Annotated in this window: 112 protein-coding genes (1 of these 112 only partly in view); 65 read left to right on the top strand and 47 right to left on the bottom strand. The window is 68.0% G+C overall.

Annotated elements, in window-relative coordinates:
* Positions 1–61 precede the first annotated feature (61 nt).
* The gene (locus A3OM_RS26670; protein WP_018045130.1) at positions 62–331 is read left to right on the top strand and encodes a DUF1236 domain-containing protein; all 270 of its coding nucleotides are present in this window, start codon (positions 62–64) and stop codon (positions 329–331) included.
* 347 nt (positions 332–678) lie between these two features.
* Here the strand turns inward: A3OM_RS26670 and hrcA are convergent, their stop codons facing one another.
* On the bottom strand, positions 679–1776 hold the full coding sequence (hrcA, locus tag A3OM_RS0117795) for a heat-inducible transcriptional repressor HrcA (RefSeq protein ID WP_018045129.1): 1098 nt from the start codon (positions 1774–1776) through the stop codon (positions 679–681).
* 213 nt (positions 1777–1989) lie between these two features.
* Here hrcA and A3OM_RS0117790 point away from each other — a divergent pair, with 213 nt between their 5' ends.
* Entirely contained in the window at positions 1990–2919 is a 930-nt protein-coding gene (locus tag A3OM_RS0117790) for a glutaminase (protein ID WP_018045128.1), read from the top strand.
* A gap of 29 nt (positions 2920–2948) precedes the next feature.
* Here the strand turns inward: A3OM_RS0117790 and A3OM_RS0117785 are convergent, their stop codons facing one another.
* The gene (locus tag A3OM_RS0117785) at positions 2949–3653 is read right to left on the bottom strand and encodes a WYL domain-containing protein (protein ID WP_018045127.1); all 705 of its coding nucleotides are present in this window, start codon (positions 3651–3653) and stop codon (positions 2949–2951) included.
* 75 nt (positions 3654–3728) lie between these two features.
* On the opposite strand from A3OM_RS0117785, the gene A3OM_RS0117780 reads away from it, so the two are divergent.
* Positions 3729–4331, top strand: coding sequence for a glutathione S-transferase family protein (locus tag A3OM_RS0117780; RefSeq protein WP_018045126.1), 603 nt, complete (start codon positions 3729–3731; stop codon positions 4329–4331).
* 188 nt (positions 4332–4519) lie between these two features.
* Here A3OM_RS0117780 and A3OM_RS0117775 read toward each other — a convergent pair whose 3' ends face one another.
* A complete protein-coding gene (locus A3OM_RS0117775; RefSeq protein ID WP_018045125.1) occupies positions 4520–5560 on the bottom strand; it encodes a glutamine synthetase beta-grasp domain-containing protein in 1041 nt (346 codons plus the stop codon).
* A gap of 490 nt (positions 5561–6050) precedes the next feature.
* On the opposite strand from A3OM_RS0117775, the gene A3OM_RS25395 reads away from it, so the two are divergent.
* The 4 genes from A3OM_RS25395 (at position 6051) to hemW (ending at position 9134) form a co-directional block, all read left to right on the top strand.
* Entirely contained in the window at positions 6051–6371 is a 321-nt protein-coding gene (locus A3OM_RS25395; protein ID WP_056140371.1) for a hypothetical protein, read from the top strand.
* A 124-nt stretch (positions 6372–6495) separates the two neighbouring features.
* Positions 6496–7209 carry a ribonuclease PH gene (gene rph / locus A3OM_RS0117760; protein ID WP_018045122.1) on the top strand — a complete coding sequence of 238 codons (714 nt, stop codon included), beginning with the start codon at positions 6496–6498 and terminating at the stop codon, positions 7207–7209.
* Positions 7206–7841 (top strand): RdgB/HAM1 family non-canonical purine NTP pyrophosphatase, encoded by a 636-nt coding sequence (gene rdgB / locus A3OM_RS0117755; RefSeq protein WP_018045121.1) that lies wholly within the window; start codon positions 7206–7208, stop codon positions 7839–7841. The genes rph and rdgB overlap by 4 nt, the downstream gene beginning before the upstream one ends.
* A gap of 114 nt (positions 7842–7955) precedes the next feature.
* Positions 7956–9134, top strand: a complete 1179-nt coding sequence (hemW, locus tag A3OM_RS0117750; protein WP_018045120.1) for a radical SAM family heme chaperone HemW — start codon at positions 7956–7958, stop codon at positions 9132–9134.
* 111 nt (positions 9135–9245) lie between these two features.
* Here hemW and A3OM_RS0117740 read toward each other — a convergent pair whose 3' ends face one another.
* Positions 9246–10418 carry a penicillin-binding protein activator gene (locus tag A3OM_RS0117740; RefSeq protein ID WP_198290832.1) on the bottom strand — a complete coding sequence of 391 codons (1173 nt, stop codon included), beginning with the start codon at positions 10416–10418 and terminating at the stop codon, positions 9246–9248.
* Between the two features lie 208 nt (positions 10419–10626).
* On the opposite strand from A3OM_RS0117740, the gene rsmI reads away from it, so the two are divergent.
* Both rsmI and A3OM_RS0117730 read left to right on the top strand, forming a co-directional pair.
* On the top strand, positions 10627–11589 hold the full coding sequence (gene rsmI / locus A3OM_RS0117735) for a 16S rRNA (cytidine(1402)-2'-O)-methyltransferase (protein ID WP_026176161.1): 963 nt from the start codon (positions 10627–10629) through the stop codon (positions 11587–11589).
* Positions 11576–11968 (top strand): YraN family protein, encoded by a 393-nt coding sequence (locus A3OM_RS0117730; protein ID WP_026176160.1) that lies wholly within the window; start codon positions 11576–11578, stop codon positions 11966–11968. The genes rsmI and A3OM_RS0117730 overlap by 14 nt, the downstream gene beginning before the upstream one ends.
* A 40-nt stretch (positions 11969–12008) precedes the next feature.
* On the opposite strand, the gene A3OM_RS0117725 is transcribed toward A3OM_RS0117730, so the two are convergent.
* A complete protein-coding gene (locus A3OM_RS0117725; RefSeq protein WP_018045115.1) occupies positions 12009–12398 on the bottom strand; it encodes a response regulator in 390 nt (129 codons plus the stop codon).
* 268 nt (positions 12399–12666) lie between these two features.
* On the opposite strand from A3OM_RS0117725, the gene A3OM_RS0117720 reads away from it, so the two are divergent.
* The 4 genes from A3OM_RS0117720 to A3OM_RS24265 all read left to right on the top strand — a co-directional run bounded on the left by A3OM_RS0117720 (position 12667) and on the right by A3OM_RS24265 (position 16028).
* Positions 12667–13554: a glycine betaine ABC transporter substrate-binding protein gene (locus tag A3OM_RS0117720; protein ID WP_245257849.1), complete on the top strand. Its 888-nt coding sequence runs from the start codon at positions 12667–12669 to the stop codon at positions 13552–13554.
* A gap of 116 nt (positions 13555–13670) precedes the next feature.
* Complete coding sequence (locus A3OM_RS0117715; RefSeq protein WP_348625452.1) at positions 13671–14735, top strand: ABC transporter permease subunit; 1065 nt, start codon at positions 13671–13673, stop codon at positions 14733–14735.
* Positions 14732–15472 (top strand): ABC transporter permease subunit, encoded by a 741-nt coding sequence (locus tag A3OM_RS0117710; RefSeq protein ID WP_043764859.1) that lies wholly within the window; start codon positions 14732–14734, stop codon positions 15470–15472. The genes A3OM_RS0117715 and A3OM_RS0117710 overlap by 4 nt, the downstream gene beginning before the upstream one ends.
* Positions 15473–15731: 259 nt before the next feature.
* Complete coding sequence (locus A3OM_RS24265) at positions 15732–16028, top strand: hypothetical protein (RefSeq protein WP_018045111.1); 297 nt, start codon at positions 15732–15734, stop codon at positions 16026–16028.
* 143 nt (positions 16029–16171) lie between these two features.
* Here the strand turns inward: A3OM_RS24265 and A3OM_RS0117700 are convergent, their stop codons facing one another.
* Positions 16172–17293: an aldo/keto reductase gene (locus A3OM_RS0117700; RefSeq protein WP_018045110.1), complete on the bottom strand. Its 1122-nt coding sequence runs from the start codon at positions 17291–17293 to the stop codon at positions 16172–16174.
* Positions 17294–17389: 96 nt separating this feature from the next.
* On the opposite strand from A3OM_RS0117700, the gene A3OM_RS0117695 reads away from it, so the two are divergent.
* Positions 17390–18289, top strand: coding sequence for a LysR family transcriptional regulator (locus A3OM_RS0117695; RefSeq protein ID WP_018045109.1), 900 nt, complete (start codon positions 17390–17392; stop codon positions 18287–18289).
* A 51-nt stretch (positions 18290–18340) separates the two neighbouring features.
* Here the strand turns inward: A3OM_RS0117695 and A3OM_RS0117690 are convergent, their stop codons facing one another.
* From A3OM_RS0117690 to A3OM_RS0117665, 6 genes are all read right to left on the bottom strand, one after another.
* Positions 18341–19612, bottom strand: a complete 1272-nt coding sequence (locus A3OM_RS0117690) for a L,D-transpeptidase (RefSeq protein WP_018045108.1) — start codon at positions 19610–19612, stop codon at positions 18341–18343.
* A 77-nt stretch (positions 19613–19689) separates the two neighbouring features.
* Positions 19690–20469: an extensin family protein gene (locus A3OM_RS0117685; protein ID WP_018045107.1), complete on the bottom strand. Its 780-nt coding sequence runs from the start codon at positions 20467–20469 to the stop codon at positions 19690–19692.
* Positions 20470–20861: 392 nt separating this feature from the next.
* Positions 20862–21053: a hypothetical protein gene (locus A3OM_RS0117680; protein WP_018045106.1), complete on the bottom strand. Its 192-nt coding sequence runs from the start codon at positions 21051–21053 to the stop codon at positions 20862–20864.
* Positions 21054–21177: 124 nt separating this feature from the next.
* Positions 21178–22584, bottom strand: coding sequence for an ATP-binding protein (locus A3OM_RS0117675; RefSeq protein ID WP_018045105.1), 1407 nt, complete (start codon positions 22582–22584; stop codon positions 21178–21180).
* Positions 22585–22596: 12 nt separating this feature from the next.
* Positions 22597–23322 carry a response regulator gene (locus tag A3OM_RS0117670; RefSeq protein WP_018045104.1) on the bottom strand — a complete coding sequence of 242 codons (726 nt, stop codon included), beginning with the start codon at positions 23320–23322 and terminating at the stop codon, positions 22597–22599.
* Position 23323: 1 nt separating this feature from the next.
* Complete coding sequence (locus tag A3OM_RS0117665; protein WP_043764854.1) at positions 23324–23863, bottom strand: helix-turn-helix domain-containing protein; 540 nt, start codon at positions 23861–23863, stop codon at positions 23324–23326.
* 261 nt (positions 23864–24124) lie between these two features.
* Between A3OM_RS0117665 and A3OM_RS0117660 the strand changes: the two genes are divergently transcribed.
* On the top strand, positions 24125–25012 hold the full coding sequence (locus A3OM_RS0117660) for a branched-chain amino acid aminotransferase (protein WP_026176156.1): 888 nt from the start codon (positions 24125–24127) through the stop codon (positions 25010–25012).
* A gap of 285 nt (positions 25013–25297) precedes the next feature.
* Here the strand turns inward: A3OM_RS0117660 and A3OM_RS0117655 are convergent, their stop codons facing one another.
* On the bottom strand, positions 25298–25990 hold the full coding sequence (locus A3OM_RS0117655; RefSeq protein ID WP_018045101.1) for a glutathione S-transferase: 693 nt from the start codon (positions 25988–25990) through the stop codon (positions 25298–25300).
* 118 nt (positions 25991–26108) lie between these two features.
* Between A3OM_RS0117655 and A3OM_RS0117650 the strand changes: the two genes are divergently transcribed.
* Complete coding sequence (locus A3OM_RS0117650) at positions 26109–26672, top strand: TetR/AcrR family transcriptional regulator (protein WP_018045100.1); 564 nt, start codon at positions 26109–26111, stop codon at positions 26670–26672.
* Between the two features lie 110 nt (positions 26673–26782).
* On the opposite strand, the gene A3OM_RS0117645 is transcribed toward A3OM_RS0117650, so the two are convergent.
* The gene (locus tag A3OM_RS0117645) at positions 26783–27826 is read right to left on the bottom strand and encodes a YihY/virulence factor BrkB family protein (protein ID WP_018045099.1); all 1044 of its coding nucleotides are present in this window, start codon (positions 27824–27826) and stop codon (positions 26783–26785) included.
* A 189-nt stretch (positions 27827–28015) separates the two neighbouring features.
* Between A3OM_RS0117645 and A3OM_RS0117640 the strand changes: the two genes are divergently transcribed.
* Together A3OM_RS0117640 and A3OM_RS0117635 are read left to right on the top strand one after the other, a co-directional pair.
* Positions 28016–28267: a DUF3072 domain-containing protein gene (locus tag A3OM_RS0117640; RefSeq protein ID WP_018045098.1), complete on the top strand. Its 252-nt coding sequence runs from the start codon at positions 28016–28018 to the stop codon at positions 28265–28267.
* Positions 28268–28401: 134 nt separating this feature from the next.
* Positions 28402–28629, top strand: a complete 228-nt coding sequence (locus A3OM_RS0117635; protein ID WP_018045097.1) for a Flp family type IVb pilin — start codon at positions 28402–28404, stop codon at positions 28627–28629.
* A gap of 15 nt (positions 28630–28644) precedes the next feature.
* Here A3OM_RS0117635 and A3OM_RS0117630 read toward each other — a convergent pair whose 3' ends face one another.
* The 5 genes from A3OM_RS0117630 to A3OM_RS0117610 form a co-directional block, all read right to left on the bottom strand.
* Entirely contained in the window at positions 28645–29487 is an 843-nt protein-coding gene (locus tag A3OM_RS0117630) for a DUF937 domain-containing protein (RefSeq protein WP_018045096.1), read from the bottom strand.
* Positions 29488–29606: 119 nt separating this feature from the next.
* Positions 29607–31061 (bottom strand): MATE family efflux transporter, encoded by a 1455-nt coding sequence (locus A3OM_RS0117625; protein ID WP_018045095.1) that lies wholly within the window; start codon positions 31059–31061, stop codon positions 29607–29609.
* The gene (locus A3OM_RS0117620; protein WP_018045094.1) at positions 31054–32946 is read right to left on the bottom strand and encodes a monovalent cation:proton antiporter-2 (CPA2) family protein; all 1893 of its coding nucleotides are present in this window, start codon (positions 32944–32946) and stop codon (positions 31054–31056) included. Before A3OM_RS0117620 ends, A3OM_RS0117625 begins: the two co-directional genes overlap by 8 nt.
* A 155-nt stretch (positions 32947–33101) precedes the next feature.
* Complete coding sequence (locus tag A3OM_RS0117615; RefSeq protein WP_018045093.1) at positions 33102–33392, bottom strand: DUF1127 domain-containing protein; 291 nt, start codon at positions 33390–33392, stop codon at positions 33102–33104.
* Positions 33393–33654: 262 nt separating this feature from the next.
* Positions 33655–33945 (bottom strand): DUF1127 domain-containing protein, encoded by a 291-nt coding sequence (locus tag A3OM_RS0117610; protein WP_018045092.1) that lies wholly within the window; start codon positions 33943–33945, stop codon positions 33655–33657.
* 119 nt (positions 33946–34064) lie between these two features.
* Here A3OM_RS0117610 and A3OM_RS0117605 point away from each other — a divergent pair, with 119 nt between their 5' ends.
* On the top strand, positions 34065–35462 hold the full coding sequence (locus tag A3OM_RS0117605; protein ID WP_018045091.1) for a PLP-dependent aminotransferase family protein: 1398 nt from the start codon (positions 34065–34067) through the stop codon (positions 35460–35462).
* Positions 35463–35553: 91 nt separating this feature from the next.
* Positions 35554–36795: an acyl-CoA dehydrogenase family protein gene (locus A3OM_RS0117600; protein WP_018045090.1), complete on the top strand. Its 1242-nt coding sequence runs from the start codon at positions 35554–35556 to the stop codon at positions 36793–36795.
* Positions 36796–36850: 55 nt separating this feature from the next.
* On the opposite strand, the gene A3OM_RS24260 is transcribed toward A3OM_RS0117600, so the two are convergent.
* On the bottom strand, positions 36851–38479 hold the full coding sequence (locus tag A3OM_RS24260; protein WP_018045089.1) for a hypothetical protein: 1629 nt from the start codon (positions 38477–38479) through the stop codon (positions 36851–36853).
* Between the two features lie 467 nt (positions 38480–38946).
* Here A3OM_RS24260 and ispH point away from each other — a divergent pair, with 467 nt between their 5' ends.
* Both ispH and A3OM_RS0117585 read left to right on the top strand, forming a co-directional pair.
* The gene (gene ispH / locus A3OM_RS0117590; protein ID WP_018045088.1) at positions 38947–39942 is read left to right on the top strand and encodes a 4-hydroxy-3-methylbut-2-enyl diphosphate reductase; all 996 of its coding nucleotides are present in this window, start codon (positions 38947–38949) and stop codon (positions 39940–39942) included.
* Positions 39943–40021: 79 nt separating this feature from the next.
* Positions 40022–40987, top strand: coding sequence for a homoserine kinase (locus tag A3OM_RS0117585; protein ID WP_018045087.1), 966 nt, complete (start codon positions 40022–40024; stop codon positions 40985–40987).
* A gap of 76 nt (positions 40988–41063) precedes the next feature.
* On the opposite strand, the gene adh is transcribed toward A3OM_RS0117585, so the two are convergent.
* Both adh and A3OM_RS0117575 read right to left on the bottom strand, forming a co-directional pair.
* Positions 41064–42584 carry an aldehyde dehydrogenase gene (gene adh / locus A3OM_RS0117580; RefSeq protein WP_018045086.1) on the bottom strand — a complete coding sequence of 507 codons (1521 nt, stop codon included), beginning with the start codon at positions 42582–42584 and terminating at the stop codon, positions 41064–41066.
* A gap of 353 nt (positions 42585–42937) precedes the next feature.
* Entirely contained in the window at positions 42938–44377 is a 1440-nt protein-coding gene (locus tag A3OM_RS0117575) for a serine hydrolase (protein ID WP_026176155.1), read from the bottom strand.
* Between the two features lie 259 nt (positions 44378–44636).
* On the opposite strand from A3OM_RS0117575, the gene A3OM_RS0117570 reads away from it, so the two are divergent.
* The 4 genes from A3OM_RS0117570 (at position 44637) to A3OM_RS0117550 (ending at position 47443) form a co-directional block, all read left to right on the top strand.
* Positions 44637–45224 (top strand): hypothetical protein, encoded by a 588-nt coding sequence (locus A3OM_RS0117570; RefSeq protein WP_018045084.1) that lies wholly within the window; start codon positions 44637–44639, stop codon positions 45222–45224.
* A gap of 228 nt (positions 45225–45452) precedes the next feature.
* Positions 45453–46619 (top strand): multidrug effflux MFS transporter, encoded by a 1167-nt coding sequence (locus A3OM_RS0117560; protein WP_043764850.1) that lies wholly within the window; start codon positions 45453–45455, stop codon positions 46617–46619.
* Positions 46620–46714: 95 nt separating this feature from the next.
* Positions 46715–46840: a hypothetical protein gene (locus A3OM_RS26605; RefSeq protein ID WP_018045081.1), complete on the top strand. Its 126-nt coding sequence runs from the start codon at positions 46715–46717 to the stop codon at positions 46838–46840.
* Positions 46841–46924: 84 nt separating this feature from the next.
* Positions 46925–47443, top strand: a complete 519-nt coding sequence (locus A3OM_RS0117550; RefSeq protein WP_018045080.1) for a DoxX family protein — start codon at positions 46925–46927, stop codon at positions 47441–47443.
* Here the strand turns inward: A3OM_RS0117550 and A3OM_RS0117545 are convergent.
* Positions 47440–48840 (bottom strand): DHA2 family efflux MFS transporter permease subunit, encoded by a 1401-nt coding sequence (locus A3OM_RS0117545; protein WP_026176154.1) that lies wholly within the window; start codon positions 48838–48840, stop codon positions 47440–47442. The two genes, A3OM_RS0117550 and A3OM_RS0117545, sit on opposite strands and share 4 nt — an antisense overlap.
* Before the next feature lie 298 nt (positions 48841–49138).
* Here A3OM_RS0117545 and A3OM_RS0117540 point away from each other — a divergent pair, with 298 nt between their 5' ends.
* The 5 genes from A3OM_RS0117540 to panE all read left to right on the top strand — a co-directional run bounded on the left by A3OM_RS0117540 (position 49139) and on the right by panE (position 53541).
* Positions 49139–50023: a DUF3313 domain-containing protein gene (locus tag A3OM_RS0117540; RefSeq protein WP_018045078.1), complete on the top strand. Its 885-nt coding sequence runs from the start codon at positions 49139–49141 to the stop codon at positions 50021–50023.
* A gap of 129 nt (positions 50024–50152) precedes the next feature.
* Complete coding sequence (gene guaB, locus A3OM_RS0117535; protein WP_018045077.1) at positions 50153–51646, top strand: IMP dehydrogenase; 1494 nt, start codon at positions 50153–50155, stop codon at positions 51644–51646.
* Positions 51647–51656: 10 nt separating this feature from the next.
* Positions 51657–52079, top strand: a complete 423-nt coding sequence (locus A3OM_RS0117530; RefSeq protein WP_018045076.1) for an MAPEG family protein — start codon at positions 51657–51659, stop codon at positions 52077–52079.
* A gap of 22 nt (positions 52080–52101) precedes the next feature.
* The gene (locus tag A3OM_RS0117525; RefSeq protein WP_018045075.1) at positions 52102–52533 is read left to right on the top strand and encodes an MAPEG family protein; all 432 of its coding nucleotides are present in this window, start codon (positions 52102–52104) and stop codon (positions 52531–52533) included.
* A 69-nt stretch (positions 52534–52602) separates the two neighbouring features.
* Positions 52603–53541 (top strand): 2-dehydropantoate 2-reductase, encoded by a 939-nt coding sequence (gene panE, locus A3OM_RS0117520; protein WP_018045074.1) that lies wholly within the window; start codon positions 52603–52605, stop codon positions 53539–53541.
* 25 nt (positions 53542–53566) lie between these two features.
* Here the strand turns inward: panE and A3OM_RS26185 are convergent, their stop codons facing one another.
* Positions 53567–53737, bottom strand: coding sequence for a hypothetical protein (locus tag A3OM_RS26185; RefSeq protein ID WP_018045073.1), 171 nt, complete (start codon positions 53735–53737; stop codon positions 53567–53569).
* Positions 53738–53935: 198 nt separating this feature from the next.
* Here A3OM_RS26185 and A3OM_RS0117505 point away from each other — a divergent pair, with 198 nt between their 5' ends.
* A complete protein-coding gene (locus tag A3OM_RS0117505; RefSeq protein WP_081612687.1) occupies positions 53936–55237 on the top strand; it encodes an RsmB/NOP family class I SAM-dependent RNA methyltransferase in 1302 nt (433 codons plus the stop codon).
* On the top strand, positions 55237–56196 hold the full coding sequence (locus A3OM_RS0117500; RefSeq protein ID WP_018045070.1) for an alpha/beta hydrolase: 960 nt from the start codon (positions 55237–55239) through the stop codon (positions 56194–56196). The genes A3OM_RS0117505 and A3OM_RS0117500 overlap by 1 nt, the downstream gene beginning before the upstream one ends.
* 81 nt (positions 56197–56277) lie before the next feature.
* On the opposite strand, the gene A3OM_RS0117495 is transcribed toward A3OM_RS0117500, so the two are convergent.
* Complete coding sequence (locus A3OM_RS0117495) at positions 56278–56505, bottom strand: hypothetical protein (RefSeq protein ID WP_018045069.1); 228 nt, start codon at positions 56503–56505, stop codon at positions 56278–56280.
* Between the two features lie 180 nt (positions 56506–56685).
* Here A3OM_RS0117495 and guaA point away from each other — a divergent pair, with 180 nt between their 5' ends.
* A complete protein-coding gene (gene guaA / locus A3OM_RS0117490) occupies positions 56686–58242 on the top strand; it encodes a glutamine-hydrolyzing GMP synthase (RefSeq protein WP_018045068.1) in 1557 nt (518 codons plus the stop codon).
* 87 nt (positions 58243–58329) lie between these two features.
* Here guaA and A3OM_RS0117485 read toward each other — a convergent pair whose 3' ends face one another.
* Entirely contained in the window at positions 58330–58629 is a 300-nt protein-coding gene (locus A3OM_RS0117485) for a hypothetical protein (protein WP_026176153.1), read from the bottom strand.
* Between the two features lie 174 nt (positions 58630–58803).
* Between A3OM_RS0117485 and A3OM_RS0117480 the strand changes: the two genes are divergently transcribed.
* Positions 58804–59814 (top strand): OmpA family protein, encoded by a 1011-nt coding sequence (locus tag A3OM_RS0117480; protein WP_018045066.1) that lies wholly within the window; start codon positions 58804–58806, stop codon positions 59812–59814.
* A gap of 115 nt (positions 59815–59929) precedes the next feature.
* Here A3OM_RS0117480 and A3OM_RS0117475 read toward each other — a convergent pair whose 3' ends face one another.
* Positions 59930–61099 carry a hypothetical protein gene (locus tag A3OM_RS0117475; protein WP_018045065.1) on the bottom strand — a complete coding sequence of 390 codons (1170 nt, stop codon included), beginning with the start codon at positions 61097–61099 and terminating at the stop codon, positions 59930–59932.
* Positions 61100–61207: 108 nt separating this feature from the next.
* On the opposite strand from A3OM_RS0117475, the gene A3OM_RS0117470 reads away from it, so the two are divergent.
* From A3OM_RS0117470 to der, 3 genes are all read left to right on the top strand, one after another.
* Complete coding sequence (locus A3OM_RS0117470; RefSeq protein ID WP_018045064.1) at positions 61208–61813, top strand: NnrU family protein; 606 nt, start codon at positions 61208–61210, stop codon at positions 61811–61813.
* A gap of 102 nt (positions 61814–61915) precedes the next feature.
* Positions 61916–62629, top strand: a complete 714-nt coding sequence (locus A3OM_RS0117465) for a tetratricopeptide repeat protein (protein WP_018045063.1) — start codon at positions 61916–61918, stop codon at positions 62627–62629.
* 64 nt (positions 62630–62693) lie between these two features.
* Positions 62694–64052 (top strand): ribosome biogenesis GTPase Der, encoded by a 1359-nt coding sequence (gene der, locus A3OM_RS0117460; RefSeq protein WP_018045062.1) that lies wholly within the window; start codon positions 62694–62696, stop codon positions 64050–64052.
* A gap of 3 nt (positions 64053–64055) precedes the next feature.
* On the opposite strand, the gene A3OM_RS0117455 is transcribed toward der, so the two are convergent.
* From A3OM_RS0117455 to A3OM_RS0117430, 5 genes are all read right to left on the bottom strand, one after another.
* Positions 64056–65180: a carboxylate-amine ligase gene (locus A3OM_RS0117455; RefSeq protein ID WP_018045061.1), complete on the bottom strand. Its 1125-nt coding sequence runs from the start codon at positions 65178–65180 to the stop codon at positions 64056–64058.
* A 54-nt stretch (positions 65181–65234) separates the two neighbouring features.
* Positions 65235–65642, bottom strand: coding sequence for a dihydrofolate reductase (locus A3OM_RS0117450; RefSeq protein ID WP_018045060.1), 408 nt, complete (start codon positions 65640–65642; stop codon positions 65235–65237).
* A gap of 181 nt (positions 65643–65823) precedes the next feature.
* On the bottom strand, positions 65824–66567 hold the full coding sequence (locus A3OM_RS0117440; RefSeq protein ID WP_018045058.1) for an SDR family NAD(P)-dependent oxidoreductase: 744 nt from the start codon (positions 66565–66567) through the stop codon (positions 65824–65826).
* An 8-nt stretch (positions 66568–66575) separates the two neighbouring features.
* The gene (gene purF, locus A3OM_RS0117435; RefSeq protein WP_018045057.1) at positions 66576–68066 is read right to left on the bottom strand and encodes an amidophosphoribosyltransferase; all 1491 of its coding nucleotides are present in this window, start codon (positions 68064–68066) and stop codon (positions 66576–66578) included.
* A 180-nt stretch (positions 68067–68246) separates the two neighbouring features.
* Entirely contained in the window at positions 68247–68843 is a 597-nt protein-coding gene (locus A3OM_RS0117430) for a CvpA family protein (RefSeq protein ID WP_018045056.1), read from the bottom strand.
* Positions 68844–69035: 192 nt separating this feature from the next.
* Here A3OM_RS0117430 and A3OM_RS0117425 point away from each other — a divergent pair, with 192 nt between their 5' ends.
* Complete coding sequence (locus A3OM_RS0117425) at positions 69036–69713, top strand: queuosine precursor transporter (RefSeq protein ID WP_018045055.1); 678 nt, start codon at positions 69036–69038, stop codon at positions 69711–69713.
* An 8-nt stretch (positions 69714–69721) separates the two neighbouring features.
* On the opposite strand, the gene radA is transcribed toward A3OM_RS0117425, so the two are convergent.
* The 7 genes from radA to rpsF all read right to left on the bottom strand — a co-directional run bounded on the left by radA (position 69722) and on the right by rpsF (position 77284).
* On the bottom strand, positions 69722–71158 hold the full coding sequence (gene radA, locus A3OM_RS0117420; RefSeq protein ID WP_026176151.1) for a DNA repair protein RadA: 1437 nt from the start codon (positions 71156–71158) through the stop codon (positions 69722–69724).
* A 193-nt stretch (positions 71159–71351) separates the two neighbouring features.
* Complete coding sequence (gene alr / locus A3OM_RS0117415) at positions 71352–72461, bottom strand: alanine racemase (protein WP_018045053.1); 1110 nt, start codon at positions 72459–72461, stop codon at positions 71352–71354.
* Positions 72462–72713: 252 nt separating this feature from the next.
* Complete coding sequence (locus tag A3OM_RS0117410; RefSeq protein WP_026176149.1) at positions 72714–74201, bottom strand: replicative DNA helicase; 1488 nt, start codon at positions 74199–74201, stop codon at positions 72714–72716.
* Positions 74202–74609: 408 nt separating this feature from the next.
* Positions 74610–75173: a 50S ribosomal protein L9 gene (rplI, locus tag A3OM_RS0117405; protein ID WP_018045051.1), complete on the bottom strand. Its 564-nt coding sequence runs from the start codon at positions 75171–75173 to the stop codon at positions 74610–74612.
* Between the two features lie 67 nt (positions 75174–75240).
* Positions 75241–76305 (bottom strand): hypothetical protein, encoded by a 1065-nt coding sequence (locus A3OM_RS0117400; protein WP_018045050.1) that lies wholly within the window; start codon positions 76303–76305, stop codon positions 75241–75243.
* 226 nt (positions 76306–76531) lie between these two features.
* On the bottom strand, positions 76532–76813 hold the full coding sequence (gene rpsR / locus A3OM_RS0117395) for a 30S ribosomal protein S18 (RefSeq protein WP_018045049.1): 282 nt from the start codon (positions 76811–76813) through the stop codon (positions 76532–76534).
* A gap of 3 nt (positions 76814–76816) precedes the next feature.
* On the bottom strand, positions 76817–77284 hold the full coding sequence (gene rpsF, locus A3OM_RS0117390; RefSeq protein WP_018045048.1) for a 30S ribosomal protein S6: 468 nt from the start codon (positions 77282–77284) through the stop codon (positions 76817–76819).
* Positions 77285–77657: 373 nt separating this feature from the next.
* Between rpsF and A3OM_RS0117380 the strand changes: the two genes are divergently transcribed.
* The gene (locus tag A3OM_RS0117380; protein ID WP_018045046.1) at positions 77658–79427 is read left to right on the top strand and encodes a PQQ-dependent dehydrogenase, methanol/ethanol family; all 1770 of its coding nucleotides are present in this window, start codon (positions 77658–77660) and stop codon (positions 79425–79427) included.
* 4 nt (positions 79428–79431) lie between these two features.
* On the opposite strand, the gene A3OM_RS0117375 is transcribed toward A3OM_RS0117380, so the two are convergent.
* From A3OM_RS0117375 to A3OM_RS0117365, 3 genes are all read right to left on the bottom strand, one after another.
* Positions 79432–80097 carry an MgtC/SapB family protein gene (locus A3OM_RS0117375; RefSeq protein WP_018045045.1) on the bottom strand — a complete coding sequence of 222 codons (666 nt, stop codon included), beginning with the start codon at positions 80095–80097 and terminating at the stop codon, positions 79432–79434.
* 95 nt (positions 80098–80192) lie between these two features.
* Positions 80193–80456: a PepSY domain-containing protein gene (locus A3OM_RS0117370; protein ID WP_026176148.1), complete on the bottom strand. Its 264-nt coding sequence runs from the start codon at positions 80454–80456 to the stop codon at positions 80193–80195.
* Positions 80457–80528: 72 nt separating this feature from the next.
* Positions 80529–80903 carry a PH domain-containing protein gene (locus A3OM_RS0117365; protein ID WP_018045043.1) on the bottom strand — a complete coding sequence of 125 codons (375 nt, stop codon included), beginning with the start codon at positions 80901–80903 and terminating at the stop codon, positions 80529–80531.
* A gap of 115 nt (positions 80904–81018) precedes the next feature.
* Between A3OM_RS0117365 and A3OM_RS0117360 the strand changes: the two genes are divergently transcribed.
* From A3OM_RS0117360 to dxr, 15 genes are all read left to right on the top strand, one after another.
* Positions 81019–81786: a pyridoxine 5'-phosphate synthase gene (locus A3OM_RS0117360; protein ID WP_026176147.1), complete on the top strand. Its 768-nt coding sequence runs from the start codon at positions 81019–81021 to the stop codon at positions 81784–81786.
* A complete protein-coding gene (gene acpS / locus A3OM_RS0117355; protein ID WP_018045041.1) occupies positions 81783–82238 on the top strand; it encodes a holo-ACP synthase in 456 nt (151 codons plus the stop codon). The genes A3OM_RS0117360 and acpS overlap by 4 nt, the downstream gene beginning before the upstream one ends.
* 60 nt (positions 82239–82298) lie before the next feature.
* The gene (lepB, locus tag A3OM_RS0117350) at positions 82299–83099 is read left to right on the top strand and encodes a signal peptidase I (protein ID WP_018045040.1); all 801 of its coding nucleotides are present in this window, start codon (positions 82299–82301) and stop codon (positions 83097–83099) included.
* A gap of 11 nt (positions 83100–83110) precedes the next feature.
* Entirely contained in the window at positions 83111–83923 is an 813-nt protein-coding gene (gene rnc / locus A3OM_RS0117345) for a ribonuclease III (protein ID WP_018045039.1), read from the top strand.
* A gap of 49 nt (positions 83924–83972) precedes the next feature.
* The gene (era, locus tag A3OM_RS0117340) at positions 83973–84902 is read left to right on the top strand and encodes a GTPase Era (RefSeq protein WP_085984279.1); all 930 of its coding nucleotides are present in this window, start codon (positions 83973–83975) and stop codon (positions 84900–84902) included.
* A gap of 359 nt (positions 84903–85261) precedes the next feature.
* The gene (locus A3OM_RS0117335) at positions 85262–86185 is read left to right on the top strand and encodes a methyltransferase (protein WP_018045037.1); all 924 of its coding nucleotides are present in this window, start codon (positions 85262–85264) and stop codon (positions 86183–86185) included.
* A 10-nt stretch (positions 86186–86195) separates the two neighbouring features.
* Positions 86196–86945, top strand: coding sequence for a pseudouridine synthase (locus A3OM_RS0117330; RefSeq protein ID WP_018045036.1), 750 nt, complete (start codon positions 86196–86198; stop codon positions 86943–86945).
* A 177-nt stretch (positions 86946–87122) separates the two neighbouring features.
* On the top strand, positions 87123–88187 hold the full coding sequence (locus A3OM_RS0117325; protein ID WP_018045035.1) for a 30S ribosomal protein S2: 1065 nt from the start codon (positions 87123–87125) through the stop codon (positions 88185–88187).
* 122 nt (positions 88188–88309) lie between these two features.
* Positions 88310–89233, top strand: a complete 924-nt coding sequence (gene tsf, locus A3OM_RS0117320; protein WP_018045034.1) for a translation elongation factor Ts — start codon at positions 88310–88312, stop codon at positions 89231–89233.
* A gap of 241 nt (positions 89234–89474) precedes the next feature.
* A complete protein-coding gene (pyrH, locus tag A3OM_RS0117315) occupies positions 89475–90197 on the top strand; it encodes a UMP kinase (RefSeq protein ID WP_018045033.1) in 723 nt (240 codons plus the stop codon).
* Between the two features lie 166 nt (positions 90198–90363).
* Positions 90364–90843, top strand: coding sequence for a BLUF domain-containing protein (locus tag A3OM_RS24255; RefSeq protein ID WP_157196503.1), 480 nt, complete (start codon positions 90364–90366; stop codon positions 90841–90843).
* A gap of 151 nt (positions 90844–90994) precedes the next feature.
* Positions 90995–91558 (top strand): ribosome recycling factor, encoded by a 564-nt coding sequence (frr, locus tag A3OM_RS0117305; RefSeq protein WP_018045031.1) that lies wholly within the window; start codon positions 90995–90997, stop codon positions 91556–91558.
* A 49-nt stretch (positions 91559–91607) separates the two neighbouring features.
* Positions 91608–92453, top strand: a complete 846-nt coding sequence (locus A3OM_RS0117300; protein ID WP_018045030.1) for an isoprenyl transferase — start codon at positions 91608–91610, stop codon at positions 92451–92453.
* Complete coding sequence (locus A3OM_RS0117295) at positions 92453–93319, top strand: phosphatidate cytidylyltransferase (protein WP_018045029.1); 867 nt, start codon at positions 92453–92455, stop codon at positions 93317–93319. Before A3OM_RS0117300 ends, A3OM_RS0117295 begins: the two co-directional genes overlap by 1 nt.
* Before the next feature lie 13 nt (positions 93320–93332).
* Complete coding sequence (gene dxr, locus A3OM_RS0117290) at positions 93333–94502, top strand: 1-deoxy-D-xylulose-5-phosphate reductoisomerase (RefSeq protein ID WP_018045028.1); 1170 nt, start codon at positions 93333–93335, stop codon at positions 94500–94502.
* Between the two features lie 7 nt (positions 94503–94509).
* Here dxr and A3OM_RS0117285 read toward each other — a convergent pair whose 3' ends face one another.
* From A3OM_RS0117285 to A3OM_RS0117275, 3 genes are all read right to left on the bottom strand, one after another.
* Positions 94510–94989 carry a DUF2269 domain-containing protein gene (locus A3OM_RS0117285; protein WP_018045027.1) on the bottom strand — a complete coding sequence of 160 codons (480 nt, stop codon included), beginning with the start codon at positions 94987–94989 and terminating at the stop codon, positions 94510–94512.
* A 5-nt stretch (positions 94990–94994) separates the two neighbouring features.
* Positions 94995–96293 carry an SDR family oxidoreductase gene (locus A3OM_RS0117280; protein WP_018045026.1) on the bottom strand — a complete coding sequence of 433 codons (1299 nt, stop codon included), beginning with the start codon at positions 96291–96293 and terminating at the stop codon, positions 94995–94997.
* Positions 96294–96384: 91 nt separating this feature from the next.
* Positions 96385–97074 carry a TetR/AcrR family transcriptional regulator gene (locus tag A3OM_RS0117275; RefSeq protein WP_026176145.1) on the bottom strand — a complete coding sequence of 230 codons (690 nt, stop codon included), beginning with the start codon at positions 97072–97074 and terminating at the stop codon, positions 96385–96387.
* A gap of 89 nt (positions 97075–97163) precedes the next feature.
* On the opposite strand from A3OM_RS0117275, the gene A3OM_RS0117270 reads away from it, so the two are divergent.
* The 9 genes from A3OM_RS0117270 (at position 97164) to lpxB (ending at position 108849) form a co-directional block, all read left to right on the top strand.
* Positions 97164–98381, top strand: coding sequence for an HlyD family secretion protein (locus tag A3OM_RS0117270; protein ID WP_018045024.1), 1218 nt, complete (start codon positions 97164–97166; stop codon positions 98379–98381).
* A gap of 9 nt (positions 98382–98390) precedes the next feature.
* Positions 98391–99956 carry a DHA2 family efflux MFS transporter permease subunit gene (locus A3OM_RS0117265; RefSeq protein ID WP_018045023.1) on the top strand — a complete coding sequence of 522 codons (1566 nt, stop codon included), beginning with the start codon at positions 98391–98393 and terminating at the stop codon, positions 99954–99956.
* Between the two features lie 164 nt (positions 99957–100120).
* Positions 100121–101281, top strand: coding sequence for an RIP metalloprotease RseP (gene rseP / locus A3OM_RS0117260; RefSeq protein WP_026176144.1), 1161 nt, complete (start codon positions 100121–100123; stop codon positions 101279–101281).
* A gap of 353 nt (positions 101282–101634) precedes the next feature.
* Positions 101635–104244, top strand: coding sequence for an outer membrane protein assembly factor BamA (bamA, locus tag A3OM_RS0117255; protein ID WP_018045021.1), 2610 nt, complete (start codon positions 101635–101637; stop codon positions 104242–104244).
* 47 nt (positions 104245–104291) lie between these two features.
* Positions 104292–105356: a UDP-3-O-(3-hydroxymyristoyl)glucosamine N-acyltransferase gene (lpxD, locus tag A3OM_RS0117250; protein WP_018045020.1), complete on the top strand. Its 1065-nt coding sequence runs from the start codon at positions 104292–104294 to the stop codon at positions 105354–105356.
* 151 nt (positions 105357–105507) lie between these two features.
* Complete coding sequence (fabZ, locus tag A3OM_RS0117245) at positions 105508–105972, top strand: 3-hydroxyacyl-ACP dehydratase FabZ (protein WP_026176143.1); 465 nt, start codon at positions 105508–105510, stop codon at positions 105970–105972.
* Positions 105969–106781, top strand: a complete 813-nt coding sequence (lpxA, locus tag A3OM_RS0117240; protein WP_147829125.1) for an acyl-ACP--UDP-N-acetylglucosamine O-acyltransferase — start codon at positions 105969–105971, stop codon at positions 106779–106781. The genes fabZ and lpxA overlap by 4 nt, the downstream gene beginning before the upstream one ends.
* Complete coding sequence (gene lpxI, locus A3OM_RS0117235; protein WP_018045017.1) at positions 106778–107662, top strand: UDP-2,3-diacylglucosamine diphosphatase LpxI; 885 nt, start codon at positions 106778–106780, stop codon at positions 107660–107662. Before lpxA ends, lpxI begins: the two co-directional genes overlap by 4 nt.
* On the top strand, positions 107659–108849 hold the full coding sequence (lpxB, locus tag A3OM_RS0117230; protein WP_018045016.1) for a lipid-A-disaccharide synthase: 1191 nt from the start codon (positions 107659–107661) through the stop codon (positions 108847–108849). Before lpxI ends, lpxB begins: the two co-directional genes overlap by 4 nt.
* Here lpxB and A3OM_RS0117225 read toward each other — a convergent pair.
* Both A3OM_RS0117225 and A3OM_RS0117220 read right to left on the bottom strand, forming a co-directional pair.
* Positions 108827–109093 carry a hypothetical protein gene (locus A3OM_RS0117225; protein ID WP_018045015.1) on the bottom strand — a complete coding sequence of 89 codons (267 nt, stop codon included), beginning with the start codon at positions 109091–109093 and terminating at the stop codon, positions 108827–108829. The two genes, lpxB and A3OM_RS0117225, sit on opposite strands and share 23 nt — an antisense overlap.
* 174 nt (positions 109094–109267) lie before the next feature.
* Positions 109268–110026: a cold-shock protein gene (locus A3OM_RS0117220; protein ID WP_018045014.1), complete on the bottom strand. Its 759-nt coding sequence runs from the start codon at positions 110024–110026 to the stop codon at positions 109268–109270.
* Between the two features lie 391 nt (positions 110027–110417).
* On the opposite strand from A3OM_RS0117220, the gene A3OM_RS0117215 reads away from it, so the two are divergent.
* Positions 110418–110702 carry the 5' portion of a response regulator gene (locus A3OM_RS0117215; protein ID WP_018045013.1) on the top strand. The gene runs 186 nt beyond the window's last position, so the window shows 285 of its 471 coding nt (coding positions 1–285); its start codon is at positions 110418–110420; the stop codon falls past the right edge of the window.

The following is a 110702-nucleotide window of genomic DNA, read 5'->3' as shown; positions in this document are numbered from 1 at the left end:
GGGTGATCGCGGTGACAGGGGCGGGCGTGGAGATCGAGGCGGACGAGGCGACAGTGGCGCCGTGCGCGGAGCCTATGGCCGGCTTGGTGCTCCGCAGCGGACGGAGTTTCGCCAGAACGTGCTGCGTCGCGGCATTCCACGCCTCGCCGCCGGTGCCTTCGCCCTGACGGTGGGGACCGCCATCGCTCGCAATTACACCCTTTACGACCTCCCGCCGGATATCGTTCGGATCGTGCCGGAATACGAAGACTACCGCTACGTCCTCGTCGATGATGACATCGTCATCGTCGATCCCGATACCTACGAAATCGTGGACGTCATTCGCGGCTGATCTCGGATCGGCGGTTTCCCCGAGAGGGGAGCCGCCGCGGGGCGAAGCATCTTCCTTTGTCGTCCGTAGCCGCGATGCCGGCCATAGCGATACTGGTGCTCAACAGCCGCGACGTGATGATGCGAAGGTAAGTCCAGAGGCTCCGGATCGGTTGTCATCACTGATCCGGAGCCTCTACGTTTCCGCTTCTCCACCGATCTGTTGCTCGGGGCGAAAGGCATGTCGCTCCGGCGCCGGCACCGCTTGGCCGTTCAGGCCCTCGACGTGTCGCAGGTTCCCAAGCGCAGAAACGCGCGGTGCCTTTCCGGACCACGTAGCTCGGGCAAAGCCGGCCCGCACGGTGCCCCTCAGCGGCCGCCTCGATCCAGCATCCGCGAGACCACCCTGGCGGTGTAATCCACCATCGGAACGATCCGTGCGTAGTTGAGCCTGGTCGGACCGATCACGCCGACGACACCGACGATCTTCTGCGAACCGTCCCGGAACGGCGCCGCGATCATCGATGAGCCCGAGAGCGAGAACAGCTTGTTCTCCGAGCCGATGAAGATGCGGACGCCCTCGCCGCCCTCGGCGCGGGAGAGGAGTTCGATGACGTCCTTCTGCGTCTCGAGATCGTTGAACAGCAGGCGGATCCGTTCGAGATCCTCCACCGCGCGCAGGTCGTCGAGCAGGTTCGCCTGGCCGCGTACGATCAGTTGGCGTGCCTCTGACGTCCCGACCGTGGTGGCGAGACCGGCATCGACCAGCCGCTCGGTGATGACGTCGAGTTCGCGCTTCATCGCCTCGCGGCCAGCCTCGATTTCCGCTCTCAAGCCTCCGAGGGTCCGCCCCTGCAAGCGGGCATTGAGGTAGTTCGAGGCCTCCTGCAGGGCGCCCGCCGGAAGGCCGGGCGGCAGGTCGAGGAGGCGGTTCTCCACCGAGCCGTCATCGGAGACGAGGACGACGAGGGCGCGGGCGGGATCGAGCCGTACGAACTCGATGTGCTTGAGATGGACGTTGCTCTTGGTCGTGACGACCACGCCCGCCCCCCGCGAAATGCCCGACAGCATCGACGAGGCCTCGGCGAGGGCGCTCTCGAAGGTGTGGCCCGAGGCGGCGGCGCGCATCTGCGCCTCGATCCGCTCCTGCTCCTCGCGGCCGACATCGCCGATCTCCAACATGGCGTCGACGAAGAAGCGCAGGCCGAGTTCCGTCGGCAGGCGCCCGGCGGAGGTGTGGGGCGCGAAGATGAGCCCGGAATGCTCCAGATCCGCCATGACGTTTCGGATCGAGGCCGGGGACAAGGCCATCGGCAGGATCCGCGCGAGGTTGCGCGACCCCACCGGTTCGCCGGTCGTGAGATAGCTCTCGACGATCTGCCGGAAGATCTCGCGTGTCCGCTCGTTCAGGGCCGAGAGGGCCTGAAGTTGCTGCGACGAGGAATAGGGATGCGCGCGTTCGGTCAATGGGTGTTTCCTGACCGCCGATTGTGTCCGGCCCGGAGCCCGGGCACAACCTTTACCGGTGAGGCATAGCCGCCCTGTGGTCTGCTAATCCGTTTGCCGCCCGAACGGAACGGCCTTTGCGTTGAGTCGCCGCCCTCGCGAGCCTGCTCGCTGTGGCCGGTGGGTCTGGTTGACGGACCCGCCGCTCCCGTCCGTTCGGAGGAACACGCCGCCGTGCCCGACCTCGACACCGTCGTCAAAGAGATCGCCGAGGAGATGGCGGACAGGCCGGACCGGGGGGAGGTCGCCACATACATACCGGAACTCGCCAGGGTCGACCCGAAGGCGTTCGGTCTCGTCGTCATCGACGCGGACGGTCACGTGGCGGCGGGAGGCGACAGCGACACGCCGTTCTCGATCCAGAGCATCTCGAAGGTTTTCACCCTCACCCTGGCACTCGGTATGGCCGGCGACCGTCTCTGGCGCCGGGTGGGACGCGAGCCCTCGGGCAGCCCCTTCAACTCCATCGTCCAGCTGGAGCGCGAGCGCGGCATTCCGCGCAATCCCTTCATCAATGCCGGTGCCATCGCGGTCACCGACGTGATCCTGTCGGGCCATCAGCCGAGGGAGGCCCTGGGCGAGATCCTGCGTTTCATGCAGTTCCTGGCGCAGGATCCCACGATCATCATCGACGAGGCGGTGGCGGCCTCGGAGCTGCGCACGGGCTTTCGCAACATCGCGCTCGCCAACTACATGAAATCCTTCGGCGTTCTCGACAATCCGGTGGATTTTACCCTCGGCGTCTATTTTCACCACTGCGCCATCGCCATGTCATGCCGGCAACTCGCCAACGCCACCCGTTTCCTGGCGCATTCCGGGCGCAACCCGCTGACCGGTTATTCCGTGGTCTCGGCTGAGCGAGCCCGGCGTATCAATGCGGTGATGCTCACCTGCGGTCACTACGACGGCTCGGGTGAGTTCGCGTATCGGGTCGGCCTGCCGGGCAAGAGCGGAGTCGGCGGCGGGATCATCGCCGTGGCACCGGAAAAGGCTTCGATCGCTGTCTGGTCGCCGGGCCTCGACGCATCCGGCAATTCCCATCTTGGCCGGATCGCCATGGAACAGCTGACCAAGCGCCTCGGCTGGTCGATCTTCGGCGCTTGATCGCGCTCGCCCGGGCGCCTTTCCGGTCCTCAGCTCTCCGGCGCGTCCGCGGCCTTTCTCTTCAACACAGCGAGGTAGTCCCGCAGGAGCCCCACGCGTTTCGGCCGGAAGCTCGCGCCCGCGAGTTCGGCAGCGGCGATCCGGTCCACTCTGAACATCCGGTGCGCCTCGCGCAGACAGCACCAAGTGAGGACCACCAACTTTCGGTCGAGATAGACGATCGCAAGCGGCCAGATCGTCCGTTTCGTGATCCGCGCCTCACCGTCCGCGTAGCGGATCGTCACCGCCTCTTCGCGCCAGCACCCTTCGCGGATCACCGCCGTGGCGGGGGAGGGGGCGAAGCGCTCCTCGGAGCGCCGGACCTGCGAGACCGCGTGGAGCAGGTGCTGTTGGCCGGTATCGGGGAGGGTCGCCGCCACCTTGGCGAGCACTGCGGCGGCGGCCCTCGCCAGCGCCGGATCCCCCATGTGCCGGACCTCGGACAAGCCGAGCACCAGTGCTTCGATCTCGATTCGATCGAAGATCTGCGGCGGCAGAGCCCCGTCCTCGATCAGTCGGTAGCCGTAGCCGCGCTCGCCCTCGATATGGGCGCCGGCTGCGCGAAGGCTATCGATGTCGCGGTAGAGCGAGCGGAGGGAGACGCCCGTCTCCTCCGCCAGCCGGGCCGCCGTCACCGGCGCAGGCAGCATGCGCAGAGCCTGAAGCAGTCGGAAGAGGCGGTCCGTGCGAGCCAAAGTTCAACTGACGCAGAGTGGCAGTAGCGCTCGTCTATAAGCATCGGTGTCGACCCCGCCAACACGAGTACTTCGATGCTGACCCTCGTTCATTCGCCCAAAAGCCGCTCGACCCGCATCATCGCGCTGCTGCACGAACTCGGCGCCCTCGACGACGTGTCGGTGGAAATCGTCGCCATCGTGCGCCAGGACGGCTCCGGCCAGTGCGATCCCAGCAATCCCCATCCCGAGGGAAAGGTGCCGCTCCTCGTTCATGACGGCGTGACGATCTGGGAGAGCAGCGCGATCATGCTCTACCTCGCCGACCTCTTCCCGAAGGCTGGCCTGACTATCCCGCCGGGTCATCCGCAGCGGGGGGCCTATCTCAGCTGGTTCGCGTGGTATTCGGGTGTGGTCGAGCCGGTCATGCTGCTGGAAGCGGTCGGGCTCACGCATCCCGCCATCGCTTCGACTTTTCGCGGGAGTGTGGAGGTGCGACAGCGGCTCGCTGCAGCACTCGCCAAGGGGCCCTATCTCTTCGGCGAGCGCTTCACGGCGGCGGACCTACTGCTTCACTCGCCTTATGCCTGGTTCGGCAAACCGGGCGATCCGGTCCTCGATGCGTGGGTCGAGCGCTGCATGGCCCGTCCTGGGGCGGCTTTCGCCACGGAGTTCGACCTCCTGCACCCACTGAAATGAGCGGTCTCAGCAGGCCATCTCATTCTCCGCATCGGTGAAGCGCGGCGGTTCTGATCTGATGCTTCGACTATCATCAGCGCAGCGTCGATATCGGGCATCGTGCCTAAAAAGACGTCATTTGGCTCATGAAGCAGTCATGGAGAACGAAAATTGCCACGGCGCCGAGGAGCGCCGTGGCGGATGTCGTGTCAGGCTGCTGCCTTCGCTTCCTCGGAAGTCGGAACCGAGGCGACGGTCTTCAGGATCTGCGAAGCGATCTGGTAGGGGTCCCCCTGGCTGTTGGGACGGCGGTCTTCCAGATAGCCCTTGTACTCATTGTTGACGAAGCTATGCGGCACGCGGATCGAGGCGCCGCGATCGGCGATGCCGTAGCTGAACTGGTCGATCGCCGCAGTCTCGTGCTTGCCGGTCAGACGCATGTGGTTGTCCGGGCCGTAGACGGCGATGTGGTCGTCCAGGTTCTCCTTGAACGCTGCCATGAGCGCCTCGAAATAGGCTTTGCCGCCTACCGTGCGGAGATGCTCCGTCGAGAAGTTGGCGTGCATGCCCGAGCCGTTCCAATCGGTCGCACCGAGTGGCTTGCAATGGTATTCGATGTCGATCTCGTACTTCTCGCACAGGCGCTGCAGGATGTAGCGGGCGACCCACATCTCGTCGGCGGCCTTCTTGGAGCCCTTGCCGAAGATCTGGAACTCCCACTGGCCCTTTGCCACCTCGGCGTTGATGCCCTCGTGGTTGATGCCGGCGTCCAGGCACAGGTCCAGGTGCTCTTCGACGATCTTGCGTGCGATCGAGCCGACTTCCTTGTAGCCGACGCCGCAGTAATACGGGCCCTGGGGGGCCGGGTAGCCGCTGGCGGGGAAGCCGAGCGGACGACCGTCCTTGTAGAAGAAATACTCCTGCTCGAAGCCGAACCAGGCGCCGTCGTCGTCGAGGATCGTGGCGCGCTTGTTGGAGGCATGCGGCGTCACGCCGTCCGGCATCATCACTTCGCACATCACCAGCACGCCGTTCTTGCGTGTGCTGTCGGGGAAGTGGCGCACGGGCTTGAGCATGCAGTCGGAGCTGCCGCCCTCGGCCTGCATCGTTGAGCTGCCGTCGAAGCCCCAAAGCGGAAGCTGCTCGAGGGTCGGGAAGCCGTCGAATTCCTTGATCTGGGTCTTGCCACGCAGGTTCGGCACCGGCGTGTATCCGTCGAGCCATAGATACTCGAGCTTATATTTCGTCATTTCGAGCCTCTCGTCCCTCAAGCGATCCGACGGCCGGGTCTCCCCCTCACATCGTTCGCGGCCGTTCGTAGCCGGAATCGCCGCTAGCATAACGTGTGCCAGCCATGGTCGTGGGGCCAGGCGCCATCGACGGCGGGATCCAGCCGCAACGAGGCGGACGCTTCACTCGCAGGGATAGAGAATCCTTCGCGCGGGAATGTTTCTGCCTACCGAATAGGCGCCCCTGAATGGGCATCCGGGAAGTGCTCGAGCAAATGCTCATATTCTGTTCGCCGTCAGTGCCTTGCCCATTTGCTTAGCAGGCAACGAAGCAGCGTGGTCGTGTGGCTAGGAACATCGTCCGATGGAAGCGCGCCTTCTGCTTAATCCCGAAACAAAAAATATAAATTCGGAGCAGCGCATGCTGCCTTTCCAGGCGAGCACGCGTTCCATCGCATCCGCACCAATACGGTCGGCGATACGAGTAACTCACGGAACGGAGTCCGTCCTGATGAAGAACCCAACCCTGTCCGCCATGGCGAAGACCCTCGCCATCGTGGTCGCCCTGGTGGGCGCGATGATCCTCGGTACTCCGCGCGGCGCCCAAGCCGCACCGATGGCGGTGTCCAGCGAAGTCGCCGGCTCGGTCAACGTGGCCGCCACGCAGGTCCAGTACGGTGGTGGTCACTGGCGCCACCACGGCCGGCATCATCGCCGTCACTTCGGTCACCATCGCGGTCGCCACTTCGGCCATCACTACGGCCGTCGATTCGGCCACCACCACCATCACCGCCGTTTCGGTCATCATCATCGTCGCCACTACCGCTACTGAGGCGTGAGTTGGGGGCGCGTCCCCGTGGGCGCGCTCCTCTTCATTCTGGCCGCGCTTGCCGGTGGACAAACCGGGGCCTAAGAGCCCGGACGATCAATCCGGAACTCGACCAAGGAGAGTGCCCATGCGGCCCTCGAAGCGCGCGAACGACGAACTGCGCACCGTCACCCTGGAGCGCGCCGTCGCCCGCTATGCCGAGGGTTCCTGCCTCGTCACCTTCGGCCAGACGAAGGTACTCTGCACGGCCTCCCTCGAAGAACGCGGCCCGCCATGGCTGCGCGGCTCGGGCAAGGGCTGGGTCACCGCCGAGTATTCCATGCTCCCCCGCGCGACCCACGAGCGCACTCGCCGGGAGGTGAATTCCGGCAAGCCCTCCGGGCGGACGCAGGAGATTCAGCGGCTGATCGGCCGCTCGCTCCGTGCCGTCACCAATCTTCCCGCCATCGGCGAGCGACAGATCACCGTGGATTGCGATGTGATTCAGGCGGATGGCGGTACCCGCACCGCTGCGATTACCGGAGCCTGGATCGCCCTGCACGATTGTTTCACCTGGATGCGCGGGCGCTCCATCATCTCGGTCGACCCCCTGCGCGAGCATGTCGCCGCGATTTCCTGCGGCATCTACAAGGGCACCCCGGTGCTCGATCTCGAATACGCGGAGGATTCGGCCGCCGAGACCGATGCGAATTTCGTCATGACCGGCTCCGGCGGCCTCGTGGAGGTGCAGGGCACCGCCGAGGGCAAGCCCTTTTCGGAGGCCGAACTCATCGAATTGCTGCGGCTGGCCCGTGGCGGAGTCGAGCAGCTCGTTTCCCTTCAGAAGCAGGCAATCGCATGAGCGAGCCGCGCATTCTCACAGGGCGGGTCGTCATCGCCACCCACAATCCCGGCAAGCTCGTGGAGATGCGCGAGCTGCTGGCGCCGTTCGGCGTGGAGGCCGTCTCGGCGGGCGAACTCGGTCTGCCCGAGCCCGATGAGACCGGTACGATGTTCTCCGAGAATGCGGCGATCAAGGCCATCGCCGCAGCCCACGCCTCGGGCTTGCCCGCCTTCGCCGACGATTCCGGCCTCTGCGTCAATGCCCTCGACGGTGCACCCGGCCTGTTCTCCGCCCGCTGGGCTGGTCCGAACAAGGACTTCTCCGGCGCCATGGCCCGCATTGCGGCCGAACTCGACAAGCGTGGCGCCGCGACCCGCCGAGCTCACTTCGTCTCTGCCCTCGTCATCGCCTGGCCGGATGGCCATACCGAAACGTTCGAGGGTCGGGTGTTCGGCGATCTCGTGGAGCCGCGCGGCTCACAGGGCTTCGGCTACGACCCGATGTTCTTGCCGGACGGCTACGATCGCACCTTCGGCGAGATCTCCTCGGAGGAGAAGCATGGCGTCGACTGGCAGAGCGGGAACGTCCTGTCGCACCGCGCCCGCGCGTTCGTGCTTCTGGCCGCGAGCTGCCTGCGTCGGCCCGGCTGAACGGGCGGGCGAGCTTCTTTACGCCTCACCTCGGCCGCATGCGGAGGTGAGGCGTTCACCTTTGATCGTCCCGGCACCATTGCCAAAATCCCCAGCCGCGCGCACATCCGCCCGATGACCGATCGTTCAGGCCCGGACCACCCGACCCGCGATGCCGGGTTCGGTGTCTATGTCCATTGGCCCTTCTGCGCCTCGAAGTGCCCCTATTGCGACTTCAACAGCCATGTCCGTCACGCGCCGGTGGATGAAGTCCGCTTTCTCGCGGCGTTCCGGGCCGAGATCGCCAATGTGGCGGCGCGAATTCCGGGCCGCACCGTGTCGAGCATCTTCCTCGGCGGCGGCACCCCGTCATTGATGCAGCCGAGCACCGTCGCGGGGTTGCTCGAGGCCATCGACGATGCCTGGGGCGCGGCGCCCGATATCGAGGTGACGCTGGAAGCGAACCCGACCAGCGTCGAGGCCGGCCGTTTTCGCGGTTATCGGGCCGCCGGAGTGAACCGCGTTTCTCTCGGAGTCCAGGCCATGGACGACGCCTCCCTGAAGGCCCTCGGGCGGCTCCACACGGCTGCAGAGGCGATGGCGGCGGTCGAGACGGCAGCCGCGCATTTCGAGCGCTACTCCTTCGATCTCATCTATGCGCGGCCGAACCAGAGCGCGTCCGCCTGGCGCGCCGAGCTCAGGGAGGCCATCGCCAGGGCGGCCGAGCACCTGTCGCTCTATCAACTGACCATCGAGCCGGGTACGCCGTTCTTCGGCCTTCACGCCGCCGGCAAGCTCGTCCCACCGGACAACGATATGGCGAGGGCGCTCTACGACGTGACGCAGGAGGTCTGTGACGCGGCCGGGCTCTCCTCCTACGAGATTTCCAACCATTCCCGCCCCGGCGCGCAATCGCGGCACAACCTCCTGTACTGGCGTTATGGCGAATATGCCGGCATCGGTCCCGGCGCGCATGGCCGGCTGGTGACCGGCGAAGGGCGGATCGGTACGGTGACCGAACGCGCGCCGGAAGCCTGGCTCGCCCGGGTCGAGCGCGACGGCCACGGCATCGTCGAGACCGAAACTCTCTCGGCCGCCGACCAGGGCGACGAGTTCCTCATGATGGGCCTGCGTCTCAGGGAAGGGGTCGATCCGGCCCGCTATGCGATGCTGAAGGGTCGCCAACTCGATCCGGTCCGTATCCAGGCCCTGATCGGTGACGGGCTCGTCGCCCGTCTGGACGGAGGCCGTATCGCCGCGACCCCCCGCGGTGCGCCGGTTCTGAACGCGGTGGTGGCGGAACTCGCCGCCTGATGCTGCGCCGCGCCCTGCCGCTCATGACCTATTGCAGCGGCGATCCCGGTGAGACCTACCCGATCACCCTCCATGCGGCCTTCCTCGGCGACACCTGATGCGCAAACCGGATCACGTGCCGGAAGGGCCGAGCGTGCGCGGAGCCGGGCTGACGATGGCCGGTGCGCCGCTACGGATCTCGTAGATCGCCAGCGCCCTGTCGCTCACCCCCTCCGGCCGGAAGCGGAAGGTGCCGTCGATCCCGGAGAAGCCTGCCTGCGTCGTCAGGGTGACGTCGGCGAAGCGCTGCGATCCGTACTGCCGCGTCAGCGCCGCCATGAGCGAGACGGCGTCGTAGGCCAACGTCGCCACGCGTGGCGGCACGGAGCCGAAACGCGCCTGATAACGCTGCGAGAAACCGTTGAACCCATTGGCATCCGCCGCTGCGAACCAGCCGCCCTGCAGGGCGGGGAGGGCAAAGACGCGTGCGTCGTTCCACACTGCCGTGCCGATGGGTTTGACCCTGCCGGGAGAAAATCCCGCCTTGGTGAGCGCGGGTGCGACGACGGCCAAGCCCTCCGGGCTTTCCGGCAGGAACAGGGCATCGGCCTGGGCGCCGGGACCGTTGATGAGGCCGGCGAGGCGCGAGATCGCGGGGGCGGGCGCACCCGGCGCGTAGCGCTCGATTCCCACCAGGCGGGCGCCCTTCCTCGCCACCGCCTCGCGGAACTGCGCCTCCACGGCATTGCCGTAGCTGCTCTCGGGGATCAGCGCGGCGAAGGAGCGGCGGCCGGCTGCGACCGCCTCGTCGACCACGCGGTCCACCTCGGCCTGCGGCAGGAAGCTGAGGAGGTAGACGCTGCGCGCCGCGACGCTCGCATCGGTGGAAAAGGCGATGATCGGCTTGCCGGCCCCACGCGTGACCCCCGCCGCCGCCTGGACATTGGCCGCGAAAAGCGGTCCGAGCACCAGCTCGGCGCCCTCAGCGAGGGCGGCCTGGGCCGCTTCGCGCGCGCCATCCGGCGAGCCGCGGTCATCCTTCACCAGGATCTGCAGGTCGGGCTTCTGGAAATCCTCCACGGCGAGTTCTGCGGCATTGCGCAGAGCCGCGCCGACTGCCGAACCCGGACCGGAGAGGGGCAGGATGAGAGCGATCTTCACCGACCCGGTGCCGATCTTCGTTGCACCCAATGACGTCGCCTGCGGATCGCCCGCGGCGGCCATATCCGGGTTAGGCGCGGCTTTCGTGGCGCGCGGGCCGCCATCGGGGCCGCCGATGCAGCCGCCAAGCCCCCCGACGAGCATGAGGATCGCCGCGGCCCTTGCCCAACCGACCGTGGCGGGACCGTGGCCCCTTGCAAGGCTTTTCCCCATTGCACGGTACTCCCCGTCGCTCATCTGCATCGCCCGCCCGATCCGCGCACGGTTAAAGCCTGGACGACAAAAGTAAATGTGCCGACACCCCCGGCGCGGGCATTCCTCCGGCCCGTGTCCCCGTGGCAAAGTCCGCCTCATGACTCAGAGAATCGACAATCGGACGCGCCGCTCCAAGGCAGTGCACGATCCGGCCAAGCCCGTCTCCACCTTCACCGCTTTCGGCCTTGCGGCGGAGGCCGAACCGCTCGACCCCGGACTGCACGTGGTGGCGACCCCGATCGGCAACCTCAAGGACGTCTCGTTCCGTGCGCTGGCGACTTTGGCGGCGGCCGATACCGTGCTCGCCGAAGACACCCGCGTCACCCGCACCCTCCTGATGCATTACGGCATCACGACGCCGCTGGTCGCCTATCACGAGCATTCGAACGCGGCGGTGCGTGAGCGTATGATCGCACGGATGCAGAACGGCGAGGCCTTGGCCCTGGTCTCGGATGCCGGAACGCCGTTGGTCTCCGACCCCGGTTTCAAGCTCGTCCAGGCTGCGATCGAGGCGGGCATTGCAGTGACGCCTATCCCCGGTCCATCCGCGGTGATGACCGCCATCGTCGCGGCGGGCCTGCCCACCGACCGCTTCTTTTTCGAAGGCTTCCTGCCGCAGAAATCCGGTGCCCGGCGCAATCGCCTTGCGGCGCTCGGGCAGATCCCCGGAACGCTGGTCCTGTTCGAATCACCCCACCGCCTGCCCGAGATGCTGGTGGATGCCGCCGCGATCCTCGGAGGGAGCCGGCCCGCGGCGGTCGCCCGCGAACTCACCAAGCTCTACGAGACGATCCGGCGCGGCACCCTCGCGACCCTGGCCGAGACCTTCACCGAGGAGGGGGCTCCCAAGGGCGAGGTGGTGGTGGTGATCGGGACCAACCCGGAAGAACCGCCGGAGGAGGAGGTCGAGGCCGGTCTCGATGCGGCGATCGAAGCGGCGCTGTCCCGCCACTCGATCAAGGACGCCGCCGCCCTCGTGGCCGATGCCACCGGCCAGCCCCGTCGCGTGGTCTATGCCCGCGCCCTCGTCCTCGCCCGGCGCACCGATGCCGACGTCTAAGCTCGTCGACGCCAAAGAGCGGCGGCGCGCCACCTACCTGCGCGGCCATTCGGGCGAGACCCTCGCGCTCCTCGCCATGATGCTGAAGGGGTATCGCCCGCTCGCCCGGCGCTTCAGCGCGAGCGGCGGGGAGATCGATCTGATCCTGCGCCGGGGCGACACGATCGCTTTCGTGGAGGTGAAGGCGAGAGCCACCCTCGACGCGGCCCGGACCGCCATCGATGCGAAGAAGCGCGCCCGTTTTTCGCGCGCGGTGCGCGCCTGGATGGCGCGCAATCCGCGCTATGCCACCATGACGTTGCGTGCGGATGCTGTCTTCGTGGCACCGCGCACTTGGCCGCGCCACCTGCCCGACGCCTTCGCGATCGAGGGCATGTGAGGCGGCGCGACGGCCGTTCCGCACATCGTAAGGTGGCCGCTTACTTTCTCGCCGCGGCGAGGGCGGCGATCAGCGTGCGCTTGAGATCGGCCTGGCTGAACGGCTTCTGGACCACGGGACGGTCGCGGAACGGCTCGCGGATTCCGGCGCCGCCATACCCCGTCGAGAACACGATGGGCAGATTACGCTCCGTGATCGCCTCGGCCACCGGGTAGATGGGTTCGCCGGCGACGTTCACGTCGAGGATAGCGACCTCGAAGGTCTCGCTCCGTGCCATTTCCAGGGCCGTCGCGAGACGCGCCGCGGGCCCGACGACGGTGCACCCGAAATCGAGCAGCATGTCTTCGAGCAGCATGGAAATGGCGGCTTCGTCCTCCACCACCAGAACCCTGGCGCCGTCGAGGAGAGTGTCGTTCTGTTCAGCACTCACGCTGGGGATTCTTCCCTTCGATTCGTTCCGGCCTGGAACGGTGCCGTCATCCGGAGCCTTACAGGCTTGCCATCCGTGAGGTTGGCGAGAATGACGTTTAGCGCCTGCGGCAACGGTCGAGCCGTCGCCCGTTCCGCTTGGCGTGTCAAGGCGCAGAAAGTGGCCGCGGAGGTTCAGGATCGGGTTAATGTTATCGGACGATACATTTTCACGCAGATCGGCGGGACCTGTGGCGCCCGGAGCGACGAACCGGCGCGGCGCGCTGGCACTGCTGCTCACCTGGGCCGTCGCGGCGGGCACCTCCGCCCGGGCGGAGCGACCCCTCGTCGTGGCCTCGAAGAGCGACACCGAAGGCGCGCTCACGGGGGCGATGATCGCCCTCGTGCTGGAGCATCTCGGCGTGCCGGCGGTCCGCAAGCTCAGCCTCGGCCCCACCCTCATCGTCCGCGAGGCCCTCCTGTCCGGCGAGGTCGACATCTACCCGGAATACACCGGCAACGGCGCGTTCTTCACTGGAACGGAGACCGATCCCGCCTGGAAGATCCCGCAGGAGGCCTACGAGACCATCCGGCGCAAGGACGCCGAACGGGGGCTGGTCTGGCTCGCCAGGGCGCCCGCCAACAACACCTGGCTCATCGCCCTCAACGGGGATTTCGCACGGGCGCGGCATCTGGCCACGATGGCGGATTTCGCCAGGGCCGCCAATGACGGCCTCATCCTGCTGGCGGCCTCCACCGAGTTCGTGGAGAGCCCGGCGGCTTTGCCGTCCTTCGAGGCGGCCTACGGCTTCGGCCTGCCCCTCGACCGCATCGTCAGCCTGCCCGGCGGCGACACGGCGGTGACGGCCAGGGCCGCGGCGCAGCGCATCAGCGGGGTCAATGCGGGCATGGTCTATGGCACCGACGGGGCGCTCGCCGCCCTCGATCTCGTGGTCATGGGCGATCCCAAGGCGGCCCAGATCGTCTATGAGGTCGCCCCGGTGATCCGGGCCTCCGCGCTGGAGCGCTACCCGGCCATCGGTCCGGCCCTGGCGCGGGTCTTCGCCGGCCTCGACGCACCGACCCTGCGCGGCCTCAACGGACGAATCACCGTGGACGGCGAGGTCGCGGATCGGGTCGCCCGGCGCTACCTCAACGAGCGCGGACTGATCGGGTGAGAGCGCCATCGCCGCCCGCTTCGATGCGCCATGCGACGGGCCATCGAGCGCCATGGGCCGGGCTTTTCGCGGCCGGACTTCTCGTCGCGTCCCTCCATGGGATGGCGCTCCTCGACGTGGCTGCAAACCGCCTCCTGCCCGGCGATCCCGTCCGTGCGTCCGCGTTCCACGAATGGTCGATCGGCCTCGTCTCGCTCCTGTCGCTGGCCGGCCTCGTCGTCGGTGTGATGCCGGCCCGGCGGACGGGCGGCCTTCTCGCCCTGGGATTTTTCCTGTCGGCCTGGGCCGTCCTCCTGCTCGGCCTCGGCGCGGAGGCGGCCCGGATCGTGTCGACCATGCCGCCGGCCGCGAGGGCCAGCCTCGGCTCCGGCTTCTGGCTGGCCTCGTCCTGCCTCCTGGCGCTGGCCGGAGGCAGCATCGCACGGGTCCGACGCCGAGGGCTCGGCGTGCTCGCCATCCTCGCAGCCTCGGGATTCCTGGTCGCGGCCTGGCGCGGCGGCGGGTTGGACGGGCTGTCCCTGGCGGTGGAATATGCCGGGCGGCGGGAGGCGGTGCACGAGGCCATCGCCGAGCACCTGCTCCTGGCGGGGGGAGCGATCGCCCTCGCCATCCCGGCGGCCGTGCTCCTCTCTCTCTGGCGCTCCGCGCAGGGGCTCGTCGGGCTCCTCGTCAGCGGCGTGCAGGTGATCCCCGCCGTCGCCCTGCTGGGCGCCCTCGTCGCCCTCGTCGGCGGAGTGCTGCGCGCCGTGCCGGTGCTGCGCGATCTCGGCCTCTCGGCCCTCGGGCCGTGGCCCGCGCTCCTCGGCATCGCCGCCTACCTGCTGCTGCCCCTCTGGCGCGGGATCGGAACGGCCCTGCGCGCCGCCGATCCCGCCGCCATCGATGCCGCCGAGGCCATGGGTCTGACGAAGGCCCAGATCCTGGCCCGAGTGACGCTGCCCCTCGGCGCGCCGATGCTCGTGGGCGCCCTGCGGGTCGCGGCGGTGCAGAGCCTCGGCCTCGCGACGTTGGGCGCCCTCATCGGAGCGGGCGGCCTCGGGCGGATCGTCTTCGACGGTATGGCTCAATTCGCCCCGGACCTGATCCTGCTGGGCGCGATCCCCATCATCCTCCTGTCCCTTGCGGCGGAAGGGTCGCTGAGCGCCGTCGAGGCCTCCTGCCGGGCACGGTGGCGCGCATGAGGCCCGGCCTGCGCACCGCCCTCGCCACCGGTCTCGTCGGGGCGGCCCTCGCCGCCATGAGCCATCCGACCGTGGCGGCCTGGATCGTCTCGGGCCTCGGGGAGGCGCCGCGACGCGGCTTGAGCGCGGAGCGCCTGCTGGCCCTGGCAACGCATCACCTCGCCCTCGCCGGGACCGGGCTCGCCCTGGTGGCGTTGCTCGGCCTCGGCCTCGGCATCCTCGCCACGCGCGCCGGCGCGGCGTCCCTGCGCGGCGGCATCGACGGCATCGCGGCCGCCGCGCAGGCGGTGCCGCCGGTGGTGATGGTGGCCCTGGCCCTGCCCATCCTCGGCTTCGGCGGTCCGCCGACCCTGCTGGCGCTCGTCGCCTACGGCATCATGCCGGTCCTGCGCGGCACGGTGGGGGCGCTGGAAGCGGTCTCGCCCGAGGCGCGCGAGGCGGCGCAAGCCATGGGGTTCACGCGCCTCCAGATCCTCTTGCTCGTGGAACTGCCCCTGGCGATGCCGGGCCTCGTCGATGCCCTGCGCACGGCCCTCGTCCTCGCCATCGCCACCACGGCCGTGGGCGCGCTGGCGGGAGCCTCGACCCTCGGCACGCCCATCGTCGCCGGTCTGCAGAACCAGAACGTCCTGCCGATGCTGCAGGGGGCGCTCGCCACCGCCGCCCTGGCCTTCCTCTGCGACGCGGCCATGCTGGCGCTGGCGAGCATCGCCTCGGCGGACCGGGCGCGGCGGTGAACGGGTTTCGCAAAGGCGGTGACCGCGTATGCGGTCTGACATCAGCGACAGGTGAGGGCCTGTTTGAGTTGTTTGTCCAACGCATTAACCTCATCCTGAGGTGCCGCGCAGCGGCCTCGAAGGAGGGCTCCAGAACCCGCTACGCGAACTGGAGGGCTCCTTCGAGGCCTCCGCTCCGCTTCGGCACCTCAGGATGAGGTGGTCGGCTGGGGCGATCGGCGCGGTCGTTTCCGGGCCTGTTCGAACGTCACGAGGCGGCATGACAAACCCGACGGCGCAGGACATCGCGGCATTGCGGAGCGAGTGGATCACCGGAGGCCGGCTGGTCGTCGGCGACGATCCCTCTCCATCGGACCATGAAGCGGTCTACCGATGGGTCTTGGACTTCATGGACGGCGGCGCCGACGACCCCGATTACGGCACCGTCCTCGGCCTGATCTATCATAGCCTGAACTTCGACATCCCGTTCAGCGCGACGAAGTCCGTGCGGGACGATCTGATGCACATGGCGCGGAGAAAACTCGAAGATCCGCAGTGGCGCAGACAAACGATCTAGCCGACAGGATGTGAGACTTTCTCGGTATCCGCGGCGACGCGAGTCTGCTCGGCGTTGGCACGTGATTGGCCGGACGGAGTGAACGGCTGCCGAGGGTGCGTCGGGCCGGTGCCGCAAACCGCGCTAGGCGGATGTCAGCGGCATCAAGAGACTTCTGCCGAAGCTTGAACCTGCGCACCTCCGAAGACGACCTGTTGCCGCAACGGCGGTTGCGCCAGGGCGTAGATCAGTCGCGGCTCGGCGGGCATGCTGGCCGCATCGAGGGCGGCACGGTGCTGGGGTTCCAGTACGAGGCCGAGGGACGCCACATTGTCGGCGACCTGTGCCGCGCGGCTGACGCCCATCAGGGTCGAGGCCACGCCCGGTTTGCCCACGACCCAAGCGAGCGCGACACGGGCCGGCGATTGTCCGATCGCGTCGGCCACGCGGCGGACGGCCTCCACGATATCCCAGTTGTGCGGCGTGAACAGGCGGTCGCCGAACGGATTCGCGCCGTCGAGGCGCTTGTCGTCGGCCGGGCGCGCCTCACCGGCCTGCGCCGCGTCTTTCGGCAGGCCACCCGCGAGTGGGCCGGCCGCCTCCACGGTGGCGCGGTCGTACTTGCCCGTGAGCAACCCGTAGGCGAGAGGTGACCAAGGCACCATGCCCATGCCAAATTCAGCCGCGAGCGGGATGTGCTCGTCCTCCACCTCCCGATTGACGAGCGAGTAGAAATACTGGAGCGCGACCGGACCCGGCAGACCGCGCGAGGCGGCGAGGGTCGCGAGCTTGGCGGCATACCAGGCCGGTGTGTTCGACAGACCCCAGTAGCGAACCTTGCCCGCACGAACGAGGCCGACCATCGTTTCGAGGAGTTCTTCCGCCGGCGTGATCCCGTCCCAGACGTGAAGCCAGTACAGGTCGATGTAGTCCGTTCCCAGGCGGCGCAGCGAACCGTCGATCGCCGCGTGGACGTGCTTGGCGCCGCAACCACCCGCGTGCGGTCCACTCCCGGTGGCGAAACCCGATTTGGTGGCGAGGACGAGCCGGTCGCGCAGGCCGCGTTCGGCGACGAAACGGCCGACCATCGTCTCGCTGCCGCCACTCGCGTAGACGTCGGCCGTGTCGACGAAGTTGCCGCCACGCTCGACGTAGGCATCGAACACCGCGCGACTGCCGGCCTCGTCGAGCCCCCAGCGCGCCGTGCCGAACGTCATGGTGCCCAGCGCCAGGGGGCTCACCGCGAGTCCCGAGCGGCCCAGCGACCGATAATGCGTCAAATCCATTGTTGAGCCTCGCTAATGATCCGGTGGATGGTAGCGATACCGCCCCCAGGCGATTAGCCGTTGCCGGCGGCAAGGGTCTGTGAATGGAATGCAGCAATGCGGCGTGGCGCACTCGACGATCTCGCGGCCTTCGCGGCGGTGGCACGGACCCGCAGCTTCACACGGGCCGCGGCCGAACTCGGCCTGTCCCCGTCGGCCCTCAGCCATGCGATGCGAGGCTTGGAGACGCGTCTGGGTGTGCGCCTGCTCGCGCGCACGACGCGTAGCGTCGCCCCGACGCCAGCCGGCGAGCGACTGTTGCGCTCGCTCGGCCCGGCGTTGGAAGAGGTCGAGCGTGGCCTCGCGGCGTTGGCCGATTGGCGCGACGCGCCGTCCGGCACCCTCCGGTTGACGACGTTCGCCTACGCCGCCCGCACCATCCTCGAGCCGACCCTGCCACGGTTCCTGCTCGAACACCCGGCGGTCTCGGTCGAGGTGGTGATCGACGATCGCCTCGCCGACGTCGTCACGGCCGGCTTCGATGCCGGCATACGCTTCGGCGACACGGTGGAGCAGGACATGGTGTCGGTCCGCGTCGGACCGGACCTGCGCACGGTCGTCGTCGGCACGCCGGGCTATTTCGCCCACCATCCTCGGCCGGCGACTCCAAGCGACCTGGAGGACCATAACTGCGTGACCTACCGCCTGCTCGGTGGCGGCGGTCTCCTGCCCTGGGAGTTCACCGACACGGACAAGGGCCGCGAGATACGGGTACGCGCGAGCGGACAGTTCATCGTCAATGACGGCCCCCTCGCAGCTGCGGCCGTGCGCGCGGGGGCGGGGCTCGGCTACATGTTGGAGGACGAGGTCGCAGCCGATCTCGCGGCCGGAACGTTGGTTCAGGTGCTCGACGCGTGGTGCCCGCCCTTCTCGGGCTGTCACCTCTATTATCCCAACAGGCAGGTCACGCCAGCGCTCCGCGCTCTGATCGACGCCTTGCGATGGGTGAGCCCGTGACCCTTATGGGTCGACGGCGGCCCAACCATCGATCCCACGCCGCAACAGGTCTCACTCGTCCTTGAACACCACCTTGGCGCCGCGCTCGATGCGGGTGGCGAGGTCGCGGGCGTCCCAGTTGGTCAGGCGGATGCAGCCGTGGGATTCGGTCTTGCCCACCTTCTCCGGCTCGGGCGTGCCGTGGATGCCGTAGGACGGGATCGACAGGTCGATCCAGACGATGCCGACCGGGTTGTTCGGGCCGGGGCGGATCGAGAAGGTCTTCTTCGTCTTCACGCCCTTGAACGCGTATTTGGGGTTGTAGGTGTAGACCGGCGCGAAGGCGACGCCCTTCACCTTGGCCTCGCCGGAGGGAGCGGGCTTCTCCGCGCTGCCGATGGAGGCGGGGTAATAGGCCCGCAGGGTGCCGTCCTCGCCGAAGCCACGGACATGGCGGGTGACCTTGTCGACCTCGACCCGCACGATGTCCTTCTTGGGGGTGTCATCCTTGTTGGAAGTATCAGCTTTCTTCGGCGCATCTTCGCCCTTGGTCGCATCGTCCTTCTTCGACGTCTCCGTGCCCTTCTCAGCGTCCGGCTTGTCCTCGGATTTGCTGGCGGACTTGCCCTCGGACTTGCCCTCGGATTTGTTCTTCGGCTTCGCCTCGTCCTTCGCCGGCTTGCCGGTCTCCAGGGGCGGGACCGCCGCCACGGTGATGGTGGTGCCGGCCTTGTCGAGGGCGGCGTCCGGGTTCAGGGCGGTGAGGAGGTCGCGCGACATGTGAAAGCGCTCGGCCAGCATTTCGCGCGGATTGGTGTAGCTCATCGCCTCGAGATCGGCCTGCTCCTCCATCTTGGCGGGGATTTTCTCCGCGAAGGGGCCGGCCGCGTCGGACTCGGTGATCGTGTAGGGGACCACCACCGGGTCGGCGCTGGAGGCGGCGAGCTTGTCGAAGAGCTCCTGGTTCAGGGTCTGGCTCGCAGGCAGCCCCTGCGCCACCGCGTAGGCCGACAGGGCGTTGCGCATGTTCTCGCCGTCGCGGCCGTCGATGGCGCCGGGGGAGAAATGCGCCCGGTCGAGGAGCACCTGGACCTTCACCAGAAGCGGCTGGGGCCGTTTGTCCTTCGCGCTCGTGCGGGCCTTCTTGTCGCCCGCCTTGTCGCCGCTCTCCGACCCCGTGAAGGTCGCGCCGTTGATCGCCTCGACGGTCAGGGCCTCGCCGGGTGTGGTCTTGCCCGCGTCGGAGGACGTGGTTCCTGCCGGCTTCGCCTCTAGCGCCGCCGGTGTCGCCAGGCAGACGAGGGCCATGAGCGCGACGGCGCTCGGCAGGGGCAGATGGGCCATTTCGGGGTCAACTTTCGCCGGGGGATCGACAGGTGCGCTCCTTAAAGCCGGCGCGCCCCTTCGGCGTTCCACATCTCCTACTGGCAGAGACGATGTCCCGCGTTCCTCTCGCGCTCGTCGAGATGGAGGTGGTTGCCGTGGGCCGCATCCGACCCCGGTCCGAGCACGGTGCGGAAGAAGCCGCAGGCCTTGGCCCGGATCGCGGCCTGGAACGTCGCCTCCGGTGCGTCGTCGAGACCGGCGCCGACCTTGATCGGTGCACGCCCTTCGAAACCGTAGCCCATGATGTCGACGCCGTTGGCGAAGCTGTGCTCGCTGAGCTTGGCCTCGGGATCGTGGTTCTGGCCGCGACACTCGTAGGAGGTGCCGATGGACAGGCTTCTGAGGGGGGCCTTCAGGATGCGCTCGGAGGCTTCCTGCGCCTCCGTCGCCAGGCGGGCCAGGGCCTCGGCCGTGTTGCAGACCAGTGTCGCGGGAGGCGTGAGCGCCACGTCGCCGGAGAGGCGGGTGAGCTTAAGCGGCTTCTCGGCCCCGCATTGACCGTTCGAGATCGGCGGCAGCGCCTCGAAGGTCGCGCCCAGGCGCTCCAGGCGCTTGCGGCAGGCGGTGTCGTCGAGGGGGGCGACCGTCAGGGTGAGGGCGGGCGATGTGGTCGGCGGCGTCGAGAGATCGGCCGGGCGCGGGGGCGGCGGCGGCATCTCGGCGGCCGGACCCGTCTCCGGCGCGGCCGGGGGAGGGGGCGTCAGTTCGGCCGGGCGTTCGGGCGGGGCCGGAGCGTCCGGGAGCGGCGGAACCGTCGCGGGCGTCGGCGCCGGTTCGGGCTTCAGCTCGGCGGGCCGGGCCGGGGGCTCGGGCATCGACGCGGGCGGAGGGGCCGACTTTTCCTCGGCGGCCAGGGCCGGAAGCGACAGCGCTGAGACGCCCGCCGCGAGGCAGAGAGCGAGGATTCGAACCGTCCCCCGCCATCTACGGGATTCGCCGATCTGCGCGACGGGCTCCCTCGCCTGGAAGGAGAGGGTTGGGGAGAGGTGCGTGGACTCTCCGAATAGGTCGCACACCTCACCCTGTCCCTCTCCTTCCAAGAGAGGGGACCCGAGCGGCCCGCGAGATCTGCAACTATCGTCGTTCTGCCGGGCAGACACGGAGATGCGAGCGAGGGCGGCCTTCATGTCGTCCTCGATCCCATCGTCACCGTTGCGTCAGAGCAGGACCGGCCCCGCCACGGGGCCGGTCCGGAGACGCGGCCTTTTTAGCCTTCCGAGCGGGCGGCGAGCCGGCTCGCGCCGTAGGACAGGATCCCGGCGATGGCGAACAGGGCGACGAAGGTCTTCACGGTGGCGGTGAACAGCGCCGGCTCGATGCCGGTATCGGTGTAGAGCAGGAGGCCGATGGCGGAGATCGGCAGGAGCAGGACGATCAGGACGGGACCCAGCGGGTTCATGGCGTACTCGCGTATGTCGGGACCGGGGTTCGGCCCTTCTCTCTGTAAAGCGGCCCCGGTCATAGCATTGCTCAGCGCCCGAGGGGACACCCCGGACGCAACAAAATTCACAGGGATCGGACGGTCACGCCGGGATGCGGACGGTGGCGCGCAATCCCCCCAGCGGACTGTCGTGAAGGGCGACGTCGCCGCCATGGGCGCGGGCGATGTCGCGGGCGATGGCGAGGCCGAGGCCCGATCCGCCGGCATCCTGGCGCGCATCGTCGAGGCGGACGAAGGGCTTGAACACCTCCTCGCGGCTCTCGACGGCGATGCCCGGACCGTCGTCGTCGATGGAGACGAGGAAGGACCGCGCCTCCGTGCGGCCCCGGATCGCCACCGTCTCGCCGTAGCGGGCGGCGTTGGCGGCGAGGTTGAACAGGCAGCGGCGGAACGCGTCCGGCCGCAGCGTCACCATGGCGCGGCCGTCGAACTTCACCTCGGCCACGTGGGCGCCGAGGCGCTCCACGTCGGTGCGCAGATCCTCCAGCATCGCCCGCATGTCGGTGGGCACGGCGGCCTCGCCGGAATCGCCGCGCGCGAAGGCGAGGTAGGCCTCCAGCATCCGGCTCATCTCGTCGACGTCGCGCTGGAGGTCTTCCACCTCCGACGTCTGCTCCACCAGGGCGAGCGACAGCTTGAACCGGGTAATGATGGTGCGCAGGTCGTGGCTGACGCCGTTGAGCATGGTCGTGCGCTGTTCCATCGCCCGCTCGATGCGCCGCTTCATCTCGATGAAGGCGTGGCCGGCCTGGCGCACCTCGCGGGCGCCGCGCGGCCGGAACTCGATCTCGCGGCCCTTGCCGAAACTCTCCGCCACGTCGGCCAGCCGGAGGATCGGCTTGATCTGGTTGCGCAGGAACAGGATCGCCACGCCGAGGAGCACCAGGGACGAACCGCTCATCCACAGCAGGAAGATGTGCGAGTTCGAGGCGTAGGCCATGCTCCGCCGCGCGGTCACCCGCAGCACCCCGTCCGGGATCTCGACGCGGATCTCGATGAGGCTCGACCGGCCCACCGTGTCGATCCAGAACGGCCGGCCGATCTGCTTGGCGAGTTCCTCGGAGAGCGTCTCGTCGAGGATGGAGAAGAACGGCCGCGGCCCCGGCAGGGGGAGCTTGGCGCCTTTCAGGATGTCGAGGTCGAGGTTCAGCCGCGTGCCGGCGATGCGGGTGAGGGTGTCGGCGTCCTTGTCCTGGGGGTAGCTCTCGTAGACGTCGATCATCGCCGCCACGTCGGCGGTGACGGCCGCCGAGAGGCGGCGGGTCACGAGCTGCCAGTGCCGCTCCATGAAGGTGTAGGCGATGACCGATTGCAGCAGCACCACCGGCGCGATGATGATGATGAGCGAGCGGGCATAGAGCCCCTTCGGCAGGGCGTTGCCGATGGCGCGCGCGAGCCTCTTCCATATCCGGCGCGGATGCGGCCTCGCACGCCAGGCGGCGGCGGTGCTGGTTCTGATCCGCGACAGGTTCAGGCCGGCGAGGGCCATGGCGGGTCCCGTCTAATCGATCGCGAGGCGGTAGCCGATGCCGCGGACCGTCTGGAGGAAGAGGGGATTGCCCGGATCGACCTCGGTCTTGCGGCGCAGGCGGTTGATCTGCACGTCGATGGTGCGTTCCGCCGCGAGCCCGCCATTCCCGGCCAGCACGTCGCGGTCGACATTGCCGCCCTTGGCCTCGGCCAGGATCGTCAGGATCTCGCGCTCGCGGTCGGTGATGCGGATGGTCTCCTCGTCGCGGCGCAGCTCGCCCCGGTCGATGCGGTAGGAGAACGGCCCGAACGTCACCGTGGCGATGGTGCGGTCGGAGGGCGGCGCGCCGTCCGGGCGGCGCTTGATGATGTTGTTGAGGCGCAGGATCAGCTCGCGCGGCTCGAAGGGCTTGGGCAGGTAATCGTCCGCTCCAATCTCGAGCCCCATCACCCGGTCGTTGGGGTTGGAACGGGCGGTGAGCATCAGGATCGGCACCCGCGAGGTCTCGCGCACCTGCCGGGCGTAATCGAACCCGTTCTCCCCCGGCATCATCACGTCGAGGACGAGGGCGTCGAAGACGAAGCTCTGCGCCCGCTGCCGGGCCTCCTCGACATTCCCGGCGGCCGTGACGCGAAATCCCTGTTCGTAGAGATAGCGCGACAGCAATTCGCGCACCCGCCGGTCGTCGTCCACCACGAGGATGTGGGGGGCGTGGTCGGGAAGCTCGGCGCGGATTCTCGGCTCCGGCGACGCCATGTCAGCGACGGCTCCTGGCGCGGCGCGCCATCAGGCTGGTCACCGCCGCGCGCTCTTCGGGTTCGATCATCGCCATGAGAAATCCCTGTGCCGCGGCAAATCCGTTTCCGTCCCGTGCGCCCTTCGGTTCGTCCGCCACCGGATCGGCGATGGCGCGGGCGACCCGCCGCACCTGGACCCGCGTCAGCTCCGCCGTGAGCGTCGCGCCCGTCTCCGAACAATAGAGCAGCCTCTGGCGGCGGTCGCTCCGGCCAGTCTTCTGCACGATGTGGCCCTGTTCGATCAAATCCTTGAGAACCCGGTTCAGACTCTGCTTCGTGATCCGCAGGATGTCGAGGAGTTCGGCGATGGTCAGGCCTGGATAGTGATAGACGAAATGGAGCACCCTGTGGTGCGCCCGCCCGAAGCCGTATTCGGCCAGCATCCGGTCCGGGTCGCCGACGAAGTCGCGATAGGCGAAGAACAGCAGTTCGACGAGGTCGTTCGTTACGCCCTCCGGAGCCGGACCTGACTCCGCCTGCCCGTCCTCCTCCTCGGACAGGGATAGGGGGGCCGGGCCCGTTGCCAGGGTGGATTGGCGCGTCACGTCCGGCGACATCCTCGATATACGTCAGTGTTGTTGACATATCTCAGGGGCGTTGATACCCGTCAAGCCTTACCGGGGCCGGCTCGCCGTAACGGCCGTCTTGCGGACCTCCGTCCTCGCGGATACTGCGCGGGGCATTGCCTGGCCATCGCGCCAACCCGATCGATCGACCCCGCAGGCGCCCCGATGCGAGCCCGCGGATTCAAGGAATTCGTCATGTCCGTGATCCCGTTCGACGAACGCGAGGGCACCATCTGGTTCGATGGCGTGCTGGTGCCGTGGCGCGAGGCCAAGATCCACGTGCTCAGCCACGGCCTGCATTACGGCTCGGCGGTGTTCGAGGGCGAGCGCGCCTATGGCGGACGGATCTTCAAGAGCCACGAGCATGCCGAGCGCCTGCTCCGCTCGGCCCAGTACCTCGATTTCACGATTCCCTACGGCGTCGCCGAGATCGAGGCGGCCAAGGAACTCGTGCTCAAGACCAGCGGCCTCACCGACGCCTACCTGCGTCCCGTGGCCTGGCGCGGTTCGGAGATGATGGGCGTCTCGGCCCAGAACAACACCATCCACCTCGCCGTCGCCGCCTGGGAATGGCCGAGCTATTTCGATCCCGAGACCAAGATGAAGGGCATCCGCCTCGACATGGCCGATTATCGCCGGCCCGATCCGCGGACGATCCCCTCCGCCTCGAAGGCGGCCGGTCTCTACATGATCTGCACGATCTCGAAGCACCGGGCCGAGAACAAGGGCTATGCCGATGCCCTGATGCTCGATTGGGAGGATTACGTCGCCGAATGCACCGGCGCGAACATCTTCTTCATCCAGGACGGCGTGGTCCACACCCCGCTCGCCGACCGCTTCCTCAACGGCATCACCCGCCAGACCGTCATCGACCTCGCCCGCCGGCGCGGCTTCGAGGTGATCGAGCGGCGGATCAGGCCCGAGGAGATGGAGGGCTTCTCAGAGTGCTTCATCACCGGCTCGGCCGCGGAAGTGACGCCGGTCTCCGAGATCGGCCCCTACCGCTTCACCCCGGCCGCCATGACCAAGACGCTCATGGACGATTACACCGCCGAGGTTCAGCCGAAGGCGGTGGCGGAGTAGTTCGGGCCGCTCTTCGCGCGGCCACGTCGTGGGCGATCGCGAGGACGAGGCGCGAACGACGCCTTGCCCTCGCTCACCGGGGACTCACATCGAGTTGGTCCTTCGTGACGAGGCGTCGCCGTCCATGACGCAAGCGGACGCGATGGACGGTCCCGGCGTCGAAGCCTGTTGCTTTCAATAGGCTGTCTGATCGCATCTCTCGGTGGATGATCCTGCCGATGTCGATCATCCAAGCAGATTTCCTCATCCTGAGATGAAGCTTAGGAAAAACAGCTCGAACGGGCCCTAAGCCGCGTCTCCGTATCGCGCCAGGTCTTCTGGCCTCGGGACCTGACCGCTGCGGTTCTTCACGGCCGGACGATCGGCGACCTTGCCGCGCCAGGCGTGAAGAGCGGCGAGTTCCGGGGCGATGGGCAGTGCGACGATGTCGGCGAACATCAGGCCGGCGAACAAGGTGATGTCGGCCATCGAGAAGTGCTCTCCCGCAAGGTACGGCTGGTTGGCCAGCACGCCGTTGAAATAGGGCATGTTGGCCACGGCATAGGCGCCCCGCCTCTGGCCCCATTCCTTCGCCCCGCTCCAATCCGGCATCCGCCATGGCCGCAGCGCGCCTCCGAGGCCGGGGGTGCCGTAATGGAAATAATCGTCGACGGCGTCGATCAGCATCATCTCGGCGCGCCGCTGCATCATGTGGATGACGCCCTTCTCACGCGGTGTCCTGCCGGTGAGGGTCGGGTCGCCATCGAGGGTGTCGAAATATTCGGTGATCGCCGTCGATTCGCTGATGATCGTCCCGTCGGCGAGTTCGAGGACCGGGACCTTACCGATCGGGTTCATCGCCAGGAAGGCCGGCTGCTTCTGCTCGGCGGCCATGAGATCGACGCTGACGAACTCGACCCTTTCCTCGAGCCCTTTCTCGCCCAGAACGATGCGGATTCGTGCGGGGTGCGGACCCGCCTCCCGGTCGTAGATCTTCATCGCGGATGTCCCCTATCTGCCAGTTGGTAGATATATCAACCAGATCGGAATCGACGCGTCAACGTCTATCTGCCATGTGACAGGCGGCAGGTTCGAGGGCTCCGGCGAAGGTACCAGGATGAGTGAGAGCACCAGGGAGCTGATCCTGAGCGCCGCCCGGCTGACCGCGCAGGCGCGCGGCTATGGCGGCCTGAATTTTCGCGATCTCGCCGAGGAGGTGGGCATCAGGGCGGCGAGCATCCATTACTATTTCCCCGGCAAGGCCGCCCTGGGTGCGGCGGTGGCCGGGCGCTACCGGGAGGATGCGGCGGCGGCGCTCGAAACCATGGCGGCCGAATTCCCGGACCCCCTCGACTGTCTGCGGCGCTACCCCGACACGTTCCGCGCGGCGCTCCAGAACGACAACCGGATGTGCCTCGCCAGCATGATGGCCGCCGAACACGACGACCTGCCGGAGGAGGTGAGGGCCGAGGTGCGGGCCTTCGCCGAGGTCAACGTGGCATGGATCGGCCGACGGCTCTCCGCCGCCTCCCTCGTCACGGTGGAGGACAGCACGCCGAGGGCATGGGCTATCTTCGCGGCCATCGTCGGCGCGCAGCTCCTGGCGAGAAGCCGGTCGGACATCGCCGTCTACGATTCGGCGATCGACACCTACCGGAAGGCGGGACTTTTGCCTGACTAAGACCGGACCTCGATAAGCCTGACTCGTCGAGGTCTCCCCGCGCGACGGCGCGGCGGCGGTCGTCCGCCGGACGTCACTGCCCCTGACCGATGGATCAGAGTCGGTGAGACTCAGTCCCGGCCCGGACCGACATTGTCGGCGGCGAAAGCATCCCGGACGCCGAGGGGTTTCGGCCGCCCCTCCGTGCTGTCGCGGGCGGTCTGGCGTTCCGTCTCCGAGTTGATCTCGGCGCCGACTAGGACGACCACGATCGACAGCCACATCCACGACATCAGGCCGATGCCGGCGCCGAGCGACCCGTAGATGCGGTTGTAGCTGTCGAAGCTGGCGACGTACCAGGAGAAGATTCCGGAGGTGCAGACCCAGAGAAACGCCGCCAGTGCACTGCCCCAGCTCACCCAGCGCCATTTCGCCCGGCGCCGGCTCGGGCCGTAGCGATAGATCAACGACAGGCTGAAGCTCACCACGACCAGGATGACCGGCCACCGCGCCACGGACAGGATCGTGTCGGCCCATCCCTGGAACCCGAAGCGCTCCACGATCGCGGGAAGGACCACGACCACGCTGATCGTGAGGAGGAGAAACGCGGCCCCGCCGAGGGTGAACAGGAAGGTCGTGGCGTAGAACCGGACGAGGGTCCGGTCCTCCCGCTCACGGTAGATGACGTTGAGGGCATCGAAGAGCGCGCTGACCCCGGAATTCGCGCTCCACAGGGCGATGAGCAGGCTGATCGTCGAGGTGAGACCGAGGGACCCCGTGCTGCGTTCGGCGATCCGCACCAGTTGTTCGGACAGGAGATCGAGGGCGGCGGCGGGGAGGATGTAGGTGAGGAGGCCGACATGCTGGCTGATCACGGCGGGATCGGAGAACACCCCGTAGATCGAGACCACGGCCACGAGGCCGGGAAACACCGCGAGCAGGGCGAAGAAGGCGACGCCGCCGGATGTAGTCAGCACGCGATCCTGCGGCAGGGCCCAAAGGACGCGCCAGAGGATGTCCTTCCATCCCGCCTGCGGAATGTCGGAGGGACGGCTCGCATCGCGGCCCCTGTCCGGCTCCCGTGCCCGCCGCCGCGCCGTTTCGAGGGCCGCTTTATCCTGCGACCGCGTCCCCACCGAGCGCCAGTCGTCACCCTCGTCGACGTCCTGGGCCATGGCTGCGTCTCTCGTGAGGGCTGACACCCGTGATCGGGCCGCGGATCCACCTTATGGCATCGGCAGGGGCGGGTGCACGGATGAAGCGCCCAGTCGATCGATCCCTCGGGTCGGGAGAGGGGAGACGGCGCGGAACTCATCGGCGAGGCCCTCGTTATGAAGAGAACAATTCATGAACGAGGTTGCGCGATGACGAAGAAGCAGGCGACGGACGAGAACGAGAACGAGAACCCGAAGACGGCCGGTGGCGACGCGTCGAACCGGATCAAGGATCCCAGCGAGTGGACCACGGGCGACGAGCCGATGACCGGCGCGCAGGCCTCCTACCTCAAGACCCTGTCGGAGGAGGCGAAGTCGCCGGACGCGTTCGAGCCCGATCTCGACAAGGCCGAGGCTTCCAAGCGCATCGACGCCCTTCGCAAGGAAGCCGGACGGGGCTGATCCGCCCTCATCCTCGGTTTCCGCTGCTCCCTGCGTGGAGAAGCGGGCGTTTTACGGGAAACGTTTAAACGGGCGGCAACGATTTCCGGCGTAGGACAACCTGCGCCGGCTTCGTCGAGGATAGCCCCACTTCCATGACGAACCGCGAGTCAATTCGGGCGACGCAGCGGGATCGGGCTCGATCCCGTGTCCCGGGCCTCGCCGCCCGGTTCAGGCGTGACACGTGCGGCACGACCGCGATCGAATATACGCTGATCACCGGACTGATCTTCCTGGCGATCGTCACGGCGCTCCATCTCTATGCCGACAGCGTCGGCGCGATGTACAAATATATCGGTGACGCCATCGCCCGGAGCACGTGAGGCTTCGCGCGACGCTCAGCGCCGTGTCGGGCCGGGTTTGGCGGCGGGTTTCGCCTTCGACGGATCCATGGCCGTCATGCCGTCGCGCCACAGGCTGTCGAACAGGCTCTGCATCGTCCGTGCGTTCTCCTGCTGGGCCTCCAGCCCGGACTGGAACATCTGCTGCAACAGGTCGAACGGGTTGAGCGGGGAGGCTTGCGCCGCTTCTGTGGTCCTTGTGCCCGAGGCGGGTTTGGAACCCGACGCAGCCTTCGAACTCGCGGATAGGCTGGGCTCCGGGAAGAAGCGCGCCGGCGGCAGGCTTCTCTGGGCCGGGGTTGCGCGGGAAGACGTCACGTCCTTGGGCGCGGACAGCATCGAGCCGCCCGCCGCCATGAACGCGTTCATCATCTCCGTCCAATAGGGATGGGTCGGGATGCCGAAGGGGGAGGGGGGAGGCGCCGCCGGGGCCGGAGCCGCCTGGCTGGGGTTCATCATGACGTGGACGATCCCCGCCACCACCATCCCGGCCATGATCGGCAGCATCTGCCGGAGGGCCGGCGTCGCGACGCCGCTCGCCGCCGCGGCCTGCTGCAGCACGGCCTGCCCCAGATGCTGCGAGCCGAAGAGCTGGCGCATCATGGCGTCCATCTGCGGCCTGGCCTGCGTGGTGGCGGAGGCGCTCGGGTCCATGAAGCTGAACATCTGGGTGAAGCCGGTGGGATCGGCGGCGGCGTTGCGCTGGAGGCCCAGCGTCAGGGCCGGCATCAGCGCTTCCATGGCCCGCCGGGTCTGGTCCGGCGACAGGCCGAACTGCTGGCCGAAACCGTTGGCGCCCATTCCGCCTTGCGCCTGCATGAGATCGAACAGGTTGAACATGGCGGAAGCCTTCTGAATCCCATCGCGGCCAGGCGGACATGCTTCAGCCCGCTGTCGAGGAGCGAACTCTGTCGCATCCCGGCGGCACTTACCAGCCCGGGATCATGCCCGTACCGGCACTAAACCAGTGCGTTCGGCCTCTCCGGTGCCGGAATATCGCCTCCGGCGGCATCCGCCTCGGCTTCCGATGCCATTTTCGGCGCGTGACCGGTCCGTTTCTCCAGTTGCGCCACCGTCCGGAAGGCCAGCGCGATCCCGATCGCCCCGAAGGCGACCGAGCCGAAGCCCACCCCGGCGATGATGCCCTTCGGGCCGTACAGATGGGCGCCGAGGAGGGCCGGCGGAACGGTCCCGATGGTCGCCCGGCCCCAGTTGAGGAAGGTCGACAGGAAGGGAAAGCCCAGATTGTTGAACGAGGCGTTGGCCAGAAACAGGAGGCCGGTGAAGAACCACACGCCCCCGCTCACGAGGCAGAAGAAGACGAAGAGCTCGGCGGCGGTGCCGGTCAGTTCGAACAGGCCCGTCAGCGGTCCACGAAAGACGATCAGGGCGGCCCAGACCACCACGACATAGGCCGCCGTCACCAGCGCCCCATCCCGCAGCACGCCGCGCATGCGGTCGAACCGGCCCGCTCCCCAGTTCTGCCCGAGGATGGGGCCGATGGAGCCGGACATGGCGAAGAGGCCGCCGAAGGCCACCGGGGTCAGCCGGTCGATCACTACGTTGCCGGCCACCGCGACGGCGCCGAACTTGGCCAGCGCATGGGCGATGAAGGCGCTCGCCACCGAGGGGGCGAGGTTGGTGAGCACGGCGGGCAGGGCGATCCTGAACACGGTGGGCGCGTCCGCGATCACGTCCGCCAATGTGGGGGCGGCGAGCATCCGGTGCTGGCGCACGCCCCACAGGCCGACGAGGGCGAAGGTCGCCCGCGCCACGCAGGTGGTGATCGCCGCCCCGTCGATCCCCAGACCCGCCGTGAAGATGAGGAGAGGGTCGAGACCGGCGGTGACGATGGCGCCGCCCAGCGTCACGTACATCGCCTGGCGCGCCGCGCCGACGGCGCGCAGCAGGCCCGAGAACATCATGCCCGGCCCCATGAGCATGTTCGAGGGCAGGGCGATCCAGAGGAATCGCTCGGCCACCGGAAGCGTCTCGGCATCGGCGCCGATCCAGGACAGGATGAGGGGCAGGAACGGCAGCATGGCGAGGACGAGGATGCCCGAGACGACGATGCCGTGGATCGAGGCCGAGGTGGCGAGCCGCCGCGCACCCGCTTCGTCGCCGGCCCCGATCGCCCGCGAGACCAGGGCCCCGGCGGCGATCATCAGGCCGATATTGATGGCGATGGCGAAGAACTGGACGATGGTGGCGAAACCCACCGCCGCCGTGAGCGTCGGGTCGCCGAGCTTGGAGACGTAGATCAGCGAGAGCAGGTCGACCACGAAGATCGCCATCAGGCCGATGGAGCCCGTGCCGGTCATCACCACCACGTGCCGCAGGATCGATCCCGTGACGAACCGTCCGGCCTCCTGTCGGACGGCGGGATGTCCCGCCGCCTTGCGGGTGTCAGGCATCCGACGGGGTGTCCTGGGGTTGCAGCGTGCGGGTCGCCGCCTCGCGCCGCTCGAGGCCGATGATGTCCCGCGTCTCGGTGCTCAGCGCGCGCGAGGGGCGCTTGGGTTCGGTGAGCGGTTCCGGCTTGATCTCGGGGCTGCCGCCCATGTAGCGCGATTCCTCCGGAAGGGCGCCCGCCTGCTGCAGGACGAGGCGGGCGACGTCACGCTTGCGCACGTCCTGGGCCGTGGCGGCGGCGGCCTCCGCCGGGATGCCGAGCCCTTCCAGGGTGGCGCGGCCGAAGGCGATGGCCGATTCCACCGTCTCGCGCAGCTGGTAATCCACGTCCCGGTTCATCAGTTCCACCGCATGCATCCGGTCGTAGGCGCGCACATAGGTGCGCACCGCCGTGAATTCCTCGTGCACGATGTCGACGATCTTCAGGGCGGCCTGCGGGTCGTCGACGCAGATGCAGAGCAGTTCCGCCCGGCCCACTCCGGCGGCGCGCAGCACGTCGAGGCGGGTGCCGTCGCCGTAATAGATGCGGAAGCCGAAGCGCGAGGCACTGCGGATCTGCTCCACGTCCTTGTCGATCACCGTGACGCTGATCCCCTCGGCGAGCAGCACCTGGGTCAGGATCTGGCCGAAGCGGCCGAAGCCGACGACGAGGACGCGGGCCTCGGTGCTCTCGATCTGGTCGGGGGCATGCTCGGCCGCCTCCGGTCGGTGGCGGGACAAGTAGCCGTCGAGGGCCTTGGCGGCGACGGGGCCGACCAGCATGGTGAGGGCGGCCAGCGCCACCGCGAAGCGCGTGGAGGGCTGGTCGATCAGGCCGAGTTCGGCGCCCGCCGGCAGCAGCACGAAGGCGAACTCGCCGGCCGGCGCGAGAATCGCGGCCCCGCGCACCGCGTCGAGCCAGGGCGAGCCGAACAGGCGGAACAGGCTGGCCACCAGCCCGACCTTGATGAGGATGGCCGCCGCCGTCGCCCCGAGCAGGGCGGGCCACGCGCTCTTGAGCAGGCCGCCGTCGATGGACATGCCCACGCTCATGAAGAACAGGCCGAGGAGCATGCCGCGGAACGGCTCGATATCGGCTTCGAGCTGGTGCCGGAAATTCGATTCGGCGAGCAGCACGCCGGCGAGGAAGGCGCCCATGGGCATCGACAGGCCGACATGCTCCATCAGCATCGCCGTGCCGAGCACCACGAGGAGGGCCGCTGCCGTCATCACCTCGCGCGCACCGCTGGCCGCGAGCAGGCTGAAGAACGGGTTGAGGCCGTAGCGGCCCACCAGAACCACGGCGAGGAGGGCGCCCCCCACCGTGGCAGTGGATTGAAGGGCCTGGCCGAGCCACGCGTCGTTGCCGCTGCTGCCGGTGGAGGCGAGGAGCGGCATCAGGGCGAGGATCGCCACGACGGAGATGTCCTGGAACAGGAGCACCGCGAAGGCGCGGCCGCCATAGGGCGTGCCGAGGTCTCCGCGCTCCTCGAGGAGCTGCAGCGCCACCGCCGTGGCCGACAGGGCGAGGGCGACGCCGATGACGAGACTCGCGGCCGGGGTGAGCCCGAACAGGGCACCGGCGCCGGCAAGCACAATGGTGCAGAGCAGCAGCTGCGTCGCACCGAGCCCGAAAATGTCGCGCCGCATCGAGATCAGCCGCGAAATCTCGAGTTCGAGGCCGACGATGAAGAGAAGGAGGACGACGCCGAGCTCCGCGACGCTCGCGGCGGTCTCCGGCTCGGCGATGAGCGAGAACCCGAAGGGGCCGATGACGACGCCCGCGACGAGATATCCGAGCACCGCGCTCTGGCCGATGAGACGGAAGATCGGCACGCCGATCACCGCCGCCGACAGGAAGGTCAGCACCGGCGGCAGGAAGCTCACATGGGTTGAGGCGCTCGCCATGTCGATCCGGTCTGTGAGGAGTGGGGTCGCCCGCGGCCGATGCCGTAGGCGCGTCGCCGTGCTCTCCTCTTAGACCAGGGGCACCGCCCCCGCCACGCCTGCATGGCGTGGACGGGCGGTGTCGGATCCATCACCGGTGCGGAGCGGCACGCGGTTCAGGCGAAGCGGCGCGTCACCTGGCGGACGGCGCGATGGGCCAGGATGATCTTCGTGGCGTCCGAAGGCGTAGGCGCGTCGTAGGCGTCGAGGACGTCCCAGCGGGTCAGGCCGATATCGTTCAATTCCCGCTCGGACAGAGAGCCGAGCTCCACGAGGCCGCGCTCGTTGGCATCGTTGCGCGAGAAAACGGAGGCGGCCTTGGTGAGGAGGCTGCCGACGAAGCGAGTGGCCCGTCCGACCTGTTCGGCTGCTGCGTCGCCCGGGGTCCAGTTGAGGGTGCTGTTCATGATCCTAGTGTCCAAGTTCTCGGCGCACGTTCACGATGAGGAAGGTGATGCACGACGAGGAAGGTGATGGGGGTGATGTGCGCCCCCTTCGCCGTGAATGACGTGCGATCGAACACTTAGCCTCAATAGACTTGCGGTGCCTGCAGGTCTGGTAGAACCGGACCACGGATAAACCTCAATCACCACCCGATTGACCAGTTTGGCGGCATGCCGAATTCGAAGTCATGCTCAATAATGCACGTTCTGCTGTTCTGATCAGATCTTAACGACTTGGGCGGCGGCGCGCCTCCCGTCTCTCGTCCCGGCGGCTCATCAGGAACTGGGAGGCATCGGCCGGGCCGGCGCCCGCATCCGTCACGTCCTGCCGGATCAGGCCGATATCCTTCAGCTCGCGATCGGTCATGCCGCTGAGCTTGTGCAGGACCCGACGATTGATGGCCTGGCGCGACAACTCGGCGGCGGCCTTCGCCAGGAGTTGGCGAGCGAAGCGGGCGAGCCGTCCGGCCCGGTCACCGGCCCCGGTGCCAGCTTGCTGCTTCAGGAGCGTGGTCATCAATCGTCCTCGTCTCGCCCGTCGTGATCGTTCGGTCGTGATGCGCTCCGGGGCACTGGCGACGATAGGGACAGTCCAGTACGCTTAGCCTGAATTGTCCGGACGGTGGAGCAGTACAGATGGCGGGATCGGCGCGGACCACGCCCACCCTGGTGGACACGGTTTCCTCCGCGATCACGGAGCGGATCGCCGGGCGGCAGCTCATGCCCGGCGCGCGGCTGCCCTCGGTGCGGGCTTTCGCCGAATCCATGGGCGTGTCGAAATCCACCGTGGTGGAGGCCTATGAGCGCCTCGGCGCGGAAGGCGCCATCGTCGCGCGCCGGGGCTCGGGGTTCTATGTGGCGGGCAAGACCCGCCCGCTCTGCCTGAAGGAGATCGGGCCGCAGCTCGACCGGGCGGTGGACCCGCTCTGGATCACCCGACAATCCATGCAATCCGGGCCGGAGTTGCTGAAGCCCGGTTCCGGCTGGCTGCCGTCGTCATGGATGCCCGAGGAGGCGATCCGGCGTGCCCTGCGCCACATCGCCCGCGACGCCGATTCGAACGTGATCTGCTACGACAAGCCCCTCGGCTTTCCGCCGTTGCGGGGCCAGATCGCCCGGCGTCTCGCCGACAAGGGTGTCGAGGCGGAGGCCGACCAGATCGTCCTGACGGATTCGGCGACACAGGCCGTCGACCTGCTGTGCCGTTTCCTCCTCGACCCGGGCGATACCGTGCTGGTCGATGACCCCTGCTACTTCAACTACCATGCGCTGCTGCGGGCGAACCGCGCGAAGGTGGTGGGCGTGCCCTTCACCCCCGCCGGGCCGGACGTGGCGCAACTCGAACGGCTGATCGTCGAGCACCGGCCCCGGTTCTACCTCACCAATTCCGCGCTCCATAACCCCACCGGCGCCACCCTCGCCCCGGCCGTGGCCCACCGCGTCCTCAAGCTCGCCGAGGCGCACGACATGCTCATCGTCGAGGACGACATCTTCGGGGACCTCGAAGCCGACCCGGCCCCGCGTCTGGCGGGGTTCGACGGGCTCGACCGGGTGATCGCGGTGGGGAGTTTCTCGAAGACCCTCTCGGCCTCGATCCGCTGCGGCTACATCGCCCTGCGCCCCGACTGGGTGGAGGGGCTGATCGACCTGAAGCTCGCCCTCAGCCTCGGCAACGGACATCTCTCCGCGGCGCTGATGCACCGCCTCATCACCGACGGGGCCTATCGCCGCCACCTCGCAGAAATCCGCGAAAAACTCGCCCGCGCCATGGGCGAGACCGCACGGCGGCTGGAGCGCTGCGGCCTGACGATCTGGACCGAGCCGCGCGGCGGTCTTTTCCTCTGGGCGCGCCTGCCGGACGGGCTCGATTCGGCGGATGTCGCGCGCCATGCCCTCGCCAGGGACGTGGTGCTGGCCCCGGGCGCCGCCTTCAGCGCCGGGGCGGGCGGCCGCGAGTTCCTGCGCTTCAACGTGGCCCATTGCGCCGATCCGAGGACGTTTTCGGTGTTGGAAGACGCCATGGCGGCGGTTTGATCGGGGTCCGGCTGGCCCTGCCCGGAACCCACCGCCCGGGCCGAGGCTTTGAAGAGATACGGCAAAGCTCAAAAATATGTCGGGAGGACCCATGTCGAAGCCGGAGGCGTCGAAGCCGGAGTTGAAGCAGCCGCGTCCGCCCGAACTGTTCTCGCCCTGGCGCACGGAGGCGCGCGCCCGGCTCCAGCAGGAGGCCCGCGATTTCGCCAGGGATGTGGTCCTGCCGCTTGCCGACGAACTCGACCGGCAGAAGGCCGAGATGCCGCGCTCGCTCATCGACGCCATGGCGAAGAAGGGCTGGTTCGGCATCACCATCCCGGCCGAGCATGGCGGGCTCGGCCTCGGCGTGTTCGAATATTGCCTCGTCTCGGAGGAATTGGCCCGCGCCTGGCTCTCGGTCGGCAGCATCCTGGCGCGGGGGCAGGGGCTCGGCACCCAGACCCTCGACGAGGAGCGCCGCCGCGCGTTGCTGCGCAAGTCCGCTCGGGGCGAGTGGATCGGCGGCATCGCCCTGTCCGAGCCCACCGCCGGCTCCGATCTCGCCGGCGTGAAGACCCGCGCGGTGCGGGACGGGGACGATTGGGTGCTCACCGGCACCAAGCGCTGGGCCGGTTTCGCGCTCGCCGCCGATTTCATCGAAGTCCTGGCCCGCACCCGCGAGCCGGAGCCGGGCGAGCCGCGCTCGGCCGGGCTGGAGCCGTTCCTCGTGGTCAAGACGCCCGGCACCTTCCCCGAGGGGATGACGGGCCATGTCATCGACAAGATCGGCTATCACGGCTTCCTCACCTTCGAGCTCGAACTCGACGGCGTGCGCGTGCCCGAGGGCGACCGCCTCACCGGCCTCTACGGCGATGGCGGCGCGGATGCGGATTCCGGCGGCTTCGCCTCGGTGCAGCGCGGCCTCAACATCGCCCGCGTCCACACCGCCGCCCGCGCCGTCGGCGTCGCCCGCGCGGCGGTGGAGGATTGCCAACTCTACCTGCAGGAGCGCGAGCAGTTCGGCCATCCGATCGGCGAGTTCCAGGCCCTGCGCTTCGCGCTGGCCGACATGTCGGCGGAGGTCGATCAGGCCCGCGCCTACTGGCAACAGGTGGCCCACCTCCTCGACGAGGGCGAGGCGGCCGAGAGCGAATCCGCCAAGGTGAAGCTGCTGGCCACCGAGATGGCGGTGCGCGTGACCAACCAGGCGATGCAACTCCACGGCGGCAACGGCTACACCACCGAACGCCGGGTGGAACGCTACTGGCGCGACGCGCGGCTCACCACGATCTTCGAGGGAACGAGCGAGATCCAGCGGCGGATCATCAGCGACCGGATGTTGGGGCGGGGGTGAGGGAAACGCCCTCACGCTCGGACGGTGTGACCGCTGGCGGATCGACCGTCGCGGATCACTCCCAGCGGTCGATCCGATAGGTTGCGGTGCCGATAGCGCTCTCGACGCGGATCCGATGATCCCCATCCTGGCCGACGAGGAGACCGTTGGCCGTGCCCTCCTCGACGCCCTCGATCCTGTGGGCTTTCGAATAGGTCTCGATCACGGCCCGTACCCCGTGCAGGTCCGAGCGCAGGAACTCTGGAAACAGGCAGAGGCCCGAGGCGGCATCATCCTGCGCGCCGTCGAGGATCAGCACCGCGCCCGTCCTGTGGTGGCGATACCGGTCCGCGCCGGACCACAGGACGGGCAGGAGCGTGGCCCCCGTCACCGGCACCCACGCCCCTTCGGGCAGGCGCCAGCGCGTCGGGGTCGAGCCGTTCACGTAGATGTACCAGGAGACCGGGTTGCGCGCCTCGGGTCGGTCCCATTGCAGGAGGGGCGGCGCCTCGGGATCGACGGCGGTGACGAGGCCGCAAAAGGTCATCCGCTCCGCCGTGAACACCCACATCCGCTGCGCGTCAGGGAGGACGTCGCGGGCGAACTTCGACCAGGTGACCGTCTGGGCCGGCATGTCGAGCACGGCTTCGGGCACGGCCGCCTGCCTCGCCTTCAGACCCCCGAAGATGCCGGAGGCGGTGTGGGAGGCCGTCGCTTCGGCCGCCGCCGCCCCCGCCCCATGGCGCGGGCGCCAGATCGTGGGGATCTCGTCGAGGCGCGCGTAGCGGCGGCGCAAGGCCGGTTCGAGACCGAGCTGGGCGAAGAGGCGTTCGGCCTGGGCGATGGTGCCCGCCCTCGGCGCGGCCTGCGGGCGCTGGTAGGCGAGCGGGTGCATCTTGGCGGCGAAGCGTGCCTTGACCGTCGCGAAATCCCGGCCCTCTGCGATGTCCGCCAGCAGCGTGCCGATCATCCCGCCGCGCGGCGTGCAGAAGCCGGGCGGCGCATTGGCGACGGCCCGCCACAGGATCGCGTCCCGCTTCGGGCCGGCCTTGCGCGGAACCTCGTCGTGCAGGCGCAGGAGAAACTCGGCCGGGCCGATCACCTTCTCGGAGCGGTAGAGCGCCTCGGCCCGCAGGAGGGTGAGTGCCTGCGCCACGACGCGCCGGTCGAACACGTCGAGGGCGTGGGAGAGCGTGCGGAAATCCTCGCGCCGCGCCGCCATCGCCTGCCGGGCGGTGACCACGATGCCGCCGTAGCGTCGCGTTTCCGGCACCGCGAGCGAGAAGTGGGGAAAGCCGCCGGCCGTGGGGCGGCCCCAGGTCTCGCCGGAGGCCAGGAAGGCGGAGCGGATCGGGGCGCCGGTGACGGCTCCCATCATCGCCGTGACGGCGGGCCGGTAGAGGTCGGGAACGGTATCGGGGCTCCACAGCGCGGAGGCGATGCCGCCGTTCTTCGTGACGGTGACGAGGCGGCCGAAGCGGCGCAGGAAGGTCAGGCAGCAGGAGCAGGTGTGATAGGGCCGCCGCTCCGCCGGCAGGTGCTCGAGGAAGAGCGGACCGAGATCGGGAGCGTCGACGTCGAAGAGATGGCCGTCGGCCGCGACGACGGCGTCGAACCGCGCCTGCACGGCGCGCGAAAACGCGTCGAACGTGGCCGCTTCGCCCGCCGCCGGGGGCGGAGGCGCGGTTCCGGCGTCACTGGTCATGGTCGGCCTCCGTTATTGGCCCAGAGGCTCGCCTCCGCGCCCGAGAGAGATCGATGCTCTGCCCGTCGACAGATGAAGGGCGCCCAAGAATGCGATCAGATCGAGGGAGGATCGAGCAATACTCCCCCGGAACGGTATATTGGGGAGCTTAAGGCAGAGGGTTTGTCGGTACAATGCCGTGCATCTCGTCCGGCGAGAATGACTTATAGCCTGAGACGGGGCCGGCCGGTCTATCGCGGAGGCCGTGGGCGGGAGCGGGGGAGACGGTGGGATAGGGAGAGCTTGCCACGTTCGTGATTCGTCTTCGACGGCGGTGCGGCGTTCCCAAAACGTCAGCCGGCGGGGGCGGGACCCGCGACGGAAGCGATGGGGATGGCAGGTGTGCCCCACCTGCCCTGACACCGCGGCACATTATGCGCTATAGGAGGTTGACAGGGGCGGCCTCGCCTCGCCACATCCCGGCTATCATGAGCGATCCTCTTTCGAAGACCTTTCCCGACGGTTCGGCCAAGCCGCCGCTGGAGATTCTGCTCTGCGCGCCGCGGGGGTTCTGCGCGGGCGTGGTCCGCGCCATCGACGTGGTGGAGCGGGCGCTGGCGATCTACGGACCTCCGGTCTACGTGCGTCACGAGATCGTCCACAACAAATACGTGGTCGAGAGCTTGAAGCGCAAAGGCGCGGTGTTCGTGCGCGAGCTCGACGAAGTGCCGGACGGCAACGCCCCGGTGATCTTCTCGGCCCATGGCGTCGCCAAGACGGTGCCGGCCAATGCGGACAATCGCGGCCTCGTCACCATCGACGCCACCTGCCCGCTGGTGACCAAGGTCCACCGCGAGGCGGAGATCCACCACAAGCGCGGCCGTCACGTGCTCCTGGTCGGCCATTCCGGCCATCCGGAAGTGGTCGGCACCATGGGCCAGCTGCCCAAGGGCTCGATCACCCTGGTGGAGGATCTGGAGCAGATCGCCGCCCTGGAGCCGGACAACCGCGACAACCTCGCCTGGGTCACGCAGACGACCCTGTCGGTGGACGACACCCGCCATATCGTCGCCGCCCTGAAGCAGAAGTTCCCGACCATCACCGGGCCGCACAAGGACGACATCTGCTACGCCACCACCAATCGCCAGGAAGCGGTGAAGCAGGTGGCCCCGCTTGTGGATGCGGTGATCGTCGTAGGTTCCTCGAACTCTTCGAACTCGCAGCGCCTGCGCGAGGTCGCCGAGCGCGTCGGCTGCCCGATCACCCGCCTCGTGCTCCGCGCCGAGGAGATCGACTGGCCGGCCTTCGAGGGCATCCGCAAGCTCGGCCTCACCGCCGGCGCCTCGGCGCCCGAGGTGCTTGTGGAGGAGATCATCGACGCCTTCGCCGCCCGTTACGACGTCACTGTCGACACGGTCTCCACGGTGGTGGAGGACATGTCCTTCCCGCTGCCGCGCGAATTGCGCAGCGAAGCCGCCGAGTAGGCCGCATCGCCCGTTTTCCTCGCTGGGGGCGCCGAAGGGCGCCCCTTCTCATGTCTGCCCTCCAACGTCAGCGAAGCCCGTGGCCGTCTATACCGAGGTCTCCGACGAGGCGCTGACCGCCTTCCTTGCCCAATACGAGATCGGCACGTTGCTCTCCTACAAGGGCATCGCCGAGGGCGTCGAGAACACCAACTTCTTCCTGCACACCACCGCCGGCTCCTACATCCTCACCCTCTACGAGAAGCGGGTGAATGCCGGCGACCTGCCGTTCTTCCTCAACCTGATGCAGCATCTGGCCGCCCGTGGCCTCGCCTGCCCGCAGCCCATCGCGAAGCGCGACGGCGTGGCGCTCGGCGAACTCTGCGGCCGGCCGGCGGTGATCGTGACCTTCCTCGACGGCGTCTCGGTCAAGCGCCCGACGGTCGACCATTGCCGGGCTCTCGGCGTCGCTCTCGCCGGGCTGCACCGGGCGGGCAGCGATTTCGGCATGACCCGCGCCAACAACCTCTCGGTGGAATCCTGGAAGCCGCTGTTCGAGGCTGCCGGCCCCGCCGCCGACAGCGTCTCCGAGGGTCTGACCGAGCGCGTGCGCGGCGACCTCGCGGTGCTCCGGGCCGGCTGGCCGCGCGGCCTGCCCTCCGGCGTGATCCATGCCGACCTGTTCACCGACAACGTGTTCTTCATCGGCGACGACCTGTCGGGCCTGATCGATTTCTACTTCGCCTGCACCGACGCCTTCGCCTACGACCTCGCCATCTGCCTCAACGCCTGGTGCTTCGAGCCCGACGGCAGGTTCTTCCCGGACAAGGGCGAGGCGATGATCGCCGGCTACCAATCCGTGCGGCGCCTGCAGGACGACGAGGTCGCGGCGCTGCCGATCCTGTGTCGGGGTGCCGCCCTGCGCTTCATGCTGACGCGCCTCGTCGACTGGCTCAACGTGCCCCCCGGCGCCCTGGTCCAGCCGAAGGACCCGCTGGAATACGACCGCCGGCTGGTGTTCCACCGGGCGGCGACGCATGCGCGGGATTACGGCTGGCGCGAATAGCGTCTTCGCAGAGATCAGGGCATGAAAAAGCCCCGGCCGTTTCCGGCCGGGGCAAGGTGGTCTCGTTCGTGAAGGCCTAAAAGAAGCCGAGCTTCTTGGCCGAGTAGCTGACCAGCATGTTCTTGGTCTGCTGGTAATGGTCGAGCATCATCTTGTGGTTCTCGCGGCCGATGCCGGACTGCTTGTAGCCGCCGAAGGCCGCATGGGCCGGGTAGGCATGGTAGCAGTTGGTCCAGACGCGGCCGGCCTGGATCGCGCGGCCGAAGCGGTAGGCGCGGGTTCCGTCACGGGTCCAGACGCCGGCGCCGAGGCCGTAGAGCGTGTCGTTGGCGATGGAGAGCGCGTCGGCATCGTCCTTGAAGGTGGTGACCGAGAGGACGGGGCCGAAGATCTCCTCTTGGAAGATGCGCATCTTGTTGTGGCCCTTGAACACGGTGGGCTTCATGTAGAAGCCTTCCGCGAACTCGCCGTCCTTCACGTTGCGCTCACCGCCGGTGAGGCATTCGGCGCCCTCCTGGCGGCCGATATCGACGTAGGACAAGATCTTCTCCAACTGCTCGGAGGAGGCCTGCGCGCCGATCATCGTGGTCGGGTCGAGGGGCGAGCCCTGGGTGATCGCCTCGACGCGCTTGATCGCCCGCTCCATGAAGCGGTCGTAGATCGATTCGTGCACCAGCGCGCGGCTCGGGCAGGTGCAGACCTCGCCCTGGTTGAGGGCGAACATGGTGAAGCCTTCGAGGGCCTTGTCGAAGAAATCGTCATCCTCGTTGGCCACATCGGCGAAGAAGATGTTCGGCGACTTGCCGCCGAGCTCCAGCGTCACCGGGATGAGGTTCTGCGAGGCGTATTGCATGATGAGGCGGCCCGTCGTCGTCTCGCCGGTGAAGGCGATCTTGGCGATGCGGGGCGAGGAGGCGAGCGGCTTGCCGCATTCCAGGCCGAAGCCGTTGACGATGTTGAGGGTGCCGGGCGGCAGCAGGTCGGCGATGAGCTCGGCGACCACGAGGATCGAGGCCGGGGTCTGCTCGGCGGGCTTGAGCACCACGCAATTGCCGGCGGCGAGCGCGGGTGCCAGCTTCCACACGGCCATCAGGATCGGAAAGTTCCACGGGATGATCTGGCCGACGACGCCGAGCGGCTCGTGGAAATGGTAGGCGACGGTGTCGTGGTCGATCTCGGAGATCGAGCCTTCCTGCGCGCGGACGCAGCCGGCGAAGTAGCGAAAATGGTCGATGGCGAGCGGGATGTCGGCGTTGGTCGTCTCGCGAATCGGCTTGCCGTTGTCCCAGGTCTCGGCGAGGGCGATCAGGTCGAGATTCTCCTCCATCCGATCGGCGATGCGGTTGAGGATGAGCGCGCGCTCGCCCGGCGAGGTGCGGCCCCAGGCCTCCTTGGCGGCATGGGCCGCATCGAGGGCCTTCTCCACGTCCTGCGCGTCGGACCGGGCGACCTCGCAGATGACGCGGCCTGTGACCGGCGAAGTGTTCTCGAAATACCGGCCGGCGACGGGGGCGACCCACTGGCCGCCAATGAAGTTCTCGTAACGGGCCGAGAACGGCGCCTTGGTACCTGACGACAGGAATTCGGGCTTGTTCATGTGCGTTTCCTCCGTGTTGTTCTTGTGTGCGCCAGCAGAAGCCGGGCGGATTGCCAAATCAAGATAGACTTTTGGCCTAACCGGCTCGGAGCGACGGCATCGAACGGGTCGGCGCGTGGTCCCGCTTCTGTGGCGAAGAGCTACGCGCTGAAGCAGTCTAGCCCCTCTGCGGCGGTCTGGCGATGCCGTGGGAAGGCGATTTGGAAGGCCTCGCAAAACTCTCGATCACCGGCGGTTATCTCCGGGAGTGCGGTTCCGCAGCGGGAGTTTTGCCAAAATCGATCATCCGATCAGATCACCTCAGGATGAGGTAAAGCCTTGGACGAACAACCCAAACAGGCTCGGCAAGACACTCACCGTCCCGACGGCAGCCGGGTGAAGCGCCGGGCGGTGATCCGCCGGGCGATGGCCCGGTCGATCCTGGGACCGGCCCGTTCGATGCCGTCGCGGTGGATCATCACGCCCGTGGCGCGTCCGTCCGGTTCGATGTCGAAGGCCACGCGGATCGCGCCGTTCTCCGCCACGAAGGCCCTGTCGCTCTCGGCGACGAGGGTGATGCGGGACTCGGTCGATCCCTGACCGAGCGCCTGCGCCGTGAGGCGGTCGCCGTCGCGGGTGACGCCCAGGACCGAGCGCGGGCCCGTCCGGTAGAAGCCGACATAGCGGTCGAGAACGGTCTGGCCGACGCTGATCTCGGTGCGCGCGGGCTCGCCGAGATAGAGGGCCGCGAGTTGTCGCGAGAGGGCCTGGGCCGGCACGATCTCGGAATTGCCGAGCACCACGATGGTGAGGCCGAGATCGGGGTAGGCATCCTTGATCGCGCTGAACCCGCTGATAAACCCGCCATGCGACCACAGGCGGTGCCCGTAGGCCGTGCCGATGTACAAACCGAGGCCGTAGCCGTGGCCGTAATCCGTCACCATGGCCCGGCGCGACGCCTCCGACAGGACACGGCCGGAGAACAGCGCCCTGTCCCAGGCGACGAGATCGTCGAGGGTCGAGGCCAGCATGCCGGCACCCGACGGAGCGCTGGCCGCCAGGGGCAGGGCGTGGCGCCATTCGCCCGAGACGCGGCGGTAGCCGGCGGCACGCCGGGGGATGATGGCGCCCGGATCGGCGTCCCGGGTCGAGGCCAATCCGGCCGGCGCCAGGATGGCGTCGTTGAGGTAGCGCGCGAAACTCTGGCCGGTGATCCGCTCGATCAGGCCGGCGAGGAGGATGTAGCCGGTATTGCTGTATTCGTGGCCGGTCCCCGGCGGGAAGAGCAGATCCTCGCGGTAGAGGAGGGCCACCGTCTCCATCGGCGAGCGCTCGATCCGCCCGAGCTGCGTCGCGTAGCCCGGCAGGGCGGTGACGTTGGGCAGGCCGGAACTGTGGTTGAGGAGCATCCGGATCGTCATCGGCGCCCAGGCCGGCGGCAATTCGGGCAGGGTGCGGATGGCGGGATCGTCGAGGGAGAGGGAACCGGCCTCGGCGAGTTTCAGGATCGCCGCCGCGGTGAACTGCTTCGTGATGGAGCCGATGCGGAACATTGTGTCCGGCGTGTTGGGGATCGCCCATTCGCGGTCGGCCATGCCGTAGGCGCGGCGGAACAGGGGGATGCCGTCCCGCGCCACGATCACGGCACCCGAGAAGACGCCGCCCCTGGCGTGCGAGTCCATGAGGGCCGAGGCCTCGCGCGCGAAGTCGCCGGTCTCGTCCTGCATGGGAGCGCCTGACGCCCTGTCCTGGGCAGTCGCCGCGCCGAGCAGCAGCAACAGGGCGCAAGCGCCGGAAAGGAAGCGTGAAAGCATGAGGCGCGGTGATCCGTCGGCTGCGATCCTGCCAAGGTTGCGCGGGAATGTGGCGTGGTTGCGCGGGAGTGCCACCCCCGGTCGAGATCGGCGGCATTCCCGCGAAACCGTGATCGGCATCGGCGCCGAGATCACTGTTTTGCCCCGAAGCTCGGCAACATGGCCCGCCTTCGTGCCGACGGACGAAGCCATCCGTCGCGACCGGACTCGCTCCGCCGATGACGGCCCTTCCCCAACCACGCAACAGGAAGAGACATCCATGAGCCGCACCACTCGCGCCCTGCTGGCAGCGTCCCTCGCCTTTGGTACCTCCGCCCTGGTCTCGCAGGTCAGCTTCGCCCAGGCGCCGCAGAAGGCGCCGGCACCCGCCAAGGCCGCCCCCGCCGCTCCCGCTCCGGCCCCCGAGGCCGAGGAGCAGAAGGAGGTCGCCCTGACCCAGGCGCTGATCGACGGCCTCGTGGCGGCGCAGCCCGAACTGGCGAAACTCCCTGCCGGCAACGCGGACAAGCCCGATCCGAAGGTCCAGGCCCAGGCCGTGGCCATCGCGAAGAAGAACGGTTTTGCCAGCGTCGACGACCTGCAGGACGCGGCCGACAGCGTCGAGGCGGTGCTGGATGGCGTGGACCCCGAGACGAAGACCTATGTCGGCGTCGTGCCGCTGCTGAAGAAGCAGGTCGCCGCCATTGAGGCCGACACGAAGATGAAGCCCAAGGACAAGGCCGCCGCGCTGAAGGACATCAACGAGGCGATCGCCGCCGGCGAGCCCACCAAGCCCTCCGACGGCAACATCGCCCTCGTCACCAAGAACATCGACAAGCTCGGTCAGATGGCGGGCGGCGGGCAGTAGCACCCTGCTGAGCTGAGCCCGGCCTCCGGGAATGGCGGTCCGCGAAGGGCTCGTGCAACCGGAGGTCGGGCCGCTGACTTTCCATTACGACGTCGCCGGCGCAGGAGCCGGCGACCGCAGCGAGGCTCAGGACCAGTGACTGCACCTTTGAGGCCGGCTCTCCCGGAGGGCGGTCCGGCCTGGAACGGCCCGGGCTTCGGCGAATTCGTCGGTATCGTCGCCCTGATGATGGCGGTGACCGCCATCTCCATCGACAATCTGCTGCCGGCCTTCCCCGCGATCCAGGCGCGGTTCTCGGTCGCCGACCCGAATGCGCTGCAGCTTCTCGTCTACGTCTACATGATCGGCTTCGGCGTCGCCCAGATCGTCTACGGGCCGGTCTCGGATGCGCTGGGGCGCCGGCGGGTGCTGCTCGGGAGTCTGGCGGTCTACGGCGCGGGCACGGGCCTCGCCATGGTCGCGCCGTCCTTCGAATGGCTCTTGGCCGCCCGCGTCATCCAGGGGATCGGGGCGGCGGGTGGGCGCGTCCTCTCCACCGCCATCGTGCGCGACCGTTATTCGGGGCGCGAGATGGCCAGCGTCATGTCGCTGATCATGATGGTGTTCCTCATCGTGCCGATGATCGCGCCCGCCATCGGCGGGGCGATGCTGCTGCTCGGCTCCTGGCACTACGTCTTCGTCTCCATGCTGGCCCTGGCCGGCATCCTCACCCTCTGGTTCTCCTGGCGCATGCCGGAGACGCTGCACCCGGAATTCCGACGTCCGCTCTCCCTGCGGTCGATCGCTCAGGCGGTCGCCCTGACCTTCCGCACCCGCGTGGCGGTCGGCTATGCCACCGCCCTCGGGCTGCTGACCGGCTGCATCATGGGCTATGTCGGCTCGGCCCAGCAGCTCTTCGATACCGGGCTGTACCGGCTCGGCGCGCTGTTTCCCCTCGCCTTCGCCCTGGTGGCCGGCGCCATGGGGGCGGCCACCCTCGTCAATGCCCGTCTGGTGCGGCGCCTCGGGATGCGGCCGCTCTCGCATGTGGGCCTCACCCTGTTCGTGGCGGTGGCGCTGGCCCAGGTCGGAATCGGCCTCGCCTATGCCGGGCATCCGCCGCTGTGGCTGTTCCTGACGGTGCTGGCCTGCAACCAGTTCATGATCAGCTTCGCCATGCCGAACTTCAACGCATTGGCCCTGCAGCCCCTCGGCGAGATCGCGGGGACGGCCTCGTCCTTCCTCGGATTCTACACCACGATCCTCGGCGCCTTCTGCGGCTTCATCATCGGCCACGCCTTCGACGGCACTGTGCTGCCCCTCGGCCTCGGCTATGCCGGCCTCGGGGGAGCGGCCCTCCTCGTCGTCGCCTGGACCGAACGTGGCCGGTTGTTCCGAGGTGGGGTGTCGGGGTGAGTGTTGATGGATGCACCATCGACCAGAAGTTAAACTGAACGCTCACCCCGCCTATTCTTGACTGCACGGCTGGCGTTCCCCAAAGAGTTCGATCGATGAGTGCGTCCTACGCGATCGCCTTCTTCTTCACGCCGTTACTCGCCGTTGGCCTCGGCTGGCTCGCGGTTTTGCTGCATGAGCGCTCGCTGGCGAAGGCGGAGCGTCGCTCCCCGGGCGAGTGAGCGCCGGCTCCAAGCTTTAACGCCGTCTTCAGCCGGTCTCGCGCATTCTCCCGATCTCGATGGGGTCAGGGACGGAGTTCGCGCGTGTTCGGTCGGAGCCAGGACGGAATCCTCCTTGCGTCGCGCCTGTTGCTGGCGGCGGCGCTGCTGCCCACCGGCATCGCGCGTGCGCTCAATGTCTCGGGTTTCGCGCTGGCGCTGGCCGGGGCCGGGATGCCGTCTCCCAATGCCGTCGCCACGGCGGCCGTGGTGGTTCAGGTCTTCGGGCCGCTGGCGCTCATCCTCGGTGTCCTGCCCCGCATCACCGGCTTCGCCCTGGCGGGGTTCGCGGTGGCGATGGCGGTGCTGCTGCACGGGTTCTGGGCCTATTCCGGCGCGGCGGCGATGACCGAGCGCACCCTGTTCCTCGCCGATCTCGGCCTGGCCGGCGGCTTCCTCATCTACGCTATGGCCGGTCCCGGAGCCTGCAGCTGGCAGGGCTGGCGCCGCTCGACCCGGGAGGCGCCCGCTCCCGCCCGGCCGCAATCGGCCAACGCCAATGCGAAATCGGCCAAGGGACCGAAGCGCAGCCCCGCCCGGCCGTCGAGCCGCGCGGCGGCCTAAACGCCCTTCGACGCGAGGCGCTGACCCGATACCTCCGCGCCTGCATCCGGCTTCAGCCGCAGGAAGGCGAGGAGGGAGACGGACGAGATCAGCGCGACGGTGAGGAAGGCGGGCCAGAAATCGCCGGCCTCGATGGTCGTGCGGCCATGCTGCGCGGCGGCCGTCTCCAGGGCCAGGGCTCCGATGGAGACGCCGAGGCTGAGGGACAATTGCTGCGCGACGCTCGCGAGACTCGTCGCCGAACTCATCTCCCGCTTGTCGAGATCGGCATACGCGATGGCGTTGACGCAGGTGAATTGAAGCGACCGGACGCAGCCGCCGACGAGCAGGATGCCGATGATGATCCAATGCGGCGTCTGCGCCGTGAACAGGCCGTTCACTGCCAGGAAGCAGGAGGCCACGACGGCGTTGAACAGCATCACCCGGCGGAAGCCGTAGGCGCGCAGGATGCGCGGCCCGATGATCTTGATGAGGAGCGCGCCCGCCGCCGCGGCGAAGGTGAGAAGGCCCGATTGCAGCGGATCGAGGCCGAAGCCGATTTGCAGCATCAGGGGCAGCAGGAACGGGATCGCCCCTGTGCCGATGCGGAACAGGCTGCCGCCGGTCACCGCCGCGCGGAAGGTCGGGTACCTCAGCAGATCGAGGCGGATCACCGGATGCTCGACCCGGCGCGAATGCGCGAGATAGAGCGCGAGCAGGATCGCGCCGCTGCCGAGACACCCCCAAGACACGTAATCCGGCAGGAGATGGCGTCCGAGAGAGGCGAGGCCGAGCATCAAGGTGGCGAGCCCGGTTCCCGAGAGCAGGAAACCGAGGACGTCGAGGGGCGGCCGGGACGGCTCGCGGATGTTCTCGAAATAGATCGTGGACAGCACGATTCCGGCCAGGCCGATCGGGATGTTGATGAAGAAGATCCAGCGCCAATCGAGATAGGTCGTGATCAGCCCACCCAGCGGCGGCCCCATGATCGGGCCGATCAGGGCCGGAATCGTCAGGTAGGCGAGGGCGCTGACGAGTTCGCTCTTCGGCACCGCCCTGAGGATGACGAGACGGCCGACCGGCACCATCATCGCCCCGCCAATGCCCTGAAACGCGCGCGCTGCGACGAAGGCGCCGAGCGAATCGGACGCGGCGCAGGCCAGCGACCCCGCCATGAACACCACGAGGGCGGCGCGGAAGATCGTGCGCGCGCCGTAGCGATCCGCCATCCAGCCGCTGATCGGGATGAAGATCGCAAGGCTGACGAGATACGCGGTGAGCGCGAGCTTGAGCGCGATCGGATCCTCGCCGAGGCTTCGGGCGATGGCCGGCAGCGCGGTGGCGATCACCGTGGAATCGGTGTTCTCCATGAATAGCGCGGTGGCGACGACGAGGGGAACGATCTGGGATGGGCGCATGGGGATCGCGTAGGTAGCGCGGACGAAGCCGCCCGGTTCCGTCACGCCGTCGAGGGGGCGCAACTCGGCTCTCGAACGAACATGCACACAAATGATGGTCTCTGTGGATGACACGTGCGGTGTCGCACGTGGTGGACGACCGTGACCCACGAGCCACAGGTGCGGGCTTCACGTCGTCAGGCCGGCATGGCCGCCTTTCGGGGGCGTCGATACGGCCTTAAGCTCAGCAACAATTCGGCTGTCTCGTATCACGTCGGTTGAGCGAGCCACCGCCGCCATTTTGCGCGAAAGATATTGAATGCCCTCGCGGTTCGAAACCTGTCGACGCTCGCCCCTCATCGGTGGGGCTCTGGGCCTGCTGCTCATGGTCGCCGGTTGCGGCACCGTCATTCTCAACGAGACGGGGTCGCTCACCCGCTACGACCGCCTCAACGGCAGCACCGAAGTGGCCACCGGGGCGAAGCTCTACGCCGATCAGCCGACCCTCGCGGCGACGCGGACGGTCCGCATCATCCCGGCGGCGTTTCCGGAATCGATCTCCGGCCCCGGTCTCAACAGCGTCGAGCGCCGGCTGATCGCCAACGCGGCCGACCGCGCCCTCTGCTATGAGCTGTCGCTGCGCTACGACGTGGTCTCCACCAAGAAGGCCGACCTCACGATCCGGTCCGCCGTCACCCGTGTCGAACTCACCAACGTCCCGGCGGCCGGCGCGACCATCGCCACCTCGGCGGGAATCACCATCGCGTCCCAGCTCGGCGTCGGCTTCGCCACCGCTGTCGGCCGCGTGCCGATCCCGCGCATCCCGATCGGTCTCGGCAGCATCACCATCGAGGCCGAGGCCCTCGATAGCCGTCACCAGCAGCGGGCGGCGATGATCTGGGGCGGCGGCGCCAACGCCTTCACCAACCAGGCGCGCTTCTCGGCGGCCGGGGACGCCTACGATCTGGCCGGCGAATTCGGCCAGGATTTCGGCACGTTGCTCGTCACCGGGCGCGACCCGTTCAAGGAGCCGCTGGCGATTCCGAGCTGGGACCGCATCCGCGTCACCACCCTCGGCGAGGCTCCGCTCGACCCGGATTGCGAGCAGTTCGGCCGCGCGCCCGGCATCGACGGCATGGTCGGCGACTATCTCGGCCTGCCGCCGGAATGGACCGACAAGGGTCCCCGCGACACGATCAACTGAGTTTTCCATTGCGATGCCGCGATCCTGCCTTTGCGCAGGGTCCGGCCCCATGATACTGCGCCGTGCCAACGCATTCGGCGTCGACGGCTGTTACAGCCCGGCGCCTCTCACCGTTTCGGGAGTTGGCACATGGCTCGTATCACCGCGGATTCCATCATCGAAGGCCTGACCTTCGACGACGTGCTTCTCCGTCCCGCCGCATCTTCGGTGATGCCCACCGAGGTCAGCGTCGCGTCGCGACTGACCCGCACGATCCACCTCAACATGCCGATCCTGGCCTCGGCCATGGACACCGTCACCGAAGCGCCGATGGCCATCGCCATGGCCCAGAACGGCGGCATGGGCGTCATCCACCGCAATCTCGAGCCGCACGAGCAGGCCGAGCAGGTCCGCCTCGTCAAGAAATACGAGTCGGGCATGGTGCTCAACCCGATCACCATCCATCCCGACGAGACCCTGGCCGACGCCTTCTCGCTGATGAAGCAGAACCGCATCTCCGGCATCCCGGTGGTGGAGCGCGGCCCCAACGGCTCGCGCGGCAAGCTCGTCGGCATCCTCACCAACCGCGACGTGCGCTTCGCCACCAACCCTTCCGAGACCGTCGCCGAGCTGATGACCCGCGACCGGCTCATCACCGTGCGCGAGGGCGTGAACCAGGAGGAGGCCAAGCGCCTGCTCCACCAGTTCCGCATCGAGAAGCTTCTCGTCGTCGACGACCATTACCGCTGCATCGGCCTCATCACGGTCAAGGATATCGAGAAGCAGGTGGCCTATCCCGGCGCCGTGAAGGACGAGCAGGGCCGCCTGCGGGTCGCCGCCGCCACCACCACGGGCGATAGCGGGTTCGAGCGGGCCGAGCGTCTCATCGATGCCGGCTGCGACGTGATCGTGGTCGACACCGCCCACGGCCACTCGATCAAGGTGCTCGATGCCGTGCGCCGGGTGAAGCAGCTCTCCAACGCCGTTCAGGTGGTGGCCGGCAACGTCGCCACCCGCGACGGGGCCCAGGCGCTGATCGATGCCGGCGCGGACGCGATCAAGGTCGGAATCGGCCCGGGCTCGATCTGCACCACCCGCATCGTGGCCGGCGTCGGCGTGCCCCAGCTGACCGCCCTGATGGAAGCGGTGGAGGCCGCCGACCGGGCCGACGTGCCGGTCATCGCCGATGGCGGCATCAAGTTCTCGGGCGATCTCGCCAAGGCCATCGCCGCCGGGGCGTCCGTGGCGATGCTGGGCTCGCTGCTGGCCGGTACCGACGAGGCGCCGGGGGAGGTGTTCCTGCACCAGGGCCGCTCCTACAAGAGCTATCGCGGCATGGGCTCGGTGGGGGCCATGGCCCGCGGCTCGGCCGACCGCTACTTCCAGGCCGAGGTCAGCGACACCCACAAGCTCGTCCCCGAGGGAATCGAAGGTCAGGTGCCCTACAAGGGGCCGGTGGCGGCGGTGCTGCACCAGCTCGCCGGCGGCCTGCGTGCCGCCATGGGCTATGTCGGCGCGCCGACCATCCCCGAGTTCCAGGACAAGGCGCAGTTCGTCCGCATCACCAATGCGGGCCTGCGCGAGAGCCACGTCCACGACGTGACCATCACCCGCGAGAGCCCCAACTACCCCAGCCGCGCCTGAGTCCGGTCCGATGTCCGATCCGCGCCACCTCGTGCTCTGGCCCGTGCTGGCGCAGATCGGGCTCACCTTCGGCCTCTATGTCTGGCTCTCCGCGGCGCGCCTCCTGGCGGTGCGTCGCGGAGAGGTGGAGTTCGGGTGTTTCGAGTTCGGCCGCGACGAACCCGCGCCGATCGCCCGCATCACCCGCAACCTCTCCAACCAGTTCGAACTGCCCGTCATCGTTTTCGCCTGCGTCGCCCTCCTCGCGGCCCTCGACCGGGTGACCTGGGTCGATGTCGCCGCCGCCTGGCTCTTCTTCGCCGGCCGGGTGATCCACACCGCCGTCCAGACGCTCACCGACGACGTGCCCCTCAGGGGCAGGGTCTTCGTCATCAACTTCCTCGGCTGCGCGATCCTCGTCGCGCATCTCGGCCTCGTCGCCCTCGGGCGCTGACGCCGCCGCATCGGGATCCCCCATGACCGTCCAGGCCATCCTCGCCCCCGTCTTCGCGCAAGTTCTGTTGATCTTCGTGCTGATGTTCTGGCTGGGACGGGTACGCCTGGCCGAGATCAAGGCGGGTGCGGTGACGGCCGGCGACGTCTCGATGGGACAGCGCAACTGGCCGCCCCGCGCGCAACAGGCCGCCAACGCGTTCTCCAACCAGTTCGAGCTGCCGGTGCTGTTCTTCGCCCTGGTGCCGCTGGCGCTCTACACGAAGAAGGCCGACCTGCTCTGCGTCGTCCTCGCCTGGATCTTCGTGGCGTCGCGCGCCGTCCATGCGGGCATCTACGTCACCTCGAACCACGTCCCCTTCCGTTTTCGCGCCTATACGCTCGGGGCACTGGTGCTGCTGGCGATGTGGATCGTCTTCGCGGTGCGCATCTTTCTGGCGCCGATCGGAATTTGATCGCACGCCTGGAAAACCGCCTCCCTCGTCCGATAAAGAGGGACGCTCATCGAGATTGAGGATCGTCCCATGCGCGTGCTCGTCGTCGGCGCCGGTGCCACCGGTGGATATTTCGGGGCGCGTCTCGTGGAGGCCGGTCGGGACGTCACCTTCCTCGTGCGGCCTGCGCGAGCCGAGACGCTCGCCGCCTCTGGGCTACGGGTGAAGAGCCCGGCCGGCGACATCCATATCGCGGAGCCCGCGACCCTCACCGCTGCCGATCTCGCGGCGGGCAAGTGCGGACGCTTCGATCTCGTTCTCCTCAGCTGCAAGGCCTACGACCTCGACGGAGCCATCGCGGACGTGGCCCCGGCCATCGGCCCCGCGACGCTGGTGCTGCCCGTCCTCAACGGCCTGCGCCATCTCGACGCCCTCGACGCCGCTTTCGGAGCGGAGAATGTCCTCGGCGGGTCCTGCGCCATCGTGGCGACGGTGCGGGGCGACGGTGAGATCCGCATGATGAGCCCGCTCCATTCCCTCACCTTTGGCGAGCGGGCAGGGGGGCGCTCGGAGCGGGTGGAGCGGATCGAGGCGCTGATGCAGGGCGTCGCGTTCCAGGCTCGCCTCAGCGAGACGATGGTTCTCGAGATGTGGGAGAAGTGGTCGTTCCTGGCGACCCTCGCCGGGGCGACCTGCCTGATGCGGGCCACCATCGGCGACATCGTCGCCGCGCCGGGCGGCCTCGCCCTCATCGAGGCGCTGATGGAGGAGTGCCGCCAGATCGCCGAAGATGCCGGGTACGCCCCGCGGGAGAAGGTGATGCAGAACACGCGCACGAGTCTCACCGCGGAGGGCTCGGCCTTCACCGCCTCGATGCTGCGCGACATCGAGAACAAGGCGCGGATCGAGGCCGATCACATCATCGGCGATCTCATCGCCCGCAGCCGCGACGGGGCGCACCCGATGCTCGACCGGGCCTACACCCATCTCAAGGCCTACGAGAACCGCCGCGCCCGCGAGGCCGCCTGAGCGGCGGCCCCGGACAGGCGGACGCTCAGTAGCGCGGAGCCGGGGGTGGTGGCGGCGGATTGCCGTATTCGAGCTGCGTCTTGGCATCGTAGGGGCGCTGCGGCGGCGGCGTCAGGTCGACGGCGGGCGCGGTGGAGCAGGCGGCGACGCTGAGCAGGACGAGGCCCGCGAGAGTGAGTTGGACGATGGGGTACATGACGATTGCGAGGCTCCGGACGTTGACGCAGCGGGCTCGGGCGCAGCAAGGGCACGAGACGAGTCTGGCGCCCTGCCTGTCTGACGGCCGATCGCGCCGGAAGCTCGGCTGTATTGTGTCGGACACCCGCTCAAAGCGTGACCGTATCGCGGCGGTGGCCGTGACCGGTCACGCTTCCCTAACCCTGAGGATTTCGTCCTGACCCCTCCCGCTCGCCTTTCCGCCGCCATCGAAATACTCGCCGACATCGCCGGTCGGCGCCGACCGGCCGCGGACGCCCTCAAGGATTGGGGCCTCGCCCACCGTTTCGCCGGCTCCGGCGACCGCGCCGCCATCGCGAGCCTCGTCTACGACGCCCTGCGCCGGCGCGCTTCTGCCGCCTGGATCATGGGGGACGAGACCCCGCGCGCCATCCTGATCGGCATGCTGAGGCTGCAGCACGGACTCGCGGCACCCACCATTGCCGAGCTGTTCTCGGGCGAGCGCTTCGCGCCCGATCCCCTGACCGATGTCGAGCGCACGGCCATCGCCGAGGGCTCGCTCGCCGATGCACCGCCCCACGTGGCCGGCGACGTCCCGGACTGGATCCTCCCTTCGCTCAGCCACCTGTTCGGCGATACCCTGCTCGAGGAGTTGCGCGCGCTCGCCCGCCGCGCGCCCCTCGACATCCGCATCAACACCCTCAAGCGCGACCGCGAGACGGCTCTGGCCGGGCTCGCGCATCTGGCGCCGGTGGTGACGCCCCATGCGCCGAACGGCCTGCGCATTCCCATCGGCGAGGACGGTCGCGGTCCCGCCTTGCATGTGGAGCCGGAATTCCTCGACGGCTGGTACGAGATCCAGGACGAGGGCTCCCAGATCGCCGGCGCCCTGACCGGCGCGCGCGCCGGCGAGACCGTGGTCGATCTCTGCGCGGGCGGCGGCGGCAAGACCCTCGCCCTCGCGGCCATGATGCGGAACGAGGGACGGCTCATCGCCACCGACGACGATCCGCGCCGGCTCGCGCCCATCCACGACCGGCTGCGCCGCTCCGGTGCCGAGGCCGAGATCCGCACCCCGCGCGGCGGACGCGCACGGGCCGACGTGCTCGGTGACCTCGACGGCACCGTGGACCGGGTGGTGGTCGACGCGCCCTGCACCGGCTCGGGGACGTGGCGGCGCAATCCCGACGCCAAATGGCGCCTGCGCCCCGGCTCCCTCAGCGCCCGCGTCACGGACCAGGCCGAGGTGCTCGACCGGGCCGCCCGCCTGGTGCGGCCGGGAGGGCGGATCACCTACATCACCTGTTCCCTGCTGCGGGAGGAGAACGACGCGGCCATCGACGGCATCCTCGCACGGGCGAATGGCGGGCTGACGGTCCTGCCGGCCGAGACGGTCGCCGCCGACCATGCGCCGGGCCTCGCAGGGGTGGTGCGGTTCACCGAGCACGGCCTGCAGATGAGCCCGGCGCTCACCGGCACGGACGGCTTCTACGTCGCCACGCTGGAACGACGCGGCTGATGCGCCTCGACCGCCGGACATTGGTCGCCGCAGCCGCGGCGATGCTGTCCGGCGGTGCGCAGGCCCGCGCGGAGACGGTTCCGGCTCCGGGCACGAATCTCGACGTGATCGACCTGTGGCCCGGCCTGCCCCCCGGCGGTGGCGGCCCCATCGCGGCGGATGGGCGGTTCGACGAGAGCCGCGACGGGGTGATCAGCAACGTGGCGCGGCCCTGCCTTCTCGTCATGCGCGCGCCCAAACCCAACGGGGCGGCCCTGGTCGTCGCGGCGGGCGGGGGCTATCGCCGCATCGACATCGGCAACGAGGGCATCCCGGTGGCGCGCTGGCTCGCCACCGTGGGCATCACCGCCTTCGTGCTGATCTACCGCCTCCCCGGCGAGGGCTGGGCGGCCGGTGCCGACGCGCCGCTCCAGGACGTGCAGCGGGCGCTCCGCCTCGTCCGGTCGGGGGCCGTGACCTACGGCATCGACCCCGAGCGGGTCGGCGTGCTCGGCTTCTCCGCCGGCGGCCACCTGATGGGAGAGGCGGCCATGCGCGCCTCGGCGGAGACCTATGCCGGGCTCGACGCCAGCGACGCGCTCTCGGCCCGGCCCGAACTCGCGGGGCTGATCTACCCCGTCATCACCCTGCTTCCGCCCTTCGACCGGACCTCCACGAGGCGCATCCTTGCAGGCGACCCGCCCGATCCGGTGAAGGCCTCGGCCTATTCGGTGGAGACGCATGTGCGCGAGAAGGCGCCGCCCACCTTCCTCGCCCAGGCCGCCGACGACCCCATCGCCGTGGTGGACAACAGCCTGCTCATGTATGCCGCCCTGCGCGGCGCCTTGGTGCCGACGGAACTGCACCTGTTCGAGCGCGGAGGCCATGGTTTCGGCCTCGGCGTGCCGGGCTCCCCGGCGGCGGCGTGGTCGGGCCTGTTCCTCACCTGGATGCGGCGGCGCGGGTTCCTCCGGGCGTGAAAGCCGAAGGAATGGCTCCGAGGGGCGAGCCATTCCAGCCGGGCCGTCCCGACACCGAGTCGACGGCCGGAAGGCCGATGCTCAGAAGCAGCGGCGCGTACGCACCATGGTCACCCGCCCATACGGACCCCGACGCTTCGTCACGACCGTCCGGCAGCGGGGGCCCCTGACGACGGTGCGCGAGACGACCCGCACCTGCTCGATCGCGGTGGTGGGCGCCGGCGGGGTCGTGCCGACCAGCGGCAGAGCCGAGGCCGAGCCGATGCCGGCGAGGGTAAGGGCTGCCAGTCCGAAGAGGGTTGTTCTCATCGCGCGAGGCTCCTGTCTGTTTGAGGGACGGGAGGAGTTGCGCGGGTTGGATGAATCCGAGGTTAACGGTCCCGCCCGGAGCCCTCCGCCGGGCAGGGCCACGTTCAACGCATGTGGGCGGCGCGCGGTCTGCGGAACCTGCGCGTTGCACGGCGGCAGGGCCTCGTCTAACTCCGAACTATGAATACCGACCACGACAAGATCCTCATCGTCGATTTCGGCTCCCAGGTGACCCAGCTCATCGCGCGGCGGGTGCGCGAGGAGGGGGTCTATTGCGAGATCGTCCCCTTCACCAAGGCGGCGGAGGCCTTCGCCGAGTCGAAGCCCAAGGGCGTGATCCTGTCCGGCGGCCCCGAATCGGTGACGAGCGACGCCTCGCCCCGAACGCCCCAGGTGGTGTTCGATTCGGGCGTGCCGGTCTTCGGCATCTGCTACGGCCAGCAGACCATGGCGGCGCAGCTCGGCGGCGAGGTCGAGGGCGGACACCATGCCGAGTTCGGCCGCGCCGAGATCGAGATCATTTCGGACTGTCCCCTGTTCAAGGGCGTCTGGCATGTGGGCGAGCATTATCCGGTCTGGATGAGCCACGGCGACCGGGTGACCAAGCTCCCCGACGGGTTCACCACCGTCGCCCTGTCGAAGAACGCGCCCTTCGCGGCGGTGGCCGACGAGTCGCGCAACTACTACGCGGTCCAGTTCCACCCGGAGGTGGCGCACACCCCGCACGGCGCCCTGCTGATCCGCAACTTCGTGCGCGACATCGCCGGCTGCACCGGCGACTGGACCATGGGCGCCTATCGCGAGGAGGCCATCGCCAAGATCCGCGAGCAGGTCGGCAAGGAGCGGGTGATCTGCGGCCTGTCGGGCGGCGTCGATTCCTCGGTGGCGGCGGTGCTGATCCACGAGGCCATCGGCGACCAGCTGACCTGCGTCTTCGTCGATCACGGCCTGCTCCGCATGGGTGAGGCCGACGAGGTCGTGCGGCTGTTCCGCGACCATTACAACATCCCCCTCGTCCATGTTCAGGCGCAGGAGCTGTTCCTCGGTGAGCTCGAAGGCGTCAGCGACCCGGAGATCAAGCGCAAGACCATCGGCCGCCTGTTCATCGACGTGTTCGACGAGGAGGCCAAGAAGATCGGCGGCGCGGCCTTCCTGGCGCAAGGTACGCTCTACCCGGACGTGATCGAGAGCGTGTCCTTCACCGGCGGCCCCTCGGTGACGATCAAGAGCCACCACAATGTCGGCGGCCTGCCCGAGCGCATGAACATGCAGCTCGTGGAGCCCCTGCGCGAGCTGTTCAAGGACGAGGTCCGGGTGCTCGGCAAGGAGCTCGGCCTGCCGGAGGCCTTCGTCGGCCGCCACCCCTTCCCCGGCCCCGGCCTCGCCATCCGCTGCCCCGGCACCATCACCGCCGAAAAGCTCGAGGCGCTGCGGAAAGCCGATGCAATCTATCTCGACGAGATCCGCAAGGCCGGTCTCTACGACACGATCTGGCAGGCCTTCGCGGTGATCCTCCCGGTGAAGACGGTGGGCGTGATGGGCGACGGCCGCACCTACGACCACGTCTGTGCGCTCCGCGCGGTCACCTCGGTCGACGGCATGACGGCGGATTTCTACCCCTTCGACATGGCCTTCCTCGGCCGCGTCGCCACCCGCATCATCAACGAGGTCAAGGGCATCAACCGGGTCACCTACGACATCACCTCGAAGCCGCCCGGCACCATCGAGTGGGAGTGATGTCAGTCTCCACCGACATTGCGCCGGATCGTTCCACAAGCCGCTTGACGACGTTGCTGATGATGTTGGTGTCCAAGAGATAGCGCGTCACAGGTCGACCTTACGTCCCTCTTCACGGGGGCGGGAAAGATCTAGTTCCGCATTCACCGGCGGAGAGCGCCGTAAGGCGGCGAGGATACGTCGAGTCTTGGCCGGAGCGCGAGCGATCGACTGGCTGACGGTCGCGCGAAGCTTCGAGGCCTCGGACGTGTCCTCGGACTGACGTCTGGGAAGCGACCGGATGAGGTCGCGATCTGCGTCCCGGCCAAGCACTTTGAAACGCGCGAGGCCGCGCTCGCCAAGGCGCGAGCGATATTTCCGGATGGCGCGTTTCTGCGAGCTTTCCATCATCGGCTCCGGATATCTCCAGTAAAATATCTGGAGCGAGAGCGGGCAGCAAGGTCGCGTGGTCGGCTAAGGGGGCGGTCGGGGTCCATCGGACATCCGTCCGACTCGACGCCGGGTGTAGGCGTGGCATCTCTCGCCCCTTGAAGGCCCCGCCTTCCCGCGAACCCGTCGACGGTGGCCCGGACCGTCGGCGCCGTCATCGTGCCGGAGTGGATGATGAACGCAGTGAAGCTCGTCTGGATTCTGTTGGCGCTCACCTGTGCGGCCAGCGAAAGCAGGGCCGAGCCGCTCGCGGGTCCATCGGCTCCCGGGGGCGGGACCATACCGGGCGCCGCGGCACTCGACGACATTCCCGTCTCGACCGTGGCCCTCGGCGGCTTTCCCTATTTCACGCTGCCCACGGGCTACCAGCCCGTGAACCCGCCCGAGACGCGCGATTTCGGGCATTTCCCGTTCTGGACGGGCACCGCGCTCCACGACGTCGACGGCAAGGTGTTCCTGTCCCTCATCGGCGCCAAGGACGGTAAGACCTACTCGTCCTATGAGTTGAAGAAGAACATCGAGGCCGTGCTGACCCAGGCCGGTGCTCGAAAGCTCACCGACAGCCAGATGCCCGCGTCAGTGACCGATACCCTGCCGGAGGAGGTCAAGATGGGCATGTATGAAGGCCTCGGTAACGTCTACTCCGAACGGACGCAGACATGGGTGATCCGCCGCCCGGACCGGCAGATCTGGGTGCATTTCGTCCCCGGCAGCAGCAACGCGAGCTGGACCATCCTCGAGACGAAGCCGTTCGCCCAGACCGCCTCCCTGCTGCCCGCCGAGCAGCTGAAGCAGGACATCGACAAGACCGGGCGGGCGGTGATCCATGTCAACTTCGCCACCGACAAGACCGAGATCCTGCCGGATTCCGCGGCTCAGATCGAAGCGGTGACGAGCCTGCTGAATTCGAATCCCGGTCTCAAATTGGCGATCAACGGCTACACCGACGAGACCGGCTCCGCCGGGCACAACCAGTCGCTCTCCGATGGCCGCGCCAGGGCGGTGATGGCCAGGCTCATCGCGTCGGGCGTCGCGAAGGATCGGCTGAGAGCCAAGGGCTTCGGGGCCGCCAGCCCGGTCGCCTCCAATGGTAGCGAGGAGGGCAGGGCGAAGAACCGGCGCGTGGAACTGGTGAAGTTCTGACACGGAAACGTGGGGTGCCGCCGGCCCGGGAGGTCGTCTCCACCGGTACGGTCTCGGTGACGAAGTCCGCCTTACGCCGGATAGGGGCCGGCCGTGATGACGATGCGCTCCCGGCTCATGGCCAGACCTTGATCGCCAGGGGCCGGCGGACGAGGTCGCGGTCCGAGGTCACCTGGCAGCCCTCCCGGCGTAGCGTCACGTAGGTGAGGAGGGCGGTGTCGCCCACATCGTCGAAGTTGCGGCCGGTCGCCTGCGGATCGAGGATCGACGGATAGGCGATGAGGTCGCCCTGGGCCGCGCAGGGATCGTCGTAGAGCGTGGCGCCGGCGAGGAGCAGGCGCGGCTGATCCCAGGTCAGGAGATCCTGCGAGGTCGTCCAGTAGAAGCCGGATTGCGGAACCTTGGCGCCGGCCGCGGCCATGAAGACGGCGATCCAGGCCCCCGTGCCGCGATGGCGCACCATCGCGCCCACCGGCAGGCCGAACGGCTCCAGCGGCTTGCACGGTTCGGAGAGCAGGGTCGGCTTGGTGTAGGGGTCGGGGAAGGCGGCGGTGAAGCCGAGCCCGGTCCAAGCGCGCCAGCGCGTCGGGTCGGAGGGCGTGTCGGTGCGGAACAGGCAGGCCCCGGCGGATTGCTCGCCGCCGCCGGACGACCAGCCCGTGGTGGCGATCAGCACGTAGCGCCAGCGCCCGTCCGCGACGATGTTCGACGGATTGAAGAATCCCCGCTGCCGGCCCTGGCCCACCTCCTGGCGGAACGGCGCTCCCGCCACCACCACGGGGGGCCTGGCGCGGTTGAAGCTGCGCCCGCCATCGCCGGAGGAGGCGGCGACGATCGTATTGTACCAGCACTCGATATAGACCTTCGAGCGGCAGCGGCCCTCGTGCTCGTTGGCCTGGTACTCGTGGTGGAGGAGGGCCGAGACCGCCTTGCCGTCCTCGGTCCATGTGGCCGTGATCCAGGAGCGGTCGTCATAAGCCGCCGGATCGGCCTTCTCGCCGGAGTCGAGCACCACGGTGCAGTCGAGCGTCAACTGGTCGAGGCTCGGACCGCGCATGGCCCGGTTGCGGTAATGCATTCCGAACAGGGCGACGCTGCCCGATGCGTCGCGGAAGGCACGGGCGGAGGCGTCCGGCACATCCGCCCCGTCGCAGGCATCGCGCCCGGCCCTGAAGATCGTCGTCGGCGGACCGACGAGGGTGAGGGCGGACAGCGGCGGTTCGGATCGCGCCGCGACGGCGTGCGGGAGCAGGACGAGCAGGAGGAGAGCGAGGAGCCGCGTCATCGGGTGAGCCTGGACATCGGCCCGAGTTTGGGTTTTGAACAATTACAGTCTGCTTCACCCGGCCTGGCGCGGCTTCCGCGATCCACAGGCGCGATTCGAAGGCGTTCCATGCTCATCCTCATCCTCGGCCTCGTGCTGTTCCTCGGCACGCATGCCTTCTCCATGTTGAGGACGAAGCGCGCGGGCGTCATCGACGAGGTGGGCGAGAGCCGGTTCAAGCTCGGCTATACCGTTCTGTCGATCGTCGGCATCGTGCTCATCGCCTATGGTTTCGGGCAATACCGCGCGGATGGCTACATCCAGGTCTGGAACCCGCCGGTGTTCACGCGCCATCTCGCGCTGCTGCTGACGCTCCTCGCCTTCATCGCCCTGGCCTCGGCCTACCTGCCCGGCCATATCCGGGCGCGGGCCAAGCACCCGATGCTGCTGGCGGTGAAGATCTGGGCGACGGCCCATCTCCTCGCCAATGGCGACCTCGGCTCGATCCTGCTGTTCGGCAGCTTCCTCGCCTGGGCGGTGATCGCCCGTATCAGCGCCAAGCGCCGCGCCCTGTCGGCCGGTGCGGTGGCCGCCCAGCACGGCGCCGTCGCGGCTCCGGCCGGCTGGCGCAACGACGCGATCGCGGTCGTGGTCGGCTTCGTCGTCTGGTTCGCCTTCGCCAAATACCTGCATCAATGGGTGATCGGCGTCTCGGCTTGGCCTGTCCCGGCCTGAAGCAGGCTGCATGGCCAGTCGCCAAGCCGGCCTGGCTGTGCTAGGCGCCGGGCTTGGTTTTCCTCAAGGCCGTCGATCGTATCGCGGTCGGCGTGAGACGACATGGCCGAGAACAACGAGTTTATCCGCGAGGTCAACGAAGACTATCGCCGCGATCAGGTCGCTCAGATCTGGAAGCGCTACAGCGGTCTCATCGTCGCCGTGGCGATTCTCGTCGTGGCCGGCGTCGGCGGCTATCGCTACTGGCAGCACGACCAGCGGGTCCGCGCGGAAGCCGCGTCCGAGAAGTTCGAGGCCGCCAATCGCCTCGCCAAGGACGGTAAGGGCGCCGAGGCCGACAAGGCCTTCGAGGCGCTGGAGGCCGAGGCTCCCGGCGGCTACCGGATGCTGGCCCGCTTCCGCTCCGCCACCGAGACCGCCAAGCGCGACGCCACCGCGGGTGCTGCCGAGTACGATGCGCTGGCCGCCGACACCAAGCTCGGCGACGGCCTGCGCGACTTGGCGCGCCTGCGCGCTGCCCTGATCCGCCTCGATCAGCCGAACCCCGATCCGGCCCTCGCCAGCCTCCAGGGGCTCGCCGCCCCGGCCGGCGCGTTCCGCCACACCGCCCGCGAAATGCTCGGCCTCGTGGCGCTGAAGCGCGGCGAATACGATGCCGCCGGGCGCTGGTTCGACCAGATTATCTCCGATCCTCAGACGCCGGCCAATCTTCGCCAGCGCATCGAGGTCTATGCCGCCCTCGTGGCCGGCGGCCCGGTCACCGTGACCGCGGCCCCTGCGCCTGAGCCGGCCGCACCCCCGCCCGTGACGCGCTGAGCCAGTTCCGGCACGCCGCCTGCACGACGAATTTTCTCCGTACGACGACTGAATCGAGACCACCATGGACATGCCGACCGTCGCTATCGTCGGACGGCCGAATGTCGGCAAGTCGACCCTCTTCAACCGGCTGGTGGGCAAGAAGCTCGCCCTCGTGGACGATCGCCCCGGCGTGACCCGCGACCGGCGCGAGGGTGATGTCAACTTCGGCGGATTGGTGTTTCGCGTCATCGACACGGCGGGGCTCGAACAGGCCGATGCCGATTCGCTGCTCGGCCGCATGCGCGCGCAGACCGAGGCCGCGATCCTCGAAGCCGACGTCGTGCTGTTCGTCATCGATGCCCGCGCCGGCATCCTGCCGGCCGACCAGCCCTTCGCCGAACTGGTGCGACGCGCCGGCTGCCCGGTGGTGCTCGTCGCCAACAAGGCCGAGGGCGGCACCGGCCTGTCCGGCGCCTACGAGGCGTTCTCTCTCGGGCTCGGCGATCCGATCCCGTTCTCGGCCGAACATGGCGAGGGCATCGGCGAGCTGCATGACGCGCTCACCGAGGCTCTGCCCAAGCTCGACGACGAGGACGAGGAATACGACGACGACCCGTCGAACCGTTCGCTCAAGGTCGCCATCGTCGGCCGCCCGAATGCCGGCAAGTCGACCCTGATCAACCGGATGCTCGGCGAAGAGCGCCTGCTCGTCGGCCCCGAGGCCGGCATCACGCGGGATTCGATCTCCCTCGACTGGGAATGGCGCGGCCGCCGCATCAAGCTCCACGACACCGCCGGCATGCGCCGCAAGGCCCGCATCGACGACAAGCTCGAAAAGCTCGCCGTGTCGGACGGCCTGCGCGCCGTGCGCTTCGCCGAAGTGGTGGTGGTGCTCCTCGATGCCACGATCCCGTTCGAGAAGCAGGACCTGACCATCGTCGATCTCATCGAGAGCGAGGGTCGCGCCCTGGTCATCGGCCTCAACAAATGGGACCTCGTGGCCGACCAGCCGGGCCTGCTGAAGAAGCTGCGCGAGGATTGCACCCGCCTGCTGCCGCAGGTGCGCGGCGTCTCCGTGGTGCCCCTCTCGGGCCTCGCCGGCGACGGCATCGACACGCTGATGAAGGCCGTCACCGAGACCTTCGAGGTCTGGAACAAGCGCATCTCCACCTCGAAGATCAACGACTGGCTCAACGAGGCGACCCAGCGCAACCCGCCGCCGGCGGTGGCGAGCCGCCGGATCAAGATCCGCTACGCCACCCAGGTGAAGAGCCGCCCGCCGCACTTCGCCCTGTTCGGCAACCAGCTCGACGGGCTGCCGAAATCCTACACCCGCTACCTCGTCAACAACCTGCGCGAGGCCTTCGACCTCCCCGGCGTTCCGATCCGGCTCTCGCTACGCACCTCGAAGAACCCGTTCGACAAGGAGAACAAGGGCTGAGCCTCACGACCCGCAGGTCGTTTCACTCAGCCAATCGACCACGTCGTCCAGCCCCTGCCGATTGGTGCGGCCCGTCTCTCGGGCGGCTTCGAACACCGCGATCTGGCGGTCGGCGCTGGTGCCCTCGCGAACGATGGTGCGTGCCCGTTCCACCTCTTCGCCGCAGCCGAGCGCGTCGGCATCCGCGTCAATGAGGGCCAGCATCGCGTCGAGGGCGTCGGCGAAGGGGAGGGCGTCTTCGCTGGCCTCGTCGATGATCTCGGCCTCCGTGCCGCTGCGTTGGGCGCGCCACAGGTTCTCTTCAGCCAAAGCGCGGGAAACGCCGTCGAGATCGGCGTTGAGGTCGGGCCGGCGCACGACACAGCGCACGAGGCAGCGGAAGAGTGCCGCCACCGTGAGCGCGTCCTCCAGCCGTGTGCAGGAATCCGCCACCCGCAATTCGAGGGTCGGGAACTTGATCGACGGGCGCAGGGACCACCACAGGAAGCTCGCATCCTGGATCGAGCCGGCTCGCGTCATGATACGGACGTAGCGCTCATAGGCGTCGGGGTCCGAGAAGAGCTGCGGCAGTCCGGTGCGCGGCAGCTCGCCGAAAGCGCTGAGACGGTAGGCGGTGAGGCCCGTCGGCTTGCCCTGCCAGAAGGGGGACGAGGCCGAGAGCGCAAATAGCAGCGGTTGGAACGGCAGCAGCCGGTTCATCAGGTCCACCCGCCCCTGCGGGTCGGGCACCTCCACATGCACATGCATGCCGCAGATCAGGCTGCGCCGTCCCGCCATTCCCACATCCCGCAGGATGCCGCGATAGCGCTCGCCCTTCGTCGGCAATTGCCGCGCCCAATCGGACACCGGATGGGTGCCGGCGGCAAAGAGCAGAAGCTCGTGGTCTTTCGCCAGACGGCCGAGGGCGTCGCGCTGACGTCCCAGGATCTCACGCGCCTCGCTGAACTCCGTGGAGGGCGGGGTGCAGACCTCCACCTGACACTGAAGCATCTCGCGCCCGATTTCGGGCAGACGCTCGCTCGCCTCCGTATGGAACGGCTTCACCGACCGCCGCGGCGTCCCTCGCGTCTCGGCATCGGCCAGGAAATATTCCTCCTCGATGCCGAAACGGTAGCTGTGCGCGGTCATGGAGGTTTCCTGCGGTGGATTAGCATCAACTCGCAGGAGGCGTCGTCGTTGCCGTCAGGTCCGCAGCGCCCCGCCCACCAACCACGCCGGGTCGAACCAGCGGTCCGCCTCGCCGTCATAGGGCAGGCGGGTGATGTCCCAGTTCTGGATGTACTTGGCGTAGACGTTCCAGACCGTGATGCCGCCGCCGACGAAGATGCGCCGGCCCGGATAGCGCTTGAGCACCTCTTCCGGATCCTCGTGGCTGCGGATGACGTCGATGGTGCGGTCCTTGAAGGCGAAGTCCGGCACCGAGGCCACGGTCTTCGGCCCGGCGATCAGCACGTGCCCCATGGTCAGCGCGAAGAAGCGCGTCACGTCCTCGACGAAGAGCGGATCGGTGTTGCCCTCCCAGGGCAGCTGCCCGTTGAGGCCCAACTGGCCGCGCAGGCCGATGGCGCAGATGCAGCGAACGTCGATCATGATGGAAACCTCGATGAAGGCGGGTCACTCCCTCCACCGACCTCATCCTGAGGTGCCGCGAAGCGGCCTCGAAGGAGGGCTCCAGATCGCGCTGCGGGTGCTGGAGCCCTCCTTCGAGGCCTGCGCTTCGCTTCGGCGCCTCAGAATGAGGTGGAGGGTGGGGTTGTGAGGGGCAGGGAAGCTAAGCCGCCATCTGCGGCGTCAGCACGCGGTCGCTGGGGAAATCGTAGATCTTGCCCGATTGATCCCAATCCGGGCTCGCGAGCCGCACGAAATGCGGAGCGAGGTCGCCGGGAGTCTTGAGTGTGGTCTCGTCTTCGCCCGGCATCGCCGCCTTGCGCATGGAGGTGCGCAGAGGGCCGGGGTTGAGGAGCATGGCCTTGATGGCCGTCGTCTCGGTCTCCGCCGCATAGGTCCGCACCAGGGCATCGAGGGCCGCCTTCGAGACCGAATACGGTCCCCAATAGGCCTTGCATTTCTGCGACGCGCCGGAGGTGACGAAGATGGCGCGGCCCGCATCCGACATCCGCAGCAGCGGGTCCATCGAGCGCAGCAGGCGCCAGTTGGCGGTGACGTTGATGTCCATCACCTGCGACCAGGTCTTGGGCGTCACGTGGCCGAGGGGCGTGAGATTGCCGAGGATGCCGGCATTGCCCACGACCACGTCGAGCTTCCGCCAGCGCTCGTGGATGCTGTGACCCAGCCGGTCGATCGCGTCGAAATCGGTGAGGTCGAGGGGCACGAGCGTCGCGCTCGATCCCGCCTGTCGGATCGCGTCGTCCAGCTCTTCCAGTGCCCCTTGCGTCCTGGCGACGGCGACGATGTGCGCGCCGGCCTCGGCGAGGGCCAGGGCCGCCGCCCGGCCGATGCCGCGCGAGCAGCCGGTGACGAGGGCGATGCGGCCGTCGAGGGGCTTCGTCGTCATGGGTCGGATCAATCCGCTTCGGCGAGCATCGCGAGACGCTTCGGCCCGGCGATGGCGAGGTCGGTCAGGCCGGTCGGGTAGTCGCCCGTGAAGCAGTGATCGGTATATTGCGGGCAGGATTCGTTGCGGCTCTCCTCGCCCATGGCCTTGTACAGGCCCTCGATGGAGAGGAAGGCCAGGGAATCCGCGCCGATATAGCGGCGCATGCCTTCGAGATCATGAGTGGCGGCCAGCAGCTTCTCGCGCTCGGGCGTGTCGATCCCGTAGAAATCCGGATAGGTGATCGGCGGCGAGGCGATGCGGAAATGCACCTCCTTGGCGCCGGCCTCGCGCATCATCCGCACGATTTTCACCGAGGTGGTCCCGCGCACGAGGCTGTCGTCCACGAGGACGATGCGCTTGCCCTCCACCACGGCGCGGTTGGCCGAATGCTTCATCCGCACGCCGAGCTCACGCACCGACTGGGTCGGCTGGATGAAGGTGCGCCCGACATAGTGGTTGCGGATGATGCCCATCTCGAAGGGCAGGCCGGTCTCCTGCGCGAAACCGAGCGCCGCCGGCACGCCGGAATCCGGCACCGGGATCACCACGTCGGCGGCGGTGGCGGATTCGCGGGCGAGTTCGTGGCCGATATTCTTGCGGACGGAATAGACGCTCTTGCCGTTCACCACGGAATCCGGCCGGGCGAAGTAGATGTATTCGAAGATACAGGGGCGCATGGGCTGCGCCGGCGCGAACCGGATCGATTCGATGCCCTCCTCCGAGATGACGACAATCTCGCCGTTCTCCACGTCGCGGATGAACTTCGCGCCGATGATGTCCAGTGCACAGGTCTCGGAGGCGAGGATGTAGCGACCGTCGAGTTCGCCGATGACCAGGGGGCGGATGCCGAGGGGATCGCGAGCGCCGATGAGCTTCTTGTTGGTGAGCGCCACGATGGCGTAGGCGCCTTGGACCTGGCGCAGTGCCTCGGTGAAGCGCTCGACGATGAGCGGCGCGCGGCTGCGGGCAGCGAGGTGCAGGATCACTTCCGTGTCGGAGGTCGACTGCGTGATCGCGCCGTCGCGGACGAGGTCGCGGCGGATGGAGAGGGCGTTGGTGAGGTTGCCGTTATGGGCCACCGCGAGGCCGCCGCTGGCGAGTTCGGCGAAGAGCGGCTGGACGTTGCGGAGGATCGTGCCGCCCGTCGTCGAGTAGCGCACATGGCCGATGGCGGCCGAGCCTTCGAGATGCTCGATGGTGGAGCGGTCGGAGAACGAATCGCCCACGAGGCCGGGCCGGCGCTCGGAATGGAAGATGTGCCCGTCGAAGGAGACGATGCCCGCCGCCTCCTGGCCCCGGTGCTGGAGGGCATGGAGCCCGAGGGCCACGATGGCCGAGGCGTCCGGATGGCCGAAAATGCCGAAGACGCCGCACTCCTCGCGCAGCGTGTCCCCGTCCCGGTCCAGCCCATCCACCACGTCGACCGAATGGCGGGCGCTCGCGCTGCGTGCTGACATCTGGTTCTGCGATCCTAAGGTGGCCCGCCGCTGCCGAGTTCGGCACCGTCCACGGACCGGCTTGCATCCTGCGACCGTTTTATGACGACGGCCGCTTGCTGCAAGAAGCCGTCATTTAGTCGGCCTTGGCCCAGCAACCAAGCGGCATGCCACGCAGATCAGACGCGCTGCGTGAGAAGGTCAGCGCCGGGCCGGCGACTCGGTGCGGCGTTGGGCGGGTGCCGCATCGCCGTCGGCCGCCGGTTCGGCGGGGTCGACCACATCGCCCTTGGACTTTTTGAACTGCTTGAGGAACCCTTCCGGATTCTCGGGCAACTGCGCCACCAGGGCGTCCCCCGATTTCTCGAGCATCGGACGGCTGCGGGCCTGGGCCGCCCAATCGGGCATCTTGCCCTGGACCAGCCAGGCCAGGAACACCCAGCCGATCACGCAGATGAGGAAGCCGCGCCCCGCGCCGAAGACGAGCCCGAGGGACCGGTCGATCGCGCCGATGCGCGAATCGAGGATCATGTCGGAGACCTTCACCGTGATGATCGAGACGATGATGAGCGTCGCGAGGAAGATGGTCGCGATGGAGGCGACCAGCGCCACGGTGGCGTTGGAGACGTGCTGGCTCACGGTGGGCAACAGCAGGGGATAGAGCTTCCAGGCGACCGCCGCGGCGGCGACCCAGGCGACGATGGCCAGCACCTCGCGTGTCGCCCCGCGCACGGCGGCCAGCAGGGCCGAGATGACGACGATGCCGAGAACGGCCAGATCGAGAACGGAAAACGGCATTTAAGGCTATGGTCGCACGGGGCAGAGGGGCTGACGATCGCCGGCTCGTGCGGCTCCCCCTCGCCGCCGCGCCTGTATATCCTGCGGAATCTCGGCCGTCACCCTCCGGTGCGGAAGACCGGCCGAGTTGGGGGGAACGCCGGGCTGTCGTCCTCGAACATTGGCGGTCGGCCCGTTTCCGAGGGAGCACGCATGGTCGAGCCGCGCCGCCACCATCTCGTCCCGATCGCGGGGCTGTTCAGCGCTACGCTGATTATGTCGTTGATCCTGGCCGGCAAGATCGTCAGCGTGGGCGGTGTCACCTTTAGCGCGGCGGTGATCGTGTTTCCGTTGTCCTACGTCTTCGGTGACGTTCTGACGGAGGTCTATGGCTATGCCAGCGCGCGTCGGGTGGTATGGGCCGGCTTTGCCGCACAGCTGATCTGGATCGCCGCCTACGTCCTCGCGGCGTCCCTGCCGCCGGCACCGTTCTGGCCGCACCAGACGGCCTTCGAGACCATCCTCGGCTCGACTCCGCGCGCTGCTTTTGCCGGCATGACAGCCTATCTCGCGGGTGAGTTCCTCAACTCGTATGTGCTCGCACGGATGAAGCTGCGCACGGAAGGGCGGCTCCTCGCCCTTCGGCTCGTGGCGTCGACGGTGGTCGGCCAGGGCGTCGACACGACGATCTTCGTCCTCCTCGCCTTCGGCGGCGTGTTCGCGGCCGGAGATCTCCTCCACATCATCCTCGGCGCCTGGCTGCTGAAGGTCGCGTGGGAAATCGCCGCCCTCCCGCTCAGCCTGCCGCTCATCGCCTGGCTGAAGCGCGAGGAGGGCGAGGACCATTTCGACCGGAATACGGACTTCAACCCGTTCCGGCTCAAGGAGTGAGGCGACGTCTATTCGTCGTCCTCGTATTCGTACCGCGCCGGGTTGCGCTCGGGCCGGCCGCGTTTGGGCGCGCCGCTGGCGATGCCGGCCACCAGATCGGCGATGTGGCGCAGGGCCTCCGTGGGCAGGGAGCTGTCGCCGATCTCGTTGCGGCCCTGCGGCGTGACGGCCTTGGCGAAGCCAAGCTTCAGCGCCTCCTTCAGCCGCGACGGCGCCTGTGCCACCGGGCGGATGGCGCCGGAGAGACCGATCTCGCCGAAATAGACGGTCTCGCCCGGCAGGGCCGCGCCCGACAGCGACGAGACCAGGGCGGCCGCCACGGCGAGGTCGGCCGCCGGCTCCGTGATGCGCAGGCCCCCGGCGACGTTGAGATAGACGTCGTGGGTGCCGAGCCGGATGCCGCCATGGGCCTCCAGCACCGCGAGCACCATGGACAGTCGGTTGGGATCCCAGCCGACCACGGCGCGGCGCGGCGTGCCGAGGGAGGAGGGCGCCACCAGGGCCTGGATCTCCACCAGCAGGGGCCGCGTGCCCTCCATGCCGGCGAAGACCGCCGTTCCCGGCGCCGCGTGGTCGCGTCCCGCGAGGAAGAGCGCGGAGGGGTTGGGCACCTCGGCGAGGCCGCGGTCGGTCATCTCGAACACGCCGATCTCGTCGGTGGGGCCGAAGCGGTTCTTCACCGCGCGCAGAATACGGAAGTGATGGCCCTGGTCGCCCTCGAACGAGGCCACGGCATCGACCATGTGCTCCACCACGCGGGGGCCGGCGATCTGTCCGTCCTTGGTCACGTGCCCGACGAGGATCACCGCCGTCCCGGTGGTCTTGGCGAAGCGGATCAGCGATTGGGCCGAGGATCGGACCTGGGTCACCGTGCCGGGGGCGGATTCCACCGTCTCCGTCCACATGGTCTGGATCGAATCGATGATGGCGAGCGCCGGCGGCCGGCCCTGGCTCAGGGTCTCGACGATGTCCTCGACATTGGTCTCGGCGGCGAGATCCACCGCCGCGCTCGACAGGCCGAGGCGTTCGGCCCGCAGGCGCACCTGCGCCACCGCCTCCTCGCCGGAGATATAGACGACGCGCTCGCCGGTGCGCGCCATGGCGGCGGTGGCCTGCATCAGCAGGGTCGATTTGCCGATGCCGGGATCGCCGCCGAGGAGGATCACCGAGCCGCGCACGAAGCCGCCGCCGGTCACCCGGTCGAGTTCGCCGATGCCGGAGGGAATGCGCGGCGCCTCCCGCGCCTCGCCGGTGAGCCCTTCGAGGGGGAAGATGCGCCCATGCGACCGGCTCGGCCGCGTCTTGACCGGACCGGCCTGCGGGCCGCTCGCGCCCGTCTCCTCGACGATCGTGTTCCAACCGTTGCAGGCCTCGCATCGCCCGCGCCAGCGATTGTAGACGGCGCCGCAGGATTGGCAGACGAAGGTCTGGTGGATCTTGGCCATGATCGCCTTTTGAGTGGATCGCCGCTCGAAGAGATTGAGCACCGTTATCCGCCGATCCAACACACGACCTCATCCTGAGGTGCCGGAGCGGAGCGCAGGCCTCGAAGGAGCTTTCCAGTTCGCTTTGCCGGATCTGGAGGCCTCCTTCGAGGCCCGCTGACGCGGGCTCCTCAGGATGAGGTCGTGTGTTGGATCAATCTATTGGTCCTACATAACGACGAACATATCGTGAACCAAGACCGGTCAGGATTTCGTAGCCGATGGTGCCGGCGGCGTGGCCGACACTGTCCACGTCGAGGGAATCACCGATCAGGATCGCGGGTTCGCCGCGACGGGCGCTGGGCGCGTCGGTGACGTCGAGGATGATGAGGTCCATGGAGATCAGGCCGACGATGGGGCAGGGCACCCCGCCGACGAGGGCGTGGCCGCGACCGCTCGCCGAGCGCGGATACCCGTCGGCATAGCCGATGGAGAGGGTGGCGAGCCGTCGCGGGCCGGGGGCGGTCCAGCGGGCATTGTAGCCAGCGCCATCTCCGGCCGCGACGTCGCGGACTTGCGCGATCGCCGCTTCGAGGCGGACGACCGGCCGCATCGGGTTCGGCCGCCACGGGGTCGGGTTGCCGCCGAAGATGGCGTAGCCCGGCCGGAGCAGGTCGTTGGCGACGCCCTCGCCGAGATAGCAGCCGGAGGAATTGGCGAGCGAGCCCGGAATGCCGGGATAGGCCCGCAGAACGTCCCCGAACGCCTCGCACTGGCGCCGGTTGATCGACTCGTCGGGCCGTTCGGCGCTGACGAGATGGCTCATGAGCAGGTCGATCCCGGCCGCTTGGATGAGCGGATCGCCGGCGAGCGCCAGGGCTTCGGGGACGGTCAGGCCGAGGCGGTTCATGCCCGTATCGACGTGAAGGGCGGCGGGAAGCGGCCGGCCCATCTCCGCCCCCAGAGCAGCCCATTCGTCGAGTTCCTCGCGCGATCCGAGGACCGGGCGCAGGGCGTGCGCGGCGAGGACGGGGCCGCTGCCGGGCGTGAGGCCGTTGAGGACGTAGATCGTGGCCGCGGGCAGGGCGGACCGGGCGACCGCGCCTTCGCTCGCATGGGCGACGAAGAACGTCCGGCAGCCGGCCCGCCACAGGACCGGCGCGACCTTCACCAGTCCGCAGCCATACGCATCGGCCTTGACCACGGCGGCACAGGGGATGTGCGGCGCCTGCGCGCCGAGCCGACGCCAGTTCTCGGCGATGGCCGCGAGGTCGATGGTGAGGTGGGCGCCGTGGATGGCGGCCTCCGGATGAGCGATCGACATTGCCGGGTCTCGTTCGAGCGCGGTGATGGGGCAGTCTCCGCTGCCTGCAAATCTCATGTGAGGAACCGGAGTCTACCGTCTCGCGCAGGGTGAACCATAGAGGCGACGGTCTCTGTAGCGCCCTTGCCACCCCCTCGCGGGGCTAAAGGATTCCCATCCGCTCTTTCAAGCGGACCGCGTCCCCCTCCCTTGCGGGGAGAGGTTAGGAGTGGGGGTGGTTGGGTGACCCTCACTCGGCTGGCACGGCACCGATCACATGCGCTGCGGCATCCGGTCTTCGCTGGCCAGATCCGAGAACCGCGTGATGTTCGCATCGAACTGCAGCTCCACCGTGCCGGTGGGGCCGTGGCGCTGCTTGCCGAGGATCACCTCGGCCTTGCCGTGGACGCGGTTCATCTCCGCCTCCCAGGCGAAGAATTCCTCGGTGCCTTCGCGCGGCTTCTTGTTGTTGACGTAGTATTCCTCGCGGAACACGAACATCACCACGTCGGCATCCTGCTCGATGGAGCCCGATTCGCGAAGGTCGGAGAGCTGCGGGCGCTTGTCGTCGCGGTTCTCCACCTGACGCGAGAGCTGCGACAGGCCGATGATCGGTACCGCGAGTTCCTTGGCCAGCGCCTTCATGCCGGTGGTGATCTCGGTCATCTCCTGCACGCGGTTGTCGCTGCGCTTGCCCGAACCGGACAGCAGCTGCAGGTAGTCGATGATGAGGAGGTCGAGACCCTTCTGGCGCTTCAGGCGCCGGGCGCGGGCGGCGAGCTGCGCGATGGAGATGCCGCCGGTCTGGTCGATGTAGAACGGGATCGTCTGCATGTCCCTGGCGGCATCGGTGATCTTGTAGAAGTCCTCCGGCCGGATGTCGCCGCGGCGGATCTTGTAGGACGGCACGCCCGATTGCTCGGCGATGATGCGGGTGGCCAGCTGCTCGGCCGACATTTCGAGGGAGAAGAACCCGACGATGCCGCCGTTCTTGGTCTCGATCCGCCCGTCGGGCTGCTTCTCGCCCCGATAGGCCTTGGCCACGTTGAAGGCGATGTTGGTCACCAGCGACGTCTTGCCCATGGCCGGACGGCCGGCGAGGATGATCAAGTCGGAGGATTGCAGGCCGCCCATCTTGGCGTCGAGATCCGACAGGCCGGTGGCGATGCCCGAGAGCTTGCCGTCGCGCTGATAGGCCTTGGCCGCCATGTCCACGGCGGCGGTGAGCGCGTCGGAGAATTTCTGGAAGCCGCCATCGTACTTGCCCGATTCGGCGAGCTCGTAGAGCCGGCGCTCGGTGCCCTCGATCTGGTCGCGGGGTGAGGATTCCACCGGCGCCTCATAGGCGCCGTTGACCAGATCCTCGCCGATGGTGATCAGCCGGCGGCGAATGGCGAGGTCGTAGATGGTGCGGCCGTAATCGCCCGCGTTGATGACGGTGGTGGCCTCGGCCGCGAGGCGCGCGAGGTACTGCATCACCGTCTGGCCGCCGAGATCGGCGTCACCGAGATAGGTCTTGAGCGTGATCGGGGTCGCGAGCTTGCCGACCTTGATCAGCGAAGCGGCGACCTCGAAGATCTTGCGGTGGACGTCCTCCATGAAATGCTCGGGCAGGAGGAAGTCCGAGATCCGGTAATAGGCGTCGTTGTTGACGAGGATCGCGCCGAGCAGCGCCTGTTCCGCGTCGATGTTGTGGGGCGCGACGCGGAACTCCTGCGTGACGCTCTGGAGGTTTGCCGTCAGGGCGTTGGGCAGGGCCATGGGCTGACTCGAGGCTCCGACTTCTTCGACACCGTGCGGCGATTCCATCGCCGCATCATTTCGCTACCGCACGACCATGGCCCAGGCATGGTTAGCCGAACCTTAGCCGATTCGCGCGACGCGCTCGTCGCTTCCTCAATCCGACCACCTCATCCTGAGGTGCCCGCGAAAGCGGGCCTCGAAGGAGGGCTCCAGAACCCGACGCGCGAACTTGAGGCCTCCTTCGAGGCCTTCGCTGCGCTCCGGCACCTCAGGATGAGGTGATCGGACGGGACTGAGTACGTGTGACCGAACACGAAAAACGCCTGCCACCCCTTTTGGGATGACAGGCGCTATGCTGGAACAAATCAAGAACCAGTCAACCCCTTCGGGCGATGATCCCCGTTCTCCACCGGTCGTGGATGCGGCTTACTCGCGGTCGTCGCCGGCCTCGGCGAGAGCGGCCCCGACTTCGAGGCCGAGGTCGTCGAGGTTGAACGCCTCACGCTCAGTGGTCGATTCGCCGCGGGCCTGACGCTCGGCCTCTTCCGGCGAGCGGGCGACGTTGACGGTGACGGTGACCTCGACCTCGGGGTGCAGCACCACCGGCACAGTGTGCAGGCCCAGCGTCTTGATCGGCTGGTTGAGGGCGAACTGATCGCGGCCGACGGTGAAGCCCTCGGCGGTGACGACTTCGGCCAGATCGCGGGTAGAGACCGAACCGTAGAGCACGCCGGTCTCGCCCGACTGGCGGATCAGCACGAAGCTCTTGCCCTCGAGGGTCTCGGCGACGGACTGCGCCTCGCTCTTCTTCTCGAGGTTGCGGGCCTCGAGTTGGGCGCGCTGGGTCTCGAAGTGCTTCTTGTTGCCGGCGGTGGCGCGCAGGGCCTTGCCGCGGGCGAGGAGGAAGTTGCGGGCGTAGCCCGGCTTCACGTTCACGGTCTCGCCCATCTGGCCGAGTTTGGCGACGCGCTCGAGGAGGATGACTTCCATGATCTTGGTCCTTGCTGGGGTGGGGTGTGTTGGGAGAGGTCCGGCCGCGTGATGCGGGAGACGGGCCTCAGGTTCGTCCGGCGTCCTCCTTGGGACGGCGCCGGTTGAAGGCGGTGTCGGCGAGGCCGAACAGCGTCAGGGCGAAAAGAGCGACGCCCTGCGTGAAGAACAGGATCAGATAGAGCCCGAACAGAAGCGCGAGGCGACCGGGCCGGCCGCGGCTGCGATCGTGGAAGGCGGCGAGGCCCTGCATGGCGAAGGCGGCGGTCAGCGCACCGATGAGGCAGATGCCGAGGACGCCCGGATAGCCGGGCACCAGGGCCAGCACGAAGGCCGCTCCCAGGATGCCGAGGACGGAGCGCGGCATCGCGGTGGAGGGGATGTCGGGCCAGGGCCGAGGCAGGCGGCCGGAAATGCGCACGATCCGCCCAGCGGCCCAGAGATAGAAGGTGAGCAGCACGGCAAGACCCTGCGTCGCCAGTCCAGGGGCGATCGTCGCCAGGGCATCGGCCACTGCGTTCTGCTGGTCGGTACCGGGCTCGGCGGTGGGCGCCGTCTTCGCATCCGATTCCGCCTGGATCGCGGGCGTCTCCGTGGGCGGGGGATTCTCTACCCGTGAGGGATTCCCCGTCGTCGAAGGGTTTCCTGCAGGAGCGGAGGCCGGGGGCGTCGCACGGGTCTTGCCCTGCATCGTCACCAGCGTGCGCGTCATCCCGCGCAACTGGGTCTGGAACGTCTCGAAGTTCGGCGAGGCGATCACCGCGATGGCGACGAAGGCGAGCCCGGCCGTGCCGGCGGTCCAAGCGAGAAGCCGCCCGGTCGGGTACCATTCCATGGTGCCGTCGGCGTTCGGCCGCCCGAGGAGGGCGAGATAAGCCAGCCACCAGGCCGGCAACGCCAGATAGGCGAGGAAGCCGAGGCCGAGGAAGGGTTGTAGGAAGGCAAGCGCGACGGCGCCCGTGATCGCAGCGACGAGGGCGGCCTTGTGGCTCCAGCCGAGGCCCACGATCAGGATCGGGAGCGGGGCGAGCAGGTAGAGCACGATGGACAGCAGCGTGCCCTTCAGCAGGACGCCGAAGAGTAGTGCGGAGACGAGGCCCGCGCCGATGCCGATACCGAGAAACTGTGTCATCGATCCCGCTGTCCCGCTGTCCCCGAAAAGGGCAGGGTTAGAGGCGTTTCATTGCGCCCCAACGACGTCCGGCAGCGTGCTTGCCGCCGGCGTAGACTTCCCTCCGCCTTGTGGGGAGGGATCGAGGGTGGGAGTGGCGCCGCCAGCCTTCACAGGCCGAAGTCCACCCCCACCTCCGACTCCTCCCCACGAGGGGGAGGAGGGGACCTCTTGGAGAGGTCGAGGCTTACTTGATCACGTAGGGGAGGAAGCCGAGGAAGCGGGCGCGCTTGATCGCCTGGGCGAGTTCACGCTGCTTCTTGGCCGACACCGCCGTGATGCGCGACGGCACGATCTTGCCGCGCTCGGAGACGTAGCGCGACAGGAGCTTGACGTCCTTGTAGTCGATCTTGGGAGCGTTCGCGCCCGAGAACGGGCAGGTCTTGCGACGACGGAAGAAGGGACGGCGTCCGCCGCCCGCACCACCACCAGCGGCAGGAGCCGCACCAGGTCCAGCACCGAAACCCATGGCTTAGTTCTCCCCGCCGAAGCTGCGCTCGGGACGGTCGCCGCGATCACCGCGGTCGCCGCGATCCCGGTCGCCACCGAATCCACCACCACCGAAGCCTTCGTCGTCACGACGACGGCCGCGCTCACGATCCTTGCGGTCGTCGCGGTCGCGCTTCTGCATCATCGCCGACGGCTCGGACTCGAGCTCTTCGACGCGGACGGTCATGAAGCGCAGGACGTCCTCGGAGATCTGCATCTGGCGCTCCATCTCGGCGAGAGCCGCCGGGGGGGCGTCGACGTTGAGGAGCGTGAAATGCGCCTTGCGGTTCTTCTTGATGCGGTAGGCGAGGGACTTCACGCCCCACATCTCGATCTTCTCGACCTTGCCGCCATTGGCTTCGATGACGCCCTTGTAGGTCTCGACCATGGTCTCGACCTGCTGGGCCGTCACGTCCTGGCGCGCCAGGAAGACGTGTTCATAAAGAGGCATAACGGGCCCTTCATAGCAAAAGGGGCCCGACGGCACGGATGTGCGGGTGTCGATCGTCGGGCCGGTTCAACGCGTTTCGCCCGGCGCCAAGCCCTTCGAGCCGTTTGAAGGCCCGAGCGGTTGATCGAAGGCGGAGACACGGGACGATGGAGCGAACTCCGCATGCCAGACAAGCCGGCACCGTCCGTTCAGCCCCCAGCCGGAGCGAACACGAGTTGCGGCGCATAGACGAGTTCGGGCGGGATGGCAAGGATGGCGACACGGATGATCGCTCCGATCCCGGCGACAAGGAGGCCCGCGAATCGATCCGCATCCGGTGATAGAGGAGCGGCCGGAACGCGCACGCCACGTGGGAGGATCGCCGATGTCAGCTATGAAACGAGCCGTGGCCCTCCTGCTCTGTCTCATTGCGTCCGGCCCGGCCATCGCCGACGAGCCGGTGCTGCAGACGGTCGATTACGCCAACACGCGCTATTCGAAGCTCGACCAGATCGACGCCGGCAACGTGAAGCAGCTGCAGGTGGCCTGGACGTTCTCGACGGGCGTCCTGCGCGGCCACGAGGGTTCTCCCCTCGTCGTCGGCAGCATGATGTACGTCCACACGCCGTTCCCGAACATCGTCTACGCTCTGGACCTCGACAAGGACGGCGTGATCGTCTGGAAGTACGAGCCCAGGCAGGATCCGAGCGTCATCCCGGTGATGTGCTGTGACACGGTCAACCGGGGTCTGGCCTATGCCGACGGCGCCATCATCCTGCACCAGGCCGACACCACCCTGGTTTCCCTCGATGCCAGGACCGGCCGGGTGAACTGGTCCGTGAAGAACGGCGATCCGGCGGTCGGCGAGACCAACACCGCCACCGTGATGCCGGTGAAGGACAAGATCATCGTCGGCATCTCTGGGGCCGAGTACGGAGCCCGCGGCCATATCACCGCCTACGATGCCAAGACCGGGACACGGCTCTGGCGCGGTTACTCGACGGGGCCGGACGCGGACATGATCGTCGATCCGCAGAAGACCACCTCGCTCGGCCGGCCCATCGGGGAGAACTCGTCCCTCGCGAGTTGGGAGGGCGACCAGTGGAAGACCGGCGGCGGGGCGTCCTGGGGCTGGTACTCCTACGACCCCAAGCTCGACCTCATCTATTACGGCACCGCCAACCCCTCGACCTGGAATCCGACGCAGCGTCCCGGCGACAACAGGTGGACGACGGCGATCGTCGCCCGCAACCCGGATACCGGCATGATGCGATGGGTCTACCAGATGACGCCCCACGACGAGTGGGACTACGACGGCGTCAACGAGATGATCCTCACGGATCAGACGATCGACGGCCGGACGCGTCCGCTTCTCACCCATTTCGACCGCAACGGGTTCGGCTACACGTTGGACCGGAGCACCGGCGAACTCCTGGTGGCGAAAAAATTCGATCCGGCGGTGAACTGGGCCACCGGGATCGACATGGACGAGGGCTCGGGCCGTTACGGGCGCCCCCTGGTCGATCCGCGCCGTTCACCCGATAAAACGGGAGAGGACGAGACCACCACCGGCATCTGCCCCGGCGCCATCGGCGCCAAGAACGAGCAGCCGGCGGCGTATTCGCCGATCACCCGGCTCTTCTACGTGCCGACCAACCACATCTGCATGAGTTACGAGCCGTTCCACGTCACCTATACGCCCGGCATCCCCTACGTCGGCGCCACGGTGACCCTGCAACCGACCGAGGATGGTCCCGAGACGGGCCGGTTCATCGCCTGGGACGGTGTCGCCGGAAAGGTCGTCTGGTCGAACACCGAGCCGTTCTCGGTCTGGTCCGGCGCCCTCGCCACGGCCGGCGGCGTCGTCTTCTACGGAACGCTGGAAGGCTACCTGAAGGCCGTCGATGCGCGCACGGGCCGCGAACTCTACCGCTTCAAGACCCCGTCGGGCATCATCGGCAACGTGACGACCTACCTCCATCGCGGCCGGCAATACGTCGCCGTGCTCTCGGGCGTCGGCGGCTGGGCGGGGATCGGGCTTGCGGCCGGTCTCACCGACCCGGCGGACGGGGCCGGGGCGGTGGGCGGCTATGCCGGCCTGTCGCGCTACACGGCGCTGGGCGGACAACTCACGGTCTTCGCCCTTCCCGAATCGCGGGACTGACGCCTCAGGAGACGCTCGTCACGCCGTCGCGGGCTCGGAGGGCGGCCACGATCTCGTCGAAGCTCTTCTCCGGTATGTGGACGTAAGACACGTCGATCGTGTCGATGCCGTCCTCCGCCGTCGGCTGGGCGACGAACTGGAGGAGGCGGGAGGCATAGGAACCGGACAGGCCGCGCAGGACCTCGAGGGTGATCGTGCCGCGCCTGGCCGTGATGGTGAGGGTGCGGGTCTGCGCCCGCTCGCGATAGCGCGCCTCCAAAGGTTTCATCCCCGCCAGGATCAGGAGGACGATGGCGGTGGTCGCGATCGCCGCCACGTAGAGGCCCGTTCCCGCAGCCAAGCCGATGGCGGCCACGGCCCACAACCCCGCCGCCGTGGTGAGGCCCTTCACCATTTCTCCGCGCAGCATGATCGTGCCGGCACCGAGAAAGCCGATGCCGGACACCACCTGCGCCGCCATGCGAGAGGGATCGAGGGAGACGTTCGGCGTACCGAGAATGTCCGAAAAGCCGAAGGCCGAGACGATGACGATCAGGCAGGAGCCGACGCAGACCAGCATGTGCGTCCGCATCCCCGCTGCCCAGACGAGGCGCTCACGCTCGAAACCCACGGCGCTGCCGAGCAGCGCCGCGAGGAGAAGACGGCCCAGGATCTCGAAATTGCCGATCACGCGCAGTCCATCCGCTCAGAGCCCGTCGGTCGCTCCTAAGCAGTGACGGGGACGGCGACAATCCTGACGCCGTCCCTGTTCACCCGTCGATGGGCCTATTTGTCGGGCTTCTCGGAAATGATGGCGCCGGTCCTCGGATCGGCGTGGAACTCCATCTTCACGCCGTTCTTCATGCCCTCGCCCTCCCAATGGCCGTCATCCGCCTCGAACTCGGTGATGTCGGTGTAACCGGCGGCCATCAGCTTCTGCTTGACCTGCTCGGCCGGCATCCAGTCCGCACCGGGCTTGTCGGCGAGAGCGATGCCGGCGGACCCGGCGGTGAGGAGCAGGGCGAGGAGCGCGGGTTTCAAGACTCTCATGGGGTTCCTCCAAGATTTCGTTTGCCGTCTAAACGCAAACATCTGCCCTGGTTTCCCGGTTCCGGCGACGAATCACCTGAGGGAGGCGGCGATCGCCTGCTGGATGCCCAGGATGTCGGCGCCGCGCTTGAGCGTCTTCCTGATCGGCTCCGGCCGGCCGGAGACCCAGATCGCCAGCTCCGAATCGAAGTCGAAACTGCCCGCCGTCTCCACCGAGAAGCAGGTGATCGCCCGGTAGGGCACGGTCATGTAGGCGACCTTGCGCCCGGTCATGCCCTGCTTGTCCACGAGGATCAGCCGCCGGTCGGTGAAGACGATGAGGTCGCGGATCACCCGGAAGGCGACCTGCACCGTCTCGCCCTGGGTGAGGATTCCCGCGAGGCTGTCGTTCACCTCCTGCGGAGAGAGGTCGCTGCCATGGCCGAACAGGCCGTCGAGAATTCCCATTGCGCCGCCTATCCCGAAAATGCCGCCTTGCCCCTATCTAGGGACGAGCCGGCCCGGCACATCCTCCGCCGGTCGTCCTTTTTCTCGGGACCCGCCTGCCGTCCGGAGCCGCATGATGTCCGCTACAACCCCCGTTCCCCTGCGCCTCGGGGTGAACATCGACCACGTCGCCACCGTGCGTAACGCTCGCGGCGGCATCCATCCCGATCCCGTCGCCGCCGCCCTGCTCGCGGTGGAAGCCGGGGCGGATGGCATCACCGCGCATCTGCGCGAGGACCGCCGGCATATCCGCGACGCCGATATCGAGGCGCTGATGACGAAACTCTCCGTGCCGCTCAACTTCGAGATGGCGGCCACCGACGAGATGGTGGGGATCGCCACCCGCATGCGGCCGCACGCCTCCTGCCTCGTTCCCGAGAAGCGCGAGGAGCGCACCACCGAGGGCGGCCTCGACATCGTCGGCCAGGCGGCGCACCTCGCCCCCCGGATCGCCGCCCTGTCGGCCGCCGGCATCCGCGTTTCGCTCTTCGTCGAGCCCGACGAGGCGGTGATGGACGCGGCACTCCGTCTCGAAGCACCCGTGGTCGAACTGCATACGGGGAGCTACTGCGAGGCCGTCGCCGAGGGCGACGGCGCGCGGGTGGCGCATGAACTCGCCCGCATCGCGCGGGCCGCCGATTACGGCTCGCGGATCGGCCTCGAAATCCATGCCGGGCACGGTCTCGCCCTCGACAGCGTAGGGCCGGTGGCGGCCCTGCCGCAGCTCGCCGAACTCAATATCGGCCATGCCCTCATCGGCGAGGCTATCTTCTGGGGGCTCGGCCAGGCGATCCGCGACATGCGCGCCGCGATGGATCGGGCGCGGGCGGGGATCGCCGCATGATCGTCGGCATCGGCTCGGACCTCTGCGACATCCGCCGGATCGAGCGGTCCCTCGCACGCTACGGCGAGCGGTTCACCCACCGGATCTATACCGATGGCGAGCGCGCGAAGTCGGAGGGCCGCGCCTCCCGCGCCCCGTCCTATGCGAGGCGGTTCGCCGCCAAGGAGGCCTGCGCCAAGGCCCTTGGCACCGGCATGAGCCACGGCGTGTTCTGGCGCGACATGGAGGTGGTGAGCCTGCCGGGCGGGGCGCCGACCCTGCATCTCACCGGGGGCGCCGCGGAGCGCCTGCGGGCGATGATTCCCGCCGGGCATGCCGCGAAGATCCACGTGACGCTCACCGACGATCCGCCCATGGCGCAAGCATTCGTGATCATCGAAGCCTTGCCCCTTCCGGCCGCGCATGCTGAGCCGGCGACCGCTCGCGTTGCGGCCCCCGACCGCATGGTCTAGACCGCCGGTCTTCACCGACAGTCGATCGGGTTCGCGCGTCGAGCCGGAGATTGCAGACAGATGGAACGAGCGCGCGTGGATCACCAGACGAAGCGAGACCTGAGGGCGGCCGATACCGGCGCCTGGGCGAGCATCAAGGAGACGGTCAAGGTCGGCGTCCAGGCGCTGCTGATCGCCCTCGTGGTGCGCACGCTGCTTTTCCAGCCGTTCAACATTCCCTCGGGGTCCCTGGTTCCGACGCTTCTCGTGGGCGACTACCTGTTCGTGTCCAAGTACTCCTACGGGTATTCGAAGTACTCGCTCCCCCTGAGCGAGTACCTGCCGTCCAAGGCCGATGGCCGGATCTGGGCGGCGGAGCCCAAGCGCGGCGACATCGCGGTGTTCAAGCTGCCGAAGGACAATGCCACCGACTACATCAAGCGCGTCATCGGCCTGCCCGGCGACAAGATCCAAATGAAGGCCGGCATCCTCTACATCAACGACGTGGCGGTGAAGCGTGAGCGCATCGCCCCCTACGAGACCACCGGTCCGTACGGCGAGGAAACGAAGGTCGAGCAATATACCGAGACCCTGCCCAACGGCGTCGTGCATCAGGTGATCGAGCGCGAGGGCGACAACGGCTACTGGGACAATACCGAGCCCTATTTGGTGCCGCCGGGCCGTTACTTCATGATGGGCGACAACCGCGACAATTCCACGGATTCGCGCGATCTCGCCAATGTCGGCTTCGTCCCGTTCGAGAATTTCGTCGGCCGCGCCGAAATGATCTTCTTCTCCATCGACGAGGGCACGCCCGCCTGGCAGATTTGGCAATGGCCGACGAAGGTGCGGTGGGGCCGCATCTTCAGCAGCATCCATTAGGACGATCGATCGTGGGTGAGGAGGCGCGTCCTTCCAGCCGGGCGCGGCGCGCACCGCGACCCAAGCCCGGCCTGAACGTGCTCGAAGAGCGGATCGGCCATGTCTTTGCCGACCGCAGCCTGCTGTCCCTGGCCCTGACCCATGTCAGCAAGGCCGGCGGCGGTGGACGGGTGGGAAGCTACCAGCGCCTTGAGTTCCTCGGTGACCGGGTGCTCGGCCTCGCCATCGCGGACCTCCTCTATGAAGCCTTTCCCCAGGCGGATGAGGGTGACCTGTCGCGGCGTCTCGCCGGGCTCGTGCGCCGGGAGACCTGTGCCGCGGTGGCGACGGCTTGGGATGTCGGGCCGCATCTCGCCCTCGGCCCGGGCGAGATCCAGAGCGGCGGTCGCCGCAACCAGACGATCCTGGCCGATGCCTGCGAATCAATCCTCGGCGCGGTTTTCCTCGATGCCGGATACGAGGCGGCCAAAGCCATCGTCCTGGCGGCCTTCGCGCCCGGCACCGACACGGCGGCGCCGCGCGGACGCGACGCGAAATCCGCCCTTCAGGAATGGGCGATGGGGCGCGCCCTGCCGATCCCGGTCTACGACGTCGTGGAGCGGTCCGGTCCGGACCACGCCCCCGTCTTCAGGATCGCCGCGCGTGTCGAGGGCCTGGAGCCCGGATACGGAACCGGCCCTTCGAAACGCCTCGCCGAGCAGGAGGCCGCCCGCCTCGTCCTCGACCGCGAGGTCCACGGTGTGAGCCAGCAGGCCGGCGCGCGCCCCCTCAACGGAATGGAGACGTCGGCGGACGTCGGTGAAGAAAGCGACTCCGATGCCTGACGACCACAACGATTTCGACGACGAGGACGACCTGCCCCCTCAGGCCCCGATGCCCGAGATCAAGCCGCTGCCGGTCATCCCGGCGGATTCGAGCGCGGGCTTCGTCGCCCTGATCGGCGTGCCCAATGCCGGCAAGTCGACCCTGCTCAACAGCCTCGTGGGCACGAAGGTCTCCATCGTCTCCCGCAAGGTCCAGACGACGCGGGCGCTGGTGCGCGGTATCGTCATGGAGGGCAGCGCCCAGATCATCCTGGTGGACACGCCCGGCATCTTCGCGCCCAAGCGCCGCCTCGACCGGGCGATGGTGCATTCCGCCTGGAGCGGGGCCGCCGATGCGGACGCGATCTGCCTGCTGGTCGATGCCCGCAAGGGCGTCACCGAGGAGGTCGAGGCGATCCTCGCCCGTCTGCCCGAGGTGCGCCGCCCCAAGGCGCTGATCCTCAACAAGATCGACCTGATCCCACGCGACCGGCTGCTGGCGCTTGCCGCCTCTCTCAACGAGCGCATCGCCTTCGCGCATACGTTCATGATCTCCGCGCTTAACGGCGACGGCATCGACACGCTGAGGAAGACCCTGGCCGGTATGATGCAGCCCGGCCCCTGGCTCTACCCGGAGGATCAGGTCTCGGATGCTCCGCTCCGCATGCTCGCCGCCGAGATCACCCGCGAGAAGCTCTACGACCGGCTCCACGAGGAACTGCCCTACCGCTCCACGGTCGAAACCGACCAATGGGTGGCGAAGACCGATGGCTCTGTCCGGATCGAGCAGACGATCTTCGTGGAGCGCGAGAGCCAGCGCTCCATCGTGCTCGGCAAGGGCGGACAGACCATCAAGGCGATCGGGCAGGCGGCGCGGCGCGAGATCGCCGAGGCGGCGGATCAGCCCGTCCACCTGTTCCTGCACGTCAAGGTGCGCGAGAACTGGGCCGACGACCCGGCGCGCTATCGCGAAATGGGACTCGAATTTCCGCGCGGCTAAAGGAAGGCCCTATGTCGCACGGCATGATCCGAGGTATCGGATACTCGTTTCATGCTGCGCCGCCGCATAAACCACAGTATCGTTTCGCGGAAGGTTGGGGTTCTCAAGGCGGAGTTGCAATTGAATGGCCTGCTTTGAATGATTCCGTACAGAACAGCTTGGCAATGACTTGACAGGCTGTTGCCAACCGATTCGCTCGATTTTGCGAATTTGGCGGATGCCGCGAAGATAACCTTTCCAACGAGGCCATCGCCGGCTACCAATCACGAAGCCGCACCCGATTCCGAGTCGCGGACCTCTCTATCCTCCTCTCAACGCCCAACTCTCGAGGCGCGCGTGCTGTCGCGCCGGATCCATCAATGATGCCTTCTCCCACCGTCCCGGATGCCGTCTATGGTTCACCTCCCGCCGAACTCGCCGACGTGTCCGCAGGAGCGGCCCAACTCTCGCCGCTGATCCCCGGATCGGTCCGGCTCGAGGACATCGCCGAGGGCAGCCTCGAGAGCGTGACCATGCTGGCCCCGGCGGGGACGATCGAGCGGCGCTACGCACTCTCCCTGTCGTTGCGCGCCCTGCGTCCGGGCGGTCGTCTGCGTGCCCTGGCGCCGAAGGACAAGGGCGGCGCCCGCCTCGGCCGAGAGCTGAAGGAGTTCGGCTGCGAGCCGGCCGAGACCGCCAAGCGGCATCACCGGATCTGCGAGGTCGCCCGGCCCGCCGCGATCATCGACCTCGACGAGGTGATCCAGGAAGGCGCCCCCCGTCATATCGACAACCTCGCCCTGTGCACGCAGCCCGGCGTCTTCTCCTGGGACCGGCTCGATCCGGGCACGGCGCTGCTTCTGGCCAACCTGCCGGCCCTGTCCGGCCGGGGCGCCGATTTCGGCTGCGGTATCGGCGTCCTCGCCCGTGCCGTCCTCGCCTCCCAGGGGGTCACCGCGCTGACCCTGATCGACATCGACCGGCGCGCCGTGGAGATGGCCCGCCGCAACGTGGGCGATCCCCGCGCCGACATCCGCTGGGCCGACATCCGCTCCACCGACGTCACCCTGGAGCGTCTCGACTTCGTGGTGATGAACCCGCCCTTCCACGATGGCGGGATCGAGGATCGCTTCCTCGGCGAGGTCTTCATCCGGCGCGCCGCCGAGACGTTGAGGCCAGGCGGCACGCTCTGGCTCACGGCCAACGCGCACCTGCCCTACGAGGCACCCCTGAAGGCCGCCTTCAAGGCCGTCACGCTGAGGGCCTCGGCCGGCGGCTACAAGATCTACGAAGCGCGCAAGTGAGCGTGTCTTCGTGAGCAAGAGCCCGAGCCTCAGGCTCGATCGCCTGCTGGCGAATCTCGGTTACGGCTCGCGCCGGGAGATCGGCCTTCTCGCCAAGGCCGGCCTCGTCGTGCTCGATGGCGCGCCTTTGCGGGACGCGAGCCAGCGCATCGCCGCGACGCCGGATCTGTCGGAGCGCATGGTCGTCGATGGCGATCCCCTGGATCCGCCGCCCGGCCTCGCCTTGATGATGAACAAGCCGCTGGGTGTCACCTGCTCCCACAAGGAGGCCGGTCCCCTGGTCTACGGGCTCCTTCCAGAGCGCTGGCGAAGGCGCGACCCGGCCCTCTCCACCATCGGCCGCCTCGACAAGGAGACCTCCGGTCTCCTGCTCCTCACCGATGACGGGCCGTTCCTGCACAAAGTCATCTCGCCGAAATCGAAGGTCGCCAAGCGCTACCGTGTCGTCCTCGACCGTCCGCTCAAGGGCGACGAGGTCATGGTGCTGGGCAGTGGCTCGATGCTGCTCGAAGGAGAGGACAAGCCGCTCCTCCCGGTGGAGATGGAAGTCGAGGACGAGACCCATGTGGTCGTGAACCTGCATGAGGGCCGCTATCATCAGGTCCGCCGTATGTTCGCGGCGCTCGGCAACCACGTCACCGCCCTGCATCGCGACCGCATCGGCGGCCTGACCCTGCCGGCCGACCTGGAAGCCGGCGCGTACCGCATCCTCACCAAGGGGGATGTCGCGGCCTTGTTCGGCAAGGCACCAGCTGCCTGATTCGCTGCCTGCGATGTCCTTCGCATAGCCTTGCCTCGGCAGATATCCTCTGCTAAGGCCCCGCCCATTCCACACGCGGAGCCGGCCTCATGCCTGAATGAGGCGTTTCCGGTGATCGTTCCTTTCGAGGGGCGGTCGCTTCCTCCGCGGCGGCATCAACCGGAAGAGAAAACGATCATGGCCGTTGATTTCACGATGCGTCAGCTCCTCGAAGCGGGCGCCCATTTCGGACACCAGTCCCACCGCTGGAACCCGAAGATGCAGACCTACATCTTCGGTACCCGCAACAACATCCACATCATCGATCTGGCCCAGACAGTGCCGGCTCTTCACCAGGCCCTCCAGGCCGTGAGCGACACCGTGGCCAAGGGCGGCCGCGTGCTGTTCGTCGGTACCAAGCGTCAGGCCGCCGACACGATCGCGGAAGCCGCCAAGCGTTCGGCTCAGTACTACGTCAACTCCCGCTGGCTCGGCGGCATGCTGACCAACTGGAAGACCATCTCGGGCTCGATCGCCCGTCTGCGCAAGGTCGATGAGACCCTCGAAGGTGGTGGCCAGGGCCTCACCAAGAAGGAGCGCCTGATGCTGTCCCGTGAGAAGGACAAGCTCGAGAAGGCTCTCGGCGGCATCAAGGACATGGGCGGCGTGCCCGACCTGCTGTTCGTGATCGACACCAACAAGGAGCAGCTCGCGATCAAGGAGGCCCAGCGCCTCGGGATCCCGGTGGCGGCCATCGTCGACACCAACTGCAACCCCGACGGCATCACCTACGTCGTGCCGGCGAACGACGATGCCGGCCGCGCGATCTCGCTCTATTGCGACCTCATCGCCCGCGCCGCCATCGACGGCATCTCGCGTGGCCAGGGCTCCAGCGGCGTCGATCTCGGCGCCTCCGAGGCTCCCGTCGCCGAGGAACTCCCGCAGGAAGAGGCTGCCATCTCGGTGGAATCCGGTGCTCTCGACCCGGCCGACGTGGCCGCCCTCGTCGAGTCCACCGAGCATTTCGAACTGCTCTCCGCTCCCCGCGGCGCTCCGGACGACCTGTCCAAGCTCCACGGCGCCGGCCCGCAGATCGTGCAGAAGCTCAACGATGCCGGCGTCTACCATTACTGGCAGATCGCCGCGATGACCGACGCGGAAGTCGCCAAGGTCGATGCCGACCTGAAGCTCAACGGCCGTATCAGCCGCGACGGCTGGGTCGATCAGGCCCGTGGCTTCGCCGAGGCCGCTGCCGCCGTTTGATCGCACAGGCATCCCGGTGACGGGACGCCGCCGCTGACGTCGAAACCATCCCCGAAGCCCGGCGCTGACCCTAGCGTCGGGCTCCTTTATCATTTGAGACAGACCCGAAGAGAGGACTCGCCATGGCCAACATCACCGCCGCATTGGTGAAAGAGCTCCGCGAAAAGACCGGCGCGGGCATGATGGACTGCAAGGGCGCACTCAACGAGACGAACGGCGACATCGAAGCCGCCGTCGACTGGCTGCGCAAGAAGGGCCTCGCCAAGGCCGCCAAGAAGGCCGGCCGCGTCGCCGCCGAGGGCCTCGTGGCCGTCGAATCGTCGGGCCATCACGCCGCCATCGTCGAGGTGAATTCCGAGACCGACTTCGTCGCCCGCAACGACAGCTTCCAGGGCTTCGCCCGCGAGGCCGCCAAGCTCGCCCTCGACACCGACGGCACCCTCGAAGGCCTTGAGGCCGCGCACTTCCCCGGCGGCTCCACGACGATCAAGGAGACGCTCTCCAGCCTCATCGCCACCATCGGCGAGAACATGACCGTGCGCCGCGTCGCCAAGCTCGACGTGACCAAGGGCGTGATCGCGTCCTACGTCCACGCCCAGGTCGCCGACGGCCTCGGCAAGATCGGCGTGCTGGTGGCTCTCGAATCGGAGGGCGATGTGGAGGTTCTCTCCACCCTCGGTCGTCAGATCGCCATGCACGTCGCGGCCACCAACCCGGTGGCCCTCGACGCAGCGGGCGTCGATCAGGCCGTGCTGGAGCGTGAGAGCAACATCCTGCGCGAGAAGAACGCCGGCAAGCCGGACCACGTGCTCGCCAAGATCGTCGAGAGCGGCCTGAAGAGCTACTACAAGGAGGTCACCCTCCTGGAGCAGCCCTTCGTCCATGACGGCTCCAAGACGATCACGCAGGTGCTGAAGGAAGCCGAGGGCAAGGCCGGTGCGCCGGTCAAGCTCACGGCCTTCGTGCGCTACGCCCTCGGCGAGGGCATCGAGAAGGAAGAAGCCCCCGATTTCGCTACCGAAGTCGCCGCCGCCGCCCGCGGCTGATACGTCGTTCGATCCGAGACGGGTCTTGATGTGAAACGGGCGGCGGCAGCGATGCCGCCGCCCGTTTCGCGTTTCCGGTCCCCCGGCCTCGTCGCGTCTCTCCACAGGTTTGGGAGCGTGATGGGGGATGACGCGCTAACGGCGTCCTGCCCCTCGACCTTCGCGACCGCCTTGCGATAGACAGCGGACACTTCCGATTGGATCGTTCGGCCTTGCGCCGGTGCTCGAGGGGACTGGCGCCATGTCGAAGACCAAACCGTTTCGCCGCGTGCTCGTGAAACTGTCGGGCGAGGCCCTGGCCGCCCCGGACGGGTATTGGCTGCATCCCCCGCTTCTCGCGGCCCTGGCGGACGATATCGCCAAGACCCTGGAGGCCGGCTTCCAGGTCGCCCTCGTCGTCGGCGGCGGCAACATGATCCGGGGCGCGCGCATCTCGTCGGCGGGCTGGATCGACCGGGCCACCGGCGACTCGCTGGGCATGATCGCCACGGTGATGAATTCCCTCGCCCTGGAGACGGCGCTCAATGCCGCCGGCGTGCCCGCCCGCACCATGTCCGCCGTGTCGATGCCGACCATCTGCGAGACCTATGCGCGCCAGCCGGCCCTGCACCATCTCGACAAGGGCCAGGTGGTCGTCCTCGCCGGCGGCACCGGCAACCCGTATTTCACCACCGACACCGCCGCCGTCCTGCGCGCGGCCGAACTGCGCTGCGGAGCCGTGCTCAAGGCGACCCAGGTGGACGGAGTCTATTCGGCCGATCCGAAGAAGGACCCTTCGGCGGTGCGTTTCGATCGCCTGACCCATGACGATGCCATCGCCCGCGATCTCAAGATCATGGATACCGCCGCCTTCGCTCTCGCCCGCGAGAGCCGCATCTCCATCGTCGTCGGCTCGGTCCACGCGCCGAGTTCGGTGACCGCGATCCTCACCGGGAACGCCCCTTCGACGCATGTCGTGCCCTGACGGCACCCTGTCTCAAGTATCGGATTGGCCCCGCCGAGTTGATGCGCGGCGGTCTGTCAGTCGATCGATGCTTCTGCCCACAGGGTTTCTTGAGGATTTTAGGTCGTCCTGGGAAAGGGAGCGCCTGCCGCACGCCCGAAGCGGCTACCGAGCATAGTCGATGCCCTTGTCGCAGATCGTTTTCTATAGCCGGAATCTCGTCAAGCTGACGGGTGGTTCGATGCGCGACATGGTCCGGGACATCCTGGCCTCCTGCAGCCGCTACGATCGCGCGTCCGGCATGACCGGGGCCCTTGTGTTCAACGAGGATTTCTTCCTGCAGGCCATGGAGGGCGAGGCATCGACGATCTCGGAGCAGCTCTGGACTCTGGCGGCGGACAGCCGTCACAGCGGCATGGTCCTCGTCTCGGCCGCCCCGGTGCAGCAGCGTTCGTTGGGGGGATGGACGGTGGGTTATGCCGGCCGTTCGGAGGCCCTCAACGCCCTCTATCTCCAATACGGTCCCACCGCGAAGTTCGACCCCACGGAGATGTCCGCGACGTCCATCATCGCCCTGCTCCGGGCGTTCACGGAGCTCGATGCGAGCCATTTCGTGCAGCGCTCGGGCCAGACGGGGATCGTGGCGATGAAGCCGGTCGCGCGATAGGCCGATCGCGAACCCGGCTCGCACCGGCGATTTGATCCGCCGCAGCTGCGAACGCCATTTGCGACCTGTCGGATTTTGGTTCATTGAGGCCGCACGCACGGGCCCCGGCGGCCCAACGCCCTTTCTCCCTAATTTCGTCGGGACACACAGTATGGCGACCCCAGAGTTCGACCTGAACGATATCAAGCGCCGGATGCAGGGCGCCGTGAGCGCCTTGTCGAAGGATCTCGGCTCCCTGCGCACCGGACGCGCCACTCCGAGCATCCTCGATCCGATCAACGTCGATGCCTACGGGTCGTCGATGCCGATGGCCCAGGTCGCCACGGTGAGCGTGCCCGAACCGCGCCTCCTGTCGATCTCGGTCTGGGACCGGAGCATGGTCGCTGCCGTGGAGAAGGCCATCCGCGAATCCGATCTCGGGCTGAACCCCCAGACCGAAGGCCAGACCATCCGCCTGCGCGTGCCGGAGATGAACGAGCAGCGCCGCAAGGAAATGGTCAAGGTCGCCCACAAATACACCGAGGAGGCCCGCGTCGCGGTCCGCCACGTCCGCCGCGATGCGCTCGACCATCTCAAGAAGCTCGAGAAGGACAGCGCCATCAGCGAGGACGACGAGAAGCGTCAGGCCACCGAGGTGCAGAAGGTGACCGACCAGCACATCGCCGAGATCGACGGCGTTCTCGCCTCGAAGGAAAAGGAAATCATGCAGGTCTAGGTTTCGGACAAGTATGGAATCGACGGAATCAGGGACGGGGAGAAGCGCGTTGGGTCGCTCAGAAGGCGCGCGTCAGATCGAGGTATCTGCGGCCGGGGATAGGGATGCGGCCGCTGCCACGGTCGGCCTCGCCTCGCGGGATGCCGCGCCGTCGGGGGCCGGCCCGTCTCCCGTCACCCGTCCGGCGGCACCCGCCCATGTGGCCATCATCATGGATGGCAACGGCCGCTGGGCCGCGCGCCGTGGTCTGCCGCGTGTGGAGGGGCATCGCCGCGGCGTCGAGGCCGTCCGCCGCGCGGTCCGCTCCGCGATCGAACTCGGCGTCTCCTATCTGACGATCTACAGCTTCTCCTCCGAGAACTGGCGCCGGCCGCCGGCCGAGATCGCCGATCTCATGGGCCTGCTGAAGCTGTTCGTGCGCCGCGACCTCGCCGAGCTCCACGGCAACAACGTGCGCGTCAAGATCATCGGCGCCCGCGAGGGCCTGAGCACCGATATCGCCGCCCTGCTCGACGAGGCCGAGTCGCGGACCCGCGGCAATACCGGCCTCACCCTGGTGATCGCCTTCAATTACGGCGGGCGCCAGGAGATCCTGCGGGCGGTCCGGACCCTGGCCCAGGCCGTGGCCGACGGGCGGATGAGCCCCGCCGAGATCGGCCTCGAAGCCATCACCCAAGCCCTCGACACCACCGGCATTCCCGATCCCGACCTCGTCATCCGGACCTCCGGCGAGCAGCGCCTGTCGAACTTCCTCACGTGGCAGACGGCCTACGCCGAATACGTGATCGTGCCGGAATTCTGGCCGGATTTCGATCACGCCTGCTTCCATGCGGCCATCGACGAGTATCATCGCCGCGACCGCCGCTTCGGTGGCCTCAGCGGCAAGGCCGGGTGATGGTCTCGCCCGGCGACGCGGCGTCCGCCCCGAGGCGTGGCCCCCTCGGCGGCCGCGAGTTCCAGCTGCGGACCGCGTCGGCCATCGTGCTGGCGACCATCGTGCTCACCACGCTGTTCCTCGGCGGCTGGGCCTTCGCCGCCATCTGGCTCGTCGCCGGCATCGTCTTCGCGGGCGAATGGATCACGATCAGCCGGATCGCGCCGCTCAGGCCTACCGTTGCGATCACGGGCCTGGGGCTGGCCGGCCTCGCCCTCTGCCTGCGCCTTGATGCAGCGCCGCCGATCTGGCTCGCGGTCACCGGCGCCGCCCTCGTGGCGCTCCTCGTCACCGCGAGGGATTCCGGCGGGCGGGGCCGCGTCCTCATCGGCTTCCTCAGCGCCGCCGTGCTGGCCCTGGTTCCCCCGGCCCTGCGCGACGACCCGGCCATCGGCATCTTCGGCCCGGCCTGGATGTTCGCCGTGGTCTGGTCCACCGACATCGTCGCCTACATCACCGGCCGGACCTTCGGCGGACCGAAGCTGATGCCGTCCGTGAGCCCCAAGAAGACGTGGTCTGGGTCCCTCGGCGGCCTCGCGGCGGGCATCGCCGCCGGCACCCTGCTGGTGATGGCCGCGCGCTCGCAGGGGTGGAGCAGTCTGGCGAATGCACCCCTCGTCGCGGTCGCCATCACGAGTGCCCTCGCGTCCATCCTGAGTCAGGCCGGCGATCTCGCCGAATCAGGTCTCAAGCGTCATTACGGCGTCAAGGATTCGGGCCGTTCGATCCCGGGCCATGGCGGCGTCATGGATCGGCTCGACGGCTTCTTTGCCGTGGCCGTCCTCGCCGGCCTCTATCTCATCGCCCACCGCCTGGCGGTGGTCTGAAGGAATCGATTCGTTGACCCATACCGTCACCATCCTCGGCGCCACCGGGTCCATCGGTCGTTCCACCACCGACCTCTTGGCGCAACATCCCGGGCGGTTCCGGATCGGCGCCCTCGTCGGTGGTCGCGACGCCGCCGCTTTGGCAAAGCTCGCCCGTGAGATCGGCGCGGATTTCGCCGCGCTCGCCGACGAGAGCCAGGGACCTGCCCTGCGCGAGGCGCTCTCCGGCACCGGCATCGCCAACGGGGCAGGCGATAGCGCCGTCCTCGAGGCGGTGGCCCGTGACGCTGACATCGTCGTGGCGGCGGTGAGCGGCGCGGCCGGCCTGCGGCCGACCCATGCCGCGCTGCGCCTCGGCCGCACGGTGGCGCTCGCCAACAAGGAGAGCCTCGTCTGCGCCGGCGATGCGTTCATGCGCGATGCCGCGCGGTTCAAGGCGACGCTGCTGCCCGTGGATTCCGAGCACAATGCGCTGGCGCAGGCTCTCGGAGACGGCCGTGTCTCCGACGTGACCAGGATGACCATCACCGCCTCCGGCGGCCCCTTCCGCACCTGGACGAAGGAACGCATCGCGGCGGCCTCACCCACCGAGGCCGCGGCTCATCCGACCTGGTCGATGGGGATGAAGATCAACATCGATTCGGCGTCGCTGATGAACAAGGGCCTCGAACTCATCGAGGCGCATCACCTGTTCGCCATCGAGGCCGAGCGCCTCGACGTGATCGTTCATCCGCAATCCATCGTGCACGGCCTCATCACCTGGCGCGACGGCGCCGTGACTGCCGGTCTCGCCATGCCGGACATGCGCGTCCCCATCGCCCATTGTCTCGGTCTCGGCGACCGCCTGACCATCGAGCGGGGACGCTCCCTCGATCTCGCCGCCGTCGGCAGTCTCACCTTCGAGGCGGCGGACGAAGCGCGCTTCCCCTGCCTGCGCATCGCCCGCGCGGCGCTCGCGGAGGGCGCCGCCGCCCCGACGGTGATGAACGCCGCCAACGAGATCGCGGTGGCCGCCTTCATCCGTGGAGAAATCGGTTTCTACGGCATCGCCGAATTGGTGGAGCGGGCCTGCGAGCATTTCGCCCCGGAGTATCGCAGCGCGCCCGCAGACGTGGACGAGGCTCTGGCCATCGACGCCCATGTCCGTGCCTGGAGCGCCAAGGCGCTGCCTTCGGCCGCCTGAGGTCAGCTCAGAACAGGACGAATCGCGGTTTCGCCGTCATCAGCCAGATGATGGCGAGCATGGCGGCGAAGGCGGGAAAACCGCAGGCGAACCAGATCCGGTACAGTCTGTGATAGCGCGGCGGCAGGGGCACTCCCGATCCCGCCGCAGCGCTGGCGAGATCGCGCAAGGTCGTCTGGATCCTGACGACCGGCAGCCAGAACAAGCCGATGACGACGTAGAGGATCAGCGACAGGGCGATCCATCCCTCGGAGAGGGGCCAGCCCACCGCGCGTGCCAGCAGCCAGCCCGTCAGCGGTTGGATGACCGCCGCCGTCGCCGTGAAGAGCGTGTCGGCGACGACCACCGTTCCCGCCACATGGGCGATCAGGTCGGGCCGTCCCGTGCGGTGCGCCATCGTCATGAAGAAGGCGATGCCGGCCCCGGTGCCCAGCAGGATCGTCGCGCCGATGACGTGCAGCCAGCGCAGGAGATCGACGTACTCCATTGAGGTCAGCGCTCGTCGGCCAGCGCATAGGCCACGAGGGCCAGCATCACCCCGGGCAGGGTCTTGAGATAGGCGCCGAGGGGATCGAGCCAGAGACCGGCGGCGATGGCCGAGCCGAAGAAGAGGTAGATCCCCGTCATCGCCGCCATGCCGAGGGCGGCGAGCGGCATGGTGCGCCTCACCAGGATCGCGGCCCCCAGCGCCAGGTCGACGAAAATCCCGGCGAGCACCGTGACCCGCGCCGTCACCGCATCGATGCCATGGGCGGTCATCGCCGCCATGGCGGCGTCGAGATGCGTCAGGGCAATCAGCCCCGAGAGCAGCCAGAACAGCGAGAGCGTGGCGAGGATCGCCGGCTTCAGGAGCCAGAGCCGGCCGAACCAGCGTTCCTGCACCCCGGACGGCATCCGGCGAAGGCTCTCCGACAGGGAGGAGAGCGGTGAGCCCGCGACCCGCTTCCAGGCGGTCGGGTCCCCGCTCACGCCGGCCTCGATCTGGCGCAGAGCCGTGATGCGGATGGGAGTCCGCCAGCCGAGTCGGCCGACGAGATCGCCCATGCGGAAACCGGCCCGGAGGAGCCAGGACGGGACCGGCAGCGCGAGCGGGGCCGGAGGGCGCCCGAGCCAGGCGCGGTAGGCCGCGACGATGTCCGGCAGGGTGTGGCCTTGATCCTCGACGAGGTCGTAGTGCGCCCGTACGGCGATCCCTCCCTCCACCGCGAGGAGGACCGCCCCCGCTACGTCCTGCACATGGACGGTCTGGATGGGCCGGAGAGAGGGCATCCCCGTGAAGGCCACCGGAAGCGACGCCAACCCGCGTATCAGGCCGGTGGCGCCGTAGGAGACGGGCGCGAGGACGAGGCCGGGCCTCAGGATCACCCAGTCGAGATCGAGGGCGCAAAGGGCCGCATCGGCCTCGGCCTTGCTGCGCATGAATTCGGTGGGGGCATCGGACGAGGCTCCCACGGCCGAGACCTGGACGATTCGCCGGATGCCCATCTGCCGGCAGCAGACGAACAGGGCGCGCATGGCGACCGCCTGGACGGCGCGGACATCGTCGCGCGGGCCGTCCTGCAAGGCGCCCGAGCAGTTCGCCACGGCGTCGAACCCGGTGAGGATCGTGGTCCAATCCGACGGCTCGGCCAGTCTCGCGATGTCGCACGCGATCCAGTCGGCATCGGGGTGACGCCATCGCGCTGACCGGACGTCCCGCCCCAGGCCCGTCACCGCATGGCCGGCGGCGAGGCAGCAGGAGACCACCGCCGAGCCGATGAGGCCGTAGCCTCCGAGAACCAGGATTCGCATCTCTCGGTGATCCACCGCTCCGATCGCGTCTCGGCCCACCCTTGCCGGCTTTGCCTGAATCAAGCGTGACCGTTCGCGAGGCGGAGACCCGTCAATCCTCGGGCCCGTAGGCCGCGAAGAACACGCGGATGGCCTCGCTCACGCGGGGCGCGATCTCGCCTTGCGTCACCGGACCGCCCGCCGCGAAGAGCAGGCGCGTCAGCAGCCCGGCCTGGCACAGATGCAGGAAGTGCTTGGCGGCGAGTTCCGTATCGGCGCGGCGCAGGCGACCCGCCGCCACCTGGCGGTCGAGATAGGCGGTGAGCCGCGCCACCCCCTGTGCCGGGCCGGCCTCGTAGAAGGCCTGGCCGAAGCGCGGAAACTTCTCCGTCGCCCCGATCACCATCCGGATGATCGCCACGTGGTCCGGACGGATCATGTGGACGAGGTAGGTCTCGCCGAGCCGGGTGAGGACCCCGCGCACGTCGGGATCGTCGGCATCGAGCTGGAATAAAGCCTCGGCGAGGCCGCGCTTCTCCTCCAGAGTCAGCGCCTCGAACAACGCCTCCTTGCTGTCGAAATAGACGTAGAGCGTGCCCTTCGACACGCCTGCCGCCTTGGCGATCTCGCCCATGCTGGCTCCGTCGAAGCCCGAGGCCATGAAGACCGAGCGCGCGCCGTCGAGGATCTGCCGACGCTTGTCGGTCTCCGCCGGGTTTCGCGCGCCCGTCCTGTCCGACGTCGGAACGTCCCCTCCGCCTGCCACCACCTCTCCCTCCGATTGACCGAACCGTTCAGTCATCCTAACTAGGTGCAATCGACGGCCTCGGTCAATCCGATGCCGAAATTGACCGAACGGTTCGGTCAACTCATTTGTTTCGGGACGGGATCATGTCTCTGCGTGACGATGATGGGCACGGCGACGCGTCCTCGGGGGCGGTCCATTCCGACGATACCGTGGCGCCGGTGGCCTCGCCGGCGATCCCCGTCGTGGCCGGACCGCCGACCGCTCAGCCGGCCGGAGCGGTCGCGTCACCTCCGAGGCGACGTCCTCTGCGCAAGGCCATCTTGGCGAGCCTCGTCGTCCTCGGCCTCGCCGGCGGCGGCTACAAGGGCTACGAATGGTGGACGGTGGGACGCTTCTTCGTCTCCACCGACGATGCCTATGTCCAGGCCGACATCTCGATCCTGGCGGCTAAGGTTTCCGGCTATCTCGCCGCCGTGCCGGTGATGAACGGGCAGGCGGTGCGGAAGGGCGACGTGATCGCCCGCCTCGACGACGGCGATTATCGCCTTGCTGCCCAAGCCGCGCATGACAAGCTCCTGACGCAGCAGGCCACCATCGCCCGCATCGGCCGGCAGGTGGAGGCCGCGCAGGCCCAGATCCTCCAGAGCGCAGCGCAGATCGATGCGGCCAAGGCCGATTCCATTCGCGCCGCCGCCGATTACGCCCGCCAGCAGCAGCTGGAGAAGGTCGATTTCGTCGCCAAATCGCGGATCGAGCAGGCCCTGGCCGATCGCAACCGCACCGAAGCCACGGTGAAGGGCGCCGAGGCGAACCTCGCCATGATGAAGGCCAATGTCGAGGTGCTGCGGGCTCAGGGCCGGGAGGCGGAAGGGCTCGCGGCCGAACTGAAGACCGCCGAGGACAGGGCCGCCCGCGACCTCTCCTTCACGGTGATCCAGGCCCCCTTCGACGGCGTCGTCGGCAACAAGGCCGTGGAGGCGGGCGCCTATGTCGCGCCGGGCTCGCGGGTCGCCGCCCTCGTTCCCCTGGAGAGCGTGCGGATCGACGCGAACTTCAAGGAGACGCAGGTCGAGCGAATGCATCCCGGTCAGCGCGTCCATATCGCGGTGGACGCCTATCCCGGTCGGGACATCGTGGGCGAGGTCGAATCCCTGTCGCCGGCCTCGGGCTCCGTCTTCAGCCTGCTGCCGCCCGACAACGCCACCGGCAATTTCACCAAGATCGTGCAACGCCTTCCGGTGCGGATTCATGTGCCGGCGGACGTCGCCCGCGAGGGGCTGCTGCGTCCGGGGCTCTCCGTCACCGTGCGCGTCGATACCCGCACCGGGGGCGAGCCCGTCCGCACGGCGTGGCGGCATTAGGGGCCGATCATGGCCGCCACCGTCGCGCCCGCCGCCGAGCCGCCCCTCGATCGCCGCCGCATGGTGGCCTTCGTCTGCATGGTGTTCGGGATGTTCATGGCCATCCTGGACATCCAGATCGTGTCGGCATCGCTGGCCGAGATCCAGGCCGGGCTCTCTGCCTCGGGCGACGAGATCCCCTGGGTCCAGACCAGCTATCTCATCGCCGAGGTCATCGCGATCCCGCTCTCCGGCTTCCTGTCGCGGGTGATCTCGACCCGGTGGATGTTCGTGGTCTCGGCCGGCGGCTTCACCCTGATGAGCCTGATGTGCGCGACCTCGACCTCGATCAACGAGATGATCCTGTGGCGGGCGCTGCAGGGCTTCATCGGCGGCGGCATGATCCCCACCGTCTTCGCCTCCGCCTTCACGATCTTCCCGCCCTCCAAGCGCCCCATCGTCTCGCCGATGATCGGCCTCGTGGCGACGCTCGCCCCCACCATCGGCCCGACCGTGGGCGGCTACCTGACGGACGCCTTCGACTGGCACTGGCTGTTTCTCATCAACGTGGTGCCGGGCATCGTCGTCACCGTCTCGACCTACCTGCTCGTCGATTTCGACGAGCCGAACCTCGACCTGTTCAAGCGCTTCGATTGGTTCGGCTTGGCCTTCATGGCCGCCTTCCTCGGTTGCCTCGAATACGTGTTGGAGGAGGGGCCGAACCACGACTGGCTTCAGGACGAGGCGGTCTTCGCCTGCGCCATCGTCTGCGTCGTGGGCGGTGTCGCCTTCTTCTGGCGCGCGCTCACGGCGGCAGAGCCCATCGTCGACCTGCGCGCCTTCTCCGACCGCAACTTCGCGGCGGGCTGCATCTTCAGCTTCGTCCTCGGCATCGGCCTCTACGGCCTCACCTATCTCTACCCGGTCTATCTCGGACGCGTGCGCGGCTACTCGGCCCTGCAGATCGGCGAGACGATGTTCGTCTCAGGCCTGTGCATGTTCGCCACCGCTCCCATCGCGGGCCGGTTCTCGGGCAAGGTCGATCCGCGCATCCTGATGGGGATCGGCTTCACCGGCTTCGCCGCCGGCACCTGGATCGTCACCGGGCTGACCAAGGATTGGGATTTCTGGGAATTGCTGCTGCCCCAGGTTCTGCGCGGCTGCTCGCTGATGCTGTGCATGATCCCGATCAACAACATTGCGCTCGGCACGCTGCCGCCTGCGCGGATGAAGAACGCGTCCGGGCTCTACAACCTCACCCGCAATCTCGGCGGGGCGGTGGGCCTCGCCCTCATCAACACCGTGCTCAACGACCGCTGGGACCTGCACCTCGCCCGGCTGCACGAGCGCTTCACCTGGACGAACAATACCGTGCTGGAGCGGCTCGACATGACGCGTCGCCAGTTCGAGGCGCTGGGCCTCGACGGCAACACCATGGCCCTCAGGGCGATGATGAACACGGTGCGGATGCAGGGTCTGGTGATGGGCTTCACCGACGTCTTCCTGGTTCTGACCTTCCTGTTCCTCGCCATGGCCTGCGCGACGCCGCTGATCCGCCGGCCGCGCGCCGCCGCTCCGGCGGGCGGCGGCCATTGAGACGGCTGCTCCGGCCGAGCCCTTAACCGTCCACCGAGGAATTCGGGGACGGGCGAGCCGCATGCGACGATCTCGCCGGCCCCGCCCGGTTTGCGTTCGCTCCACCGCGATCCGATCTGCTATGGGGGTGTGTTGGCCCCTCGCGAGGCCCTGAGGATCGACGAATGGACTTTCTAGCTTCGATGGGGGGAACCGCCTCCGGCTTCTTCGGGTCGGTGATCCCCTTCGTCATCGTGCTCAGCATCGTGGTGTTCGTCCACGAGATGGGCCACTTCCTCGTCGGCCGCTGGTGCGGGGTCGGCGTCCATGCCTTCTCCCTTGGGTTCGGCCCCGAACTCTTCGGCTTCAACGACCGCCACGGTACCCGTTGGAAGGTCTCGGCGATCCCGCTCGGCGGCTACGTCAAGTTCCACGGCGACGCGAACGGCGCCAGCGTGGCCGATCCCGCCGCTCTCGCGCGGATGACGCCCGAGGAGCGCGCCACGAGTTTCCCGGCCCAGAGCCTGGGTAAGCGCGCGGCCATCGTCGCCGCCGGACCCATCGCCAACTTCCTCCTGGCCATCGCGCTCTTTGCCGGGGCGATCTATGTCTCCGGCCGTTACGAGCTTCCGCCGCGCATCGACGGCGTGATGCCGGGCAGTGCGGCCGAGCGGGCGGGCTTCCAGCCCGGCGACCTCGTCACGTCCATCGACGGGACGCAGGTGACCAACTTCCTCGACATGCAGCGCACCGTCTCCGGCAGCGCCGGCGCCAGCCTCGCCGTCACCGTCGACCGCGGCGGCGAGACGAAGACCCTGACCGCGATTCCCGACGCGGTGGAGGAGCGCACGCCGTTCGGCAAGCACCGCCTCGGCCGCCTCGGCATCAAGGGACCGAACGGCGCCGACGCCCAGGTCCGGCATTACGGCCTCGTCCAATCCCTCGGGCTCGGCGTGTCGGAGACCTATTTCGTGGTCGACCGGACGATGAACTACCTCGGCAAGCTGGTGACCGGGCGCGAATCCGCCGATCAGCTCTCCGGACCCATCGGGATCGCCCGCGTTTCGGGCGAGGTCGCCAAGGTCGGAGGTGTCGGAGGGCTCATCGGCCTCGTGGCGCTCCTGTCCGTGTCGATCGGCCTGCTTAACCTTTTCCCGGTCCCCCTCCTCGATGGCGGTCACCTGTTGTTCTACGCGTTCGAGGCCGTTCGCGGCCGTCCCCTGAGCGAGAAGACCCAGGAGATCGGCTTCCGGATCGGGCTCGCCCTGGTCCTCTTCCTGATGCTGTTCGCCGCCTGGAACGACATTCTGAACCTCGGCGCGTCCTGGTCCGGACGGGGTTCCTGACCCGGCGCCATCGTCTCCGCGGCGCCGCGGAGCGCGCCTCTCGCAAGGCTGTGGATGTCTCCGTAACGCCCTGATCGAGTTCGATAATCGAAAAGCCCGCCCAGTCCTCGGGGCGGGCTTTTTGCTGCAAATTGACGATTGATTCACCTTATCGAGCGATGAACGGGAACCGTTAAGTGACCGGAAGGCCACGTCTCCCCAAAATCCCCCCTACAGCCCAGGTCCGAGCGTTTGCTTCGCTCGGGAAACTCGGTAGAAGCTGAGCTTGGGACCAGGTGACGGGACGGTCGGACAACGACCGCCTGTCTGCGGGTGCAAACCCGGACTGTTAATAAATAGAGACGGGCGATTACATGATGTCGATGACGGGGAAGCGCCGGCGGAAGTCGGCCGAACGGACCATCGTCCTAGTCGCTGCCGCGGCCGCAGGGCTGGTTCTGGGCGGTACGGCACAGGCGCAGCAGATCGTCGTCCAGGGTAACAAGCGCGTCGATGCCGACACGATCCGGTCCTACGTGACCGGCACGGCCTCGGGATCTCCCGAAGAGGCCCGCCGCAACCTTCTGGCGAGCGGCATGTTTTCCGACGTCAAGGTCTCGCGCAGCGGCGGCGGGACGGTGGTGACGGTGCGCGAGAACAACCTCATCAACCGCGTCGTGTTCGAGGGGAACAAGAAGGTCGAGAAGGGGACGCTCGAAGCCGAGGTCGAGGCCAAGGCCCGCGGCGGCTTCAGCGAGGGTATCGTCCAGGCCGATCTTCAGCGCATCCGCGAGATCTACCGCCGCGCCGGCCGCGGCACCGCCAAGGTGAGCTTCCGCACCGTCGATCTGCCCAACGGCCGCATCGACCTGATCTACGTGATCGAGGAAGGCGACAAGACCGGCATCAAGGCGATCAAGTTTGTCGGCAATAGCGCCTATTCCGACAGCAAGCTGCGCGAGCTGATGAGCTCGTCGGAGATGAACTTCCTCTCGTTCATCAAGACCTCGGACGTCTACGATCCCGACCGGATCACCAACGATCTCGACCTCGTGCGCCGCTACTACCTGAAGAACGGTTATGCCGATTTCCGGGTGGTGAATGCCGATGCGCGCTACGTCGAAGGCGAGGGCGATGCCGGCTGGGTCATCACCGTCACCGTGGACGAGGGTCAGCAATACACCGTCGGCGCGGTGGCCATCGATTCGCGCCTGCCGGGTGTCGACACCCAGATCCTCGACGGCGAGGTCCGCGCCGCCGTGGGCGACGTCTACAACGCCGAGGACGTGGAGAAGACCCTCTCCGGTGTGACCAATCAGGTCGCCCGCCAGGGCTTCCCCTTCGCCCAGGTTCGCCCGACCGGCCAGCGCGACCGCGCCTCCCACACCGTGGCCCTCGGCTTCGTCGTCGAGGACGGCCCGCGCGTCTATGTCGAGCGCATCAACATCCGCGGCAACACCCGCACCCGCGACTACGTCATCCGCCGCGAGCTCGATCTCACCGAGGGTGATGCCTATAACCGCGTTCTCACCGATCGCGCCGAGCGTCGCCTGAACGGTCTCGGCTTCTTCAAGAAGGTCCGTTTCTCCAACGAGCCGGGCTCGTCGGCCGACCGAGTGATCATCAACATCGACGTCGAGGATCAGCCCACGGGTTCGTTCTCGGTGGCGGGCGGTTACTCCACCCAGGACGGCATCATCGGCGAAGTCTCGGTCTCAGAGTCGAACTTCCTCGGTCGCGGCCAGTATGTCCGCGTCGCCGGCACCGGCGGCCAGTACTCCCGTGGCGTCGACTTCTCCTTCACCGAGCCGTACTTCCTCGGCTACCGCCTCGCCGCCGGCTTCGACGCCTTCTACAAGTACAGCGACCTGACCCGCTACTCACGCTACGAGACGACCGTCTACGGTGGCCAGATCCGCGTCGGCCTGCCGATCACGGAAGAGTTCGGCGTCACCCTGCGCTACTCGCTCTACAACACAGAGTTGCAGATCCCGAACAGCACGAAGCGTCCGTATAACGACTGCTCGAACCCGATCCCGGGCTACACGAATACGAATCAGCCAGCTCTAATTCCCGGTACGAACAATCCGAATCCGTATTTTGGGACTGGCCTGCCGCTTTATCCGAACTGTGCTCTTGATGGCGAAGCCTCGATTGCTCTCAAGGGATCGACCGGCAACACGCTCACCTCGCTCGCCGGCGTGACTTTGGCCTATTCGACGCTGGACAACCTCGCCCAGCCGCGGAACGGCCTCTATGCCGAGCTGAAACCCGAAATCGCCGGTCTCGGCGGTGACTCGAAGTTCTTCCGCGTGGCTGGCGATGCGCGCTACTACAAGGAATTCTACGAGGACGTGGTCGGGTTTGCTCGCCTGCAGGGTGGCCATATATCGCCGCTTACCGACGAGAAGCTGCGCATCACCGATCAGTACTTCCTCGGTCCGTCGCTCGTTCGCGGCTTTGCGCCTAACGGTATCGGTCCGCGCGACGTCGGCAGCGCCGATTCCCGCTCGAACGCTGTAGGTGGAACGACATACTTCGGCGGTACGCTCGAAGTTCAGTTCCCGATCTACGGTATTCCGCGTGATTTGGGCCTGAAGGGCGCCGTCTTCGCGGATGCCGGTACGCTGTTCGGTTACAACAGCCGCACGCAGTTTAACGTGAACGGCGACAGCGATAGTAACGGTGCTGCTATTATCAACGGCATCGCGCCCGGCGGAGCCTGCGCGTACACCGCGCTCGGCAGCGGAGCGATCACCGTCGAGCCGGAATGCCTGAACGTCCGCGACAAGATGACGATCCGCTCCTCGATCGGTGCGTCCATCCTGTGGAACTCGCCGCTGGGCCCGATCCGCTTCGATTACGCCTACGCCCTGACCAAGGACGAAGGCCAGAAGATCTACAATGCTCAGGGCGACTACCTCGGCCGCGTTGGCAAGGATCAGCTCCAGGCCTTCCGCTTCTCCGGCGGTTCGCGCTTCTGAGCCAAGACGCACGGGCTTCCTTCTCGAAGCCCGTGCGTTGTCGCATCATGTCTGATCCCATCTTCTTCGCATCCAGCACGGCCCTCAGCCTCGGCGACATCGCCGGGGCTGCCGGCATTTCGCTTCCCGAAGGCGCGGACCCTGGCGCGATGGTCGGCGGCGCGTCTCCCTTGGAGACCGCAGGCCCCGGCGACCTCGCCTATATGGACAACGTCCGCTACGGCGATGTCCTGGCGCAGACGAAGGCGCTGGCCTGCCTCGTCTCACCGCGCTTCGCGGCCAAGGTGCCACCGACGACGGTGGCCCTGGTCACGCGTGATCCGTACCGGGTCTATGCCGGCCTGCTGGCGCGCTTCCACCCGGAGGCCATGCGGCCCCACTCGCAATTCGCCACCGAGGGGGTATCTCCGGGCGCCCATGTCCATCCCAAGGCCCGCCTCGAAGACGGCGTGATCGTCGATCCCGGCGCCGTGATCGGTCCCGGTGCCGAGATCGGTTCGGGGACGATCATCGGCCCGAACGCCGTGATCGGCCCCAATGTCCGCATCGGCCGCGATTGCTCCATCGGGGCGGGGGTGACCCTGGCCTATGCCCTCGTCGGCAACCGCGTGATCCTTCATCCCGGCGCGCGCATCGGCCAGGACGGGTTCGGCTTCGCCATGGGACCGGGCGGGCATCTCAAGGTGCCCCAGACCGGCCGCGTCATCGTGCAGGACGATGTCGAGATCGGCGCCAACACCACGATCGATCGCGGCGCCGGCCGCGATACCGTGATCGGGGAGGGGACCAAGATCGATAACCTCGTCCAGATCGCCCATAACGTCGTCATCGGGCGCCACTGCGTCATCGTCTCGGGTGTGGGCATTTCCGGCTCGACCACGTTGGAGGATTACGTGGTGCTCGGCGGCCAGGTCGGCGTGGTCGGGCACCTGCGGATCGGCATGGGCTCGCAGATCGCCGGATCTTCGAACGTCAACCGCGACGTCCCGCCCGGGAGCCGCTGGGGCGGTACTCCGGCCAAGCCCGTGCGCACCTGGTTCCGCGAACTCACCGCTCTCGCCCGCCTCGCGGAAAAGTCGGGCCGCGACACGAGCGAGCCCCCCAAGGACTGAGCCGGAACCGTCCTTGGCACGGGATGACCGGCTGCACGACTCTCCGAGACTTGCATCCGTTGGCGTTTATGCCGATGACGACGTTCGGTTTTCTTCCAAGGTTCGGGGCGAGGCGTCAGGGGCGCCGGGGCGCCATGGGATTGTTCGATCGATGAGTGACATGCCGAAAGATCTGGGCTCGGCCGACATCCAGAAGATCCTGGAACTTCTGCCCCATCGCTACCCGTTCCTGATGATCGACCGCATCATCGAGATCGACGGGGATCGCTCCTGCATCGGGATCAAGAACGTCTCGTTCAACGAGCCGCAATTCACCGGGCATTTTCCGGGCCTGCCGGTGTTCCCGGGCGTCCTGCTGATCGAAGGCATGGCCCAGACTGCCGGCGCCATCTGCTGCCAGCACATCAAGACCGACGAGATGCGGGCCAAGCAGGTGTTCTTCATGACCATCGACAAGTGCAAGTTCCGCAAGCCCGTCGTGCCCGGCGACACGGTGCGGTACCACATGACGAAAATGAACCAGCGCCGGACCATGTGGTGGTTCAAGGGCCAGGCGCGGGTGGGCAACACCCTCGTGGCCGAGGCCGAGATCGGCGCCATGCTGGTGACGGAGTGAGCGCATTGGCCGAGATCCATCCGAGCTCCGTCATCGAAGACGGGGCCACGATCGGCGAAGGCGTGCGGATCGGCCCCTTCTGCCATGTCGGGCCGGAGGTCGTCCTGGGCGAGGGCTGCGAGCTCGTCAGCCACGTGGTCGTCGCCGGACGCACCGGAATCGGTCCCCGCACCAAGCTCTACCCCTTCTCGTCCATCGGTCATCCACCGCAGGATCTGAAGTTTCGCGGCGAGGCGTCGACGCTGACCATTGGGGCCGACTGCCTGATTCGCGAAGGCGTCACGATGAACCCCGGCACGGCCGGCGGCGGCCTCGAGACGGTCGTCGGCGACAAGTGCACCTTCCTGGCCAATTCCCATGTGGGGCACGATTGCCGGGTGGGCGATGGGGTCGTCTTCTCCAACAACGTCATGCTCGCCGGCCATTGCAGCGTCGGCGACTATGCGATCCTGGGCGGCGGCGCCGCCGTGATCCAGTTCGCCCGCGTCGGGGCCCATGCCTTCGTCGGCGGCCTCTCGGGGTTGGAGAACGATTGCATTCCCTACGGCATGGCGCTCGGCAACCGCGCCTATCTCTCGGGACTCAACATCATCGGCCTGCAGCGCCGGGGTTTCGCCCGCGAGGATATCCATGCCCTGCGCCGGGCCTATCGCCTGCTCTTTGCCCAGGAGGGCACCCTGATGGAGCGCGTGGAGGACGTGGCGGCGGAGTTCGAGGCGCATCGTGCCGTGGCCGAGATTATCGCCTTCATCCGCGTGGGCGGTAAACGCTCGATCTGCACCCCGCGCGAGAATCCGGGCTCGGCTTGACCGCGTCTCTCCAGCCGACCTCTCTTGTCGATCCCCATCCGGAGGAGCGTCTGGTTCTGGTCGCCGGCGCGGGGCGGCTCCCCGAACTCGTGGCCGAATCCCTCGATAGGTCGGGACGCCCGTTCCGGGTGCTCGCCATCCGTGGTTTCGCCGAACGCCCGATGCGCGCACGCGCCGAGGCCACGGTCGATCTCCTCGACATCGCCGGCGCGTTAAAGGTTCTGGAGGCCTGGGGGCCGGCCTGCGTCATACCGGTGGGCGGAGTCTCGCGGCCCAACCCCGCCGCCATCCTCAACGCGGCGGCGGCCTTGCGGAATCGCGATGCGCTCCGGGCCATTTCGGGGGGAGGGGACGACCGGCTGCTGCGGGGCGCCCTCGTCCTTCTGGAGGATAACGGCCACCGCGTCGTCGGCATCCACGACGTGGCGCCGGACCTGCTGAGCCCAGAGGGGCAGCTCGGGCGGCTCGCGCCGGATCTGGCGGCGCGGGCGTCCATCGCCACGGGCTGCGGCATCCTCGCGGCATTGGCCGCCTACGATGTCGGCCAGGCGATCGTCGTCGCGGCCCAGCGCGCGCTGGCGGTGGAGGGCCCGGAGGGCACCGACCGGATGCTCGCCCGCGCGCGTGCCCTCGGGCGCAAGCCGTTCGGATTGGGCACGGCTCAGCCCGGTACCGTACTGGTTAAACTCGCCAAGACCGGCCAGGATCTCCGGGTCGACCTGCCGGCCATCGGTCCGCGCACGGTCAAGGCCGCCGCGGCGGCGGGCTGCGCCGGCATCGCCATCCAGGCGGGCTACACCCTCATCATCGACAGGGACGCCACGGTGGCCGAGGCCGACCGCGCGGGCCTGTTCCTCATCGGTTTGCGGATCGAGGCATGACCATGCATCCGTCCAGACGAATCTGGCTCGTCGCAGGCGAGGATTCCGGCGATCAGCTCGGGGCCAAGCTGATGCGGGCGTTGTCGGACCTCTCCGGCGGGCAGGTGACGTTCGGGGGGGTCGGCGGCGAGGCCATGGCCGCGCAGGGCTTCCTCTCCCTGTTTCCCCTCGATGACGTGGCGGTGATGGGCTACCTGCCCGTGGCGGCCCGCCTGCGCACCCTTCTGCGCCGCATTCGCCAGACGGTGCGGGACATCGTCGAGGCGCGCCCGGACGTCCTCGTCATCATCGACAGTCCCGGTTTCACCCATGCGGTCGCCTCGCGGGTGCGAAAGCGCCTGCCCGATCTGCCTATCGTCGATTACGTCTCTCCCAGCGTCTGGGCGTGGAGACCCTGGCGTGCGGCGAAGATGCGGCCGTTCATCGACCACGTCCTGGCGCTCCTGCCCTTCGAACCGGAGGCGCATCGCCGGCTCGGCGGCCCGGACTGCACCTATGTCGGGCATCCGCTCATCGAGCGTTTGGCCGAGTTGCGCCCCGATTCCGCGGAGGCTGCGGCGCGGGAGGGGACGCCGCCGACCCTCGTGATCCTGCCGGGCTCGCGCCGCTCCGAGATCGAGCGGCTGATGCCGGTCTTCGGTGCCACCCTGGACCTTCTCGTGCAGCGATACGGGCCTATCGACGCCGTGCTCCCGGCGGTCACACGCCATCGCGCCATGATCGAGCGATTGGCCCTTTCCTGGTCCCGCCCTGTGACGATCGTGCATGGCGAGGCGGCGAAATACGCGGCCTTCCGGCGGTCCCGCGCGGCCCTGGCGGCCTCGGGTACGGTCACCCTCGAACTCGCCCTGGCCGGCGTGCCAATGGTCGTCGCCTACAAGGTCTCACGCCTCGAGGAGGCCGTGGCGCGGCGGCTGATCCAGGTGCCGACCATCGTGCTGCCGAATCTGATCCTCGGCGAGAATGCCATGCCCGAATTCATCCAGGCCGAATGCACCCCCGGGCGCCTGGGCGAGGCCCTGCTTCCGCTCCTCAAGGGCGGCGCGGCGCGTGACGCGCAGGTGCGCTCGCTTCAACGCATCGACGGCTCGATGCGCCTCGCGGGCGATGACGAGCCGAGCCGCAAGGCAGCGAGAATCGTGCTGTCGGCGGCTCGCCCTGCGGTCAGCGGACTGTCGTCGACGTAAGCGCTTTCGGTCTCGCGCCCCGCATGACTTCCGAGGCCTGGAGGGCGCTGGGCGGGAGGGCCCGGTCGTCCGCCCCGCGTGTCGAGGACAGGGACGGCATATCCGTTGTTCGCGCTGCCTCGTCGCGTCCGAACGCGTAGCCGGCATTCACGCCCGCATAGAATCCGGTGAAATCCTCGGCCTGCGCTGGAACCGCGAAAGCCATCGGCAGGCACAGGCTCATCGTCATGAAGACGGTACGCATCGCTGTTCCCGGCACCCGGCATCGTCCCTTCGGATCGTTTCGTTCGGAGACCGTCATAGGGTTTCCCCCGAGGATGCTGGATACGAAAAACGGCGACCCGAAGGCCGCCGCTGATTCGTCTCTACGTCGACAAGACCGCGTAACTGCGGTTTTGCCCGAGCGCTCTCTCACCGATCAGTAATCGGCGTTGATGCTCTGAGCCTCGCGGCCCTTCTGGCCGTCGATCACGCTAAGGGTGACCTGCTGGCCTTCGGCGAGGGACTCGAGTCCGGCGCGCGACAGGGCCGAGCGGTGCACGAACACGTCCTTGCCGCCGTCATTGACGGAGACAAAGCCGAAGCCCTTGGCCGGGTCGTACCACTTCACGGTGCCGCTCATCTCGACCGACGGACCGCTGGCGAAACGACCGCCGCCGCCGCCAGCACCACCGCCGAAGCGATCGTTGCCGCCGCCGTAGCTGCCGCCACCGCCGCTGAAGCGATCACCACCACCGAAACCACCGGCGCGGGGTGCGGGCGCACGACGCGGGGCCTCGGCCTCGGCCGTCGAGGTGTCGACGCTGGTCACGTCCGTGACCTGCGGACCCTTCTGGCCCTGCGCGGTGTGGACGGTCAGGCGCGTGCCGGGAAGCAGATCGGCATGGCCCGCAGCCTCGACTGCGCGGATGTGAAGGAACGCATCGCCGGAACCGTCAGCCAGTTCGACGAAGCCGAAGCCCTTCTCCTTGTTGAACCACTTGACCGTCGCGTCACGCTCCGGTCCAGAGGGAGCGGCTGCAGCACGGGCCGGACCACGATCGAAACCGCCGCCGCCACCGCCATATCCACCGCCGAAGCCACCGCTCGGGGGTGCCTGATCCGGCCAGCGAGGCTCGGCACCACCCTCATCGAAGCCGCGCTTCTGCGGCCCCCTGAAATCACGACCACGTCCCATCGAAAGCTCGCAAAAACCGTCCGCCGACCATCTGTCTTTGAATACCGGGTGCGCGCCGTCCCAGACGGGCGCTTCACCACACTATCATCACTCTCAGCAGCGGTGACCAAGAATAACGCCTTAGTCCTGACTGAATCTTGGCTCTCTCGCAAGGTGCTTCTCGCCGGACTCTGCAAGGTTCCGCGGATTTCCTGCGACAGATTACGTACTCCGTTCCGTCTCAGGCCTGCCTTTCCGGCAGGAGGCCATTGCGTACAGGATGCGCAAACGCCATGCGGATGAACGACTTCGCGTTCCGAATTTTTCCTGATCGCGTTAGGAAAATGCACATCGATGGCCGCTAGGATGTGCGCAGGCGCCTGCGAAAGCGGTGGCTCGGAACCCCTGGCCGATGATCGCAACCCCGTCATTTCCGGATCTTTCGGCCCTCGTCGTGGACGAGAGCCTCTATATTCGCCGAATCGTTCGCGACATGCTGATGCGCGTGGGAATCAAACGCGTCCTCGAAGCGCCGGACGGTGCCGAGGCGCTGGGTGTGCTGGCCGAGAGCAAGCCGGACATCACGATCATCGACTGGGACCTCGCCATCCTGTCCGGCGAGGAGTTCATCCGCCTCGCCCGCACGCCCACCACGTCGCCGTCGCCCACCGTGCCGATCATCCTGATGCTGGCGCAG

Origin of the sequence: Methylobacterium sp. 88A, assembly GCF_000376345.1 — a bacterium.
Classification (GTDB): Bacteria; Pseudomonadota; Alphaproteobacteria; order Rhizobiales; family Beijerinckiaceae; genus Methylobacterium; species Methylobacterium bullatum.
The sequence above is the reverse complement of the archived record's forward strand: the minus strand, read 5'-3'. Positions and strand labels throughout refer to the sequence as shown.

Excerpts from the sequence above, each read along its gene's own strand:
- A3OM_RS0117780 (WP_018045126.1), top strand. The coding sequence starts at position 3,729 with ATGCTGACCCTCGTTCATTCGCCCAAAAGCCGCTCGACCCGCATCATC.
- A3OM_RS0117775 (WP_018045125.1), bottom strand. The coding sequence starts at position 5,560 with ATGACGAAATATAAGCTCGAGTATCTATGGCTCGACGGATACACGCCG.
- A3OM_RS25395 (WP_056140371.1), top strand. The coding sequence starts at position 6,051 with ATGAAGAACCCAACCCTGTCCGCCATGGCGAAGACCCTCGCCATCGTG.
- rph (WP_018045122.1), top strand. The coding sequence starts at position 6,496 with ATGCGGCCCTCGAAGCGCGCGAACGACGAACTGCGCACCGTCACCCTG.
- rdgB (WP_018045121.1), top strand. The coding sequence starts at position 7,206 with ATGAGCGAGCCGCGCATTCTCACAGGGCGGGTCGTCATCGCCACCCAC.
- hemW (WP_018045120.1), top strand. The coding sequence starts at position 7,956 with ATGACCGATCGTTCAGGCCCGGACCACCCGACCCGCGATGCCGGGTTC.
- A3OM_RS0117740 (WP_198290832.1), bottom strand. The coding sequence starts at position 10,418 with ATGCTCGTCGGGGGGCTTGGCGGCTGCATCGGCGGCCCCGATGGCGGC.
- rsmI (WP_026176161.1), top strand. The coding sequence starts at position 10,627 with ATGACTCAGAGAATCGACAATCGGACGCGCCGCTCCAAGGCAGTGCAC.
- A3OM_RS0117730 (WP_026176160.1), top strand. The coding sequence starts at position 11,576 with ATGCCGACGTCTAAGCTCGTCGACGCCAAAGAGCGGCGGCGCGCCACC.
- A3OM_RS0117710 (WP_043764859.1), top strand. The coding sequence starts at position 14,732 with ATGAGGCCCGGCCTGCGCACCGCCCTCGCCACCGGTCTCGTCGGGGCG.
- A3OM_RS24265 (WP_018045111.1), top strand. The coding sequence starts at position 15,732 with ATGACAAACCCGACGGCGCAGGACATCGCGGCATTGCGGAGCGAGTGG.
- A3OM_RS0117700 (WP_018045110.1), bottom strand. The coding sequence starts at position 17,293 with ATGGATTTGACGCATTATCGGTCGCTGGGCCGCTCGGGACTCGCGGTG.
- A3OM_RS0117695 (WP_018045109.1), top strand. The coding sequence starts at position 17,390 with ATGCGGCGTGGCGCACTCGACGATCTCGCGGCCTTCGCGGCGGTGGCA.
- A3OM_RS0117690 (WP_018045108.1), bottom strand. The coding sequence starts at position 19,612 with ATGGCCCATCTGCCCCTGCCGAGCGCCGTCGCGCTCATGGCCCTCGTC.
- A3OM_RS0117685 (WP_018045107.1), bottom strand. The coding sequence starts at position 20,469 with ATGCCCGAGCCCCCGGCCCGGCCCGCCGAGCTGAAGCCCGAACCGGCG.
- A3OM_RS0117680 (WP_018045106.1), bottom strand. The coding sequence starts at position 21,053 with ATGAACCCGCTGGGTCCCGTCCTGATCGTCCTGCTCCTGCCGATCTCC.
- A3OM_RS0117675 (WP_018045105.1), bottom strand. The coding sequence starts at position 22,584 with ATGGCCCTCGCCGGCCTGAACCTGTCGCGGATCAGAACCAGCACCGCC.
- A3OM_RS0117670 (WP_018045104.1), bottom strand. The coding sequence starts at position 23,322 with ATGGCGTCGCCGGAGCCGAGAATCCGCGCCGAGCTTCCCGACCACGCC.
- A3OM_RS0117660 (WP_026176156.1), top strand. The coding sequence starts at position 24,125 with ATGTCCGTGATCCCGTTCGACGAACGCGAGGGCACCATCTGGTTCGAT.
- A3OM_RS0117655 (WP_018045101.1), bottom strand. The coding sequence starts at position 25,990 with ATGAAGATCTACGACCGGGAGGCGGGTCCGCACCCCGCACGAATCCGC.
- A3OM_RS0117650 (WP_018045100.1), top strand. The coding sequence starts at position 26,109 with ATGAGTGAGAGCACCAGGGAGCTGATCCTGAGCGCCGCCCGGCTGACC.
- A3OM_RS0117645 (WP_018045099.1), bottom strand. The coding sequence starts at position 27,826 with ATGGCCCAGGACGTCGACGAGGGTGACGACTGGCGCTCGGTGGGGACG.
- A3OM_RS0117640 (WP_018045098.1), top strand. The coding sequence starts at position 28,016 with ATGACGAAGAAGCAGGCGACGGACGAGAACGAGAACGAGAACCCGAAG.
- A3OM_RS0117635 (WP_018045097.1), top strand. The coding sequence starts at position 28,402 with ATGACGAACCGCGAGTCAATTCGGGCGACGCAGCGGGATCGGGCTCGA.
- A3OM_RS0117630 (WP_018045096.1), bottom strand. The coding sequence starts at position 29,487 with ATGTTCAACCTGTTCGATCTCATGCAGGCGCAAGGCGGAATGGGCGCC.
- A3OM_RS0117625 (WP_018045095.1), bottom strand. The coding sequence starts at position 31,061 with ATGCCTGACACCCGCAAGGCGGCGGGACATCCCGCCGTCCGACAGGAG.
- A3OM_RS0117620 (WP_018045094.1), bottom strand. The coding sequence starts at position 32,946 with ATGGCGAGCGCCTCAACCCATGTGAGCTTCCTGCCGCCGGTGCTGACC.
- A3OM_RS0117615 (WP_018045093.1), bottom strand. The coding sequence starts at position 33,392 with ATGAACAGCACCCTCAACTGGACCCCGGGCGACGCAGCAGCCGAACAG.
- A3OM_RS0117610 (WP_018045092.1), bottom strand. The coding sequence starts at position 33,945 with ATGACCACGCTCCTGAAGCAGCAAGCTGGCACCGGGGCCGGTGACCGG.
- A3OM_RS0117605 (WP_018045091.1), top strand. The coding sequence starts at position 34,065 with ATGGCGGGATCGGCGCGGACCACGCCCACCCTGGTGGACACGGTTTCC.
- A3OM_RS0117600 (WP_018045090.1), top strand. The coding sequence starts at position 35,554 with ATGTCGAAGCCGGAGGCGTCGAAGCCGGAGTTGAAGCAGCCGCGTCCG.
- A3OM_RS24260 (WP_018045089.1), bottom strand. The coding sequence starts at position 38,479 with ATGACCAGTGACGCCGGAACCGCGCCTCCGCCCCCGGCGGCGGGCGAA.
- ispH (WP_018045088.1), top strand. The coding sequence starts at position 38,947 with ATGAGCGATCCTCTTTCGAAGACCTTTCCCGACGGTTCGGCCAAGCCG.
- adh (WP_018045086.1), bottom strand. The coding sequence starts at position 42,584 with ATGAACAAGCCCGAATTCCTGTCGTCAGGTACCAAGGCGCCGTTCTCG.
- A3OM_RS0117575 (WP_026176155.1), bottom strand. The coding sequence starts at position 44,377 with ATGCTTTCACGCTTCCTTTCCGGCGCTTGCGCCCTGTTGCTGCTGCTC.
- A3OM_RS0117570 (WP_018045084.1), top strand. The coding sequence starts at position 44,637 with ATGAGCCGCACCACTCGCGCCCTGCTGGCAGCGTCCCTCGCCTTTGGT.
- A3OM_RS0117560 (WP_043764850.1), top strand. The coding sequence starts at position 45,453 with ATGGCGGTGACCGCCATCTCCATCGACAATCTGCTGCCGGCCTTCCCC.
- A3OM_RS26605 (WP_018045081.1), top strand. The coding sequence starts at position 46,715 with ATGAGTGCGTCCTACGCGATCGCCTTCTTCTTCACGCCGTTACTCGCC.
- A3OM_RS0117545 (WP_026176154.1), bottom strand. The coding sequence starts at position 48,840 with ATGCGCCCATCCCAGATCGTTCCCCTCGTCGTCGCCACCGCGCTATTC.
- A3OM_RS0117540 (WP_018045078.1), top strand. The coding sequence starts at position 49,139 with ATGCCCTCGCGGTTCGAAACCTGTCGACGCTCGCCCCTCATCGGTGGG.
- guaB (WP_018045077.1), top strand. The coding sequence starts at position 50,153 with ATGGCTCGTATCACCGCGGATTCCATCATCGAAGGCCTGACCTTCGAC.
- A3OM_RS0117530 (WP_018045076.1), top strand. The coding sequence starts at position 51,657 with ATGTCCGATCCGCGCCACCTCGTGCTCTGGCCCGTGCTGGCGCAGATC.
- A3OM_RS0117525 (WP_018045075.1), top strand. The coding sequence starts at position 52,102 with ATGACCGTCCAGGCCATCCTCGCCCCCGTCTTCGCGCAAGTTCTGTTG.
- panE (WP_018045074.1), top strand. The coding sequence starts at position 52,603 with ATGCGCGTGCTCGTCGTCGGCGCCGGTGCCACCGGTGGATATTTCGGG.
- A3OM_RS26185 (WP_018045073.1), bottom strand. The coding sequence starts at position 53,737 with ATGTACCCCATCGTCCAACTCACTCTCGCGGGCCTCGTCCTGCTCAGC.
- A3OM_RS0117500 (WP_018045070.1), top strand. The coding sequence starts at position 55,237 with ATGCGCCTCGACCGCCGGACATTGGTCGCCGCAGCCGCGGCGATGCTG.
- A3OM_RS0117495 (WP_018045069.1), bottom strand. The coding sequence starts at position 56,505 with ATGAGAACAACCCTCTTCGGACTGGCAGCCCTTACCCTCGCCGGCATC.
- guaA (WP_018045068.1), top strand. The coding sequence starts at position 56,686 with ATGAATACCGACCACGACAAGATCCTCATCGTCGATTTCGGCTCCCAG.
- A3OM_RS0117485 (WP_026176153.1), bottom strand. The coding sequence starts at position 58,629 with ATGGAAAGCTCGCAGAAACGCGCCATCCGGAAATATCGCTCGCGCCTT.
- A3OM_RS0117475 (WP_018045065.1), bottom strand. The coding sequence starts at position 61,099 with ATGACGCGGCTCCTCGCTCTCCTCCTGCTCGTCCTGCTCCCGCACGCC.
- A3OM_RS0117470 (WP_018045064.1), top strand. The coding sequence starts at position 61,208 with ATGCTCATCCTCATCCTCGGCCTCGTGCTGTTCCTCGGCACGCATGCC.
- A3OM_RS0117465 (WP_018045063.1), top strand. The coding sequence starts at position 61,916 with ATGGCCGAGAACAACGAGTTTATCCGCGAGGTCAACGAAGACTATCGC.
- der (WP_018045062.1), top strand. The coding sequence starts at position 62,694 with ATGGACATGCCGACCGTCGCTATCGTCGGACGGCCGAATGTCGGCAAG.
- A3OM_RS0117455 (WP_018045061.1), bottom strand. The coding sequence starts at position 65,180 with ATGACCGCGCACAGCTACCGTTTCGGCATCGAGGAGGAATATTTCCTG.
- A3OM_RS0117450 (WP_018045060.1), bottom strand. The coding sequence starts at position 65,642 with ATGATCGACGTTCGCTGCATCTGCGCCATCGGCCTGCGCGGCCAGTTG.
- A3OM_RS0117440 (WP_018045058.1), bottom strand. The coding sequence starts at position 66,567 with ATGACGACGAAGCCCCTCGACGGCCGCATCGCCCTCGTCACCGGCTGC.
- purF (WP_018045057.1), bottom strand. The coding sequence starts at position 68,066 with ATGTCAGCACGCAGCGCGAGCGCCCGCCATTCGGTCGACGTGGTGGAT.
- A3OM_RS0117430 (WP_018045056.1), bottom strand. The coding sequence starts at position 68,843 with ATGCCGTTTTCCGTTCTCGATCTGGCCGTTCTCGGCATCGTCGTCATC.
- A3OM_RS0117425 (WP_018045055.1), top strand. The coding sequence starts at position 69,036 with ATGGTCGAGCCGCGCCGCCACCATCTCGTCCCGATCGCGGGGCTGTTC.
- radA (WP_026176151.1), bottom strand. The coding sequence starts at position 71,158 with ATGGCCAAGATCCACCAGACCTTCGTCTGCCAATCCTGCGGCGCCGTC.
- alr (WP_018045053.1), bottom strand. The coding sequence starts at position 72,461 with ATGTCGATCGCTCATCCGGAGGCCGCCATCCACGGCGCCCACCTCACC.
- A3OM_RS0117410 (WP_026176149.1), bottom strand. The coding sequence starts at position 74,201 with ATGGCCCTGCCCAACGCCCTGACGGCAAACCTCCAGAGCGTCACGCAG.
- rplI (WP_018045051.1), bottom strand. The coding sequence starts at position 75,173 with ATGGAAGTCATCCTCCTCGAGCGCGTCGCCAAACTCGGCCAGATGGGC.
- A3OM_RS0117400 (WP_018045050.1), bottom strand. The coding sequence starts at position 76,305 with ATGACACAGTTTCTCGGTATCGGCATCGGCGCGGGCCTCGTCTCCGCA.
- rpsR (WP_018045049.1), bottom strand. The coding sequence starts at position 76,813 with ATGGGTTTCGGTGCTGGACCTGGTGCGGCTCCTGCCGCTGGTGGTGGT.
- rpsF (WP_018045048.1), bottom strand. The coding sequence starts at position 77,284 with ATGCCTCTTTATGAACACGTCTTCCTGGCGCGCCAGGACGTGACGGCC.
- A3OM_RS0117380 (WP_018045046.1), top strand. The coding sequence starts at position 77,658 with ATGAAACGAGCCGTGGCCCTCCTGCTCTGTCTCATTGCGTCCGGCCCG.
- A3OM_RS0117370 (WP_026176148.1), bottom strand. The coding sequence starts at position 80,456 with ATGAGAGTCTTGAAACCCGCGCTCCTCGCCCTGCTCCTCACCGCCGGG.
- A3OM_RS0117365 (WP_018045043.1), bottom strand. The coding sequence starts at position 80,903 with ATGGGAATTCTCGACGGCCTGTTCGGCCATGGCAGCGACCTCTCTCCG.
- A3OM_RS0117360 (WP_026176147.1), top strand. The coding sequence starts at position 81,019 with ATGTCCGCTACAACCCCCGTTCCCCTGCGCCTCGGGGTGAACATCGAC.
- acpS (WP_018045041.1), top strand. The coding sequence starts at position 81,783 with ATGATCGTCGGCATCGGCTCGGACCTCTGCGACATCCGCCGGATCGAG.
- lepB (WP_018045040.1), top strand. The coding sequence starts at position 82,299 with ATGGAACGAGCGCGCGTGGATCACCAGACGAAGCGAGACCTGAGGGCG.
- era (WP_085984279.1), top strand. The coding sequence starts at position 83,973 with ATGCCCGAGATCAAGCCGCTGCCGGTCATCCCGGCGGATTCGAGCGCG.
- A3OM_RS0117335 (WP_018045037.1), top strand. The coding sequence starts at position 85,262 with ATGATGCCTTCTCCCACCGTCCCGGATGCCGTCTATGGTTCACCTCCC.
- A3OM_RS0117325 (WP_018045035.1), top strand. The coding sequence starts at position 87,123 with ATGGCCGTTGATTTCACGATGCGTCAGCTCCTCGAAGCGGGCGCCCAT.
- tsf (WP_018045034.1), top strand. The coding sequence starts at position 88,310 with ATGGCCAACATCACCGCCGCATTGGTGAAAGAGCTCCGCGAAAAGACC.
- pyrH (WP_018045033.1), top strand. The coding sequence starts at position 89,475 with ATGTCGAAGACCAAACCGTTTCGCCGCGTGCTCGTGAAACTGTCGGGC.
- frr (WP_018045031.1), top strand. The coding sequence starts at position 90,995 with ATGGCGACCCCAGAGTTCGACCTGAACGATATCAAGCGCCGGATGCAG.
- A3OM_RS0117295 (WP_018045029.1), top strand. The coding sequence starts at position 92,453 with ATGGTCTCGCCCGGCGACGCGGCGTCCGCCCCGAGGCGTGGCCCCCTC.
- A3OM_RS0117285 (WP_018045027.1), bottom strand. The coding sequence starts at position 94,989 with ATGGAGTACGTCGATCTCCTGCGCTGGCTGCACGTCATCGGCGCGACG.
- A3OM_RS0117280 (WP_018045026.1), bottom strand. The coding sequence starts at position 96,293 with ATGCGAATCCTGGTTCTCGGAGGCTACGGCCTCATCGGCTCGGCGGTG.
- A3OM_RS0117275 (WP_026176145.1), bottom strand. The coding sequence starts at position 97,074 with ATGACTGAACGGTTCGGTCAATCGGAGGGAGAGGTGGTGGCAGGCGGA.
- A3OM_RS0117270 (WP_018045024.1), top strand. The coding sequence starts at position 97,164 with ATGTCTCTGCGTGACGATGATGGGCACGGCGACGCGTCCTCGGGGGCG.
- A3OM_RS0117265 (WP_018045023.1), top strand. The coding sequence starts at position 98,391 with ATGGCCGCCACCGTCGCGCCCGCCGCCGAGCCGCCCCTCGATCGCCGC.
- rseP (WP_026176144.1), top strand. The coding sequence starts at position 100,121 with ATGGACTTTCTAGCTTCGATGGGGGGAACCGCCTCCGGCTTCTTCGGG.
- bamA (WP_018045021.1), top strand. The coding sequence starts at position 101,635 with ATGATGTCGATGACGGGGAAGCGCCGGCGGAAGTCGGCCGAACGGACC.
- lpxD (WP_018045020.1), top strand. The coding sequence starts at position 104,292 with ATGTCTGATCCCATCTTCTTCGCATCCAGCACGGCCCTCAGCCTCGGC.
- fabZ (WP_026176143.1), top strand. The coding sequence starts at position 105,508 with ATGAGTGACATGCCGAAAGATCTGGGCTCGGCCGACATCCAGAAGATC.
- lpxB (WP_018045016.1), top strand. The coding sequence starts at position 107,659 with ATGACCATGCATCCGTCCAGACGAATCTGGCTCGTCGCAGGCGAGGAT.
- A3OM_RS0117225 (WP_018045015.1), bottom strand. The coding sequence starts at position 109,093 with ATGCGTACCGTCTTCATGACGATGAGCCTGTGCCTGCCGATGGCTTTC.
- A3OM_RS0117220 (WP_018045014.1), bottom strand. The coding sequence starts at position 110,026 with ATGGGACGTGGTCGTGATTTCAGGGGGCCGCAGAAGCGCGGCTTCGAT.